This window comes from Armatimonadota bacterium (genome assembly GCA_031460175.1).
In the GTDB taxonomy this organism is placed as follows: domain Bacteria; phylum Sysuimicrobiota; class Sysuimicrobiia; order Sysuimicrobiales; family Sysuimicrobiaceae; genus Sysuimicrobium; species Sysuimicrobium tengchongense.
Genome location: JAVKGW010000005.1, coordinates 55,992 through 167,107, shown reverse-complemented (window position 1 = coordinate 167,107; position 111,116 = coordinate 55,992). Strand labels below are relative to the sequence as shown.

Sequence of the window (111,116 nt, the reverse complement as noted above, 5' to 3'; positions counted from 1 at the left end):
ACCCGCCAGGTGGGGCGCTCCAGGGGTGGGTCCTCGGCTCCGGCGGCTGAGAGGACCCCCAGGGCCAACGCGACGGCCAGCACCAGGGTCGGTAGCGGCTTGGGGCTCACAGTGCTCCCTCCACAGAGAGGGAGTTGTGCTCACAACGTGGCACAAAGACCTTAAGCCCCACTTAAAGTCTCCGGCCCGTCCTGCGCTTTAAGCGGACCTTAAGGCCCCCGGGGTTTACTGGCCGTGTCATGCGGCTCCTGGTTCTGGCGGCGTTCCTCGCGGCGGCCCCCGCGGGTCTGGTATCCCGAGCCTACGAGGTGCGGACCGTGGGAGGGTGGGAGCGGGAGCTGCGGGGGGAGGTGGTGGTGCGCACGTCGCCCGTGGGCCAGAAGGTGTTCTTCCGGCTGGAGCGCACCCCGGAAGGTCGCTACCGCAACGCGGCCCAGAATCTGCTGCTGACCCCGCGCTGCGAGGTGCTGGATCCTTCCGGGAAGCCCACGGGTCTGGACGCCTGGCTGTGCCCCGTGGACCCCGAAAAGCCCCGGATCCTCGTGGCGCTCAAGCGGGACGACCCGAAGGCGGTGCTTCCCCTGCGGCGGGGTACGGTAGACCTGGACCTGGACGGAGACGGGGTGACCCGGGAGCCCGGCTACTTCCTCGTGACGGAGACCGCCATCTTCGTGATCGCCTACAGCCGGGCCACGCGCCTGCTGAAGTTCGACTTCGTGCGGATCGGCGACCCCCAGAAGGTGCGGATCCTCCAGACCCTCCGGCGCTACCAGGTCCGGGTGGTGCCGTAAGGCGACAGGGACCACTCCCTAGCGAACCTCGAAGGGGAGCAGGAAGACGACGGCGGAACCCGAGGAGGGCTACAGGATGGCTGCGTAGCGGCCTGCCGAGTCCGGCAGGGACACCGCCTGGAAGCGCCAGCCCTCGCTGCTGGCCCTCAAGGTTATTCCTCCCACAGGTGCCACGGGGACCACGCGCCCGTCCCGCAGGGCCGCAAGGGAGGCCTGCAACGAGGCCGGAATCGTGGACCGGTAGCTGAAGCCCACCACGAGGGCCCTATCGCGGTCTCTCTGGAACAGGCCCGTGGGCTCGCCCGGACCCACGCCCCGAAGACGGTAGGAGCGGCCGCCCGTGAACTCGAGCCCCTCGATCCGGACAGGACAGACCGCGCGGCCGAGCGGGGCCTGCGCCGGAGCCTGTTGAGGGCAGCCGGTGGCGGCGACTTCCTTACCCGCCCGGTAGTAGGGGTAGAAGAGGGCCACCGCGCCCACCACCACGAGGCCGAGGACGACCGTCACCGCCAACGTGAGGCAGCCGCAGCCCACGAGGCAACCGCGCATGCCGTCCCTCCTACACCGTGAGTTCCCGCACCGACGCCAGCACTTCTTGCGGGGAAGCGCCCGCGGCCACCGCCGCGAGGAAGCTGGCCTGGAGAAGCGCTTCCAGGTCCGAGCTCAGCTGGTCCTCCGAGACCCGATCCCAAGCGGCTGGGTTCAGCCACTCCCGCCGGGGGAGGAAGACGTGGACCTGGCCTTCGTGGAAGGCGACCACGGGCCTTGCGCGCGGGACCTGGCCGAGCTGGACGAGGGCGTCTCGGAAGAAGGGGTGCAGGGCCGCGGACAGGTCCTCGGACTGCGCGTACACGGTGTACAGGGCCTCGAAGGTCGGGTCCGGGAGTTCCACCCGCCTGAGTCCCGCCAGCCTGCGTTTCACGTCCTCGAGCGCCCCGAGGACCCCCATCTCCCGGACCACGAGGACGCGCTGTCCGACTGTGGGAGCGGCCGCCGTGGCCACGAGCCCGGAGAAGACGGTACGGTACAGACCACGCCCCATGTATCTCTGGGCCGCCGCGTGCGCCACCTGAATCGCCCGCCCGCCCAGAGTCGCCGCTGTGGGATGGTGCAGTTCGACCTTCGGGGCGGAGAAGACGTCGGCGAGGACGACTCTTTGCCGGGATGCCAGCTCTTCCGGCACCGTCTCCTGGAGTCGGAAGCCCAGCGCTCCGAGAGCCGGGACCACCGCCCTCTCTTTGACCGCGGTGGTGAGAGCGTCCACGCGGTTGGAGTACCAGATCCAGTACGCCACGAGCAGCAGAGCCCCTGCCCCAAAGCCGATCCACCCGCCCCAACGGCCGAAGGGAGAGCCCAGGACGAACCCCACGAACGGCAGGAGGAGAGCGAGAAGCATGAGAATGCCGTAGGGGGTCAACCGCCGGTGCTCGGCCTCTGCCGCCTGCAGCACCGCCGCGAGATCGGGGACCGACCGGAGGGCCCGACGGACGGCTTGCTGGAGTTCGGTCCAAGACGACGTCATGGCGGGTCAGGGGGCCCGGTACGAACGGATCACCTGCCGGAAGATGGGCCGGAGAGAGATGAACTCGTCTGCGGGCGCCACGCCCGCCAGGAAGTCCACCTGGAGCACACCGCCCGACTTTTGGATCAGCCGGATCCGGTAGAGAGTCCTCTCCCGCGCGCGCCCGGCCTGCCAGGCGGCTTCGCCTTCCCCGGAGGTCGTGGCGGCGGTGTGAAAGGACCAAGGGAAACCGCACCGCCTCCGGGGCCAGGGGCCGGACCGCGGTGGAACGATGTCCGCGGGCCGGACGTACTGCAGCATAAGACAGGCCGCCTCCCGGAGGGTGGAGGCCGCCACCTGAGCCTGCGGGACGACCACTGCCCGCGGACCCCGACGGGGGTGGTCTCGGTAGAACACGGTTTCCATGAGGTTGACCCGGACACGTTCCACCTGCCAGGCGGCAGGACGCAGCACCCGGAAACGGGCTTCCGCGTCCGTGTAAGGGACCAGCCGGGTCAGGGTGGAAACCGCGAGCAGCAGCGACACAGAGGTCATGACGCCCGGGCCTCCTTCATGAACGCGTCCGCGACATCCCGTGCGGAAACTCCCGCGGCCACGGCGGCCAGGCACACCGCCCGGAGGAGGGCCCGGAGGTCCGCAAGTGCCTTGTTCTGGACCCACCGCTCGTCGAGCCGCCGGAAGGGCGACATTTCCAGGAACCCTCGCCACGGCACGAAGGCATACGCGTGGCCGCCTCCCAAGGCCAGCAGCGGCTTCCAGGGAAGCTGCCGCGCTAGGTACAGGAGGGCTCCCCGCAGCTCCGGTCGGAGGAAGGTCCGCGCCTGCTCGACGTGGTCCGTGTGGACCTCGTAGTGCGCGTCGAAGGCCGGGTCCTGCAGAGGGAGTTTCTGCAAGCGCTTTCGGGCACTCGAGAGGTTCAGGTCCCACAGGCTGACCCGCGCCCAGAACCCCGCCCAGGTGACCAGCACGGTCGGGCTCCCGGGCGGGTCCATCTCGACGGCCGCCACGAGCCCGTAGAACTGCCGGCCCCCTCGGCCGGGAGGGCCGGGGTAGAGAAAGCCCCGCCGCCGGGGGATGGTGGGGAGGACGTCCACCTCCGCGAACGCGAGCCGGCGGCCCGCGAGTTCTCCCACCATGGCCAGGTTGACGCGAGGGGGCCGGCCTCCCACGAGGCCGCGGACGAGGTCGGCAAACCCCGTCCCGAACTCAGCAGCCCCGGCGTGTGATGGCCGCAGGCCCGGGAGGGGAGCCAGTTCTTCCAGGAGTTTTGTCCGGATCTCGCTGGAAACCCGGTCGCGGTAGGGTACGAGGAGAATCCAGCCCACCACGAGCGCGAACACGTACACGGGACCGAGAACAAACGAGATAAACGGGACGAAGGCGGACATGAGGGCCAGCGTCGAGAGCGAGAGAGCCGTCAGGGAAGCGCCGACTTCCGGGGCGACCGCAGAGGCCAGCAGCCCCAGGACGAGCAGGAGAAGCCCGATAGCGAGGCTCCCCGCCAGGAAGGCCGCCATGAGCGCTGGCGGCGTCAGGGCGGCCCACACGACCCGCGCCCACCGCCGCCGCTGCGCCTCCAGGGCAGGCAGCACGGGCCGCAGACGCGGGAGGGCGGAAGCAAGCCGAGCGGCAATGGAGCGCTCTGCTCCCTGGAACAGGGTTTCCGGGTCCACCTTCCGTTTACCCCCTCGTGGGCCCTTCCAGGCCCAGCGCCTTCAGCCGTTCCCGGAGCTCGCGGATCCGAGCCCGCAGTTCCTCCTCCGAGATTCCCGAAGGCCTGCCCTGCGCGGCCCTCCACCGGGCGAAGGCCAGTTCCGCCAGGGCGTCGTAGAACTGGCGGAGGGCGAGCCACCCGGACGGTCCCTTCTGCGCCCAGGCGCGCCAAAGCCGCCTGGACTTCTCCCGGCCCGCGACCACCCGCAGCTCTTCTTCCGAGAGCTCCCCGGAGGCCACCAAGTCCAGGAGGTGAGAGCGCAGGACCTCCCGCTCCCGCCGCTCGCACAGGTAAGCGAGCACTCCGAGGACGAGTACGCCCGGCAGGAGGATCACCCCGAAGAGGACCGGGACGAGCAGCAAAGCCCTCGGTCCGACCGCGGCCTCGAGCCCCACGCTGCTGGAGTTCCACAGGGCGTGCAGGAACACCGCGGCCAGGTACCCGCCCACGGGCGCGAGGAACCGGGCGGCTCCCCCGCGCTCCCGGGCATAGCCGACGCCTGCGCCCGTGCATCCCGTCCAGATGGAGTGCATGAGGCCGAGAAGCATCACCCGGAGGAAGAACAGCACGGTCAAGCCTCCGAGGCCTCCCGCTTTGAAGGCGCGCCCCAGGTACAGGACGTTCTCCACAACCCCGAAGCCCAGGCCCACCAGCGCTCCGTAGACGAGGCCGTCGGTGAGGTTGTCGAACTCGTCCCGCACCGCAAACGCCATGCCCAGAAGCGCCACCCCCTTGGCGGTCTCCTCCACAAGGGGCGTCACGATGCCGAGCGTGACCCGTGTGGCCCAGAGGGGACCCAGAAGGGCCCGCAGGATTTCCGCCAGGAGAGAGTTGAAGATGTAGCTGAAGAGGATGGCGACGGTGGAGCCCCAGAAGAAGGCCGCGAGCAGCAGCCACCCCGGCTCCTTCTCGTGCCGGTCGATCCACAGGATCAACGCCACGTAGAGGGGAACCGGGAGCACGGACAGAACAGACCCGAGGAGGAAGGGAAGTACCCCTCCGGTCTCTCCCACCAGGATCAGCAGGACCAAAAGCCCAACGAGGGCGAAAACGCCGAGGAGGGCCAACTGGAGGGCCAGGTAGCCCTTACGAAGGGGTGTGTGTGAGACTCCTTGCATGGCTGGGGTCCCCTCTTACGGCGTCGGTGTCGGGCTCGGAGATGGTCCCGGGCCAGGGCCCGTGCTGCCGGGCTGGAAGCTCTGTTCCATGTGTTGGAACACGGGAAGGAGGCTGAGCCAGGCCGTCTCCTGGGAGCGGTAGAAAATGAGGCGCCACATGCTGGCCTGTACCGTTGCGGAGTGGAGCAGGAGGAAGCGGCCCGCCCCGTGCATCCGCTCACCCCGTGCGTTCGTCCACACGGCTTCGAGGTACGCTTCTTCCGTCTCCCGGAACGGCCCAGGACGTACCCACCGCTGCACCACCTGATAGTCCGGATACCGCCTCCGCTCGCCTTGGACGACTTCGTCCAGCAGCTGTTGGGCCGGAATTAGGCCTCGGCCGGTCTGACCGACGAGCTTGCTGAAGAAAGCCTGGGTCCCCTCGCGCGGGTCCTCTGTGGGAGGAGAGAAGACCACACCTTGGCGGTTTGGGAAAACCCGCCAGGTGTCCGGGTAGTCCACCGCGAACTCGCCGTCGGGGTCTATGTATCGGGCGTAGCGTATAGGACCAGGTGGCTGCGGAAGAGGAGCTGAGGGCTGCGGCGCAGGCCCGGTGGGCGCGGCAGTCGGAGATTGCCCGGAAGGAACAGGGACCGGCGGTGGGGGGCTCGGGCGGTGCGAGATCAGGTACCAGGCCACCCCACCCATTCCGAGCAGTACGAGGAATCCGAATACCAGAGCCGCGAGAACGGCCACCACGACCCAAACGCTAACGCCGGCCTGGCCTGTCCGGGCCTGCCTCATGCCGCCACCCCCATTCCCCGGGCCCGCTCCCGCAACACCCGGACCCGTTCCCGGAGGGCCTGCACGTCCTGTTCCACCGGCTCGCCCCGCCGGAGTCGCCACAGGGCGAAGGCGAGATCCACCTGGGCGTCGTACAGCTGGCGCACCGCGTTCCAGGCAAGGGGTCCTCTCGTCGTCAGAACCTGCCACAGGTGCCGGGACCGCTCCCGCGGTCGGGTGAGCACTTCCACCTCCTCCGGCGAGAGGGTGCCCGCCTGGACCTCGTCCGCGAGTCCCTCTCGGATGGCCGCCACCTCCCGTTTCCAGGCGAAGTACGCGATCACCACGAGCAGAAGGAGCGGGATCCCCTCGATGAAAAACGACATCACGGGGAGCATCAGGAGTGCCGCGTTACCCGCAGATCGCGCGACCGCGGGCAGGGCGAAGGTGGCGGAGAAGTTCCAAAGGAAGTGGAGGAACATGGCGCAGAAGTAACCGACCACGGGCGCGAGGAACCGGCCAACGCCCCGCGTCTCCCGGGCGTACCCGAGGCCCGCACCGGTGCACGCGGTGTAGACCGAGTGCGAGAGACCTCCGAGGACCGCCCGGATCACGAAGCCAACGGCGAGCCCGCCGGCTCCGCCCTCCCGGACGAAGCGGGCGAAGTACAGGATGTTCTCCGTAGCCGCAAACCCCAGGCCGGCCAGGGCCCCGTACACGAGGCCGTCCACGGTGTTGGTGAACTCCCGGCGCCACAGCAAGAAGATCAGGAGAACCGCGAGTCCCTTGGAGGTCTCCTCCACCACGGGTGCCACGAAGGGCGCACTGAGCTGCTCGCCGAGCCGGGGTCCGAAGACGGCCACCAGGATGGCGCTCCCGATGGAGTTGAAGATCAGGCTGAAGAAGGTGGCCACGACCCCTCCCCACAGCAACGCGCCCAAGAGGAGCCAGCCCGGTTCCTTCTCGTGGCGGTCCAGGAGGAGGATGAGCCCGGTGTAGAAGGGGACCACGGAAAGGGCGGCAAAACTGGCCATGAGGAACTGCAACACCCCTCCGGCCTTCTGGTAGAAGAGGAGCATCTGCAGAAGCGCGAGTACGAGCAGCACGAAGCCGAAGCCCGCAAGCCCGACGGCCTTCAGGAACGTGTCCACGCCGAAGGAGGGACGAGCCGCCGAGGTCGCCACGCCGAGCTCCTACTGGAGGGCGAAGGGGATCACCAGCACCACCGCGGGCTGGCCTCCCTGGGGTACGGCAAGGGCAAAGGCGTAGAGTCCAGGAGAACCGCCGCCGGTGTCCAGGCGGTAGAGGAACCGTCCAGGTTTGTCCTCAGGCTCCGGCTGGTTAACCGGAATCACACGCTCCTGAGACTCTACCCTGACGACCACCCTGACCACCTGCGTGTCCATGCGAAGGATGGTGTAGTCCACCCCTACGCGCTCTCCCACCCGGAACACGCCCGCCGGCTCCGTAGGCATCCCATCCGGTCCGAGCCGCACGGTCATTCCGCCTCCAATCTCCACCCCCGGCACCTGCTGGGGGCAGATCCCCTTCCCCAGCGCCTCCGGTCCCTGGGCCACGGGCTGCTGCGGGCACCGGCCACCGGGCGGCGGAGGCGTGGGAACAGGGCTGGGCTGTGGCGTGGGACCGAGACCTGTCGGGGCAGGGCTCGGCGCGGGCGGAGGACTCACCGTGGGCTGCGGAGTCGGCACGGACTTCGGCCGTGCGAAGACCACGAGTCCTGCCACCACCGCGACCACCGCGAGCAGCGTGAGGCACCCACAGCCCAGACCGCCGCCGATCAGAAGACTACGGTTCATCGGGCGACCTCCCGGATCCGGTCACGGTACAGCTGCAGTTCCGCTTCGTTGGTGAGCCCCCGCTCCAGGCGCCTGCGGGCGAAGGCCAGCTCGGCCAGAGGCTGTCGCGCAGGCCCGGGCAGGTTGGACCACCGGCCCTGCAGGACGGCGTCCACGTACTCCCGCGGGACGTGGCCCTCCTCCGCCTCCAGGGGCAGGTAGCGGCTCATCACGCTCCGTTCGTGCCGCAGGGCCCAGGCCACGGTGATCACCAGGGCGATGACCCCGGCCCAGTCCGCCGCGGTGCGGGCGAGCCCCACGAGGGCCACCGGCCCCGTGCCGGAGGCCAGCAGGGCCGCCAGGGCGTCATAGGCCGCGTGGTACAGGGCTGCGACCCCGAACCCGCCCACCGGCAGCCACCAGCTTCCAGATCCGGAAAGCCCGAACTCCCGCACGGCGCCGAGGGAGGCGCCGAAGATGGCCCCGAACGCGCAGTGGGTGAGGCCGGTGAGGAGGATGCCGAAGAACATGCCGACCCCGGGGGCTGCCGCAGGCCCCAGGCGCGAGAGGTCCCACAGGTACACCGCGGACTCCGCCAGGGCGAACCCGGCTCCCACGATCCCCCCGTACACCACGCCGTCCAGCACCCCGTCGAACTCCCGCGGCAGGGCCCGGAAGAGGACGAGGATCACCAGGGCCTTCATGCCCTCCTCCACCACGGCCCCTGCGGGGTTGGGACCGAAGAAGGCGGCGTTGAGGGCGTGGAAGGAGGCCGGGTAGACGGACATGCGGATCCCTGCAAGCCGCTCCAGGACCACGGTGAGGACCGGTGCCGCGATGGCCCCTCCCAACAGGGCTGCCGCCAGCACGCTTCCGGGCTCCTTCTCGTGCCGGTCCGCCCAGTACAGGATGGCCACGTACAGGGCGGTGAGCACGAGGACGATGAGGGCTCCCAGGATCACCCCGGATCCTCCCGTCACGGCACCGGCGGCCTCAGGCGGTGGGCTCACGGTCTGTGGCGACGGGAGGAGCGGGCGGGGTTGATCTACGGCTGCGAGAAGCCAGCGCATCGGAATCCCTCCATCTGTGGCTTAAGGTCTCAGCCAGGGCCCCTTTCCCTGGAGGAAGGCGTAGGTGTTCACCGCGGCAGCCGCGAACCAAACCAGAACTCCGAGGAAGTTCCAGCCAAGACCCCCAAGGGTAGCGATTCCCGCAAACGTCCGGTTGCCCGTGGCCCCTGCGATCAGTAAAAACAGCAGGGGAAAGAACCCGAACACCACGGAGAGGAGGATTCCCCACCCCAGGGCCCAGAGCGTGTGGCGGCGGACGAGAGGATGCGGGGGCTGCAGGAAGAACCCGCCGAGCGCGATCCACCACAGCCACCACCCGCCGATGGCCACGATCTTCTGGGCCGAGGTAAAGGACTGTTGAGCACCGGTCTCCATGGCCGCCTCCGGTCCGCTCCGTCGGGGCCACATTAGGCCAGCCGGACTTAAAACCGGCTTAAGACCGCCTCCTGCGGGAGGAGGTTCCGGTTGGTACGGAATCCAGAAGGGCCTGGGTCTCGGGGAGGGGGTCGGTGTCCAGCTCGGCCCGCAACCTCTCCGCAAAGGCCCGGTAGGCCCGCAGGGCTGCCTCCCGACGGCCCAGACTCAGTAGGCAGCGCAGGAGGGCCTGGAGGGCGGGCTCGTGCAGAGGGTCCAGCTCCAGCACCCGCTCCAGGTACCGGATGCCCTCTTCAGACTCGGAAGCGCTCCCCCGCCGGTGGAGGAGGTCCACGACCCGTTGCTGGAGGGCGTACCGGACTTCGTCCACCGCGGGGAGGTCCACCCCGGGAGCCACGGGCTCCCGGTACAACCGGAGGACGGCCTCCGCATCCTGCCGGTCCAACGCTTCCTGGAGGTCCCAGAGGTCCACCCGGGTCCTCCGGAACCCGGTGGGCGTGAGGTAAGTGGGAACTCCCCATGGTTCCAGCGCCCGGCGGAGGTGGTGGAGGTGGACGTGGAGGTTGTTGCGGGCCTGCCCGGGCGCTGCTTCCGGCCACAGGTCCTCCGCGATGGCTTCCCGGTCCCGGCCCAAAAGGAGGAGGACGAGCAGGTTGCGGGCGGTGGGAGAGAGCAAGACCTCCTGTCCCAGACGGCGGACCCGAAACCGTCCCAGCAGCTCCACCGCGAGGAGTGGGATTTCGTCCAGGCGCCGCTCTATGGCCTCCTTCCAGCCGCAGCGGAGCACCTCCTCAATCGGGTAGAAGTCCGCGAGCTCCGGCCGGTGCCGGGGCAGCTCGTGCACGGGCAGGAGCGCCGGGAGGATCCGGGGCCCGAGGGAGGTGAGCCGGACCAGGGCTTCCAGGTCTACCTCGGACCGCAGGATCCGGTACCGGGCTGCGTGGTAATAGGCCCGCTCCTCCCGATCCCTGGGTTCTGGTGGAAGGTAAACCTGGGCTTCTTCGGGTCGCCCCAGCTCCCACAGGGTCAAGGCCGCCTCCAGCGCGGTCCAGAAGCCTCGGACGGGCTGCGTCACCGCGAGGGCAAGGTCGGGGGAGCCGCTTTCCCTCAGGGTACGCGCCCACAGACCCCGGATCGCATCCAGCAGTTCCGGGTTCTCGTCCGCCTCCGCGAGGCTCGCAAGCCGCTCGAAGGGCCTGGTATCCCGCTCCAGGTAGGCTGCCCAGGCGGCAGCCAGGGCCTCCGCCCAGAAGTTCCATCCGGGGTGAGCCTGTGCTCTGCGGAAGCAGGCCAGGGCTTCTTCGGACCGACCCGCAAGGACGAGCAGGCGGCCGGTCTCGAGCAGGGTGAGGGGGAGGTTGTGGGAGCGGGTGCGCTCCTGGTGTTCCGCGGTGCGCCGGTTCCAGGCGAGGTAGTGTTCCAGATTCCCTTCCTTCTGCCAGCGGAGAAAGGCCAGGTTGTAGCCGATGGGGTGGAAGAGGTACGGGTCGTCCGGCGGCAGGCGTCTGGAGGCCTCTTGGAGTGCGGCCTCAAACCGGTCCAGGTGCCCGGCCTTCCAGAGGGGCCAGACCGCCCAGTTGAGGAACCGGGCAGCGGCATGCGGCTCTACCCGGTCCACGAGCCGCCATCCCCGCTCCACGGCGTTGAGCGCCCGTTGCAGGTCTACCTCCGGCGCGTTGTACGCCACGAGTCCCCAGGCCCGGATGGCGACTTCGGGATGCGTCGCCTCCACGTCGCGGGCGAGGGCCTCCAGCCGCGCAAAGGCCTCCTGGAGTTTCCCCTGTAGGCACAGGGTCATCCCGTATGCCAGCCGCCGCCACGGCCCGCCAAGCCCGGGGAGCGCCCGGCACCACCGGAGGAGGCCAGAAGGGGAGATGCCGGCCAGATCCAGGGCTTCGGGGCTGTCGAGCAGGCGCTCCAGTTCCTGCCATAGGCCGGAGCGAAAGTACGCCTCTGCCCGAAGCTCCGGAGAAAGCTGCGAAGCCCGCCTGCGCACCGCTTCCTGGATCTCCGCCAGGGCGGTGGCGTGGAGGACCTCCGCGAAGAGGGCGTGGATCCGGAAGCCCTCCGGGGTGCGCTGCACGAATCCGGACTCCTCAAGACGCCGGAGTCCCCTGTCCTCCGCGGAGTCCGGAAGGGTGGGAAGGGCGGAGAGGAGCAGGAGGGTCTCCCACTCCTGCGATCCCAGGGATTCCCTTACCCCCTGGACCAAGGCCCGGTGGAGGTCCAAGGTGCCCGTGAGGGCCGCCATGTGCACCGCGATGGGCCACCCGCCTGAGCTCTCCCAAACCTCGTAGGCCCGACGGTCGTCGGCGATGAGCTCCCGGACCTCCGCGAGGGTGAACCGCAGCTCCTCCGCGGTGAGCCGCACAAGCCTTCCCTGGGTGTGCATCCGGGGGAGCTCCGGCCAGCTGAGCTCCGCGCGGCTGCTGAGCCCCACGAGGAGCCCGTCCGCGGGAAGCCGCAGGTCCAAGGTCGCATCCAGAGCCACGTCGTCCAGCACGAGGAGCGTGGGCCGATCCTCAAGGAGCACCCGAAGAAGCCCCCATCTGGCCGTGGGGTCGGCCCCCAGGGACCGAGCGATCTGCTCGGAAAGAGAACCCGCTGCCCCGCTCGCCCAGACGACCCGCCACCCTTTCTCCCTAAGCTGGTCTGCCCACTGCCGGAGCAGGACGGTCTTCCCGAAGCCGTACGGGGCCTGCAACCACACCACGTAGCGGGGCTCCCGCGGGAGTCGGTCCAGCAAGCGCGTCCGTACGAGCCACACGCCCCCAGGCATCTCACACCGCCTTTAACCGAATTTTAAGGCGGCTTGCAAGGAGAATGGGCCGGGCAAGGGGTGGAAGGTGAGGCTGCTTCCAGTGCTCTTCACGGTGGCCTACTTGGGGTTTGTCGCGCACGCGGCACGCTTTGGAAGGCAGCCCGGCACCGTGGTGGCGGCAGCCCTGCTTGGGGGAGGGGTGCTGGCGCCCGTCGTGGCGCGGCTACTGGCTGGGGTTTTCGGAGGGTGGGAGGGCTGGCCCGGGTTCGTCCACGTCTGGTACTCCGCCCCTACGGCTCGGCTGGCCGTGATGGAGGAGGCGGGCAAGGCGGCGGCGGTGCTGGCCTGCTACGTTGGACTACGGCGGCAATACCAGAGCGGGCTGGACGGCGTTCTCTACGGCCTTGGGGTGGGAGTCGGTTACGCCCTCGTGGGCCTGGGCATCTCCCTCCTCCCGGGCTCGCTCCTGGAGTTGGGGATGCAACTCCACATCCTGGGAGCCGGCCTGGCTCAGGCGATGCTCCCGGCCCTATACGGCGCCCTGCTGGGGTTTGGACGGGAGTGGGGGCTCCGAGGCCTGCTCCAGTGGGGATTTGCTGTGATCGGATGGGCGGCGGGAGCGGCGGGATCCGTCGCATTCCTCCAGGTCGCCCGCGTCTCCCTGGTTTCCGGCCCCTGGCAACCCCTGGCAGCGGCGGGGCTCCTGCTCTGGGAGTGGGCACCCATCGGTCTGCTGGTTCTCGTGCACGCGTGGGCCCGACGGCAGGATCGGGAGCTCCTTGTTCGGTTCCTGCGGGAGGAGGTTGTCGCGGACGTGGTGACGGAGGAGGAGTTCCTCTCCCTCCTGGTGGATGACCGGGGGCTTTCGAAGCCGCTGCGTCAGGCGCTCTTCCGGCTTGCGTCCGCGAAGTGGCGGGCGGTGCGGGGCTTGGGACGGGAGGATGAGGTGGAGGCCTGGCGGGACCGGGTGCGGAGACTCCGGAGGGCGGGATGAAGGAGGACCGACGGGAGGCCGCTTCCACCCGGGCGCGCAGGTTGCTCGGGGTCGCGGTGGCCGGGCTGGATCAGCTGGTCCAGGCCCTGGGCCTAGGGATCAAGTGGAAAGACCTCCAGACGGCCGTATCGGGTGCCTTTGCCCTGCTTCGGCTCGGCCCGTGGGGCGTGGGAGGGTTCGTCCTCCTCGTGTGCGGGCTTGCAGGTTTCGGCACCGTGGTGTTCGCGGGCGAGGCGCAGCGCGCATGGATGCTCCGGGGGGCCGCGGCTCAGGCGCTCCTCGGCGCCATCGCTGCCTTCGTCTTCGCGCTGCTCAACGCGGAAGTGCGTCCGGCCCATCCCGCCCTGCGGTTCGGGATGGCCCTCTACACCCTGTGGTACCTGTTGCTGCCGCCCGTCCTCGCCTTGCCCCGGGTGGTGGCGCTGGTCCCGGCCTTCACCCTGTACCTCCTGGAGGTCCTGCGGCTTCGCGCGGACCGCGCAAGCCCTTTGTGGCTTTTCCCCTGGGTTCTCCTGCTGGGACGCTTGAGCCCCGGGGTGGTCAAGCCCCTGTGGGCTTCGGTGGCACTCTGGACGGTGGTGTACGCGGGGGCGGGGCTCGCCCTGTCCCGGCGGCCTCCTCGGTTTCCGCTTCCGGAGCGGGCCGTGCTCTTCGCCGGGATGGCGGTGGCATACGGAGGGGGAATCGCCCGCGGCCCTGCCCGGTTCGGGGAAGCCCTGCAGATGGGGTATTCGGCCCTCTTCACGTTCTTGGGGCTCTTCTGGATGTGGCTTGCCGCAGATCTGGTGGACGATGCCTCGGAGCTGGCCGGTCGTCTGGTCGGCCGGGTCCGGAAGGTGCTCGGTAGACGACAGGTCCCCGCCGTGGTAGCTCTCATGCTCGCAGGGTTGGGGATTCTGGCCCTCGGGCTCGCCCTTGCCCCGGCCGCGGTGCTGGACCTCCTGCCGCTTTTCCTGTTGCGTCCGGTCTCGGGGTTTCTCCAGGACGCCTGGACCGGAGGACTGGCCCTGTGCGGCTTTCTGTTTTTGCTGGTCGGCCTGCTGACCGGTTGGCGCGCGCTGCGAGGGTACGACCCCGTGGACGCGGCCAGCGACGGGCTCGCCTCAGGGCTGGTGCTCGCCCTGGTGTACTGGGGAGGTGCACAGGCCTGGTCGGCGCTTTCGGAGGTCGAAGCACCCTCGGGGTGGTGGCCCCTGCTGCTCGCTTCGGCCCCCGTGCTCCTGGAAGAGTTCAAGCAGGCGGCAAAGGGCGTGCGGGGGGAGAAGGCGCTATTGGTCGCGGCCGTCTCCCTCCTGGGGCTTGCCACCACGGGCTTCCGGTTCGCCGCGGATCCGCAGGCCGCGGTGCGGACCACCACCCTTTACCCGTTCCTCGGGATGGTCCTGTGGGGGGTGCCGCACCTCCTCGCGCGCCTGGTCGCGGGCTGGAGCGTGGAAGTTCCCTCCGCCCGCCTGTTCTTCGCGGGGTACTTCTCGGCCCTTCCCGCAGCCGCGCTGGCCCCGTCTCTCCGCACGGGGTCCCCGGCACTGGCGGTCCTGCTCTGGCCTCTTGCGCTGCGGGTCGCCCGGTGGGAGGATCCGGCCTCTCCTGGACTCCGCGTGGCCACCGGGCTACTTCTGGCTTCCGGCACCCTGGCGTTTTACTACGATCCCCTCTTCCTACCGGTGCCTTTCGTGCCGTGGACCGAAACCCTCCTCCGGCGACTGGGCCAGGTCCAGGCCACGGAGATGCTGAGCTGGGCCCAGTTCCTGGCCTGGCTGGGAGCAGCCGGAGCGGGCACGACCGCGGTCCTGGCCCGCGGGCGAGTGCGGTGGCTTGTGGCGGCTGCGGTGTGGTTCGGGTGGTGCCGCCTGCTCCTTTTTATTTAAAGAAAGTAAGGCGGGTTTGTTGGTTTGAGTTTGGTTACCGCAGATCATCGTCTGGGTCGGAACACGAGGATGAAGCTGATCTCCGCGCCGTTCTGGCCCTGCCGAACTCCCAGGAGCAACCCCCGGGAGGGCCACTCGAACAGCACCTCTCCGGGCCCCGTGAACACGAACTCGGGGTTCACGTCCACCATGCGCAGCAGATCCATCATGGGGCTTCCCACACCCGCGCCGTTGGAGAACTTAAAGCGGGGATCGTCCGTAGCGATGGCCAGGACCTGCCCCGGCGTCTTCACCGCTTCCGCCTCTTCCCCGTACTGGTAGTAGTCGAAGACGCAGAACCCCACCTTGGCCTCCGTATTGCACACCCGACGCCCCTCCTCGTTGTTCTCGTCTCGGGTGGCTCCCAGGGACTGGACCAGCTGGGCGGCATCGTCCATGGACATCCCGATGCGGATGGGGCCAATGGCCTCCCCGGGTAGGATGGCCGTGGAAACAGGCTGGCTCAGGAGCGGCGTCCCCAGTCCCAGGCAGAGCAGAAACAGTAGACCCATCACCTGCCGCATACGCTACCCCCGTTCGGTCCGGGGTCGGGTCCTGGCCCGCTACCGGAGCCGAATTTCAATACAGAATACCACACCCGCTCCCTCGGAACCAGGAGGGTGCGGAGAAGGGCTACCTCCGCACCCTCCTCCGGACGATCTGGGCGGCCCGCCGGCCGGTCTCTGCGGCCCCGTTCATATACCCCTGGGATTCGAGGCTCGTGTGCTCCCCCGCGAACAGGAGTCGCCCCACGGGCTCGAACTCCGCCCCCGCGATGCTGGTGTACTGGCCCACCTTCCAGCACGCGTAGCTCCCGCGGACGAAGGGGTCCGAGGGCCAGTGCCACCGGGCCACCCGCCCCGCGTAGGCCGCCCGGGCGCCGGGGAAGATGCGTTCGAGGCCTGGGAGTACCCTTTCCGCCTGCTCTCGCGCCAGCCCCTCGCCCACCTCCACGCCTGCCCGTCCTCCCAGAAAGACCGTGTAGGTCCCCGCCTTCCCGGGCCGGCCGCGGCTGCTGTCCCACCCGCTCTGCCACGGCAGGTCCGTGAAGAGTTCGCCCGAAGAGCCCCCCTTCCGCCACACCCGCTCCCGGAACCCCAGGATGAGCTTGCTGTTGGTGCCGTAGCCGAGTTCCCGGATGGCGCGTCGCTTGACGGGCGGCAGGTCCACCTTGAGTTCCAGTTCCCGGAGGATGGTGAAGGGGACGGTGAGGATCACGAAGTCCGCGTCCACCTCCACGGTGCCCGCGCCCCGTCGTTCGAAGACCAGGCGGTAGCCGTTTCCCCGCTGCCGCAGCGCCACGAGGCGGTGTTCCAGGTGTAGGGAAGACTCCAGGAGCTGTGCCAGCCGGTTCGGGACCTGCTGGTTTCCGCCCCGCACGCTGTAGCGCTCGTCGCTCTCGCCGTACACCTCGAAGGTCGTACCGGGCTCTGTGCCGATGAGAAGGACGAGGTTGAGGGCAGACTGCTCCCCCGCCTCCAGCCCGTACTCCCCCACGTATGCCACCTCCAGCAGCTCCTTCACCCACCCGGCCGCACCGATGCGGTCCAGGTACTCGGAGATGGAGAGGCGATCAAGTTCCCGGGCCCGGGGGGTGTGCTGCCGGTACGTGACCATATCTCCCACCGCATCCTGGTCCTGCCGGATGCGCCGGGCCAGCGGTCGGAAGGCCCGCACCACCTCTGCCTCGGAGATCCGGCGGCCGTTGAAGTAGAAGGTGGGCCGCAGCCGGGCCTCCTCCCCGGCTTTCAGATCGATCAACCGCAGCCCGAACAGGCGCACGAACCGGTGCATCTCCTCGTGTCCGGAATCGATGAACTCCCCTCCGAACTCCGTCACGAGCCCCGGCACCACCGCGTCCCGCACGGAGAAGATGCGGCCGCCCGTGCGGGTGCTGGCCTCGTAGATCTGGGGTCGGATCCCGGCTTGCCGCAAGGCGTACCCCGCACTTAAGCCCGCGATGCCGGCTCCCACGATGACCACCCGTGGGGCTTGCGGGCCCGCCAGCACCTCGAGGGGTTGGAGGAGTCCTCCCGCCGTGGCCGCCAGAGCCGCACCGCCCGCGGCCCGCAGGAATTCCCGCCGGCTCATCGGAGCCTCCCAGCTCCGCTCCACCAGCTCCTCCACCGGCGGAGCCCCGGGCCGGTTGGCGAGGTCCGCGAGACGTAGCCACCGCTGGATCCAGGAGAAGGTGACGGTCCGGCTACCCTTGGCGACCCGCATCCGATTCCTCCAGAACTTTGCGGGCGTTAGACCACGTGGGGATACTCCCCTCATGGCCTTCTGCGGAGCTGAGGGTAGGACGGTACCCCTTAAAATCCGCTTAACGTGCCTATGTCACGCTTCCGGTAGTGGGCGTGGAGGTTGTGCCAGAACCCTCCTTCCTCGGTCGGCCGGGTGGTGAGTCGGGCGGGGCCTTCGGGGGAGAGCCCGTGTTGGTCCATCCAGGCGTTGAGGGTGGTCTCATCCAGGAGCACGAACCGTCGCCTCTCGCCCTCTGGCGCCTCCGCCTCGAACACCCAGGGCTCTACCTCCCGCAGAGGTCCTGCCCAGGGTTGGGATCCCACCGCGAAATGCTGGACGAGGAGGTGGCCGCCCGAGCGGAGGACCCGGGCGGTCTCCGCCACGGCCCGGTGCCACTCCTCCGCGTGCTCCGCCTGCTGGTAGATGCCCAGGGCCACCACCACGTCGAAGAAGGCATCGGGAAAGGCGGAGAGGTCGTCCATGCGGCAGCGGATCACCCGTCGGGCGAGCTCCTCTTCCGGCAGGTAGGGCCGCAGCCGGTTCCGGGTGTAGGCCACCATGGCCTCGGAACCATCACACGCGTACACGTCAAATCCCTCCCGCGCCATCCACTCCGTGTTGCGGCCCGCGGCGCATCCCAGGTCCAGGATCCGGGTGGTGCGGGGGAGGGGGGAGAGGAGACGCACCATGCGGTCGTCCGGCGGGCGGGAGGCGAACCGCTCCACCACCTCAGGCCGTTCCCAGAAAGGCACCGGGCTCATGCCGTGCTCCCATTTTACTGGGAGGGGGACGGGTACGGTGACCACAAGGCCCTGTGGTAAGATCCTGGCGGAGGTGTGCGGAGATGCCCATCTACGAGTACGTGTGCGAGACGTGTGGGGAGCGGTTTGAGGAGCTCGTGCTGGGGCGCTCGTGGCAGACCGTGACCTGCGCGAGCTGCGGATCGCAGCAGGTCCGGCGGGTGATTTCCGTGTTCGCGGTGGGCCGGGCGGAGGGGAACGGAGACCTGGCTCCCTGCGGGCCGAACTGCTGCCGGCTACAGGGCACGGCGGAGACGTAAAGCGGGGGCCCTCCGAACAGGGGAGGTGGGGCATGGGGACATTGCGGCACATCCGGGAGGCATTCGACGAGGCCCTGCAGGCCCTGGAGGAGGACGTCCTGCGCATGGGCAGCCTCGCGGGAGACCTCATCCATCGGGCGGTGGAGGCCCTGCGACGGCAGGATGCGGAGGCCGCGGAGGCGGTCATCGCGGAGGACGACGTGGTGGACCGCCTGCACCTCCAGATTGAGGACCGAGTGGTGAAGCTTTTGGCCACCCAGCAGCCCATGGCCGGGGACCTCCGGGTGCTCACCTCCGTCCTGGCCATCTCCATCGACCTCGAGCGGCTCGCGGATCACGGAGAGGGGATCGCAAAGGCGGTGCGGCGCTTGGCGAACCAGCCGCCCGTAAAGCCGCTCGTGGACATCCCCCGGATGGAGCAGCTGGTGCAGGAGATGCTGCAGGAGGCTTTGCAGGCCTTCGCGCAGCGGGACCCACAGCGGGCGGAGGCCCTGGCGACAAAGGACGACCAGGTGGACGATCTCCGCAGCCAGGTGTTCCGGGAGCTCATCACCTACATGATGGAGGACCCCCGCACCATCTCCCGGGCCCTGGATCTCCTGCTGGTGGCGCAGCACCTGGAGCGGGCCGCGGACCACGTGACGAACATCGCGGAGCGCGTGATCTACATGGTCACGGGTGAGCTGCGGGAGCTCAACGTCTGATCCGGTTGCTAGAATGGAAGGACCGAGCGCGTGCCACCCCGGTTTCCCGGAGGGGGAGCATGGAGCGGGTTCGTCTGGAGGCCGAAGTCCGTAAAAAAGTCGGAAAAGAGATTGCTCGGAAGCTCCGGGCCCAGGGGAAGATCCCTGCGATCCTCTATGGCCGAGGGATCGCGCCCCTGCCCCTCGCGGTGGAGGCGAAGTCCCTGGAGGCGGCCCTGCGCACCGCCGCGGGCGGTAACGTCCTCCTGGACGTTGCCATCCGGGAGAATGGCGCGGAGCGCAGCGAGCTGGCCATGATCGCGGAGGTGCAGCGGCACGTCCTGCGCCGGGACATCCTCCACGTGGACCTGCACCGGGTGAGCCTCGAGGAGCGGGTCCGGGCCCGGGTCCCCGTGCTGCTTCGGGGTGAGGCCCCCGGGGTCCGGGCGGGCGGGGTCCTCGAGCAGCACCTCCGGGAAGTGGAGATCGAGGCCCTTCCCGCGGACCTCCCCGCCCACCTCGAGGTGGACGTGAGCAGCCTCCAGGTAGGGCAGGTGCTGCACGTGCGGGACATCCGGCCCCCGGAGGGGGTCACCGTCCTCACGCCCGGGGACGAGACCCTGGTGACGGTGTCCGCGCCGGAGGCGGTGGAGGAGGCTCCCCCCGAAGCCGAGGGAGCCACCCAGCCCGAGGTCATCCGCCGGGGGCGGGCGGAGGAGTAGATGTGGCTCGTGGTGGGTCTGGGGAACCCCGGCCGCCGGTACCGGGGAACCCGCCACAACGTGGGATGGGAGGTGGTGGACCGCCTGTGCGCGCGGTGGGGCATCGGGGTCTCCCAGCAAGAGGAAGAGGCCCTGGTGGGAAAGGGAGAGATCGGGGGGCTGGCGGTGTTGCTTGCGAAGCCCCTGACGTACATGAACCGGAGCGGGGAGGCGGTGCGGGGGCTTGTGGACCGCTACGGGGTGCGTCCGCAGGAGGTCCTCGTGATTTACGACGACGTGGATCTTCCGGTCGGGGCCATCCGCATCCGGCCACGGGGAAGCTCCGGCGGCCATCACGGGATGGCATCCGTTCTCGAGGCACTGGGGACTTCCGAGATCCCCCGGGTGCGGGTGGGGATCGGACGACCCTCCGGGGACGCCGCGGAGTACGTGCTCTCGCGGTTTTCGCCCGAGGAGCGGCCTTTGATCAGGGAGGCGGTGGAGCGGGCCGCGGACGCGGTGGAGACCATCCTGCGGGAGGGACTAGAGGCGGCCATGAACCGCTACAACCGCCGCGCCCAGGTCCTCTCGGAGCGGGTGTAGGATAGGAACCGTGGGCGCCCCCATGACCTGGATCGAGCACCTGGAGGAGCTGCGTCAGCGGCTCCTGTGGAGCGTGGTGGGCCTTGCCCTCGGCACCGCTCTCTCCTGGTCCTTTTCGGATGCCCTCCTGCGGATCCTGCTGCGGCCAAGTGGCGGCATCCAGCTCCACGCCATCGGCATGCTGGAGCCCTTTTTGGCCCGGTTCCGGGTGGCGGTTACCGGAGGGCTTGTGCTTTCCATGCCCTGGATCGTGTACCACGTCTTCCGGTTCATCGATCCGGCCCTGGAGCCCCACGAGCGGCGGGTGCTGATCCCGGTCGCGTTGGCCGCGGGGGGTCTGTTCGCCTTCGGGGTGGTGTTCGGGTATTTTTTCCTTCTGCCTTCCGCGAGCAAGTGGCTCCTCTCCCAGGCGGGTGAGGTGATCCGGGTCCAGATCACCGCCCTCAACTACCTCTCCTTCGTCACGTGGTTTTTGGTGGCCACGGGGCTGGGATTCGAGACGCCGCTCCTGGTGGTGGCCGCGTGTGCCCTCGGCATCGTGACCCCTCAGCGGCTGCAGCGGGAGTGGCGCACCGCGGTGCTGGCCATCCTGGTGCTCTCCGCGGCCGTCACCCCGGACTGGAGCCCCGTGACCATGTTCTTGCTGGCCCTCCCCATGATCGTCCTCTACGAGGGGGCGGTGCTCGTCTCCTTCCTCATCGTGCGCCGGCGGGCACAGAAAGCACAGGACGCGGCCCTGGAGGCGTAGGATGGATACCCACGGCACGATCAAAAGCCGCATCCCCCCCGGGCAGTACGTGACGGAGAAGTGGCCGGTGCTGCACTACGGTTCTGTCCCGGAGGTGGACCTCGCGAGGTGGACCTTCCGGGTCTTCGGAGCCGTGGAGGAGGAACGGAGCTGGACGTACGAGGAGTTCCTGCGGTTGGGGCACGCCGTGGTGCGGTGCGACGTGCACTGCGTCACCCACTGGAGCCGGCTGGACAACGTCTTCGAAGGGGTTCCGGCCCGGGCGGTGCTCCAGCAGATCCGGCGCAAGCCGGGTGCGGACTGGGTCATGGTGCACGCGGAACAGGGCTACACCACCAACCTGCACATCCGCGACCTGGACCGGGAGGACGTCCTCTTCGCCTACAAGCACGACGGGGAGCCCCTCACTCCGGAGCACGGCTGGCCCCTGCGCCTCGTGGTCCCGCACCTGTACTTCTGGAAGAGCGCCAAGTGGGTGCGGGGGCTGGAGTTCCTCACGGAGGACCGGCCGGGGTTCTGGGAGCGGGCGGGCTACCACATGCGCGGGGATCCGTGGCGGGAGCAGCGGTTCTGGGAGGATGAGTAGGCCGCGGCGCGGCGGGAAACGGCAGAAAAAACGGGAGCCGAGCAAGCTGGCAACTGGAGCATACGACAGCGGCACGGTCACCAGGGCGATCGCCGGGCTCATGTGCAACAATCCCTTGCCGGGTCGGCTGCGGAAGACGCGTGCGCAGGGCAAAGACCACCGTCAGGTCTGGCTCCGCACCGCGAGGGAGGCCGCAAGGGTAAGTAGGCTCACGGCCAGGTTGGGGGGGATCGTCTGCCGAACCGGGTAGCCGAGGAGACCTACGGGGGTGGGAAGGCGGAACTCGGCCCCTCCCAGGCCGATCAAGCCGCCTAGGACGCCAACGGCAAGCCCGACGACGAAGGCGACGCGGGCGCTCCGCCGACCCCGGTCCCCGTTCACGAGCAAGACCCCCGGACCGGGTCACGCACCTCGGTCAGGCCTCTCTATGGAGGGTGGAGGCCCCGTCAAGGAGGTGGCGCTCGAAGGTCTGCTGCTCGGCAGGTGAGAGCGGCCCCGCGGTCACGTGGAACACGGTGAGGTCATCCGGGCATTCGGGCCCAGTCCGGGCTTGGGCTCCAGCACCGCCCGTCTGAGCCGTTCCTCCCGGTGCTTACCGACGAGCAGAGGGCCGTGCGGTCGGCCCCGGACAGGTCGGAGAAGCGGGCGACAAGCCAGCCCCCGCCTTCCCCTGTAGGCGTAGTGGGATGCACGGAGCGGTACAATACCCTTGAGATGGCCTTTACCGTAAAGGATTTCCAGTCTCTATTGCGGCTGCTGGACCGGAAGCCGGAATGGAAGGATGCCCTGCGCACCTCCCTGCTGGGGGAGGAGTTTCTCGCGCTTCCCCGATTGGTCCAACGGCTGGTGCAGGCCCAGCAGGCCACCAACCGGCAAATTCGTACCCTCGCCCGGGCCCAGACCGAGACCGAGCGGCGCATGGGCGAGCTGGAGCAGGCTCTGGCCCGTCTCACGGAGGCCCAGGTCCGGACCGAGGAGCGGCTGGGTCGGCTGGAGGAGCGGACGGACCGCCTGGAGCAGGCTCTGGCCCGTCTCACGGAGGCCCAGGTCCGGACCGAGGAGCGGCTGGGTCGGCTGGAGGAGCGGACGGACCGCCTGGAGCAGGCTCTGGCCCGCCTCACGGAGGCCCAGGTCCGGACCGAGGAGCAGGTGCGGGAGCTCGTAGAGGCGCAGCGGGTCATCAATCTCCGCCTGGGGCGCCTGGAAGATATCCTGGGGTTAACGATCGAGGAGCACGCGGAGGACATCCTGCGGCTTGTACTCCGGGAAAAGGGGCTGGAGATTCTGGAAGATCCCCGATCCGTCCCGGTGGACACGGAGGGGCAGGTTGACCTGGCGACGGTCTGCCGCGACCCCCAGGGAAGACGGATCACGGTGGTGGTGGAAGCCAAGGCACGGCTCACGGTGTCCGCGGTGCGGCGGTGGGCCAACCGGATCGGATCTCCTGAGTTCCGCCGCAAGCTCGTGGAGGCAGGGCTGGGAGGGCCTTACCTTGCCTACGTGTTCGGGATCCGGATGGATCGGGCGGTAGAGGAGGCGGCCCGGGAAGCCGGGTTGGGTCTTCTGGGCTCCCGGGGGGAGGTGTTCCAGCCCGCAGGGCTCCTGGACTGAAAGGGGTGGTCCATGCGTGGTTTCGTGCGGTGGCTCTACCGACTTGCCCGCGTTGCCCGAGACGTGGAGGTCATAAGCTCCGGAGATCCGCGGCGGACCCTCCGGCGGGCCGTGAACAAGGCCATTGGTCGGACCCTGGTACGGCGGATGTGGTTGCGGCCCGGGAGGAGATGACGGATGCGACGATTGGGCTGGCCGGAATCCCTGCAGGACGCGGGTTTCGGCTGGAGCCGGCGAGGGGATTCGAACCCCTGACCTGGCGATTACGAATCGCCCGCTCTGCCAGCTGAGCTACGCCGGCCCTGCCGCATTATACCAGATTCCACCGTAACGCCACCCCGGGGAACAGCCCGCCCTCTGGCATCGTTCCTGCAGGGAGGTGAGTGAAAGGGAGGCGGTACCCATGGTGGCGAAATACCAGCCCCCTCGGCGGCGTCGGACGAAGATCGTGGCCACCCTCGGCCCGGCCACGGACGCTCCCGGGCGCATCCGGGAGCTCGTGCGGGCCGGGGTGGACGTGTTCCGGTTCAACTTCTCCCACGGTACCCGGGAGGAGCACGCCCGCCGGATGCGGGAGGTGCGCCGGGCGGCGGAGGAGCTGGGTCGGACCGTGGCCCTCCTCCAGGACCTGCAGGGTCCGAAGGTGCGGGTGGGGGAACTCCCGGAGCACCGGCCCGTGGAGCTCCGAGAGGGGGAACGGATTTTCATCCGCGCGGAGGCCGGGGATGTGGAGGATCGGGTGCTCACCACCACGGCTCCGGATCTCCTGCGGGAGGTGCGCCCCGGCGATCGCATCCTGCTCGCGGATGGGCAGATGGAGCTGAGCGTGACCGCGGTCCGGGAAAGCGGGATCGAGGCCCAGGTGGTGCGCGGGGGACGGGTAGAGGAGCACAAGGGGATGAGCCTCCCAGGGGTACGGACCCGGATCCCCGCCCTCACCCAAAAGGACCTGGAGGACCTGCGTTTCGGGATCGCACAGGGGGTAGACATGATCGCCCTCTCCTTCGTGCGGCGGGCGGAGGACGTGCTCTCCGCCCGGGCGGAGCTGGAACGCCTGGGCGCGGAGATCCCCCTCATCGCGAAGCTGGAGAGGGCGGAGGCCCTGGACCACCTGGAGGAGATCCTGGCCAGCAGTGACGGGGTCATGGTGGCGCGGGGAGACCTGGGAGTAGAGGTCCCCCTGGAGCGGGTTCCGGTGCTCCAGAAGACGATCCTCCGGAAGGCCAACGAGTTCGGCATTCCCGCCATCACCGCCACCCAGATGCTGGAGTCCATGGTCCACCACCCGCGCCCCACCCGGGCGGAGGTCTCGGACGTGGCGAACGCCATCCTGGACGGCACGGACGCGGTGATGCTGAGCGACGAGACCGCGGTGGGAGCATACCCTGTGGAAGCCGTCCGCATGATGGACCGCATCGCGGTAGAGGTGGAAAGCGCCCACCCTGAGCTCTACCAAGCGGGGCTCTCGCACACCCGTCGGATGGGGATCGCGGAAGCGGTGGCCGCGGCGGCCTGTGCGCTCGCCCGGGATGTACGGGCCAAGGCCATCGTGGTGATCACCCGGAGCGGCCGCACCGCGCAACTCGTCTCCAAGAACCGCCCCGCGGAGCCCATCCTCGCCGTCACGGAAGACCCCCGCGTGGCGCGGTCCCTCGCCCTGTGGTGGGGGGTGGAACCCGTGGTCACCCCTTTCCGGGAGGACACGGACGCCATGGTGGCCCACACGGAGGAGGTGCTCTTGAGAGCTGGGCTGGTGGAGCCCGGAGACGTGGTGGTGTTCACGGGGTCCAGTCCCATCATCGCCCGCGGTCGCACGAACTTCCTAAAGGTACACCGGATCCGACGTCGGGAGGGAGGTCGGGCATGAAGGCGGAACTCTGGGAGGCCTACGAGCGGGTGTGCATGGACGAGATGCGGCCCATCCAGGAGTTCGTGGAGCGGATCCGGGCCGGGGAGTTCGGCCCCTTCGATCCGCAGGAGGTGGCCGCGTTCCTCCGCGAGATCCAGTCCCGGGTGCTGCAGAACATCGAGCTGAAGGCGACCGAGCACCCCTTCTACGCAGCCCGGGCAGAGGAGGTGGCGGAGGAGCAGCGCCGCCTCTTCGAGGCTCTCATTGCTCAGTTCGAGCCGGAAGGGTCAGGGTAGCAGGAACTTCCCGTCCCGGTAGACAAGCTCCCCGTCCGCGTAGACCTCCCCGCCTCTCCGGAGGTCGCAGATCATGTCCCAGTGCAGGCCCGATTGATTCCGTCCGCCCGTCTCCGGGTAGCTGGACCCGAGGGCCATGTGGATGGTGCCCCCGATCTTCTCGTCGAAGAGGATGTTCCGGGTGAACCGCTGGATGTTCTCGTTCAGCCCGAAGGCGAATTCTCCCAGCACCCGGGCCCCCTCGTCTACGCCCAGCATCTCCTGCAGGAAGTCCTGTCCCTTGGTGGCCTCCGCGTGCACCACCCGCCCCCGTTCGAACACCAGCCGTACCCCGCTCACCTCCCGCCCTCCGTAGATGGCGGGGAAGGAGAACTGCACGTGTCCTTCCGTGCGGTCCTCTTCCGGGCCGGTGAACACCTCCCCATCGGGGAAATTGTGTTCGCCCGCCGCGTTGACCCACGTGCGACCCGCCACCCCCACCGTGAGGTCCGTCCCCTCCGCCAGAATGCGGAGGGTGCGCTTGGTGCCGAGGAAGTCCGCGATGCGCTGCTGCCGCGCGCGGATCTCCCGCCACACCGCCACGGGATCCTGGGCATCGAGATGCCCCGCGCCGTACACGAAGTCCTCGTACTCCCGCAGGGACATCTCCGCCTCCTGGGCGTCCGCCTGGGTAGGGTACTGGGTCCCCACCCACCGCAGTTCCCCCGTGGCCGCCCGCTCCAGGAACCGCTGGCTTACCTCCCGCAAGGCCTCGCGCCGGATCCGCTGGCGCTCGGGCGGGGTGTTCGTGAGAGCCCGGGTGTTGTAGTTGGCCCAGACCCCCAGGGAGGCATCGATGTGCTCCACCTCCAGCTTCTGCAGCTCCGGCACGTACCGCAGCTGGGCCTCCGTGGCCTCCTTGTAGAAGACCTCGTCGATGCCGTCCAGGGTAACGCGCAGGAGGGGGTGGGCTCCGGCCCGAAGCACCTGCCGGTAGCCCTCCACGAGGAGGGGCTCCGCAATCGCGGGGCCCGCGATGCGCACGAGTTGTCCCGGCCGGACCTCCAGGGAGTACTGGACCAGGACCTGTGCCAGCTTGGTGACTCTGGGATCCATGGCCTCTCCCCCTACAGGAACCGTAAGGCCAGCCAGATCACAATGGGGACCTGCTGGGCCACCGCGGCCGCATATACCCAGCTGAGTCCCCGGAGGACCACGATCTCCCATCGGTGGAGGGTGCGGGCCGTTTGGGCCCGCAACACCAGAGTCCCCGACAGGGCCGCCTTGACCAAAAAGGACCCCCCCACCCCGTAGGTTTCCACAAGGGCGCGGAAGAGGGGATTCCACTCAAGATGGGGAAACCAGCGGATCCACAGAGCGGTCAGGGTACCGTCGGCGAGGTTCAGGGCTGCCAAGACATAGAGCGCGCGCACCCCTGCATCTCCCCTACAGCGTGCCTCCCACCGTGGGTCCTGCCCAGAGGTGGTGGGCGGTAGAGGACTTGAACCTCTGACCTCCTGCGTGTGAAGCAGGCGCTCTCCCGCTGAGCTAACCGCCCGCGTACCAGCATTCATTATAGGAGAGTCCTCCCCCCCCGACAACGGGGCCTACAATGAGGCCATGAGGCCGTTTACGCGGGTCGCGTGGACTGCCCTCAAGGGCTTTGTGGACCACGACGGGCCGGTTCTGGCCGCGGCCATCGCGTACCACGTCCTGCTCTCCGTCTTCCCCCTCCTCCTCGGGGCTGTGGCCACGGCAGCCTTCTTGGTGGAGGAATCCCAAGTCCGCACCCTCCTGGCGGATACCCTCACCCTGTACCTCCCTCCACAGGCCGCGGAGGTGATCTTCCGGAACGTAGAGGAAGCCACCCGGGCCCGGGGGAGCGTGGGCGCGGCGGCCATCGGGACGTTCCTGTGGAGCGCCAGCGCCGCGGCAGGCGTGGCCCGCCATGCCTTGAACCGCGTCTGGGAGGTGAAGCATCCCCGAGCCTATTGGCAGCGCAAGCTCCTGGAGATCGGGGCCACCCTCCTCCTGGGGACCATCCTGGGGGCGTCCCTCGTGTGGTCCGTGGCCCTCGGGCTCGCGGAGCGGTTCGCGCCGGAGGAATCGGTACGGTGGGCCCGAGGGATTCTCGGGGGGTGGGGGCTTCGGGTATTCCTCCCCTTCATCCTCGCCTTTCTCGCGTTCCTCACCGCGTACTGGCTCCTCCCGAACCGGAGGATCTTCTGGCAGGCCCTCTGGCCCGGAACCCTCACCGCAGCCATCCTCTTCGAGCTGGCCCGGCAGGGGATGTTGTGGGGAGTCAGCCGCCTGGTCCAGTACCAGCTGGTGTACGGGTCCCTCGCGGGCGTGGTGGTCTTCCTGATCTGGGGGTATGTGGTGGCCGCCATCTTCCTCCTCGGGGCAGAGGTCAGCCGCTCAGCTCACCACCTCCAGGCTCCCGTCCGGGTGCCGGACCACGATGAGATCCCCTGAGCGTTGCAGCCCCCGCAGGCTCTCGGTGAACTCCGGAACCGGGGTGCACCGCAGGAAAAGATCCTGCTCCGGCCACTCCGCCCCGCACCCGGTGCAGGCCTTCCGGACGCTCCGCACCCACGCCCACCCATCCCCGGACCGGACGAACCGGCCGGAGATGAAGGTCTGCAGCGCACCTCCACACCGTGGGCAGTGCATCCTGCTCCGGTGGGTGTGCAACTTCCGCGCCAGCAGGACCTCCTAGTATCGGGTGAGGTAGCGCTCGATCTCCCAGGCGTGGACCTGGGCGGAGTACTCCCGCCACTCCTGCCGCTTGGCCCGAACCAGGTCGGAGACGATGTGGGAGCCCAGGGCCTCGCACACCACCTCGTCCGCGAGGAACGCCTCCATCGCCTCTCCGAGGTTACGGGGGAGAACCCGGATCTGCAGGCGCTCCAGCTCCTCCTCCGTCATGGCGTAGATGTTGCGGTTGAGGGGAGGGCCGGGATCGATGCGGCGCTCGATGCCGTCCAGTCCTGCGGCCAGCATCACCGCGAAGGCCAGGTAGGGGTTACAGGAGGGGTCCGGCATGCGCAGCTCCACCCGGGTTCCCTCTCCCCGGGCCGCGGGGACCCGAACAAGGGGGGAGCGGTTACGCTCCGCCCACGCGATGTAGACGGGCGCCTCATAGCCTGGGACCAGCCGCTTGTAGGAGTTCACGAGGGGGTTGGTCACCAGGGCCATCCCCCGGGCGTGGGTCAGGAGCCCTCCGATGTACCACAGGCACTCCTTGCTCAGCTGGTATGCCCCCTCCGGGTCGTAAAAGGCGTTGCGGCCGTCCCGGAAGAGGGACTGATGCGTGTGCATGCCGCTCCCGTTGATGCCCGCGATGGGCTTGGGCATGAAGGTGGCGTGGAGGTTGTGGCGGCGGGCGATGGTGCGGACCACGAACCGGAAGGTCGCCACGTTGTCCGCGGTGCGCAGCACATCCGCATACTTGAAGTCGATCTCGTGCTGGCCGTGGGCTACCTCGTGGTGTCCGGCCTCCACCTCGAACCCCATGGCCCGCAGGGCGGTGATCATGTCCGCCCTCGCCTCCTCCCCCTGATCGATGGGGGCCAGATCGAAGTAGCCTGCCCGGTCGTGGGTGGTGAGCACGGGTTCCCCCTCCGCGTTCACGGGGAACAGGAAGAACTCACACTCGGGCCCGGCCATCATGGTGTATCCCAATTGGGCCGCCCGCCGGACCATGCGCTTCAGCACGTACCGGGGGTCCCCCTCAAAGGGCTCGCCGTCCGCGGTGTACACGTCGCAGATGAGTCGGGCCGTCTTCCCCTCGCCCTCCTTCCACGGGAAGACGGCGAAGGTGGAGGGATCGGGCATCAGGTACATGTCCGACTCCTCGATGCGCACGAATCCCTCGATGGAGGACCCGTCGAACATGATCTCGCCGTCCAGGGCCCGCTCCAGGAGGTCCACGGGGATCTCCACGTTCTTCAGGGTGCCGAAAATGTCCGTAAACTGCAGCCGCACAAACCGGACGCCGAGTTCCTCGGCCCGGTCGAGTACCGTCCGTTTGTCCATGGTCAGCCCTCTCGAGCGTGCACTCCGTCCAGCACTCTACCACGGGGCTCCCCGGGGGGCAACGATCCCCGAACGGAGGGATCTACGTGGAGTAGGACTTTCCCGGCTCATGCAGAATACTCCGGATACCGGTACCGACGGAGCGTTTGGCAGAGGGCGCCTGTGCGCGCACGGGCGGGGAGGGTGCAAGGTCGTGGAGCGCCCTGAGGATCTGGGTGCCTACCAGGAGGAGATCCGGGCCTTCGTGCTCGGGGAACTGGAGGAGATCTCCCAGGAGATCGAGCGGAATCGGGCGGTCCCCCCGGACCTCTGGGATCGGCTCGCCCAAAAGGGCCTGTTGCGCCTCACGTTGCCTCCCCGGTACGGTGGGTGGGGGCTGCGCATGACGGAGTACCTTCCCATCCTGGAGGTGGTGGCCCAATCCCACGGGTCCGTGCGCATGGTGGTGCACGTCCACAACGGCCTCTGGCGCCTGCTGGACCGCTACGGGACCGAGGAGCAAAAACGGCGCTATCTCTCCCGGTGGGCCACGGGGGATTGCAAACTGGCGTTCGCCCTCACGGAGCCGGACGCGGGGACGGGGACGGACATCCGCACGGAAGCCCGGCGGGTACCGGGCGGATGGGTGCTGCGGGGGCGCAAGTGGCTCATCACCTTTGCGGACGTCGCGGAGGCCTTCGTGGTGGTGGCCTACACGGATCGCGGCCGGGGGGCTGCGGGGATCTCCGCCTTCCTCGTTCCCCGGGGGGCTCCGGGGTTGCGGATCACCCTCCAGCCGGACGGCATGGGCCTTGTGGGCACCGGGCACGGCCTGCTGGAGTTCGAGGATTGTCTCGTGCCCGAAGGGGCGCTTCTGGGGGAGGAGGGGCAGGGGCTTCAGATGGTCCTGCGGGGGTTTCTGGATCCGAGCCGGATTTCCATCGCCGCGAGCTGCGTGGGCCTCGCCCAACGGGCCCTGGACCTGGCGAAAGAGCACGCGCAGCGCCGGGTGACCTTCGGAAAGCCCATCGCGGCCCGGCAGGCCATCCAGTTCGCCCTGGCGGAGATGGCGGTGGACGTGCGGGCCGCGCGTCTGCTGGTGATGGACGCGGCCCGGAAGGTGGATGCAGGCGAGCCCTGCACCGCGGAGGCCGCCATGGCCAAGCTGTTCGGCCTGGAGATGGTGGGGCGGGTGACGGACCGGGCCCTCCGGATCTGCGGCGGCATCGGGTACCTCCGAGGGCACCCCATCGAACGCATCTACCGGGACGCCCGGGCCCTGTGGTTCGAGGAAGGGACCGCGGAGATCCAGAAGCTGGTGATCGCCCGGGCGCTGTTCAATCCGGGCTACGCGGAGGCGTAGGATGCTCGCGGCCCGGGTGTACGAGCGGTCTCCGGAGCGGGAACTGCGTCTGGAGCAGGTACCGGATCCCCGGCCAGCCCGAGGGGAGGTGCTGGTGCGGGTGCGGGCCGCGGGGATCTGCGGGACGGACCTGGAGATCCTGGATGGCCTGCGGCTCCCGCCGGAGGTTCGGTGGCCCGTGGTGTTGGGGCACGAGGTGGCCGGGGAAGTAGTGGAGGCGGGAGAGGATGCGGAGCCATGGCGGCCGGGCCACCGGGTGGTGGTGAACCCCTATGTCGCATGCGGCCGGTGCTGGTCGTGCCTGGATGGCCGGCAATCCGCGTGTCTCGCGCCCGAGCTCATCGGGCTTACGCGGCCGGGGGGGTTCGCGGAGTACATCGTGGTGCCCGCTCAGAACCTCTTCCACCTGCCCGGGGCGCTGCCGTTTCCCGTGGGGGCCATCCTGCCGGACGCGGTGGCCACCGCCTTCCACGCGGTCCTCACCCGGGGACAGCTGCAGCCGGGGCAGAGCGTGGTGATCTACGGAGCGGGCGGGGTGGGAACCCACGGGGCCCTTCTGGCGAAGCTCTTCGGCGGGGATCCCGTGATCGTGGTGGTGCGACGGGAGGCCACCGCGGAGCGGCTGCAGCCCCTGGGGGTCCACGTGGTGGTGGCGGCGCAGGGCCGCAACCCCGTGCGGGAAATCCGGAGCCTCACGGACGGTCGAGGGTCAGACCTCACCGTGGACTTCGTCTCCCGGCCGGAGACGGTCCGGGCGGCCATCGGCGCCACCCGCATCGGCGGCCGGGTGGTGCTCGTGGGGGTTTCGGACGAGCCGCTGGTGCTGCCGGGCTCCTCGTACCTCGTGCGCCGGGAGATCGAGATCCGCTCCGCCTTCGGGGCGACCCCGCACGAGATCGCCACCGTCATCGGCCTGGCGGCTTCCGGCCGGCTGGACCTCAGCCGGAGCGTGACCCGCACGTGGCCGCTTACGCGGATCCACGAGGCCCTCGCAGCCCTGCGGGCCCGTCCGCCGGAGACCGTCCGATACGTGATCACACCGGAGGGAGGACCGTGACGCTACAGGGGAAAGTTGCGCTGATCACGGGAGCGTCTCGAGGGATCGGTCGGGCTACCGCGATGGTGCTGGCGGAGCGGGGCGCGGACGTGGTGGTGCACTACCGGAGGCGGGAGGACCGGGCTTCGGAAGTGGTGGAGGCCATCACCGCCCTGGGCCGCCGGGCAGAGGCGGTGCAGGCGGACCTGGAGCAGCCGGAGGAGGTCTCTGCCCTGTTCCGGGCCGTGGAGGAGAAATTCGGATACCTCGACATCTTCGTGGCCAACGCGGCCGCCACCGCCTTCCGACGCATCGAAGCCCTCAAGCCCCACCACCTCGCCCGCACGTACCAACTGAACGTGTTCAGCTTTGTGCAGGCGGCCCAGGAGGCCATGCGGCTCATGCGGGGCCGCCGGGGCCGCATCGTCACGGTCTCCGGATTCCCCACCCAACGGTACCTCCCGGACTACGCGCTCCTGGCAAGCGCCAAGGCCGCCCTGGAGGCTCTCACCCGGTACCTGGCCGTGGAGGCCGCACCTCTGGGGATCACGGTGAACGCGGTGAGCCCGGGGGCCGTGGACACGGAGTCCCTGGAGGTGTATACGGAAGGGGATCTGGAGGGCTTCACCCGGGCCATGGTGGCTTCCACCCCGAAGGGGAGGATGGGCACGCCGGAGGACATCGCCAGGGTCATCGCCTTCCTGTGCTCCGACGACGCGGAGTGGATCGTGGGGCAGACCATCGTGGTGGATGGCGGCCTCACCCTGATGGGCGCCTACCAGCGCCCCCGGAGCGAGACGTGATGGCCATGCCAGGATCCCCCCTCCGAGCCGCGGTGCTGGGGGTCGGAGCCTACGTGCCGGGCCGGGTGCTGACCAACCACGACCTCGCGCGGATGGTGGATACCTCCGACGAGTGGATCACGGAGCGCACGGGGATCCGCACCCGGCACGTGGCGGATCCCGATGTGGCCACCTCGGACCTGGCGCTCCCCGCGGCGGAGGAAGCCCTGCGGTCCGCGGGGGTGCTGCCGGAGGAGCTGGACCTCATCATCTGCGCCACCACCATGCCCGACCACCTCCTGCCGGCCACCGCATGCCTGGTGCAGGATCGGCTCGGCGCCCGCCGGGCCGGCGCCTTCGACCTCCTGGCCGCGTGCTCCGGCTTCGTGTACGGCGTGGCCCTGGGCGCCCAGATGATCGCGGGCGGAGCGGCCCGGTACGTGCTGGTGGTGGGCTCCGAGGTGCTCAGTAAGATCGTGGACTGGACGGACCGGACCCTCTGCGTGCTGGTGGGAGACGGGGCGGGGGCGGTGGTCCTGGGGCCCACGCAGGCCGGTCGGGGGGTGCAGGCGGTGGTGGTGGGGGCGGACGGGAGTGCGGGGGATGTCCTCAAGATGCCCGCGGGAGGGACGCGCTTGCCGGCGAGTCCGGAAACCGTGGCCCAGCGTCTCCACTACGTCCGTATGGACGGCCGCACCCTCTTCCGGTTGGCGGTGCGGGTGGTCCCGGAGGCCGTGACGGAGGTGGTCCGGAGGGCCGGGTGGACCCTCGAGGAGGTGGACTGGATCGTGCCGCACCAGGCAAACCGGCGCATCGTGGAGGCGGTGGCCCGGGCCCTGGAGCTCCCGTTCCACCGGTTCCTCTGCAACATTGACCGGTACGGGAATACCTCCTCCGCCTCCGTGCCGCTCGCCCTCTGGGAGGGAGTCCGGGACGGCCGCATCCGTGAGGGCGACCGGGTGGTGCTGGTAGCGTTCGGGGGCGGCTTCACCTGGGCCGCCTGTGCCCTGGTGTGGGGGCGGTAGCGGGTCCGTGCGCGGGATCCCGGACGCTTACGGTTCCCGGGGGCCGCGGTCGGGCGGAGGCGTGGAGCAAACCGAGGGGCGGTTTACCGGAAACCATCTCGCCGCCGCCCTGAAAGCCGCGCTAGCTGAGCTCCGCCGGTGTTGCGCGGAGGTGAACGCCCTGAATGTGTTCCCGGTGGCGGATCACGATACGGGATCGAACCTGTGCGCCACCCTGGCCGCCGCCGTGGAGGCGTTGCAGGCCGCGGAGGGCGCCGACCTGGGGAAAATCGCGGCCGTGGCGGCCCGAGGTGCGTTTCTGGGAGCCCGAGGGAGCTCGGGAGCCATCCTGGCCGAGTACCTTTACGGGTTGAGCGAGGCCTGGAGAGATCTCGCGGAGGCCGATGCCGCGCGGATCCGGGCGGCCCTCCGGATGGCCGCGCGGGCGGCGCGGGGCGCGGTCCAGGAGCCGGTGGAGGGGACCATGCTGACGGTGGCGGACGCGGCCGCGGCGGGTGCGGAGGCGGAGATGCGCCGTCCGCAGGAGGTGCTGGACCGCGCGGCCGCGGCGGCCCGGGCCGCCTGGATCCAGACCCCCAGGCTGCTGCCCGTATTGCGCCGCGCGGGCGTGGTAGACGCAGGTGCGGCCGGCCTGGTGGCCTTGCTGGAAGCAATGGCAGGGGCCGCCCGGGGGACGGTCCCCCCGCCCCTCTCTCCTCCCGCACCCGTGGCCCGGATCCCGACCTTGGCCGCCTCCCCCCTCCCCGCGACCGCGCGCTACTGCACCGAGGTGCTCCTCCAGACGCGCCGTGTGTCCATGGACCGGGTGCGGCGCGCCCTGCAGCGGATGGGAGACGCGGTGGTGGTGGCCGAACGGGACGGCCTGCTTCGGATCCACCTCCATACCTCCGTCCCGCACCTTGTCCTGTCGCGGGCCCTGCGTTGGGGGAGTTTGGAGCAGGTCCGGGCGACCCGGCTTCCGGAGGAGCCCTCCGGAGACGGGGAGGAGTGTCCCGGCGGATCGGAATCCTAGGGCTCCGCCAGATACGCCACCCCCAGTACCTGCGGCCCCGTGTTCACCACCATGACGGGCGTGAAGGGAAAGAGGTCGAGGGCCTCCGCAATCCGGAGCTCCTGCAGCGTCCGCACGAGCCCTTCTGCCTCCTCCCGCATCCCCGCCTCGGTCACCGCTACCCACAGCCGGCTCGCGCGCCTTCTGGCCCTCTGGACCTCGCCCACGAGCCGCCTGACCGCGGCCTCGTACCCCGCCGCCACCCCGGCTCGCCGGACCCGGCCCTCCCCGATGGCGAGGAGGGGCACGGTTCCGAGGCGACGGTTCAGGAGGTGGACGATGCGGGGAATCCGGCCGCTTCGGGCGAGGTGTTCCAGGGAACGTACCAGGGCCACCAGCCGGGCCCGCGCCCCCGCCTGGGCGACCCACCCAACCACCTCCTCCACGGGTGTGCCCGCCCGGATGCGCCGGGCCGCTTCCCGCACCACCAGCCCCTGGGCGGCGGCGGCCGTCCCGGTATCCACCACCTCCACAGGGACCGGGGCTCGGGCCGCCGCCCGCCGGGCGTGGTCGTGCGCGGCTGAGAGCCACCGGGCCACCGTGAGTGTGAGCACCCGTTGGGCACCCATCCGGGCGGCCTCCTCGAAGGCGGTGAGGTAGTCCGCGGGGGAAGGGGCCGATGCCGTGGGATAGGGCGGGCCCTGCTCGAGCCAGGCGAGAACCTCCTGGGCTGTGACGTCGATCCCATCCCGGTATCCGCGCTCCCCTCGGAGGATCCACATGGGCACGAGGAGGATCCCCCATTCCGCGCAGAGGGAAGGAGGCAGGCAGCAGACGGATTCCGCGACCACCGCCACGGGCGGTCCCACGCACCCGCCTCCTAAGGGGATCCGGGCACGGGGCGTCTCCACTCCTGGAGCCGACCCCAAACCCAAGGCAGCTGGCGTACCGCCACGGTGAGGCTCACCGCGGCCGCGGCGGCCAGCTCGCGGGGAGGATATCCTCCCACCAGGAGCAGTCCCAGGTAGGTGGGCAGGGCCACGATGCCCACGGTGGGAACCCACCGGGTACGCAGGGCCGCCAACGCCCCCAGCCCGAAAGCAAGCAGGAAGGGTTTCCCGGCCAGGACCATGAGCACCCCGGCCGCGGGGCCGAGTCCGCGGCCCCCGCGGAACAGGAGGTAGAGGGGCCAGTTGTGGCCCGCCACGGGCGCGGTGCAGATGAGCACGAACCCTTCCAGGGTAGCAGCCACCCGGCGCGCGAGCCATGCTGCCACCGCTCCCTTCCCCATGTCGAAGAGGACCACGGCCACGCCCGCCGGAGGGCCCAGAGTGCGCCACGTTCCCGCGCCGCCCGGGTTCTCTCCCACCCGCAGCAGGGAGGTACCCAGCCGCCGGGCCAGGATCTCCGCGGGCAGGACGGAGCCCAGCGCGTATGCGGCCGCCCCCGCCGCCCACTCGTGGATCTCCATCCCTCCGCCCTCCCGCAATTCAGATTTTAGGGGATCCGTTGCACGGAATAGGGGGCTTGTGCCGTGGGGTCAGGGTTGCTGCAGGAGTCGGGTGATGTAGTCCTCCAGGCGCCGGGCTCCTTCCGGACCCACGAAGGGACCCGCGTGGACTTCCAAGATGCGTCCGGAACGGGTGATGAACACCGTGGTGGGAAGCCCCACCACCCGGTACTTCGCCAGCACCACGCCGTCCTCGTCCACCACGGACGGAAACGTGATGCCGAGCTTGCGCGCAAACTCCCTGGCAAGAGGGGGACGGTCCAGGGCGTTCACCCCGAGGAAGTGGACCCGCCCCCGGTAGCGCCTGGCCGCGTCCTCCAGGATGGGCATCTCCAGCCGGCACGGCACGCACCAGGAGGCCCAGAAGTTCATCACCACGGGTTTGCCAAGCAGCTCGGAGAGGGCGAGCTCGTGGCCGTCCAGGGTCTCCAGCACGAAATCCGGGGCAGGGGGCCGGGCCGGGAGGGTATGGGCGCCTGGCCGGGTTCGGGGACGGGTGGGAAGGCCGCCGCCCTCCTGCGCCCGCTGCCACATCCAGGCCACGGCCACGGAGGCGAGGGCGACCGCGAGAAGCACCGGGAACCGTCTCACGGAGGCCGCACCTCCTGTGCCACATCGAAGTCCTGGGTCCGGGTGATCATGTAGTGGGCGGGGGCGGACATGAGGAGCTTATGGGGCCGGTGGGTGCGCTCCCCGATCCAGGCGGCGAAGGAGGCGAGGCCGTCCGGACTGTCCCACAGCACCACCCGGCACGGTTCCCCGCCGCAAGCGGCCCGGCGGCCCACCTGTGCACGAACCGGGTTCCGCATGTATCCCGCCACCCCTTGGGCCACGAAGGGCTCCGGGAGGGGATCCCGGTGCCATCCCCGGCCCGTCCACACGTACCGATCCCGGCCGACGAGAATGCCCCGCATCCCGCCCTGCACCTCGAACCGCACCCGGTCCGGCTTCTGGAAGCTGTACCGGGTCACCACCACGTTGCCCGAACCGTCCGTGATCTGCTCGATCTCCCGCCAGGTTCGGACCGTCTCCATGGCTTTCCGGGCTTCCTGGAGGAGCCGGAACGCCTCCACTTCCGACCGCAGCCGAGACTCGCCCAGGCGTAGCGGAAAAGACGCGGAGACATCCGGCCTTCCCCGCCACCGCAGCACCACTTCCGCCTCCCAGTAGCCCGCAAGCCCGAGCTCCCCGCCCTCCCCCGCGTACCGGCCGGGTTCCTCCCGGGGAAGCCGAACCGTGGCGGGGAGCGCCTCCTCGTCCAGCTTCCGCAGCCGCACCATCACCCGGTCCGCGTCCACAGGGGTCCTGTCGAGACGATGCGCCGTGACCTCGAACCGGTTCCAGCCCGGCTCCCCCGGCGTGACGCGCAGCACGACCTGCAGGCCGTCCGAAATCGCGGCCAGGGCGAGGGTGCGGGGAGGGGCGGTGCGCAGCTGGACCGTGCGGGCGGTGGGGGTGATGGTGAGGGCACCCACCGCGAGCAGCACCGCGATTCCCAGCACCGCCTCCGCCTGAGCCACCCGCCGGATCCGGAGCAGGGCCCCTTCCCTGGGATTTCCCGAGGCCAGTGGGGGGACGTTTCGGTACCGGTTCACGGCACCCAGGGCCACGAGCGCGGCGACGAGGGCGAGCTTGCCCGACAGCCACTTTCCCCACTCCGTCCCGAGGAAGCCCCCGAGCGAAGGGAGCTGCCGAGCGGCCATGTACGTGCCGGTGAGGACCGCGGCGATCAGACTCCAGCCCGCCCACCTGGAGTAGCGGAGCGTTGCCTGCGCCGCATGCATGCGGTATGCCCGGCCCGCGGTGAGGAGGGCGAGGAGGCCCACGAGCCCTCCCATCCAGACCGCGGCAGCCGCGAGGTGCACCCAGTCCGCGAGGGCCGCTGGCGCCCCTTCGCCCCACGCGTGGGATCCCAGGGTGGAGGTGAGGAGGAGGAGGGCTGCGACGGGGAGGGACCACCGCTTCCGGATGGCGTCTGGCCCGAGGAAGACGGCGGCCGCTCCCATGCGGAGGGGCAGGGCCCATCCCGACGGCCCGGAGGCCAGCAGCCGTACGCCAAGCGCGGGGGAGAGGCCTCCCAGCAGGAAGGCGATCTCGAGCCCGGCGGTGGTCAGTACCGCGAGCGCGGCGGCCAGCGGAATCCGGTGAAACGCCGCATCTGCTGGCTCTGGGAGCGCGATCCGAAGAGGTCTGAGCACGAGGTGCCAGAAGGCCGCGAACCCCGCAAGCGTTACCAGGGCCGTGTACGCGACCCACCGGACCACCACCCGGAGCAGGGGTGGCTGGTCCGGCTGTGCACCCCTGCGGTCGGGTGTCGCTCCCACCCCGAATGCCATCAGCCCCGTGGTGAGGTGGCCGTCCACCCGCGAGAGGACCCGCCACCGCACCACGTAGGTCCCGACAGGAAGCGACGGGAGGGAGATGAACAGGGTCCGGCCATCCCCCGCCACCTCGGACCGCAGGGAACGCACCTTCCCGGAAGGATCCAGCACCTCCCCGGTGCTCAGCCCGGGATGCACGGTCTCGCTGAACACCAAGACCACCTGTCGCGGAGAGGCTTCCAGCCGCGTACCGTCCGGGGGACTGCTGCGGAGCAGGACCGCGTGACCCCGGGCGGGACCCGCCACCAGGAGGCCCATCAGCACCGCGAGCCAAAGCCCTCGGAGAAGGGCCTGCGGGAAGGTCAAAACGCCCTCCACCAGTAACCCACCATGAAGATCCCCGCGCCGATGAGGAAAGCGGCCGCGAGACGGTGCACGTAGGGGACCACGGCCCGTACCCACCGGTGGACCGCGGCCTCGAAGAAGGCCACGCCCACCAGCACCGCGGTGAGGACCGTGCCCATACCCACCGCGTACCCCAAGAACCGGCCGGCCGCGGCAAGCCAGCTCCCGGAAGCCACCGCACTTCCCACCACCGCCAGGAACACGGGCAGGGTACACGCGAGGGAGCAGATTCCGTATGCCACGCCGAATCCGAAGAAGGAGAGGAGGTCGTTGCCGGGCCGCGTCCGCTCCCACACCCGGCTCGCGACGGGAAGGCCGAACTCCCGGCCAGAGAGGGCAAGCCAGGTGCCGAGCAGCACGAGGGCGACACCGATCAACAGGCCGCCGTAGGGGAACGCGCGGGCGAGGACGTATCCGCCCGCACCGATCGCCAGCCCCGCGGCCCCGAAGAGGAGCACGAAGCCCAAGGTACCGAGGCCTCCGAACGCGAGCGCCCGGGCCGCCCGTCTGCCCGGAGTCCCCGGGGCCTCCCGCGCGAGCGCGTAGGCGGCCAGGGAGGGCAAAAGCAGGATCCCGCACGGATTGACCGCGGCCACCATGCCCGCGGCGAAGGCGTACCCCACGGGGAGCCAGCTGAGGAGGGTGGCCACCCGCCCCTGGGCGAGATAGAGGACCTGCGTGGACGCGATCAGAGCCCATCCCAGGACGAGGCCCACCAGCACGAAGGCCACTCCCGCAGAGTCCAGGGGCATCCGACGGGAGACCTCCGGGTTCACGGTGCCGACCTCCGGAGACTTTCCAGCAGGTTTGAGAGTCCTTCCCGGGTGATGGGTCCGATCCAACGCTGTACGATTCTCCCCTCCGGATCCACCACATACGTCTCCGGGATCCCCGTGACCCCGAACTCCACCAGGATCCGGCCACGGGCATCGGAGCCGTTGGGATAGGTAATTCCGAAAGCGCGCAAGAACGCCCGCGCCGCCGGCTCCGAATCCCACACGTTCACACCCACGAATACGATACCCCGGTCCCGGACCCCCTGCCAGGCCGCCTCCAGCTCCCGGGCCTCCTCCCGGCACGGCGGACACCACGAGGCCCAGAAGTTCACCACCACGATTCGACCTCGGTGGTCTCCGAGCCGGAACGTGCCGCCCTCGAACAGCCGCAGAGCAAACTGGGGCGCGGGCCTCACCCGCACCTGCCCCGCGCGACCCATGGTGTTGACGGCAAGTCCGCCCCGGCGCGGAGCTTCGCCGCGGAACAGGGCGGAGGAGAACACCACCACGAGCCCGGCGACGAGGAGGCCAACCAGGGCAAAACGCATCGCGCCACCAGCGTAACGCTTCGCCGCGGCCCTCACCTCAAGACCCAGTACGCGGGGGCTCGGCCGTCCCGGCGGCCTGTCCCCGGCTCTGGGTCCGGGACGGGTCGTGGGCCGTGGGGTGACAGGACGTGGCCCCAGCGCCCCGCATCAGGAGGAGATAAGACAGGGGGCAGGCGAGCAGGGCCAGCAGGACCAGAACGGGCAGGACCCGTTGCGGCGCCACGGCCCAGAGGAGCACCGCCAGCGCTGCGAGTCCGGCCAGGACCCGCCCGTCCAGGCAGAGAAGACGCCGGCCCGCGCTGGGAACGCCGGGGGTGGCGGAGCGTTGGGAAAGGAGCGAATCACCGCCGGGGGCCGAGGCCGGTGGGGCTGCGGCCGGATGTTGCCCCGCGCGCGTGGAAAGCCACATGGCGATTCCCATTCCGATGGGGCAGGCGACCAAGAGCAGCAGGGGCAGCAAGTTTTCCATGTTGGTTCACCTCTCCCGAGTCGGCTATAGGGGTCCGATCCGGCAGTACAGGGGCAGAGCGGCAGCCGAGCTGGCGACGATGGAAGGAACGGCTCGCACCGCCACCACAGCCAGGCCGCCGGCCAGGAGCCTTCCACCGAGGTCCCGGTCGGGCCGCGCACGGCCTTCCAGCAAGCACCGCAGCCGGTACTCGAGGACCCGTTCGGGGCTGCTCCCAAAGGCCGGCAGCGGCGCGCCGGCCAGCAGGGCGTGCTCCGTAAGGCGGCCCAAGGCCGAGGCCAGGGCCATGGGCTGCCCCGTGAGCCGTACGGCGAATGCGTCGGCCTCCAGCTCCTCCTCGGCCTCGAGGGATTCCAGGACCCGCCGGGTCCACGGAAGGTACCAGGTCGCGTCCCGCATGACCCGCGCCAGCCACAGAGCTTGCGGGGCCCGCCGGGCCAGATGTCCCAGTTCGTGCGCCAGTACCGCGAGAAGCTCCGCACGGTCCAGACGGTCCAGGAACCAGCGGGAGATCACCACCACGGGTCTAGGCCCCCACCCGCTGAAGGCCGCGGGCGCCGGGAGACCAAGCACGCGCAGTTCCGGCACGGGTGCTTTCAGCCGGCGGGAGAGAGTGGCGAAGCACCCGAGCAGGTCGGGGTCCTGGACGGGAGGGCAGGCGAGGACGAGCCGCCGGGCCCTCCGGAGCCGGACGAGGTTCAGGATCAAGGCGCCCGGTACGGTCCCCCAGACGGCGACGAGCAGCCCCAGGCTCAACAGCGGATCCCATCCCGTGAGCGTGGCACAGGCGTTCCAGTACCTGGGGAGCAGGTGGGCGGCCACGAGGGCCAGGACGAACAGGGGGAGGCTCAAAAGCAAAAGGCCGACAGGACGTCGGCTGCCCACGGGCACATGCGGGACGATCCAGCTGGCCGCCGCGCTTAGGAGGGCGGCCAGCGCGAGGGAGCGCAGCAGGAACTCCGTGTACGTCATCGCCCCGGCCGGCGAGCCCTCGCCTCCTCCGCCAGCCGGAGGAGGCGCTGCCGCGTCCCAGGATCGGTGAGCTCACGCAGCTTCTCGGCCGCGACACCGCCGAAGTTCACCAAAAGCCGCTCCAGGACGCGTCCGACGAAGCGCTCGATGAAGGCCTCACGTTGGAGGGCGGCCCTGTACACGTAGGCGGGTTCGCGCCGCTCCGCCACCAGCAGCCCTTTGCGGGCCAGGCGCGCCATGGTGTTCATGACGGTGGTGTAGGCGAGGCGGCGGCGCCGGTACAGCTCCTCGAACACCTCCCGCACCGTGACCCCTTCTCCCGGCGGCCGGGACCAGATCACCTCCATGATCTCGGCTTCCAGATCCCCCAGGGCCGAGCGGATCCCGGGCCGGTCCAGGCGCACCGTGTGGAGCTCGGGTTCCTCCCGCGGACGCGTCACGGGGCCAGGACCCTCCCCGCCTCCACGAGCTTCTGAAGCGTCCTTCCGCCGTCTGTGGACCGGTACAGGTCCGCGGAGAACGTACTGAGGTAGACGACCTTGGGGTCCGCGGGGTGCAGGGCCAGGTGCGCGGCTCCCTCCCGCGGCCCGAAGAACAACCCCAGCGGGTTCCAGGTCCTGCCGCCGTCCGTGCTGTGCAGCAACCCCAGTTCCGGGGAAGCTGCGTATGCGTACACCTGCTGCGGCTCCCGGGGGTGGAAGGCCACAGCCGTCACGGCAACCCGGCCGAGCGGACCGTCGAAGTTCTGCCACCGCTCGCCCCCGTCCCGGCTGACCACAAGCCCCTGCACGGTCGCGGCAAACACCGTGCTGGGGTCGCGGGGGTGTACGGCCAGCGAGAACACCCCTGACAGCCCTCGCCCGCCCAGGTAGGCCCACGTGTGGCCGCCGTCCCGGGTCCGGTAAAGGCCCGTACGCCCGGTCACGTTCCACCCGTAGATCACCTGGGGATCCGAGAAGCCCTGGGCCGCCGCGTGGAAGTCCGCTTCACCGGCCAGGGCGAGCGGTTGCCAGCTCAGCCCCCCGTCGCGGCTCACCTCCATGCCGAGGGGGTTCGACCGTCGATCCCGAGGCCCCGGGTGGCCGCTGGTCAGGAGGACACGGGGCTGTCGGGGATGCACCAGGAAGCCCATGTGGTCGTACGTGTGGGTGCCGACCCGCTCCCACCGGCCGTCGCGGATGCGCAACAGGGCCCCGTGCGCGGCCACCCACACCAGCTGCGGCTCGAAGGGGTCCACCGCGAGACCGTGGATGTGGGGCCCCGGGATGTCGCGGACCTCCGCAGCCGCCGGGCCGGCGGCGAACCGATCGCCCGTCCACGCGCCCGTGCCCAGCAGCAGCAAGGCGAGCACCCATGGAGCGGCAGGCCCTCGGGTTCGTGATTCCCTCCGGGGCTTTGCCATGGCTCACCGGGACGGGCCCGGCATCATGGGCATCATCGGCATCATGGGCATGCCGGGCATCATGCTCCGCATCATGTCTGCCATCATGTCCCGCATTCGCGGGTCGGACATGTGGTCCTGCATGTGCCGCTGCATCTGAGGGTCCTGCATCGCCCGGACGCACGCGTCCACCATAGACGGCATGGCCTCCGGATCCTGCGTGGTCGGGCTCATCGGCCCACGCATCTGTCCGGGCCCGTGTGCGGGACCTGCGGAGGGCGGGGCAGTCTGTGAGAGCCCGTGAGCCCACACGAGCCCACCTGTAACGAGTAGGACCGCCAGAGCCGAAAGCCCGGCCCAGGCCAGGCTCCGCATGACTACCACCTCCTCTCCTCGTGGGGCATGCTACCATTATCGGTAGTACTACCGCAAGGAGGAGACGTGCCGGACCGGAGGGCCTTTCTCAGGTGGTTGGCTGCAGTCCCTGTGGTGGGTGCCCTGGCCTCTTTCACCGCTCCCGTGCTCCGCTACCTGAAGCCGAATTTGGAGCCAGGCCTCGGCGTACCGCGGCGCGAGATCCCGGACCTGGCGGAGGGCGACCTCCCGGAGGGGGAGACGCTCCCCATCGCCACCCTGGAGGAGCTGCGGGAGCCCTGGTCGAGCAAGTTCTTCGTGTTCACCCAGAAGTACCCGCAGTACACGCCGGAGCTCGCCAAGGCGGCCACCGTACCCGGGGTGGCCATCAAACTGCCGTGGAAGTTGAGCTTCCCGGGCTACAAGGGTGGGAAGGAGCCCACGGACATCGTGGTGTTCTCCCGGATCTGCCCGCACCTGGGCTGCATCTTCAACTACGTGCCGAACTGGCGGGAGGTCACCGCGGGCTACGGCGGGTACGTGCCGCCGGAAGACCGACGCCACGGACTGCTAGCCTGCCCCTGCCACCTCTCTATCTTCGACCCCGCCGACCGGGAGCTTCCCGGCCGGGTGCTGTCGGGTCCCGCGCCTCGTCCGCCGCGGCACTTCGTCTATGAGATCCGGGACGGGGTGATTCTCGCGACCGCGGTGGAGCCGGGCGGGATCGCCTGAGGGATTCCGATCAGGAGGTCTTGGCCGGGAGGAGGAAGGAAACCTCTGTTCCTGCTCCGACCTCGCTGCGGATGGTGACCCGGCCCCCGTATGCCTCCACCACCTCCTTGACCAGGGCGAGTCCGAGCCCACTCCCGTCCGCGCGTCGGGGGGCCGGGACCCGATAGAACCGGTCGAAGACGTGTGGGAGGTGTTCCGGAGGGATTCCCACGCCCGTGTCGCGGACCCGGAGCACGACCCCCTCCATTTGGGCTTCCGCCTGCAGGAGCACCCGGCCGCCCGGGGGTGTATACTTCACCGCGTTGTCGAGGAGGTTGCGGATCGCGAGCAGGATCTGCTCCGGATCCGCTTCCACGAGCGGCAGGTGCGGGGGGACTTCCACATCCAGCCGAAGCCCCGCTTCTGCCACCACGGGACCGATCTCGTCCGCCAGCTCGTACAGGAGGGGGGCGAGGTCGACCCGTTCCCGGCGTAGCCCGCGGCGCTCCTCCACCGCCGCGAGCACGAGGAGATGATCCACGAGTCGCTGCAACCGGTCCACGTTCCGCAAGGCCTGCATCACGTGGGCCGCCAAAGCGGGATCCGACGGGAGGCGCTGCTGCAGGACCTCAAGACGCAGGCGCAGGGCCGCAAGAGGGGAGCGAAGCTCGTGCGCCGCGTGCGCGGCGAAGGTCCGCTGGCGGGTCACCATGGCTTCCACCCGTTCCGCCATGCGGTTGAAGGCATGTCCCAGCCGCTCTACCTCCGCTGATCCCTTCACCTCCACCCGTTCCTGCAGCTTCCCGCTGGCCACCGCTTCCACGGCGGAGGTGAGTCGTTGGAGGGGCTGGGTGATTCCGTGCGCCAGCAGGACGCTCGCCGCGGCCACCGCGCAGAGGATTCCGAGCCCCGCACTGCCCAAGGTGAACCAGGTGCCCCGCACCGTGTCAAAGACCGCGGAAGCGGGGACGGAGAGCTCCACGGCCCCCACGACCCGGCCGTGTTCCTCTACCACGGGTACGGTGGCGAACAGGCGCCGTGCATTTCCCTCCCACCCAAGGCCTTGACGTGGGGCGGAGAGGAGCCGTTCCGGCAAGGGTTCCGAGCTCGCTACGACCCGAAGGGTAGGGTCGAGGACCACCAGGCGCGCCCCTGCGCTCCTGGCGTAGTGGGCAAGCGCGGAGGGGCTCGGGGTGGCCCAATGCTCCAAAGGTTCCGCGAGGGCTGTTGCCACCACCACCGCCCGGGCCACGAGTTCCCGGTGGGCCTGATGGACCGCCGCCTCCCGGAGCTGTACGCCCGCCCATACCACGAGGCCGCCCAGCCCCACGGAGAGCATCCCCAGGTACAGGAGCACGATCTGGGACCGAAGGCTACGGGCCACCCTCTACCTCGAACCGATACCCGTACCCCCGCACCGTTTGGATGTAGCGGGGACGGGTGGGATCGTCCTCCAGCTTCTCCCGTAGCCACCGGATGTGCACGTCCAGGGTCCGCGGGTCTCCCACCCAGTTGGATCCCCATACCCGGTCCAGGAGCTCCTGTCGGGACAGAGCCTTCCCCGCCTCCTCCATGAGAACCCGAAGCAGTTCGAACTCCCGCGGGCGAAGCGGGACCTCCTGCCCGGCCTTCCACACTCGCCGGGCGACCCGATCCAAGAGGATGGCCCCGATGGCCATGCGATCCCCGGAGGCGGGGAGCGCACCCCGATCCAGCTCCCGCCGCCGCAGCAGGGCCCGGATCCGCGCCACCAGCTCCCGAAGGCTGAAAGGCTTGCCCACGTAGTCGTCCGCCCCCATCTCCAGCCCGGTCACCCGGTCCAGCTCATGCGTCCGGGCGGTGAGCATGAGGATGGGGACGTCCGACCGCTGTCGGATGGCCCGACAGAGACTGAAGCCCTCTACGTCTGGGAGCATCACGTCCAGCACCACCAGGTCCACGGAGACTTCCGAAAGTTTCCGCAGCCCTTCCTCGCCCGTGGCAGCATAGAGGATCCGAAACCCCTCCTCGGCCAGCGCTTCCTGAAGGGGATCCGCCAGCGCCTCGTCATCCTCGATGAGGAGGATCCGTGGCTGTCCTTCTCGCATCGGTTTTTCGCCACACACGGGCTAGGAAGAGCGTGTATGCCAGCGCCGCGGTTCCCACCAGGAATCCTCCGAAGACGGGATCCGGGACATCCGTCCCGGCCCCTACCGCGTGCACGGTGGCAAGGAGGTACGCGCCAAAAGCTGCGTAGTGGATCCGTCGCCAGGCCCGGTGGCCCATCCGGCGCCGCATATACCAGCTTCCATATACCAGAAGGGCCGTCCAGAGGGCCATCTGTCCGAGCCCGACCTCGACAGGGCGATAGGGGGCGAATCCGAAGGGCAAAAGGACCTCCGCAAGTCGTGGCCGCAGGGAGCGGTCCCCGAGGAACAGCAGGGCGTGTAGGATGGAAAAGCCCAACCCCAATCCGCTCACGAACCGGTGGATCTCCACCAGGGCCCCACAGGCAGGGCCCCGGACGAGGCGGGCCGCCTGCAAAAGACCGAGGCACACGCTCATCCACAGGAGGGCATAGGCTACCCCTCCCGTGGCGCGGGACGCGTGCCAGAAGAATTTCGGAGCCGGGCCCACAAGCGCGGCGATGATGGCCTCGCCGTATGCGCCGGCCCAGACAAGCCCTGCGGCGGTACCCGCCAGGACACCCAGCACCAGTACAGGCCAGCCCTTTCCCGGAACCATCCGCATCCGCCTATCCCTCCACGTCTTTCAGAGCGAACCGCGGTGTGGCATATACGGAGCCGTCCCGCCGCACGAGCAAGGCCCGGATCCCGGGCCGCCCGCGGAGGTACGCCCTGGCGGCTTCGAACCCCAGCACCACCAGGGCGAGGCTGTGGGCGTTGGCCTCCACCGCGGTGGGGGCCCAAACCGTGGCGCACACCACGTCCGTCTCCGCGGAGCCACCGGTGCGGGGATCGAGGATGTGACGCCGCACGTCCACCCCGGAGGTGGCAAGCCCTCCTTTCCACATCCATACGGTTCCCAGAGGCTTTGGGGACCCGTATGGCCCGGCCACCGCCACGGGCCACCCCTGCCCTTTCCCCGGCATCCCTCGCACCGCCACATCCCCCCCCGCATCCACCAGGCAGGGACCGTACCGGCCGAGGAAGTCGGCCACCACCTCCGCGGCGAAGCTCTTCCCCACGCCTCCCAGGTCGAGCTCCAAGCCCGGGGGGAGGCGTACGCTTCGGGTTCGCGGATCCAGCCGCACCCTTCGCCAGCGGCCCAGCCAGCCCATGCAGGCTTCCTCCCGGGGACCCAAGGTGGGATCGTACAGGCCTCCCGTGATCTCCGCGGCCCAGAGGGCCAGCCGGATGGCGATCCAGAGGAGCGGGCTCACCCGCATGGACCTGCCGCCTGATCCGTTCAGGTGCACGAGCTCGCTGTCGAGCCGGAACCGGCTCAGGGCCTGCTCCATCCGCTCGATCAGGCACCGGGCATGCCAGACCGCGGTTTGGGCCACCGTGCGGGAAGCCGCCCCGAGGCAGATCCGAAACCCACATCCCATGGCCCGGAAATCGTGGACGAAGAGCCGCGGGTTCACCGGGAGGATCGGGTGGAGGCGACGGGGCGCCGCACGGAGGGGATGGGTGGAAGCTCCCGGAGCTCCACGGCGCTCGGGTCCGGTGGAGCCCCCAGGGCCGGAGGGGCTGGCCGGTGGGGCGGAAACTCCGAGTCGGCAAGCCATCCCATCCCGGTGATCGTCCCCGCGAGGGCGACGGAAAGAAGGAGGGCCTTCCACGCGTCCACCTTAGTGGTCATGACGCCACTCCCAGGGCTCCTCGTGTTCCCGCTCGAATCTGGGGAACGTCTGGTGGCGCCCTCCGCCGGAGAGCTCGGCGATGGTGCGGTTTGCTTCCTCCAGGCGCTCTCGGTAGACCCGCTCCCGCTGCCGATAGAGCTCAAGCAAGCGGTTTGCCTGCGCCAGCTGGTTCCTGGTCTCCTCCAGCCAAGTGCGGACCTCGGTGCACGAGCTTCCAGCGCCCTGCGCCTTGGCCCAGCGAATTCCCAAGCTGAGAGCGGCCGCCACGAGGAAGGCCGTGGCCAGCGCGGTTCCCGTCCATGCCCACACGCGCGACATCCGATGCCTCCGGAGCGGAATTTCATGGATAGCCTACGGCTCCGGAGAGCTTTCGGGATGAACTGCAGGCCAAGAGGAGGTTAAGGGTTGGTGAACCGGGGGGGCGCTACTTCCCCGGACTCCCCGCTCCCAGCTGTTCCACCGCCCGCCGCACCGCCTCGTAGTCCGGCTCCACCCGGGGATCCTCGGAGACCCAACGGTACACCACCACGCCGTCCGGATCCAGGACGAACACCGCCCGCTTGCTCGCTCCCCGCAGCAGTCCCCCCAGCAATCCGTCGTCCTCGATGCCGAAGGCCCGCACCGCCTCGCGGTTGAAGTCGCTCAGAAGCGGAAACGTTAAGCCCTGCTGCTCCGCGAAGGCCTTCAGGGCGAAGGGGCCGTCCACGCTGATCCCCACCACCCGGGCGCCCAGGGCTTCAAAGGTGGAAAGCTGGTCCCGGAAGGTGCACATCTCCCGGGTGCAGACGGGGGTGAAGGCCGCGGGGAAGAAGGCGAGCACGAGAGGTTGACCCCGCAGAGAACTCAGACGCACCGCCTGTCGGTCCCAGCTCACGAGCGTCACATCCGGTGCCCGGTCTCCCACCCGGACCTCAGCCATCCCCTCCCCTCCTTCCGCGAACGGGTTCTGCACGGTTGAAGATCTCCCAGGACGCTGACCTCCGTCAATCCCCTGCGTCCGCGGCACCGCGGGGAACGGCCCTTGCCGGGAGCAGGGAGTTGGTCCGGGCGGCCGCGGCGATGCACCCGAGCGGGATGCCCGCGCTCAGGACCAGGACCGCCCCCACGGGCCCGAGTCCGGATTGCCCCAACAGTGCGGCACCGAGCATGGGAAACCCCACCACCCCCACCCGCGCCACCAGCTCCGCCACCCCGAAGCGCCTTCCCCGCTCCCCGGCGGTGGAGAGGTCGGAGAGGAGGGCGGTGGAGGCCACCACGCCTCCGGACCACCCCACTCCTACGAGGAAGAGGAAGAGGGTGGCCGTCCAGTACTCCCCCGCGGCCACAGACCCGAAGGTGGAGAGCGCGATGACCATAAGAGATCCCGCCATTACGGGGAGCCGGCCCAGCCGGTCCGCGACCGCTCCGAGGGGGCGCCCGAAGGCGAACATCCCGATGCTGTGGAGGGTAATGGCCCACACGATCTCGGAGACCCCGTGCCCGTGGGCACGCATGGCCACAGGCGCGATGGCCATGGAGAGGGTCATGATCCCCCAGCTGGCCGCGTAGGCGGTGATGGCGGCGGCAAGGCCCCAGGCATTCGCGGGGGTGTTCGGGGAGGCGGCGGTTCCCTCCGTATCCGTGCGCTCCAGGTACTGGCGGGCCACCTCTCTGGGATCCGGCCGGAGCAGGCGCATGAGGGGCAGGATCCCCGTCTGCAACGCCGCCGCGCCGAACCATGTCCACGCGATGGCGGAGACCTCGTTCCGCCAGACCCGGACGAGGGAAGAGGAGAGCAGGGGGGAGATCAAAGCACCCACCACGCTCCCCATGAGGAGATGGCCCACGGCCCTGCCCCGTTCCTCCGGGGGGTGGAGGTCCGCGGCCGCCACGGACAGCTGTCGCAGGGGCGCGGAGAGGGCCCCGAACAGGAGGACCGCCCCTAGAAATCCCCAAAGGTGGTGCGCCTGGAAGGTCCATCCGACCAGGGCTGCGGCGAGGGCGGAGAGAAAGCCGCTGGTGGCGAAGATCGGTCCTCGCCCCACCCGGTCCATCCAGCGGCCCGCGGGGTAAGCGGTGAGGATCTGCCCGAGCCCGCTGAGGCTCAGGGCGAGTCCCGTGGCGGCCACGGTACCCGTCAGGTGCAGGAGCATCACCCCGCCCAGGGCGGGCATGAGCTGGAAGGTGGCCACCGATAGGGCCTGGGCCCAGAAGAGGAGGCGCATGTGCCGCCGCGCCAGTTGCGCCCGGCCGGTTGGGGTTTCCGGTGGGGAGATGGCCATGCCTGCGGTCCTCCGGGCAAACCTCACCGGGAGGAGTTCGGCTTTCCGGACCGGGATCCTGCTCGGGATGCGTGCCGGAGGCGGAGGAAACGGGGACCCGTGACCACCGTGAGCATGCACAACACCGCAAGGCCCCGGTGGCGGTACCTTCACGGTGCAGGTGCGAGTCCCGGGAGGCTGGCGGGCCCGGAGGGAATCGAACCCCCGACCTGAGGCTTAGGAGTCCCCTGCTCTATCCACTGAGCTACGGGCCCGATCCGGGGCGAATTATAACACGGGGAGGGTCTCCCCGGGACTACGAAGACGACTCCTCCGACCGTGGCATCGAGGTCTCCTCGAGGACCTGGAGGAGAGTTGCTTCTCTGGACGGGCTGGATCCCGGCGGAAGCGCTTCCGGGGTCCGTGCGGAACTCCTCCCGGGGCCGGACTCGTAGCCGGAGGAGACCCTGCGACCGGCCTGGAGGGGATATGGGAAGGTGGCGCGCCCGGAGGGACTCGAACCCCCAACCTTCTGATCCGTAGTCAGATGCTCTATCCAATTGAGCTACGGGCGCAGCCGGCCGTTATTTTAGCAGCGGGGTGGAACGGTTGTCCACGAGGTTCGGATCCGCCTTGGTCGCGGCCCTGGCGATCCTCCCGGTGATCCCGGCCGCGTTCCTCATCGTCCCCGGCCAGCGGGTGGGCCCCGTCGTTCTCGGCATGCGGGTGGTCCAGGTGTTCCAGCACCTGGGTCCCCCGGCCGGGCGGGCCGGATCCGAGGGGGGCGGCAAATTCTTCTGGCCGCAGCGGGGGATCACGGTGCGGGTGGACTCCGCAGGGCATGTGGACACCATCTTCGTGGAGCACCCACGGTACCGCACCGCACAGGGGATCGGCGTGGGGAGCGGGTTGGAGGAGGTTTTACGGGCCTTCGGTCCTACCCACCAAGCCCAGGAGGATCGGAGCACCCTGGTCCTCGCCTATCCGGGTCTGGGGATCTCATTCGCCCTGGATAAGTCCCGGGGGGAACGCGTTCAGATGGTGGTGGTGTACCGGCCGATGAGACCCTAAGCTGGCGGAGGGGGTGGGATTCGAACCCACGGGCGGGGTTTTTGCCCCGCCACGGTTTAGCAAACCGCCGCCTTGGACCGCTCGGCCACCCCTCCGGGCCGCCCCCATGATAGGGAGGGAGCGGGGGAAAGTCAAACGCCCCTATGGGGCCCCGTACCGTTCCAGGATGAGGGCGATGTGCTTGATGCCCTCCACGTAGTCCCGGATGCGGATGTTCTCGTTGGGGGCGTGTACGTTGGCTCCGGGATACCCGATTCCCGTGCCCACAACAGGGGTGCCGAACCTCCCGCACACCACGTCCATGGGCCCCGTGGCGGCCATGAGGGGGAAGATGAGGGGATCCCGCCCGTACACCTCCCGGGCCGTAGCGGCCACCACCCGCACGATCTCCGCATCCATGGGCGCGCGGGCAGGATCCTCCATGCCGAGATCTGTCACCTGGATGTCTGCGAACCCGTGCCGCGCGAGGTGCGCCCGCAGCTTCCGAAGGATGTCCTGCGCCCTCTGATTGGGCACAAGCCGGAACTCCACCTTTGCCCGGGCCACCCTGGGGAGCACGGTTTTGGATCCGGGACCGGAGTAGCCGCCGGTGAGCCCGCAGATGGTGCAGGTGGGCTGGAAGAGGTGCCGCTTCAGGAGCTCCACCCCGCTCAGTCCCAGGAGGTACTGGTCCAATCCCAGGTCTCGCAGCAGGGCCGCGTCGTCCCGGGTGGATGCGATCCGCTCCAGCTGGGTGAGATCCTCCGGGGTAGGCTCCGCCACGTCGTCGTAAAATCCCTCGATGCGGATGCGCTCCTCCTCGTCCTTTAGGGTGGAAAGCGCCCACACGAGTCGCCAGGCAGGGTTGGGGACGATGGTGCCGAGGGAGGAGTGGAGGTCGCGGACTGCCCCCCGGGCCTCCAGCTCCACGTACACGATCCCCTTCGCGCCCAGGTACAGGTTGGGGATCTCCTGGTGGTCTTTGCCCCCGGACTCCCACAGGCACCCGTCCGCCCGGAAGAGCTCCGGGTGGCGTTCCGCATACTCCGATAGGTGCACGCTCCCGATCTCCTCCTCCCCCTCCACCAGGAACTTCACCGTCACCGGCACCCGTCCCGTGACCTCCCGCAGAGCCCGGACCGCGCACATGCGGGCCACCAGGTTCCCCTTGGTGTCCGCCACCCCGCGGCCGTAGATCCGGTCCCCCCGCACCTCCGCGGCGAAGGGATCGCAGATCCACTCCTCCAGCGGCTCCGGAGGCTGGACGTCGTAGTGCTCGTAGATGAGCAGCGTCTTGGCGGAAGTGCCGGAGACCTCTCCGTACACGAGCGGGGCCGCACCCGGAAGCCGCAGCACTTCCACCCGGGCGCCGATCTCCCGGAGCATCTCCGCCACCAGCTCCGCGCACGCCTCGATCCCGATCCCCTGGGCCGCCACGCTGGGCTGACGCACCAGCCGCTGCAGGGCGGCGATGTACGTCTGGGCGTTGCGCTCGATGTGCTCGAATACCCGCTTCATGCTCCCTCCCCCGGTCCCAGGGGTCGCTCCGATTGTACGACGATCCGGGGAGGGTCCGCCGACGCCCCCTGCTGGAACCGATCCTCCCAAGAGGCCAGGATCGCCCACGCGCGCTCCACCTCCATCCCTCGATAGCCGGGACGGTACGCCGTGAGCTTGGAAAGTCCGCGGCGCAGCAAGGCCAGGGCTCCGCGCCGGTTACCCTTCTCGTGGTGGTAGAAGGCGGCCGCCACCTGGATGAGTCCGTGGTAGAAATCGCGGCCGTCCGGACCTGCCGCGCGCCACAGACCCTCGAAGTACTCGTGGCACGAGAAGTACAGCCCGAAGTCGAAGAGCACAAGACCCCGGTACAGATCGTCTGGCAGATCCCCCACCTCCGGGTGGCGGAGGAGGTGTGCGGTGACCCGGTAGAGTCGGAGGGTCTGTGTGCGGAAGTACGGCCAGAAGGGGCGGTAGGGCCGCGGGAGCCCGATCCGACGGCTTCCCCGCCACAGGAGCCGTCGTCCCACGAGGGAAGTGAGATCCCGCTGCCGCACCCTCCACCCCAGCGGGGCCGCGAGGAGACGAGCGGTGGACTGCACCCGAAAGAGCGATACCGCCTCCCCCGCGACGGCCACCTGCGCGTACCCCGCGAGCCACACCACGAATCGGGCCTGGGCGGGATCGCGGACCGCCTGGAGGGTGAGTTCGCTCAGCGCGTGTTTGAGACGGACGTACATTCCATCCGTAGCCTAAACGCCCGCGCGAATCCGGGAAACTTGACAGGGAAGGGTTACCGTCTCTCGGGCAGGGGGACCGGGGGTCGTCCGAACACCAGGCAGGCGTTGATCCCGCCGAACCCGAAGGAGTTGTTGAGGATGTGGTGCACCCGGACGAACCTTCCGCGGCCCGGCACGTAGTCGAGGTCGCACGCGGGGTCCGGTTCTTCGAGGTTGATGGTGGGCGGCACGTAGTCCCGAAAAAGGCTCAACAGGCAGATGGCGGCCTCCACGGCACCCGCGGCGCCTAGTGGATGCCCGTGCATGGACTTGGTGCCGCTGATGGGGATCCGGTACGCGTGCGGGCCGAAGACCTCTTTGATGGCCCGGGTTTCCGTCACGTCGTTGAGGGGGGTGCTGGAAGCGTGCGCGTTGATGTGGTCAATCTCTTCCGGATAGACCCCCGCGTCGGCGAGGGCAAGCCGCATGGCCCGGGCCGCCTGGGCACCCGTCGGGAGCGGCGCGGTCATGTGGTAGGCGTCGTTCGTGGTGCCGTACCCCAGGACCTCCCCGTAGATGCGGGCGCCTCGGGCCAGGGCATGCTCCAGGCGTTCCAGCACCAGGACGGCCGCCCCCTCCGCCATCACGAACCCGTCCCGGCCGCGGTCAAAGGGGCGACTGGCACGGGCGGGATCGTGGTTAAACCGCGTAGACATGGCCCGCAGGAGGTCAAAGGCCCCGAAGATGAGGGGCGTGAGGGGCACCTCCACCCCGCCCGCCAGCATGAGGTCCACCTCGCCGTCGCGCACGAGCCGCATGGCCTCCCCGATGGCGATGGTCCCGGAGGCGCAGGAGTCGCTGTTGGCGCTCGTGGGACCCGTGATCCCCAGGTCCAGGGCGATGTTGCAGCTGGCGGCCCCGCCGAAGACGGACACCGCCAGGGTCGGCCGTACCCGCCGGATTCCCTCCCGGAGATAAATGCGGGCCTGCTCCTCCGCGAACGCGGCTCCACCCAGGGCGGTCCCGATGAAGACCCCCACCCGATCCCGGTCTACGGCCTCCAGGTCCAGGCCCGCGTCCGCCACCGCCTGACGGGCGCAGACCACCGCGAACTGGGCGAACCGATCGAGCCGCTTCCCCTGCTTGGGATCCAGGAACGCCGCGGGGTCGAAGTCCGCCACCTCCGCGGCCACCTGACTGGCGAACGGGGAGGCGTCGAACCGTTCAAGCCGCCGCACCCCCGACCGGCCCTCCAGGATCCCGCGAAAGAGCCCCTCCACGCCGATCCCGATGGGGGTGACGGCGCCGATCCCCGTGACCACTACCCGGTGCCTGCCCGTCTTCCCGCTCCTCTCCGCCGCTCCGCCCATGCCCGCACGGCCTCCAGGGTTCTCCGGGCGATGAAGTCCAGGAACACGGGTCCCACGATCCGCTCCGCGGCCCACCGGCCCACCAGCGGCCAAGACAGCGTGAGGTCGTGCACGAGCACCACCCGCGTCCCTTCCCCGTCCGGCTCGAACTGCCACGCCACGACCATCCCGCGGGTGATCCCGCGGAGGTGCCGGAAGACGATGCGGCGGCCAGGTTCATCGGCCTCCTGCACCGCCACCCACCGGGCGGGCCAGCCCCGGATGCATCCGGCCATGGCAAAGGTCAGGCGATCCTGCGTCCGCTCCAGGATCCGGCACCGCCGGTAGGCGGGCAGAAGCCGCGGCCAGCGCTCCACGTCCCGGACGAGGTCGAAGACCGCCCCGAGGGGCGCCCGGATGCGGGCGGTGTGCACGAGGCGCACGGTCACCTTCCTCCCACCACTCCCAGCAGCCAGGAGGCGAGGGTTGGGGAATCCACCAGGCACCGCATGAACCGGCGCGCGAGCCCGCGCCGCACCCCCCACTGCAGGATCCGGGCGATGGCCCACATGCGGCGGAAGGCCTTTCGCCGGATCTGATCGTAGTCCGCAAGCGCCCGCAGGTCCTGCGTCCGCAGGAATCGGTCAATGAAGCCAGCGGCGAGCTCGGCACTCCGAAGCGCCAGATATACGCCCTGGCCCGTCATGGGGTCCACGGTGCCCGCGGCGTCGCCGACGAGGAGGATGCCTGGAGCCCACGCCCGTCGCACCGTGAACCCGAGGGGGCTCACGCACGCGAAGGGCGCGACCGGCCGGACGTTCCGCATGAGGCGGCGCAGCACGGGAAGTTCTGCGCACGCCCCCGCAAAGGCCGCGCGGGGATCCCGGGCCTCCCGCATCCTCCTCTGGGGCAGAGCCGCCACCACGTTCCCCACGCCGTTGCCGTAGAGTGCCGCCCCCACGTACCACCCGGGTCCCACGTGGAGGTCTCCGCGCGGATGGTCGCACGCGATCCCCTCGAAGCATGCCCCTACGGTGGTGTAGGCGTGGGCCGGAGGCCGCAGCCGTTGGAGGGATCGAGCCACCGCGGAGTGCAGGCCATCCGCTCCCACCACCAGCCGGGCCCGGAGGGGGAAGACGCGGTTTTGCCCACGGGCCGAGACAACAGGCGGACTGCCCGGAGCGGCCGCATCCACCCGGACACCTTCCAGCAGTTCTGCGCCGATGCGCACCGCCTCCTGGACCAGGAGGTGGTCGAGCCGGACCCGCGGCACCAGCAGGCCGAACCCGGAGGGAAACGGCGCCCACCCGGAGGTGCCGTCCGGGCCCGTGAGGAGGATTCCGTGGATCCGCACGCCCGCCGCCTGTATCCGCGCCCCGAGGCCGAGCCGTGCCAGCAGCCGCACCGCACCCGGATTCAGGTACTCGCCGCACGGCTTCGGCCGGGGAAAGTGCGCCCGATCCACGAGCCGCACATGCCAGCCGAACCGGCGCAGGTGGATCGCCAGGCTGCTCCCCGCGGGCCCGGCCCCCACCACCAGGACATCAGCGTCCATCCCGCTCCTCCGGCCAGCGTACGATCACGCCCCGTTGGAACCGGTGGCGCCGAACCTCGGCGTTCCGAAGTCCTGCCGCGCGGACGAGGGCCTCGAGTTCCTCCAGGGTGTATGCCCGCAGGACGGATAAGGGGCCGTCGTGACGGCTCAGACGGCTGCGGCCCAGGATCCACGTGTCCGCCAGCACGCCGAGATACGCGGCCCAGGTGCGCAGCACGTCGTGCACCACGTACCCGCCCGCGGCCACCCGGTCCACCTCCCGCAGTACCCGGACCGCGTCCGCCCAGCAGAAGTGGTGGAGGGCGAGCCCGCAGAACACCACGTCCACGCTCCGGTCTGCAAGCGGGAGGGCCCGCGCGTCCGCCCGCACCAGGATCACCTCCGGGACGCCTTCGAGGAGCGCCCGGGCCACCGCCAGGATCTCCGGGTGGATGTCCACGGCGAGGATCCGGAGGGGGATTCCCCGCGCGCGGGCCCACCGGACCATCTCCGCGGGCATGTCCCCGCTTCCCGTGGCCACATCGAGGATGCGAAGAGGACGGTGTGGGATGCGGCGGCTGAACGCCTCGAGATGGGACAGGACCAGGGTCCGACCCCCATACCACCGGTTCACCCGCCGGATGTCCGCGAGCAGGCCCGCGAACGCCACCGGGTCCTGGGCGGGGCCGTCGAGAAACTCCCGGGCCTCGATCCTGGGCGGCGCCCTCACTCGGAGGACAGGATGAACCGCGTTCGCAACGGAACCGTAACGACGCTCGGGCCGCGTCAGGGGTGGCGTTGCGGCTGCCGGAGGACCTCCCGGAGGGGTTCCGGATCAAAGGTGGGGGGCCGGCAGGAAACCCCCAGGCACACGAAGGCCGCGGCCCGACCGCCCGCGTGTTGGGCCATCGGCTGGACCGGAGGGGGGAGCGCCTCATCCGGCGCCCGCCAGCTCACCAGTTTGTCCGGGTGGAAGGTGTACCAGGCGGCCTCGAACAGGGCTCGGGCCTGCGGGTCCTCCCGGCCACCCACCACCACCACGTGGACGCCGGGCTGGAGGTGGCGGCAGAGGGCCAGACAGTAGGTGGCGGCGAAGTACCCGTGGGCCGAGGCGGGACGGGCAAACACCTCCAGCACCTCCTCGCTCCGCTCCCGGTAGCGAGCTTCCCCCGTGAGGAGTGCGAGGTCCTGCAGGAACAGGGCCGCGGCGGCGTTCCCGCCGGGAGTCGGGGCGTCCTGCAGGGGCTTGTAGGGGATGGCGAGGGCGGGATCCCGCGCGGCGTCGCGGGGGACGTCGAAGTAGCCGCCTTCTGCGGGATCCCAGTACGCCCGGTCCAGCAGCTCCGCGATCCCCCGTGCGGCGTGCAGGAAGCCGGGATCCGAGGTGTACTGATACGCCGCCAGCAGCGCCCGCCCCATGTGCACTTGGTCGTCCAGGGTGCGGGGGCCGTCTGGAGCGTGGAGGGCGTGCGGGAACCCGAGACCCTCGCGGTAGCCTTCCCGGAGGAACCGCCGGAGGGCCCGCAGGCCCGCCTCCCCCAGACGCGGGTCCCTCAGCACCTGGTGGGCCAGCAGAAGCGCCTGGATGGCCATCCCGTTCCAGCTGGCGTAGAGGGTGCGGTCCACCGCAGGGGCAGGCCGTTGAGCCCGCGCGGCCCGCAGCTTTGCCACCGCGTGGGCCAGGAGGGTCTCCACCCGCTCAGCAGCGAGGCCGAGATTCCGGGCGATCTCCGGAACGTCCTGGGCGATCCACAGGACGTTGCGGCGGGGATCATGCCGCATCTCCCCGACCTCGTGCAGATCGAACCGCAGCCGCACGATCTCCAGCTCCTCGGGATCCAGGACCGCGGCCGCCTCCTCCAGGGTCCAGGTGAAGAAGTCCCCGTCGTCCCCGGGGCCCACATCCGCGTCCTGGCTTGCGCCGAATCCGCCGTGGGGATCCTGGAGCACGTCCAGCAGGAAGGCTGCCGTGTCCTGCGCCACCTCCCGGAAGTCCGTGTGATCCAGGGCCGCGGCGGCCCGGGCGTAGGTGGAAAGCAGCGCCGCGTTGTCGTAGAGCATCTTCTCGAAGTGGGGCACGCACCAACGGGCATCCGTGCTGTACCGGTGGAAGCCCCCGCCCAGCTGATCGCGAATTCCGCCCCGGGCCATGGCCTCCAGGGTGCGGGTCACCACCGTCTCCATCCAGCCCTCCCGGCGGGACCACCACAGGTGCAACAGCAGGTCCAAGACCGGCGCGTGCGGGAACTTGGGCGCGGACCCGAATCCGCCGTACCGCACATCGAAGGCCCGACTGGCTTCATCCAGGCACCGATCCACCAGCTCCCAGGAGAGGGACTCGCGGCCCGTGGCGGCCTGGGCCCGGCGCAGGTCCTCCACCAGGCGCTTGGCAAACGCCACGGTGCGGTCCCGCTCCTTCCGGTACGTCTCCACCACCTGCTGCAGGATCCGCTTCAGCCCCGGGAGTCCGTACCGATCCTCCTTGGGGAAGTAGGTGCCGCCGTAGAAGACGTGTCCCTCGGGGGTGAGGAAGGCGGTGAGGGGCCAACCGCCCTGCCCCGTGAGGGCGCTGACGGCGTTCTGGAACCGGATGTCGAGATCCGGCCGCTCATCCCGGTCCACCTTGACGGGGACGAAGTGCTGGTTGATGAAGGCGGCGATTTCAGGATCCTCGTAGGACTCGTGATCCATCACGTGGCACCAGTGGCACCAAGCGGCCCCGATGTCCAGCAGGATGGGTTTGTCCTCGCGGCGCGCCCGCTCGAAGGCCTCCTCGCTCCAGGGGTACCAGTCCACGGGCTGGTGCGCCGCGGCCCGCAGGTAAGGGCTTTTGACATGCGTCAGCCGGTTCGCCATGCGCTTATTGTACCCCGCACCTCGGCCGGGAGCCACAGGAGGTCTGCTCAGAATTCTCTGCATTTGGATTCCCCGGAAACATTTCTCGAAATCAAGGAGGGACAGGCGGTTATCCGTGGCGTACTAAATGGGAAGGCAGCCACGGTGAATATCTATGCACGATCCTGGATGGGAGGTCGGCCATGGGGATCTACTACTGGTGTGACGAGGTGCCCATCAGGCCGGAGGGTGCCGAGGAGGCCGAGTCCCTGATCGCCCGCCACGGCCTGGGGGGGTGCGTGCGGGTCTGGAGGGGCGAGGGGGAGGCGGCGGTGATCGTCTCCGGCGACAGCTACGGCTGGTCCACGTGCGAGCGAATTGATGGACTGCTCCACGACCTCGCCGCCCGAGGTCTGCTGGCCGAGGAGGTGATCTTCGTCCCCTACCAGTTCGACACCTGCCGGGGCTACACCATCCTGCGCAACGGCACGGGCCTTATCGGTTCCGTGGACACGGGGGCCCTCATCCTGGAGGCCCCGTACCTCCCGCCGGGAGAGCACCAGATCACGGTCCGGGTCTTCGCGGACGGGAAAGGACGGGCCATCTTCCTCCCTTCGGAGCGGTGACCTCCGGCTAGCGCGGCGGCCGGAGCTGCAGGTAGCGGAGGCGCAGATCCGCGATGTGCATGAGGAGCTCTCCCAGGGTTTCTCCGGGCAGTTTTCCCTGAAGGAGCTCCACCAGGGCGCTCGCAGCGTCCATGGCGAGGCGCGCCTGGTCCGGGTCCGCCGGCCCCTTCTCCGGGGAGAGGCCGAGATGGAGGCGGGCTTTGTGCAGGAGGAGCTCCGCACACCAGGCCACCACCTCGGAGGCGGTGGCGGATTCCAGGGGAGCCAGAGGACTCAGGTCCTCTTCCACGGTGCTCGCCTCCTTCGTTTAAGGATGCGAACCGCCCCGCTGGGGGGCCGGTTGGGGCCGGGTAACCCACTGGATCAGGAGGACGGCCCCGAGGCCTCCCGCGGCCACCAGGTCCAGGGCGGCGGCCGGGTAGATGAGCAGTAGGCCACACAGGGCGAGGACCAACCGTTCCGGCCAGGAAGTCCGGCGCAGGAGCCACCCGTTCACCGCGGCGCTGAGGCTTATGAGCCCCAGGAGGGCGGTGAGGATGACCTTCGCGGTGACCTCCCAGGGGGCGTGGAGCAGCAGGCCCATCCCATCCGGGTGCACGGTGAACATGAAGGGTACCACGAAGGCGGGCAGGGTGTACTTCCACGCCATGAGCATGGTGCGGAAGGCGTTTCCGCCCGTGAGGGCGGAGGCCGCGAGGGGGCTCAATCCCACGGGCGGGGACACCTCCGAGAGGATGGCATAGTAAAAGATGAACATGTGGGCCGCCAGCTCATGGACGCCCAGGCGGATGAGGGCGGGAGCGATGATGGCCGCGGCGATGATGTACGTGGCGGTGATGGGCAGGGCCAGTCCCAGGATCCACAGAGCGATCCCCGAGTAGAGCAGGGTGGGCAGCAGCTGACCCCGGGCCAGGTCCACGATGATGCCCGAGAGCTTGAGCCCGAGCCCCGTGAGGGTGATGACCCCCACGATGATCCCGGCCACCGCGCAGGTCACCGCCACGGTGATCACCTGCTTGGTGCCGTTCACGAGGGCGGCCACCAGGGGGGCACCGCTCACCTCCCATGCCCCCAGCCTCCGGAAGGCGAGGGGTTGGGGACGCAGGGGTTCTCCCGTGTACGGCTCCCTCCACGCCCGCTCCGCGGCGGCGCCCAGGGCCGCGCCGAGAGCCATGCATAGGGTCGCCGCCGGGAGGGACGGCAGGGCAAGGAGGCTCCGGAGGGCCGGGACGAGGAGAAGGGCCAGGGCCGCTCCCAGGATCCCCCCGAGGATCCTGCGGGTCCCCGGGGGCCAGGGTGCGGCTCCGGGGGCACGCCGCACGGCCACCAGGGCGGTCTCAGGACGGAGGAGGCTGGTGAGGGCCGTGGTCACGATGCACCAGAACACCGCGGCGATGGCGGTGAACCCCCGCACCATGAAGAGGGGGATGAGGACCAGAGAGGCCAGCAGGTACCAGTAGCGGCCCGCAAGCCGCCAGGGGTTCTCCGCCCGGATTTCCACCTGTCGGAGGCCGAACCGCCGGGCATCCAGCTCGATCATGAGGAGGATGGAGAAGTAGTACAGCAACGTGGGGACGATGGCGAGCACCATCACCTGCAGGTAGGAGATCTTCAGGATCTCCGCGATGATGAAGGCCGCGGCCCCCAGGATGGGCGGGGAGATCACGGCGCCGATGCCGCCCGCGGACAGCAACCCTCCCGCGGACTCCGGGTCGTAGCCGCTGCGGCGCAGCAGGGGGTACGCGATGGCTCCCACGGTCACCGTGGTGGCCACCCCGCTTCCGGAGGGCCCGCCCAGGAGGAAGGAGGCCACCGTCACCGCCTGGCCCGCCCCCGCGCGCCGCCGGCCCATGAGGGCGAAGGCCAGGTCCACAAAGTACTTCCCGGCTCCGGACTGCTCGAGGAACGACCCGTAGAGGGTGAACAGGATGATGAAGCTGGCGGAGACGTCCAGCGGGATCCCGAAGATCCCCTCCAGCCCCACGTACAGGTGGCCGATCACCCGGTGGAGGTCATACCCCCGATGGGTCCACGGTTCCGGGAGAAGGGGACCGTAGAAGGCGTAGAGGAGGAAGGCGACCGCGAGGATCACGAGGGGCCAGCCCGTGGTCCGTCGGGTGGCCTCCAGGATCGTGAGGAGGGTGAGGGTGCCGAAGAGGAGGTCATAGAGGTTGGGGACCACCTGACGGTACACGAAGTGCTCGAAATCCCAGAACACCCACCCCAGGCCAAGGACGGAGAGGAGCACCAGGAGCCAGTCCAAGGGGTGCACGCGGTGCCGCGCTCCCCTCCACCCGGGATACAGCAGGAAGGTGAGCACGAGAACGAGAAGCAGGTGGCGGGTGAGGTGGAGCTGGCGGATGTAGGGCGCCTGGGCGGCCCACAGGTGGTAGAGGGAGCCGGCGAGGGCGAGGAGCGTTACCAGCCACCCCACGGGGCCGGGGAGTTTGCGGGTGGCTCCCTCGAACCGCTCGATGAGTTCCTCGACCTCAGATTGCACAGGCTGCGCGGCCTGCACCTCGGTCATCGTCCCTTCCCGTAATCCCGTAGCCGGTTCCAGACTAGCCGCACCGCCGGGAGGGACACAACCCGGAGCCGGATCCGGTGTCCCTCCCGCCCGGCCGCCAGGGGAATGGCGCGGCCACCCACCACCAGCGTCCGCTCTCCCAGGGACGTGGCGCGCACCACCAGCTCGCCCACGGGCAACTTCAATCCCTCCACGATTCCCCCTCCCGTCCGGTACCGGATCCGCCGCGGAAGCCCGTAGTACTCCAGGGCGGCCTCCCGCTCCGCCTCCACCGCCACGAGGACGAGTCCTTCCCGGCCGATCCGGAAATGCTCCCACACCCGTCCGCCGTAGAGGGAGTGGCGGTAGCGGAGGTGGAGGGTCTGCCCGGGGCCTACCGGGAAGATCCCCATCACCTCCGGTCCGTCGAGATCCTGGACGAGGAGCGCGGGAACCGGCCACAGGGCCGCGATGAGGATCACGAGGGCCCCGAGCAGGCCCATGCGCCGGGCTCGGGGAGAGGGGCAGATGGGGGCGATCCGGGGAGAGCGTGCAGGGGACGCCTCACCCATCCCCTAGAACGCGAGGGCGTCCATGCCCACCACCGCGAACAGGGCCAGGAGGAGGATGGCGATGGGAAGGCTGAAGATGGCGGTCACCACGGGGCGCTCGTACCGGAGGTGCATGAAGTACGCCATGATGAGGGCCGCCTTGAGGACGGCGAGCCCCACGAGACCCGTGATGAGGACCCCTCGGGGAAGATGGACGAGGGTGATCCAGATCTCCGCCACGGTGATCACCAGGAGCCAGAACCAGGTGACCGCGTAGATCGCGTATCCGTGTTCCGCGTGCCGCTCCTCCTGCATGGCTTCCTCCTAGTGCGGGGCGGTGGCGAGGACCGCGGGCGGGATCAGGTACATCAGGGTGAACACGAACACCCACACGAGGTCCACGAAGTGCCAGTACAGGCCCGCGATCTCGATGCGCTCCGCGTGGGCTCTCCGATCCACGGGGATCGGGGGGGTCGGGGCTTCCTCCACCACCTCCACCCACTCCACGGGCACCATGTCCGCGGCATTGGGTCCCTTCTCCGGAACCAGCACCACCACCTTCCCCCACTGGGGGTGGGTCTGCTCCACCACGAGCTCCGGCCGCTGGGAGAGGTGCAGCAGGCGCACCCGGGCGCCGGGATCGATTCGCCGGCCCGCCCGATCCCGCAGCGGGCGCTCCCAGGCCTCCAGCATCCGGCGCTCCCGACGCGTCTTGAGGAGCACGGAGGAGAGGTAGAGGACTCCGCTCGTCACGTGCCCGCCGTGGAACCCCGTGATGAGGAAGAAGGAGGCGCTGAAGGCCGGGACCCCCCACGGGTTGCTGGAGAGCCGTGCGCCTTCCCGGATGAAGTGGGTCCACTCCACCGCCTGCATCCCGAGGAAGGTGAGGCCGCCGAGGATGGTCAGCAGGAGGAAGCCCTCCGCGAGGCCTCGGTCCCCCCGACGGGCCGCATGCACCGCCACCGCCATGGTGGCGCTGCTGCAGATGAGGATGAAGGTCATGGTGCCCACGAATCCGATGCGGAAGATCTCCGCGGCGTTGGGCCAGGCCCCAGAACCCATCCGCACCGCGCCGTAGGCGACGAGAAGCCCCCCGAAGGTGAAGGCGTCCGAGAGGAGGAAGATCCACATCATGAACTTCCCCCAGCTCATGCCGAAGGGGGAAACCCCGCCCGCCCAGACGTCCGCGGCCCGCGCCTCCGTGCGTTCTAAGGTTCGAACGGCTTCCGCCACGGCCCGACCTCCTCACAGGAACAGAACGGCGAAAAGATACACCCAAAGCCCTGCCAGGAAGTGCCAGTACACCGCGAAATCCGCGATCCGCTCCGGATCCACCTGCCCGCGCCTTGCCCGCCGCACCAGTGCTCCGAACCAGGCCAGTCCGCCCAGGAGGTGCGCCGCGTGGGCGCCGGTGAGGAGGTAGAAGTACGCGGTATGGGGGCTGTTGGCGAGGGAGAGCCCGTGGTGGGAGAGCTCCCGCCAGGCGGTGAACTGCGCCGCGAGGAACCCGCCTCCCAGGAGGGCGGCCAGCTGGAGCCGCCCGCGGAACCTCTTTCCGTCCCCCTTCCCCAACGCCCTCCGGGCCTGTTCGAGCGCGAAGCTGCTGGAAAGGATGGCTGCCGTGCTCCCCCACAGGATTCGCGGGAAGGGGATCCGCACCCAGTCCAGGCCCTCCGCCCGCGCCAGGAGGGCGCTGGTGAGGGCGAGGAAGAAAAGGGTGACGGCCCCCACGAAGAGCCAGATCCCCACCCGGGTGGCCACCCGCGGTGGAGGCGGGCCCTCCGGCCGGCGGTCCTCATGCGGGGGCTCCGCGGGAGGCTTCGGAGGAGGCGGAGGAGCGACTTCCCGGACGGTGACCGCCATCAGTGCTCGGCCTCCACCCCCGCCTCCACCGGGCTCAGCCACTGCGGAAGGTAGTCCTCCCTCGCACCCGGCACGCTGTACTCATACGGGCCCCGGTACACGCGAGGGGCGTCGCCGTGCCAGTTCCCGTGGGGCGGGGGGCTGTCCGCGAACCACTCCAGGGTGGTCGCCCGCCACGGGTTGCGGTCCGCCCGGGGGCCGTTCGCGAGGCTCGTGAACAGGTTGTAGGCGAACACCAATCCTCCGAGGAAGATGAGGAAGGCACTCAGGGTGATGAAGACCTGCACGGGCTGCAGTTTCGCGAGGTAGGGGAAGGCCTGGTAGTTGAAGATGCGCCGGTGCATGCCCGCAAGCCCCAGGTAGTACATGGGGAAGAAGGTCCCGTACACCCCGAGGATGCTCAGCCAGAAGTGGACTCTGCCCAGCCGCTCGTCCATCATGCGGCCGAACATCTTCGGGAACCAGAAGTAGGTCCCCGCGAAGATGCCGAACAGGGCCGCCACCCCCATCACCAGGTGGAAGTGCCCCACCACGAAGAAGGTGTCGTGGAGGGGGATGTCCACCGCGGCGTTGCCGAGGAAGATGCCCGTAAGCCCTCCCGCCACGAAGGTGCTGATGAAGCCCAGGGCGAAGAGCATGGCGGTGCTGAAGTAGAGCTTGCCCCGCCACAGGGTCACCAGCCAGTTGAAGGTCTTCACCGCGGAAGGGGTTCCGATGAGGAGCGTGGTGATGGCGAACCCCGTGCCCAGCAGCGGATGCATCCCGCTCACGAACATGTGGTGGCCCCAGACGAGGAAGCTCAGGACCGTGATGGCCACCATGGAGCCCACCATGGCGGGGTAGCCGAAGATGGGCTTGCGGGCGAAGTTGGCGATCACGTCCGAGACGATGCCCATGGGCGGGAGGATGACGATGTAGACCTCGGGATGCCCGAAGAACCAGAAGAGGTGCTGCCAGAGGAGAGGATTCCCGCCCGTGTGCCGGATCACTTCCCCGCCCACCACGAGCCCTGCGGGGATGAAGAAGCTCGTCCCCGCGTGCCGGTCAAACAGAAGCAGGATCCCCGCGGCCATGAGCACGGGGAACGTCAGGAGGGCCAGGATGGCCGCGAGGAAGATCCCCCACACGGTAAGGGGGAGCCGTCCCAGGCGCATCCCGGGCGTGCGCATCACCAGGATGGTGGTGATGTAGTTGAGGGAGCCCAGTAGGCTCGAGACGCAGAAGATGGCGATGGACACGAGCCACAGGCTCTGCCCAAGGCCTGAACCGGGGGCGGCTTGCGGGAGGGCACTGAGGGGCGGGTAAGCCGTCCAGCCGCTGTTGAGGGGACCGCCCGGCGCGAAGAAGCTCGCGAGAAGCACCAGGGCGGAGAGGAGGAAGACCCAGTAGGAGAGCATGTTGATGAAGGGGAAGGCCATGTCCCGGGCCCCGATCTTGAGGGGCACCAGGAAGTTCGCGAATCCTCCCAGCAGCGCGGGGGTAAGCACGAAGAAGACCATGAGGGTGCCGTGCATGCTCACCGCCGCCAGGTACTGATCCGCCTGGAGGATGCCGCTCTGGGGCCACGCGAGGTTTACCCGCATGGCCATGGCGAGCGCCCCGCCGATGAGGAGCATGACGAAGGAGGTGAGGAGGTACTGGATCCCGATGACCTTGTGGTCCTGGCTGAAGACGTAGCGGGTCCAGAAGCTCTCCCGGTGGGCCTCGGGCACGTGGAGTTCCGTAGCCGCCGCCATGGAATCCCCCTATCTCCTCTGGGCTTGCTGGCCGATCCAGCGGTCGAACTCCTGCTGGGTCACCACCCGGACCTGCCCGTGCATGGTGTAGTGCCCCACCCCGCACAGCTCCGCGCAGGCGATGTCGAAGGTGCCCGTACGGGTGGGCGTGAGCCAGAGCTCCGTGGTGCGCCCCGGCAGGAGATCCTTCTTGAGGCGGAAGGCGGGGACCCAGAAGCTGTGCTGGACATCCCGGCTCCGCAGGAGGATGTGGGCCGGTCGGTTCACCACGAGGTAGATCTCGCTGCTGGTGACGTCATCCCTGGAAGCGGGGTCCTGTGGGTCCACGTTGAAGGGTTGGGGGATCCGGGGATCCACCCGGCCCAGTTTCCCGTCCGGTCCCGGATAGCGGGCCGACCAGCTGAACTGCTGGCCCCGGATCTCGATGAGGAAGGCATCCGGGGGCGGCGGGGCGTGGAGCCTGGACCAGGTCATCAACCCCGCCACGCTGAGGCTCACCAGCACCGCGGCGGGAACCGCGGTGTAGAGCACCTCCAGGGGCGTGTTGTGGGGGAAGTAGTGGGCTCGGGGCTGTCCCCGGGTGCGGTAGCGGATCACGAAGTAGCCCAGCAGCACGTGCACGAGCAAAAAGGCGGCGCCCGTCACGCCCAGGGTGATCTCGATGAGCCGGTCAATGCTGGCCCCCTCCCGGACGGCCAGGGGCGGAAGCCACCACGCGCGCCGGGCATACAAGGTAGCGGCCACCGCGGCCAGCATAAACAGCCAGAACAGGAGTCCCAGGCTGAGTCCGGAACCCGCGGTCCGTTCCAGGGGATTCCCGGTGCTCTCCGAAGAAGGGGCCGGTGTCCCGTGCGCCATCTCCAACTCCGTGGTCCGCAGTAGAAGGGCCGGGGATCCGGCCGACCGCGATCCGGATCACCCGACCTCGCCCCCAGTATAGACCCGCGTGTACCTCAGGTAAACCCAGGCGACTAGTACGCGCTCCACCGGGCCTTCCGGGCCTCCCACAGGTCCTCGTTGGCCTTCAGGGCACAGTAAAGCCACACGAGGGGTGCGAGCAGCCCACCGGAGAGGAACACCAGGGCCGCGAGGGCCACGAAGTGGGCCCACAGACCCATGGCGAAGTACCACAGGGGTCCGAACACCGCGGCCGCCCAGTTCCACGAGAGCCGGGGGGGAGGGATGCGGCCTTTGAGGTCCTCCTGGAGGTCCATCCGGGGGAAGGGGAGGGAGACCTGGCCGAGGGAGCGGTTCATCTCCTCCCAGGCGCTTCGCCAGCTGGGCGCCAGCAGCTTCCATCCCATGTAGACCGCCCCGCCCATGACCCCCAGGGCGATGAGGACGCCGAAAACGGTCGCGGCCATGGAACGCTCCTCACCTCGGACGGTGTCGGGACCATTGTGCACCGGTTCCGGCCCCGCGTCCAGAAGCCCCTCGCCTTGACCCGCAGGGGGCTCCTGGTATACTCAGCAGTGGTTGGGCGGGTGCCCGAGTGGACAAAGGGGGCTGACTGTAGATCAGCTGGCGGAACGCCTTCGGAGGTTCGAATCCTTCCCCGCCCACCAGAGGAGTGAGGAGCGGGAGTAGCTCAATGGTAGAGCCCCAGCCTTCCAAGCTGGTGGTGCGGGTTCGATTCCCGTCTCCCGCTCCAGATTGATCCATTTCGGCACCCGAAGCCGGACACGGGGGAGCGATGGCGCACCTTCTCGATGGGCAGCAGCTGGCGGCTCGCGTGGAGCAGGAGGTCCGGGAGCAGGTGGAGGCCTTCGTGCGGGCGCGGGGCGTCACCCCCTGTCTTGCGGCCATCCTCGTGGGGAACAACCCCGCCTCTGCGGTCTACGTACGCAACAAGACCCGGGCCGCGGGTCGGGTGGGCATCCGCTCGGAGACCTTCCACCTCCCGGAGGAGACCACCCAGGCAGAGGTCTTAGAGCTGGTGGAGCGCCTGAACGCGCGGCCGGACGTGCACGGCATCCTGCCGCAGATGCCCATGCCCCCGCAGATCGATCCGGAGGCCATCTTCGAGCGGCTCGATCCCCGCAAGGACGTGGACGGCCTGAGCCCCTACAACGCGGGCCGCCTGGCCCTGGGCCGGCCGCAGCTCGTCCCCTGCACACCCCTCGGCATCCTGGCCCTGATCCGGCAGACCGGCATCTCCCTGGTGGGCAAGCAGGCGGTGGTCCTGGGGCGGAGCAGCCTGGTGGGCAAACCCACGGCCCTTCTGCTCCTCGGCGAGCACGCCACCGTCACCGTGTGCCATTCCCGCACGGAGAACCTGGCGGAGCACACGCGCCGGGCCGACGTCCTCGTGGTGGCCGCGGGGCGGCCGCGGCTGGTGACCGCGGAGATGGTAAAGCCCGGTGCGGTGGTGATCGACGTGGGGATCAACCGGGTCGGCGATCGCCTCGTGGGCGATGTGGACTTCGAAGGCGTGCGGGAGGTGGCGGGCTGGATCACCCCGGTCCCCGGCGGAGTGGGACCTATGACCATCGCCATGCTCCTCCGGAACACCCTGCAGGCCGCGCAGCTCCAGGTGGCCGCGGACGCGCCGGTTCCATGACCTACCGGGAAGCGCTGGAGTGGCTGGAGGGCCTGCTCAACTATGAGCGGGCCCCCATGCCCTACGCCCAGATCAAGCTGAACCGCATTCGGGCGCTCCTGGAGCGTCTCGGGAACCCCCACAACGCCCTGCGCACGGTGCTGGTGGCGGGCACGAAGGGCAAGGGAAGCACCGCCGCCATGATGGCCGCGGTGCTGGCGGAGGCCGGGGAGCGGGTGGGGCTGTATTCCAAACCCCACCTCGTGGACTTCCGGGAGCGGATCCGGGTGGGGGACACCCTGATCCCGGAGGAGACCCTCGCGGACCTGGTGGCGGAGGTGCGCCCGGCGGTGGAAGCAGGGGAGGGGGATCCCTGGGGTCGGGCCACGTACTTCGAGGTCTCCGTGGCCCTGGCCCTCGTGCATTTCCTCCGGGAGGGGGTGGACCGGGCCATCCTGGAGGTGGGGATCGGCGGACGCCTCGATGCCACCAACATCTGCGATCCAGAGCTCTCCGTCATCACCCCCATCTCCTACGACCACACGGACGTGCTGGGCAACACCCTCCGGGAGATCGCCTCGGAGAAGGCGGGGATCATCCGGCCGGGGGGCGTCGTGGTGACCGCGCCCCAGCTCCCGGAACCCTGGGAGGTTCTCCACGAGCGGTGCCGGGAGTTGGGGGCCCGTCTCGTCGAGGTGGGCCGGGACGTGCACTACGAGATCCGCCGGGTGGGGCTGGACGGTGTGGATTTCACGGTGGAAACCCCTCTGGGTCGGTACGAGGGCCTCCACGTGCCGCTGCTGGGGCGGCACCAGGCGGTGAACGCCGCGGTGGCCATCACCGCGGTGGAGGCGTTGCTGCGCCGGGAGGGGCGGAGGCTGGCACCAGAGGCGGCCCGCATGGGGCTCGCGCGCCTGTCGTGGCCCGCCCGGCAGGAGCTCCTGAGACTGCGCCCCGCCATCCTGGTGGACGTGGCCCACAACCCCGCCAGCATGGCGGCCCTGCGGGACACCCTCAGGGAGCTGTTTTCGGGGCGGCGGGTGGTCCTGGTGCTGGGGATGATCGCGACCCATGATCCGGACCCCGTGGCCCAGATCATCGTCCCGCTCGCGGGAGAGGTCATCGCCACCACCCCGCAGGATCCCCGGGCCCTTCCCGCGGAAGCCCTTGGGGAGGTGGCCCGGCGATATACCTCCCGGGTCCTGAGCCTGCCCGACCCCCAGGAGGCCCTGGCCGTTTCCCTGAGCCGGCTGGGAGAGGACGACGTCCTGGTGGTCACCGGATCCTTCTACCTCGCAGGTCCTCTCCGGGCGGCACTGCTGAGCCGCCTGCGCTCCCCGGTTTGCTGACGGTTTTCCCCCGACGCCGCGGCAGGCGGTATGATGGGGGGTGATGTGGGTGGACGTGCTGGTGGAGGCCATCCTGGCGGAGCGTCCGGCGCCCTACGTGGTGAACGACTCCTGGACGCCTTCAGGCCTCGTGCACGTGGGATCCCTGCGGGGGGTGATCCTCCACGACGCCCTCGTCCGGGGACTCCGGGAGCGGGGCGCGGAGGTCCGGTTCCTGTACGGGTTTGACGACTACGATCCGTTCGACGCCGTCCCGGCCGGTCTTCCGGAAGAGTTCTTCCTGCCGCACCTGGGAAAGCCCCTCTGCGAGGTGCCGTGGGTGGACGCCACCGCGGCGAGCTTCGCGCAGCGCTACATCCTGGAGTTCGAGGCCATTATCCGGTCGGTGGGAGGGGGGTGCACCTTCTACCGTACGAGCGACCTCTACCGGTCAGGCCAGTTCGACGGGGCCATGCGGGTGGTGCTGGACCGGGCGGAGGAGATCGTGCGCGTCGAGCGGGAGATCACGGGCAGCACGCGGGCGGAGCGGCACCCGGTGCAGGTGGTGTGCGAGGCCTGCGGCCGGCTCGCCACCACGGTGGTGCTCGGTTGGGACGGGACGGAGGTGGTGTACGAGTGCCGTCCGGACAAGGTGAGCTGGGCCCGGGGCTGCGGACACCGAGGCCGCCGCTCTCCCTTCCGGGGTGGGGCCAAGATGACCTTCCGGACGGAGTGGGCCGCCAAGTGGTGGCTCTTCGGGGTCCAGGTGGAGGGGGCCGGGAAGGACCACATGACCCGGGGGGGCACCCACGACACCGCCTCCGCGGTGGCCCGCCGCATCTTCGGCATCACCCCGCCCTTTGCCATCCCCTACGAGTGGATCTACGTGGGCGGCAAGAAGATGTCGGGAAGCGCAGGGCGGGGCGTGCCCGCCCGGGATCTTTTGGAGGTGCTGCGGCCGGAGCTGGTGCGGTTCCTCATCGTGCGGGCCCACCACCGCACCGCCATCGACTTCGACCCGGGCGGGGAGACCGTCCCCCGGCTGTACGACGAGTACGACCGGGCCGCGGCCGCGTACTTTGGGGAGTTGCAGCCCAAAACGCCCGGGGAGGCGGAGGACATCCGGGACCTCGCCCGGACCTTCCGCTATTCCTGGCTCCGCGAGACGCCCCCGGAACCCTTCTACCGGCCCCGGTTTGCGAGGATCGCCTACCTCCTGCAGATGCCGCACGTGGATCTCGAGGCCGCGGTGGCCCGGGAGAAGGGGGCCCCCCTGACGGAGGAGGACAGGGCGGAACTCCGGGCGCGGGTGCAGGACGCCAGGCGGTGGCTGGCGCGGTGGGCGCCGGATCGGTACCGGTTCACGGTCCAGCCCCACCTGCCCGAGGCGGCCCGAGGCCTATCTTCCACGCAGCGTACCCTCCTCGCACGGCTCGCGGACTTCCTCGAGCAGGAGAGGCCGACGGGTGAGGCGGTGCAGGCCCGGATCCACGCCCTGAAGGCCGAGCTGGGGCTTTCCCCCGAGGAGGCCTTCGGTGCCATCTACCTGGCCTTTCTCGGCAAGCCCAGCGGACCGCAGGCGGGTTGGATGCTGGCGGCCCTGGACCGGCGGTTCGTGGTAGAACGTCTGCGGGAGGCGAGTCGAACGGTTCCGGCGTCCGCGTCTTGAGAGAAGATGGGGGACCGTGGGCGGTGCGTGGTGGTGTGCACGGTGCGGATTGGGCCGCACCACGAGGCCATGGTCCGGGCCGTGGATCCCCGGGTGGAGCTGCGCGTGGTGTCCCGCTCCGAATCCCTGGACCACGCCCCGGACGCCGAGGTGTGGGTGGGGTGGGATCTGCCGGATGGGGTGTTGGAGCGAGCCCGCGGGCTCCGGTGGGTGCACTCCACCGCTGCGGGGGTGGATAACCTGCTCCCGAAACTCACCGGCCGGGGCATTCTCCTCACCAACAGCCGGGGCATCCACGCCATCCCCATGGCCGAGCACGTGCTCGGGTGCCTCCTCGTGTTCGCCCGGAACCTCCACGTGGCGTTCCGCCACCAGATCCACCGGCGGTGGGAACCGGAACCGGGCGGGGAGCTGTGGGGGGCCACGGTGGGGATCCTGGGCCTTGGAGCCATCGGGCAGGAGGTGGCCAGACGATGTCGGGCCTTCGGTGCCCGGGTCGTGGGCCTGCGGCGAAACCCCGCGCCCGTGCCGGAGGTGGAGGAGGTGTACGGCCCCGAGGGGTTGCAGGCGGTGCTCCGGAGCGCGGACTACGTGGTGCTCGCCCTCCCGCTTACCCCCCAAACCCGTGGACTCCTCGGGGCGCGGGAGTTGGGGTGGATGAAGCCGGAGGCGGTGCTGGTCAACGTGGGCCGGGGCGCCCTGGTAGACGAGCGGGCGCTGGTGGAGGCCCTCCGGTCCGGGAGGCTCCGGGGGGCGGCCCTCGACGTCTTCGAGACGGAGCCCCTCCCGCCCGAGCACCCCTTGTGGGACCTCCCCAACGTCCTCATCACCCCGCACATCTCGGGCAACTCCCCCCGGTACATGGACCGGGCCATCCCGTTGTTCTGCGATAACCTCCGCCGCTACCTTCGAGGGGAGGGGCTGCGGAACGTCGTAGATCCCGAGCTGGGATACTGACGGGAAGGAGGCAGAGGATGAAGGTCTATCCGGTGGAGCGCATCCGGAACGTGGCGGTGGTGGGGCACGGGGGAGTGGGGAAGACCAGCCTGGTGGAGGCGCTGCTGTACGCGTCCGGGGCCATCGAGCGGATGGGGCGGGTGGACGAGGGGACCACCACCACGGACTACGACCCCGAGGAGATCCGGCGGAGGATGACCATCAACCTCACGCCCGCGCCGCTGGAGTGGAAGGACCACAAACTCAACCTCCTCGACACGCCCGGGTATCCGGACTTCATCGGGGAGTGCTATGCGGCCCTGCACGTGGCGGACGCGGCCCTGTTCGTGCTGGATGCGGTGGCGGGCATCCAGGTGCAGACGGAGAAGTTGTGGCGGGTGGCGGAGGCGGCCCGTCTCCCCCGGTTTGTGTTCCTGAACCGCATGGATCGGGAGAACGCGGAATTCCAGCGGGTCATGGAGCAGCTGCGGGAGCGGTTCGGACCGCACGTGGTTCCCCTCCAGGTCCCCGTAGGCCGGGAGACGGCCTTCCGGGGGGTCGTGGACCTGGTGACCCTGCGGGCGTACCTGGTGGAGGAGGGAAAGGTCCGCGCCGGGGAGCCCCCCGCGGAAGTCCAGGAGGAGGTCAGGCGGTGGCGGGAGGTGCTCGTGGAGGAGGCCGCGGAAGGGGAGGATGCCCTGGTGGAGAAGTACCTGGAGACCGGGGAGCTCAGCCCCGAGGAAATCCTCCGGGGGCTGCGGGCGGGCGTGCGGGAAGGCCGGGTCGTGCCCGTCCTGTGCGGGGCTGCGTTGACCGGCGCGGGTGCCCACGCGCTCCTGGACACCCTGGTGGCTCTCGGTCCCCATCCCGGGGAGCGGGAGGCGGAGACGGAGTCCGGGGCTCACCTGGCGGTAGAACCCGCCGGTCCCCTCGCGGCCCTGGTGTTCAAGACCATGGCGGATCCCTACGTGGGCCGGCTCTCCTACCTCCGGGTGTACGCCGGGACCCTGCGGGCCGATAGCCAGGTCTACAACGCCACGAAGGAGAAACCGGAGCGCATCGGACCCCTCTACGTCATGCGAGGCAAGCAGCAGATCCAGGTGCCGGAGCTGCCCGCGGGCGACATCGGGGCGGTGGCGAAGCTGGCGGAGACCCAGACCAACGACACCCTCACCCAGCGGGACCGCCCGGTACGGCTGCGTCCCATCTCCTTCCCCAAGCCCGTGATCTCCATGACCATCGAGGCGAAGACTCGACAGGACGAGGACCGGCTCGCCACGGTCCTGCCGCGCCTCGCGGAGGAGGATCCCACCCTCCACGTGGAGCACGACCCCGAGGCGAAGAAGACGGTCATCGCGGGCATGGGGGAGTCCCACCTGGAGATCGTGGCGGACCGGCTCAAGCGGAAGTTCAACGTGGACGTCCAGCTGGGGCGGCCCTACGTCCCCTACCGGGAGACCATCCGCCGGAAGGCCACCGCGGAGGGCCGCTACGTCCGGCAGACGGGCGGCCGAGGGCAGTACGGGGTGTGCGTCCTCGAGCTCGAGCCCCTGCCACGGGGGAGCGGCTACGAGTTCGTGGACCGGATCGTGGGCGGAGTGATCCCCCAGCAGTTCCGGCCCTCCGTGGACAAGGGCGTGCGCAAGGCCATGGAGGAGGGAATCCTGGCGGGGTACCCGGTGGTGGACGTGCGGGTGGCGCTGGTGGACGGGAAGACCCACCCCGTGGACTCCTCGGACATCGCCTTCCAGATCGCGGGTTCCTTGGCCTTCAAGAAGGCCGCGGAGCAGGCAGGGCTGGTGCTGCTGGAGCCCATCATGCAGGTGGAGGTCACGGCCCCGGACGACGTGGTGGGCGACGTGGTGGGGGATCTCAACGCGAAGCGGGCCCGCATCCAGGGGATCGAGCCCAAGGGGGACGGGACCACCCGGATCCGCGCCCAGGTGCCCATGGCGGAGATGCTGCGGTACGCCAGCGATCTGCGGGCCATCACCGGAGGCCGGGGCAGTTTCGAGATGAGCTTCTCCCACTACGAGGAAGCTCCGCCCCACGTGGCCCAGAAGGTGATCGAGGAGGCGCAGCGGCAGAAGCAGGCCGCGGAGGCCCGTTAGCGGCTCAAGCCGGGTCCGGCAGCACCTTCACGAGGACCCGGCGGGTCCGGGGGCCGTCGAACTCCGCGAGGAAGAGGGCCTGCCAGCGCCCCAGGACGAGCTCCCCGTCCCGGACGAACACGAAGGCGGTATGGCCCACCAGACTCGACTGGAGGTGGGCGGGAGAGTTCTCCTCCACGTGCCGGTACGCGGGATCCCCCCGGGGGGCCATGCGACGCAGCAGCAGGAGCATGTCGTGGGCAACTCCCGGATCCGCGTTTTCCTGGATCACGAGGCCGCAAGTGGTGTGGGGCACGTAGAGGAAGGCGGTCCCGTTCCGAACCCGGCTCGCGCGCACCGCCTGCGCCACCTGGTCCGTGATCTCCACCAAGCACTCCCGTTGCGGGGTGCGCACCGTGAACTCGTGCACCTTGCCCTCCCCGGGCCTATTGGGAGTATAACCCGTCCCAGGGTCCCGGGTCCTCCACCCGCAGGAACAGGGTGGTGAGGGGGCGCACCTCCTCCGGGAGCTCCCGGATCGTCTGCTCCACCAGGGCCCGCGCGATCCGCCTCCCGCACACTTCCGCGGCGTACTCCACCATGCGGGCGACCTGCTCCCGGTATTCCTCCACCCGTTGGCGCACGGCCGTGGGAGAAGGGTCCTCCCCTCCCGCGTGGGGGAAGACCGGGATCACGGGAATCCGTTGCAGGAGGCCCTCCGTGAGGGACCTCCCCGCGGTTCGTTCCAAGGCCTCCAGCAACCGCAGGGTGAAGGCGTAGAAGGCCTTCGCGAGTCGCTCCAGTACCTCCACGGGATCCGCGGTCCCGGACCCGGAATGCGTGACCTCGAGGAGGGCCTGCTGGAGGGCGGAACGCCTCCGCGCGGACCGGAGGATCCCACAGAACGCCGTTACCACCCGGGGATCGAACTGACGGCCCTGCTCCCGCTCCAGCTCGCAGACCGCCACCTCCCACGGAAGGGCGATGCGGTAGGCCCGGTCCGAGGTCATGGCCTCGAAGGCGTCGGCCACCGCGAGGATGCGGCTCAGCAGCGGGATCTCCTCCCCGCGCAGGCCCGCGGGATAGCCCTTCCCATCGTACCGTTCGTGCACGTGCCGCACCGCGTCCACGATCTCGGGCTCGATCCCCGCGCTCGCGAGGATCCGGGCGCCGATGAGGGCGTGCTCCCGCACTTCCGCCCGCTCCGCGGCGGTGAGGGGACCGGTCTTCAGGAGGACCCCGTCCCGCACGCCGATCTTGCCGATGTCGTGCAGCAACGCGGCCACCTCCAGGCGGTGCAGCGCCTCCGGACCGAGCCCTAGGGTCCGTCCGATGGCCCCCGCGAGGACCCGGACCCGACGGCTGTGCCCCGCGGTGTAGGGGTCCCGGGCGTCCACGGCCTCCGCGAGGCTCGTGATGAGGCGCTGTCGTTCCCACTGCAGCCGGGTCCGCATCTCCACCCGGTCCAACGCCAGGGCCACGATTCGGCCATAGGCGGAGAGGAGGTCGAGGAACTCGGGCTCGAAGGACTGAGGCTCCGCGAAGTTCAGGTACACCAACCCCAAGACCGCGTCGTCTGGCCCCACAAGCGGCACCGCCACGAAGGACCCCACCCCGGACTCCACCACCTTGCGGCTCACCCCCGGATCTGCCCGGCAGTCGGGGACCGCCATGGCCCTGCGGGCAGAGAGCACCCGGTGCGCGAACCCGGCCCTGCCCACGGGAACGGTGGAACGCCGGATGGGCACCGGGCCATGGTGGGCCCGCAGCTCGAGGACCCGATCCCCAGGGTGGAACCGGTACACGGCCACGGAGACCGCTAGACCGCTGAGCCCTTCTCCCACCCGGCTCAGGATCTCATCGGGACCCTGGGCCGCGCAGGCCCACTGGGCCGCCTGCAGGAGCTGCTCCGCGAGGGAGCCAGACGGCGGTTTGGGCTCGTGGACCTCCGGTAACGTGAGCACCTCCCCCTCCGCGGCAGGCAAAGCAGAGCAAGAAGCATGCCGGGACGAGCAGGAATTTTCCCGTTGACCTCCGGAGAAACGGGCATGTAATTTGAGTGAGTGATCATTCAGCATTCTCGCAGGGTGAGGTTGTGGCGCGCCTGACGGAGGAGGCCCGGCGGCGTCTCACTCAGAGGCGCCGCCAGCAGATCCTGGAGGCGGCGGTGGCGGTCTTCTCGGAGGCGGGCTACGAGGGGGCCACGATCCGGGCCATCGCGGAGCGGGCCGGGCTTGCGGAGGGCACCCTTTACCTTTACTTCCCCAGCAAGCGCCACCTGCTCCTGGGGGCCTGGGAGCAGGTGGCGCTTGCCTCCCTGCACGGGATGATCGAGCATGGAGACCTTCCCGAGGATGAGGCGCTTCTCGCCCGGATCTTCCTAACCCAGTTCGAGCTCCTGGAGCGCCACAGCTCCTTCCTGCGCCTGGTCATGCACCGGGCCGACGTGGACCAGGAGTTCCGCCGCAGCGTGCAGGAGCGACTCCGGGAGCTCAAGGCCGTGGTGGAGGGCCGGATCGCGAAGCGGATGGAGGAAGGGGTCTACGCGCGGTTCGAGGTTCCCATCGTGGTGGCCGCCATCGCGGCCATGCTGCGGGGCATCCCCCTCTTCGATCCGTACGATCCCGACCCCCTCTTCGCCCGCTACTCCCGGGAGGAAGTGGCCCGGGAGTTGGCCCGCCTGGTGTTCCAGGGACTGCTCAGCCGCTCGGGTCCTACGGGGTCTTCCCCTTCCACCGGAACCGTCGCGGGAGGTCAGCCATGAAGCGATGGACGTTGCTTGCCGTGCTCCTCGTGCTCTTGCTCGTGCAAGCTCCTCTTGGAGCCCAGCCCGCTCCCCGCCGGGTGGGGTTCGCGGAAGTGGCCGCCCTGGCCCTGGAGCGCAACCTCCAGCTGCGGGCCGCGGCCCTGGACCTGGCCATCGCGCAGGCCGCCCTCGCCCAGATCCGGGCCACAAGGCAACCTCAGCTGAGCCTCCAGGCTTCCTACGTGTCCCTCCATCAACCCGGCACCACCCTCACCTTTCCCAACCCCTTCAGTCCGACCCCGCCCCAGCTCACCGTCACCATCCCCCCGCCCGAGCCGAACCAGTTCCTGCTGCGCCTCCTGGCTCAGTACCCCCTGTACACGGGCGGGCGGCTGGAGGCCCAGCTGAGCCTTGCGGAGGCCAACGTGCGGGGTGCCCAGGCGGCCCTGGAGCGGACCCGCCAGCAGGTGCTGGCCCAGGCTCAGCAGGCCTATCTCGGGTGGTTGTTGAGCCGGGAGACGGTGGCCGCGGCGCATAGGCATCTCGCGCAGGCGGAGGAGTCGTTGCGGGTGGCTCAGGCCCGATTCCGGGCTGGGACGTCTCCCCGCTTCGACGTCCTGCAGGCGGAGGTGGCCGTGGCGAGCGCGCGGCAGAACCTGCTTCGGGCCGAAACCGGGGTTCGCAACGCGGCCGCGCAGCTCGCCTCCCTCCTGGATCTTCCCCTCGACACCCCCTTCGAGCCCGCGGACCCCCTGGAACCGCGTCCCGTCATCGCGACCCTGGCGGAGGGGATCGCCCGGGCCCTTCAGCGCCGGCCCGAGCTCCTGGAGCTCCGGGCCCGCTCGGAGGCCGCCCAGGCCGCGGTGGAGCTCGCCCGTAGCGGCGCTCGACCCAACCTCGCCCTCACCGCCAACTACGATCTCACGGGTCCCCTGAACCAGATCCAGGGGACGTGGTCCGTGACCCTCGCGGTGACCCTACAGCTCTACGACGGCGGCATCACCCGGGAGCGGGTGCGGGAGGCGGAGCTGCGCCTGGAGCAGCTGCGGGTGATGGAGGCCCAGCTGCGCGCCCGCATCGAACTGGAAGTCCGGCAGGCCTGGGTCGCCCTGGAGCAGTCGGGCGCGGCCCTGCTCAGCGCGGAGAAGGCGGTGGAGCAGGCCCGGGAGGCTGCCCGCATCGCCGCGGTCCGGTTCGAGGCGGGGGTGGGAACCGCCTTGGAGCTCCTCTCGGCCCAGGCGCAGCTCGCGCAGGCGGAGCTGAGCCTCGCTCAGGCCCGGTTCGAGCAGAACCTCGCGCGGCTGCAGTGGCTGCTCGCCACGGGTTCCCTCTAGGAGGTGCGGGATGCGCAGGCGGATCGCGCTCGGCCTTGTAGCGGTGTTCCTGGTCCTCGGGGTTTCCGCCCTCACGCGGCGGGAACCCGCCCGGCCCAGATCCCCCAGGACCCCCCAGCCCGGGGTGGCGGTGGAAGCCGTGTCTGCTCAAACCGGCCTCGTGCGGGAGGTGATCCGGGCCGCGGGTTCCGTGGTGGCGAACCAGACCGTGGAGGTGAGTTCGAAGATCCCGGGTCGGGTGCTCCAGGTGTTCGTGCGGGAAGGGGACCCGGTGCGGAGGGCTCAGGCGCTCCTCCGGCTGGACCCCTCGGACGCGGAGGCCCAGCTCCAGCAGGCCCAGGCGGCCCTCCGGGCGGCCCTCGCGCGGGTTTCCCAGGCCGAGATCGGGGAGACCCTCCAGCGGGAGACCACGGAGGCGCAGATCGCCCAGGCCAGGGCCCAGCTGCGGGCCCTGGAGTCCCAGGTCCGGAGCGCTCAGGCCAACCGGGACGCTTTGGACGGCAGCCTCCGGAGCCTGCGGGCCAACCTCGCGGCCGCGGAGGCCAACGTGCGGGCCGCGGAGGCGAACCTCGAGCGGGTCCGGTCGGACCTGGCGCGGTTGGAGGTCCTCTACGCCGCGGGTGCGGTGGCGGCCCAGCAGGTGGAGGCGGCCCGCACGCAGCTGCTGAGCGCCCAATCGGCCCTGGACGCCGCGCGGGCCCAGCGGGACGCGCACTTGAGCCAGATCCAGACCCTCACCGCCCAGCAGGCGGCCGCGGAAGCCGCACTTGAGCAGGCCCGCTCGGCCCTGGAGGGGGCCCGGGCCGCCCTGCGTGCGGCGGAGGCCCAGCGGGCGCAGTCCTCCGCCCGCCGCCAGGATGTCCTCCAGGCAAAGGCCGCGGTAGACCAGGCCCGGTCCGCGGTGCGCCTGGCGGAGCAGCAGCTCCAGAACACCTGGATCCGCTCTCCCCTCGAGGGCGTGGTGGTCCAGCGATCCGTGGATCCGGGGGAGTGGGTTGCTCCGGGCATGCCGGTGCTGGTGGTGGCGGACCTGGCTCAAGTGCGGGTGCAGCTGGAGGTCTCCGAGCGGGAGATCCGCCGGGTGCGTCGGGGTCAGCCCGTGGAGGTCACCGTGGATGCCCTCCCGGGCCGGGTCTTCCAGGGGAGGGTCACCCGGTGGTCCGAAGCGGCCAGCACCCGCACCCGCACCTTCACCGTGGAGGTGGAGCTCCCCAACCCCCATCGTCTCCTGCGGCCCGGGATGTTCGGTCGGGGGACCATCGTGGTGGCAGAGGTTCGCGGGGCGGTGCTGGTGCCCGCGGAAGCCGTGGTCTCCACCGGGGGGAGGCCCTCCGTGTGGGTTGTGGAGGGAGGCCGGGCCCGGCTTCGGCCCGTCCGCATCGGCCTGCGGGAGGGAGGATCCGTGCAGGTCTTCGGCCTGCGAACCGGGGAACGCGTGGTGGTTCTGGGGCAGGACCGGCTACAGGACGGCGTGCCGGTCATCGTACGGCCATAGGAGGGGGCGATGTGGCTCACGCGTCTCTCGATCCGCAGGCCCGTGCTCGTGCTCATGGCCTGGGTGGCCCTGGGCGTCATCGGCCTTCGCCTCCTGTGGGCCATGCCCGTGGAGCTGTTGCCCAACATCGAGTTCCCCGTGGTCTCCATCGTGACCGTCTACCCCGGAGCCGGCCCCCAGGAGGTGGAGACCTCCGTCACCAAACCCCTCGAGGATGCGGTGGGCACGGTCTCGGGGATTCGGGAGATCCAGGCCACCAGCCAGGAGGGCCTGTCCCTGGTGGTGGTGCAGTTCCAGCTCGGCACGGACCTCAACGCGGCCACCGCCGCGGTCCGGGAGAAGGTGGATGCGGTGCGCGCGCAGCTCCCCCGGGACGTCCTCGCGCCCGTGGTCCAGCGGTTCAGCTTCTCCGCCTTCCCCATCCTCTCCCTCTCCCTCACCAGCGCCACCCGCTCCCCTCTGCAGCTGCGGGAGCTCGTGGATGACCGCCTCAAGCCCCGCCTGGAGCAGATCGGCGGGGTGGCCAACGTGGAGGTGATCGGCGGGCAGACCCGGGAGATCCGGATCGCGGTGGACCGGGATCGCCTCCAGGCGTACGGGCTCGGCCTTGGGCAGTTCACCGCGGCTCTGGCACAGGAGAACCTCAACGTCCCCGCGGGCTTCCTCAAGGAAGGGCGGCGGGAGTACGCGGTGCGGGCCCTGGGAGAGTTCACCTCCTTAGAGGAACTCCGCGACCTGCGGTTGGGACTCCCCGGAGGCGGGTCCGTGCGGCTCGGGGATGTGGCGGAGGTCACGGACGGGGTCGGGGAGCGCACGCAGCTCAGCCGGCTGAACGGCCGGGAGAGCGTCACGCTGCTCGTGCGCAAGGCCGCGGACGCCAACACCATCGCGGTGGCGGATGCGGTGAAGCGGGAGCTGCGGCGGATCCAGACGGAGTTCCCGGACCTGCAGGTGACCGTCGCCAGCGACGCCTCCACCTTCACCCGGGAAGCGGTGAACGACGTCTTCCTGGCTCTGCTGCTGGGCATCGTGCTCGCCTCCGTCATCGTGTTCTTCTTCCTGCACGACGCGGTGAACACCTTCATCGTCTTCCTCGCCATCCCCACTTCCCTGCTTTCCAGTTTCGTCGTGATCGCGGGCCTCGGGTTCACCCTGAACTTCTTCACCCTCCTGGGGCTTTCCCTGGCCATCGGGATCCTGGTGGACGACTCCATCGTGGTCCTGGAGAACATCCACCGGCACCTGGAGCGGGGGGAACTCCCCGCGGAGGCCGCCTACAACGGCCGTAGCGAGATCGGACTCGCGGCGGTGGCCATCACCCTGGTGGACGTGGTGGTGTTCGTGCCCCTCGCTTTGGCCGGTGGGATCTTCGGACAACTCCTGCGGCCCTTCGGCCTCACCGTGGCCACGGTGACGTTGTTCAGCCTCTTCGCCGCCTTCACCCTCACCCCCATGCTGGCGGCCCGGTGGCTGCGCCGCCGCACCGGGCACGAGGAACCGCAGGGATTCGCGGCGCGGCTGTTCGCGCCCCTGGATCGCTTCTACGGGTGGCTCGACGGAAGGTACCGGGCGCTCCTGTCCTGGGCCCTTCACCACCGCGTTGAGGTGGTCCTCCTCGGCGGACTCTCCGTGCTCCTCGTCTTTCCCCTCGCCTCCCGGCTCGGGTTCGAGTTCATCCCCTCCGTGGACCAGGGCGTGTTCACCGTGCGGCTGGAACTGCCCGCGGGCACCAACCTCGAGACCACGGAGGCCACGGCCCGGCGGGTGGAGGCGTTGTTGCGCCGGGTGCCGGAGGTGGAGACGGTCATCACGAACGTGGGCACCTCCGGGCAACAGGCCCAGACCGGACCTCAGTTCGCGCAGCTCCTGGTGCGCCTGCGGGAAGAACGCCACCGCACGGACCGGGAGATCGTGGCGCAGCTGCAACGGGATCCCGAGGCGAACCAGCTCCCCGGAGCCCGGGTGGTGTACGCGGCGGGCAACGTGGCGGGGCCTCAATCGCCCGTGGAGGTCCGGGTGCGGGGGGAGGATCTCGGCCTCCTGAGCGCCACCGCGGACCGGATCGCGGATCGCCTGCGCGCGGTCCCCGGGATCCGGGACGTGGACGTGAGCGTGCGCCTGGGCCGGCCGGAGCTCCGGGTGCGCATGGACCGGGAGCGGCTCACGGAGCTCGGCCTCAGCACCGCGGCCGTGGCGGGGATCCTGCGCAATGCCGTGGAGGGGAGCACGGACATCCGCTTCCGGACGGGCGAGAAGGAGGTCCCCGTGCGCATCCGCATGGTGCGGGAAGGGCGGCCGCTCCGGCCTGAAGATCTCGGGGACGTGCTGCTCGCCGTGGTCTCGGGCCGACCCGTATACGTGCGGGACGTGGCCCGCATCGAGACCGGGACCGGGCCCACCCGCATCGATCGGCGCAACCGGCAGCGGGTGGTCTCCGTGACCGCGAACCTGGAGCCCGGATCCTTCGCGGGCAACGTGAACCAACTGGCGGCCCGGGCCATCGCGGACATCCGCCCTCCGGGCGTGGTGGTGGAGCTCGGCGGGCAGGCGGAGCAGATCGCGGAGGCGGGCGGGACGTTCCTCTTCGCCCTGGGGCTGGGCGTGGTGTTGGTCTACATCCTGCTTTCGGCCCTCTTCGAGAGCACCTTCACGCCGTTTGCCATCATGCTGGCCCTGCCCCTCGCCTGGGTGGGCGGGATCCTGGCGCTGTTGCTGGCTGGGAAGTCCCTTTCCATGGTGAGCGCCATCGGCTTTATCCTGCTCACGGGGCTCGTGATGAAGAACTCCATCCTGCTGGTGGACTACACGAATACCCTGCGGGCGCGGGGGCTGCCCCGCACGGAGGCGGTGCTGGAGGCCGGTCCCACGCGGCTCCGGCCCGTGATCATGACCACCCTTTCCGTGATCCTCGGGAGCCTCCCCGTGGCCCTGGAGTTCGGCAAGGGCTCGGAGCTGCGCTCACCGCTGGCTTGGGCCGTGATCGGGGGCCTCGCCTGGTCCACCCTCCTCACCCTGGTGGTCATCCCCGTCACCTACACCCTGCTCGACGACCTCCGGGGATGGGTGGCGAGGCGGGCGCGGAGCCTCAGGCCCACGCCCGGGGTGGCCGCGCACCCGGAGGAGGCGGGACGATGAAGCTGGTGGCGGTGATCTACGAGGCGGGGATCGACGATTCGATGATGGAGCTCCTGCAGCGCCTGGAACTTCCCGGCTGGACGAAGTTGGAGGGTGCGGTGGGGTCCGGAAGGAAGGGGCTGCGGCTGGGCACCCCCATCTGGCCCGGCACCAATAACCTGCTGCTGGCGGTGCTGGAGGAGCCTCAAGTGCAGGGGTTGCTGGAGGCGCTCGAGACCCTCAAGCGGGGATACCTCCGGCCGCCGGCCCTGTTCGCCTTCGTACAGCCCGTGGAGACGGTATGGTAGCGCGGCGGTGGCTCGTCCTGGTTGTGGCCGCGGGCGTGGCCGCGTACTTCCTGTGGCCGCGTGGCCTGGCAAACCCGGACCGCATCGAGGCGAGCGGCACCATCGAGGCCACGCAGGTGGACGTGGCTCCGAAGGTGGCGGGCCGCATCCGCCGGATCCTCGTACGGGAGGGAGAGGCGGTGCGGGCGGGGCAGGTGGTGGCGGAGCTGGAGGCGGAGGAGCTGCTGGCCCAGCTCGCCCAGGCCCGGGCCAATCTCCGCTTGAGCCAGGCCCGCTTGAGCCAGGCGGAGGCGGCGTTGAGCCTCCAGCAGGCCCAGTACCGGGCCTCGGTGGAGCAGGCGCAGGCCGTCCTACGGGCCACGAAGGTCCGGGTGCCCCAGGCCCGGGAAGCCACGGAGGTGCAGCGGTCCACCGCGAGGGCTCAGATCCAGCAAGCTGAAGCTCAAGTGCAGCATGCCCGCGCCCAGCGGGCTGCCGCGGAGGCCAACCTCCGGGCCCTGCTCCGCAACCTGGAGGCCACCCGGGCCCAGGTACAGGCGGCAGAGGCCGCCCGTCACACCGCGGAAGCCCAACTCGCCGCGGCCCAGGCTCAGCTGGACCGGGCCCGGGCGGATGCCGCCCGGGCGGAGGCCCTCTACCAGGCCGGGGCCATCGCGGCCCAGCAGGTGGACGCGGCGAGAGCCCAGCTGGCGAGCGCCCAGGCGGCGGCGGAGGCCGCCCGGGCTCAGAGCGAGGCTGCGCGGGCCCAGTACGAGGCCGCTCAGGCGCAGCTCTCTGCCCTCACGGAGCAGATCGCGGCGGCCCGGGCCGCGGTGGCCCAGGCCGCGGCCGCGGATCAGGCGGCCCGCTCCGCCCTGTCCGCGGCCCGGGCGGCGGAGCGGCAGGTCTCCATCCGGAGGCTGGAGGAAGAGATCTCCCGGGCCCAGGTGGCCCAGGCGGAGGCCGGCCTGCGGAGCGCCCGGGCGGCCCGGGAACTCGTGCGCCAGCGGGCCCGGGAGGTGGAGGCCGCCCAGGCCGCCGTCGAGCAGGCCCGGGCTGCCCTGCGCCTGGCGGAGGTGGCCCGCGCGCAGGCGGTGCTGCGTTCGCCCATCTCCGGCGTGGTCCTGGCGCGGCTGGCGGAGGTGGGCGAGCTCGTGAATCCCGGAGCCCCGGTCCTCACCGTGGCGGACCTCAACCGCCCGTATCTCCGGGTGTTCGTACCGGAGGCGGACCTGGGGCGCGTGCGGCTGGGACAGCCCGTGGAGGTCCGGGTGGACGCCTATCCGAACCGGGTCTTCTCCGGCCGGGTGGTGGAGATCGCGAACCGGGCGGAGTACACGCCCGGCAACGTCCAGACCCGAGAGGAACGCACCAAGCTCGTCTTCGCGGTGAAGATCGCCCTGCTGAACCCAGGCGGGCTCCTCAAGCCCGGGCTTCCCGCGGATGCCCTCCTGCGCGTCCAGCCATGACCCCTGCCATCGTGTGCCGGGGACTCGTGCGCACCTTCGGACCCCTACGGGCGGTGGACGGGGTGGATCTGGAGGTCCAGCAGGGCGAGATCTTCGCCCTGGTGGGACCGGACGGTGCGGGCAAGACCACCCTCATCCGTCTCCTGTGCGGGGCCATCACGCCCACCGCCGGCGAGGTTCGGGTCGCGGGACGGGACGTGGTGCGGGAGGGGGAGGAGGTCCGGGAGCGCGTCGGATACATGCCCCAGCAGTTCAGCCTCTACGGGGACCTCACCGTGTGGGAGAACCTGCGGCTGTACGCGGACCTTTACGGGATTCCACCCGCCCGCTTCCGGGACCGCGCAGAGCGTCTCCTGGTGGCCTTCGGCCTGGAGGAGGCCCGGGACCGGCTCGCCGTGAACCTCTCGGGCGGCATGCGGCAGAAGCTCGCGCTCGCCTGCACCCTGGTGCACGAGCCGGAGGTGCTGCTCCTGGACGAGCCCACCACGGGCGTGGACCCGGTCTCGCGCCGGCAGTTCTGGCGCATCCTGTACGAGCTCAACCGCCAGGGAATCACGGTGTTCCTCAGCACCACCTACATGGACGAGGCGGACCGGGCCTCCCGGGTGGGGCTCCTGCACCGGGGAAAGTTGCTGGCCTGCGACGATCCCGCCACCCTGCGCGCGCAGTTGCGCGGGACGGTGGTGGAGGTGGTGGCCGAGCCCCGCTCCCGGGCAAAGGCGGTTCTGCGGGAGAGCCCCCTCGTGCGCAGTCTGGAGGTCTTCGGAGACCGGTTCCACGCCCTGCTGGATCCCCAAGTCGGGCCGGACTCCCTGCGGCGGGCCCTGGAGGAGGCAGGGGTGACGGTGCGCGGGCTGCGGACGGTGCGGCCGGGATTGGAGGACGTGTTCGTGGCGCGGTTGCGGCCATGACGGAGGTGGCGGTCCGGGCGGAACGCCTCACCCGGGTCTTCGACGGGCTCGTGGCCGTGGACCACGTTTCCTTCGAGATCCGTCGGGGCCGGATCTGGGGGTTTCTCGGCCCCAACGGCGCGGGCAAGTCCACCACCATCCGCATGCTTTGCGGGATCCTCATGCCCACGGAGGGGACCGCGTGGGTCCTGGGCCGCGATGTGCGGCGGGAGGCGGAGGCCATCAAGGCCCGCATCGGCTACATGACCCAACGGTTCAGCCTCTGGCGGGACCTCACCGTTCGGGAGAACCTGGAGTTCTACGGCGGGGTGTACGGGCTGTGGGGGCCGGACCTGCGCCGGCGGGTGGAGGCGTGGCTGGAACAGGCGGGGCTTGGGGCCCGCCAGCACGACCTCGTGGCCGCGCTTCCGGGCGGGCTCCGCCAGCGGCTTGCCCTCGGGTGCGCGGTGCTGCACCGGCCGGAGGTGCTGTTCCTGGATGAACCCACGGCCGGCGTGGATCCCCTCTCCCGCCGGCAGTTCTGGGACCTCATCGACCGCTTCTCCGAAGAGGGGACCACGGTGATCGTCACCACCCACTACATGGACGAGGCGGAGCACTGCGACGAGCTGGCCTTCATCTACAACGGCCGGCTCATCGCCCAGGGGCCCCCGGAGGAGATCAAGCGCACCCGCATGCCGGGCGTGGTCCTGGAAGTGCGGGTGGACCGCCTCATGGAGGCCCTGGCCGCCTGCGAGGGGCATCCCCTCGTGCGGGAGGCGGCCCTGCACGGCGCCGCCATCCATGCCATCGTGGAGGACGTCGGGGTGGCCCCGCGGCTTTTGGGGGATCTGCGGGCGTCCGGGTTCGCGGTGGAGTCCGTGGAGCCCGTGCTGCCGAGCCTCGAGGACGTCTTCGTGGCCCTGGTGGAGGCGGAGGAGGGATGAGCCTCCGGCGCTTGGGGAGCATCGTGCGCAAGGAGACGGCTCAGCTCCTGCGGGACCGTCGCACCCTGGGCATCATGATCACCCTGCCCATCATCCAGCTCGTGCTGTACGGATACCTCACCAACGAGGTCCTCCACCAGCCCACCGCGGTGTGGGATCAGTGCGGGTGTGCGGAGAGCCGCACCCTCGTGCGGGCCTTCGAGAACACCCGGTACTTCACGGTCCGGTGGTGGGTCCGGAACCTGCAGGAGATGGAGCGCCGACTGGATCGGGGGCAGGCCAAGATCGGGATCGTGATCCCTCCGGACTACGCCCGGCGCCTCCGGGCGGGGGAGGTGGCGCAGGTGCTGGTGGTGGTGGACGCCTCCGACGCCACCAGCGCCCGGGTAGTGCTCTCCGTGGCGGGTGGCGTGGGCGCGCGCCTTTCCCAGGACCTCACCGTGCACCTGGTTCGGCGCCGGGGACAGCGGCCGCCGGTGCAGCCCGTGGAGGTGCGCACCCGGGCCTGGTACAACCCGGACCTCCGCAGCCAGGTGTTCATCGTGCCGGGGATCCTCGGGGCCATCCTGCAGTTCACCACCACCTTCCTCACCATCGGGGTCATCGTGCGGGAGCGGGAGCTGGGGACCTTCGAGCAGCTGGTGGTGACCCCCATCCGGCCCGCGGAGCTCATGCTGGGCAAGATCCTGCCGCTCGTGGGCCTGGGCTACATCAACCTGACCTTTATCCTGGGATTGGCCTGGGTGTGGTTCGGGGTCTCCGTGAAGGGGAGCCTCGCGCTCCTCTACCTCCTCACCCTGGCCTTCTTCTTCTCCAGCCTGGGCCTGGGCACCCTCATCTCCACCGTCTCCCGCACCTTCACCCAGGCGGCCCAGCTCGCCCAGCTCATCCTCCTCCCCAGCATCCTCCTCTCCGGTTTCCTCTTCCCCCGGGAGTCCCTGCCCGCGGCCCTGCAGTGGGTAGGACTTGTGGTCCCGCTCACCTACTACCTCACCGTGATCCGGGGGATCGTGGTCAAGGGGGTGGGGATCGAAGCCCTCTGGCCCTCCATCCTGGCCCTGGTGGCGTTGGGGGTTGTGGTCTTCGCCGCGGCGATTGTACGGTTCCACAAGAGGCTCGACTGAAGGAGGTGGTGCGGTGAAGGAAGTCATCCACACGGACGCGGCCCCCCGGGCCATCGGCCCGTACTCCCAGGCGGTGCGGGCGGGCGGCTTTGTGTTCGTCTCCGGTCAGATTCCCCTCGACCCCGAGACCGGGGAGCTCGTCACCGGGGATGTGCGGGTGCAGACCCGGCGGGTCCTGCTGAACATCGCGGCCATCCTGGAAGCCGCGGGCACCTCCCTCGAGCGGGTGGTGCGCACCACCGTGTACCTCAGGGACCTGAACGACTTCAACGCGGTGAACGAGGAGTACATGAACTTCTTCCGGGACGCCCGGCCGGCCCGCACCACGGTGCAGGTGGCGCGGCTGCCGCGGGACGCCGCGGTGGAGATGGACGTGATCGCCCTGGCGTGAGGGCGAACCCTCCGGCCGTCCCTACACGGCCACGCGGGGATACAGGCGCGCGGCCACGGTGGCCAGCAGGCTCAAGGCCGCCACCTGGACCACGAGGTCCACGCCGAGCCCGAACTGGGTGTGTCCGCCGGGGAGCATGAGGGCCCGGAGGGCGTCCACCTGATAGGTGAGGGGGTTGATGGAGGAGATGGCCCGCAGCCAGGCGGGCATGAGCTCCAGGGGGTAGATGGCGTTGCTGGCGAAGAACAGGGGCATGGTCACCAGCTGCCCGATCCCCATGAGCCGCTCCCGGGTCTTCACCAGACACGCCACCAGCAGGGAGAAGGTGGCGAACACCGCGGCCCCCAGGGTGACGAACACGGGGACTCCGAGCGCCGTGTCCCACCCGATCCGCAGCCGGACGCCCAGGAGGAGGGCGATCAGATACACCATCACCGCCTGGGAAAGCCCCCGTAGACCCGCGGAGAGGGCCTTGCCCAGGACCAGGGCGCCCCGGGGAGCAGGGCTCACCAGGTACTTGTGCAGGACCCCGAGGTCCCGCTCCCAGATGATGGCGATTCCGTAGAAGATGGCGATGAACAGCCCGCTCTGGGCGAGGATCCCCGGGGTGAGGAACTCCCGGTATCCCACGGCTCCCGTGGGGATCCCCCGCACCCGGGCGAAGACCCCGCCGAACACCACGAGCCACAGGATGGGCTGGATCGCGCGGGTGAAGAGTTCCGCGGGGTCGTGCGCCAGCTTGCGCAGCTCCGCCTCCACCACCACGAACGTGCCCCGCACGAACTCCGTCAGGCGATCAGCCGAGCCGGCGCGCGGTGCGGCGCGTACGGAGGACATCCCGGAACGTCCCTCCTTCCGTAATGGCCCCTCCCGTGAAGTGGGCGAACACGTCGTCCATCGTGGCCCCACCGCCCACGCGGGCCTTGAGGTCCTCAGGAGTCCCCAGGGCTGCGAGCCGGCCCCGGTGGAGGATGGCCACGAGGTCGCACAGCTCGTCCGCCTCCTCCATGTCGTGGGTGGTGAGGACCACGGTGGTGCCGAACCGGTCGCGCAGTTCCCGGATGTGCGCCCACACCGCCCGTCGGGCCACGGGGTCCAGCCCCACGGTGGGTTCGTCGAGGAACAGGACCTGCGGGCGGTGCAGCATGGCCTGCGCGATCTCCAGTCTCCGGATCATGCCCCCGGAGTAGTTGCGCACGAGCACGTGGGCGGCCTCCCAGAGCCCCATGTACCGCAACGCTTCCTCCACCCGCTGCCCGCGTTCCTTCCGGGGGATCCCGTACAGCTTGGCGGAGATCAGCAGGTTCTCGTAGCCGGTGAGCAGCCCGTCCGCGGACAGCAGCTGCGGCACATACCCGATGCAGCGGCGGACCTGGTGGGCTTCCCGTACGACGTCCCATCCCGCGACCCGAGCCTCGCCGGCGGTGGGCTCGAGAAGGGTGGTGAGCATCTTCACGGTGGTGGACTTCCCGGCCCCGTTGGGCCCCAGCAGCCCGAAGACGATCCGCGCGGGGATGGTGAGCGACAGACCGTCCACCGCCACGAGGTCTCCGTACCGCCGGGTGAGCCCCACGGCCTCCACCGCGGGCCGTCCGTCCCGGCCGGTTTCCAGGCGGGGAGGGACCTCAGTCATCGCCACCCCGGAACACCTCCTCGAGGATCTTCATGGCCTCGCGGACCCGCTCGAGCCGGCCCGGAGAGAGGGAGGCGAGCTTCTGCCGCAGCCGCGCTTGGGTGGCCCGCCAGGCCCGCTCCAGGAGGCGCGCACCCGCGGGCGTGAGCTCCAGAACCACCCGGCGCCGCTCCCGGGGGTCTGCGGTCCGGCGCACCAGCCCCCGCTGCACCAGCCGCTCCACCAGGGCCGAGGCCGTGGGCGGGGTCACGCCCAGGTGCTCCGCGAGGGCCTGGAGGGAGGCGCCTGGGTGGTGCCGGAGGTAGACGAGGGACCGGAACTGCGGGATGGACACCACCTGGGCCGCGGCCGCGCGCATCCCGCAGCGCAGGAACCGCATCACCACGGGCACCGTCTCCGCGATGGCCACCGCACAGTCCTCGAGCGCCTCCTGGGCGCCCGGCGCTGGATGTTTCATCGAGCGAACAGTTCGCACATCGAAAGAATAGCACCGTCCCGCTCCCCCGTCCAGCCCCGGAGTTGGTACAATGGAAAGGCCCTGGGGGGTCGTCCAACGGTAGGACATCGGACTTTGGATCCGGGAATCCGGGTTCGAATCCCGGCCCCCCAGCCAGCGGCATTCCCTAGCGCGTGGGTGTGGGCAGGAGAGGTTGGGGGAAGAGCACGCCCGTCTGGCCCAGGCCGATTGCCCCCACCGCCTGCGGGAAGGCCGTGAGCCAGGCCTCCAGCCAGACCGCTTGGTCCGCGCCCCGGTACGTGGCGCTCGCGGCCCAGCACTGCTGGTAGTAGTTCAGCTGGATGGTGTCGTGGAAGAGCTGCCCCGTGGTCGCGGTGTACCGCCCCGCGTACACCACCTCCCACTGATCCGACAGCCGCGCCCGCACCTGGGCTTCCACCGTGGCGAGACTCCCCAGGGTCAGGTCGTACTGGGCCGCGGTGGCCAGGGTCCACCCGGGAAGCGGCAACCACTGCACCCGCAGCACCACCGGGTCCGGGAGGGCCCGGATGAAGTTGTACGGGATCGCGATCTCCGCGGTGAGGGCGGGGTCCTGGTAGGTGAGCTGCGCCTGCAGGGTATTGATGCGGGTGGGATCCCGGTCGAACTGGAAGGGGGTGTCGCCCGCCCCATCCTTGTAGGTGTAGGTCAGGCGGCCCGTGAGCCGTGGGCCCATCTGCTGGCTGAACCCGAGGTTCCCGAACACCAGGGCCCGCAGGTTCCCCGTGGTGTAGTAGGAGGTCCGCAAGGAGAGCTGGAGGTTCGCGGAGGTCTGTGGGCTCAGGGTGTGGGTGCCCGAGAGGATTGCCTGCACATCCAGCCGTCCCGCGGGGAGCGAGAGCATTCCCGCCCCGGAGGGCGCGGTCTCCACGTAGTACCCCGCGGATCCCTGCAGCTGGAGGAAGAGGTTCAGGCTTCCCAACCGGAGAGGCTGGGGGAACCCCGTGTAGTTCAGCTCGGGGAGGCGAGAGACCGAGGGGATCAGGTCTCCGGTGTACGCCTCCCCTTCCAGATCCAGCCGCTGCTCCGCCACCAGCTGGAGGGTGTATCCGGGTCCGGTGTACGAGAGGTCCAGGCGGGGCGTGGCCTCCAGGTCCGTGAAGCCCACCCCGCCCCGCTGGCTGAAGGGGATCTGCAGCCGGCCCGTGAGGTTGGGGAGGAGGGTCCGGTTGTACTGGAGGAGGCCGTTGAGGAAGTCCCCGGCAAACCCCTGAGGGGTGTCGTTCCGCGTGTAGGCGGCGAAGAGGTTGCCGGACTGCACGGGGTCGAGGTACACGGCGTCCAGGCTGGTGTACAGGGAGCGCGTGAGGCCTCCGTCCCCGAATTGCCTGCGGAACTCGTCGTAGAAGGCGCCCACGGCGAGTCCCCCTCCGAAATCGTGGCGGTGCTGCAGCCGCAGCCGGAGGTCCGTGCTGGCCACCTTCCGGTTCTGCAGGAAGTACACGAAGTAGTCCCCCTGACCCCGGTTGTACCGCCACAGGTGCTCGACCCCTCCCCCGAACCCGATCCGCTCCATCCAGTCCGTGTACACGAACCCCAGGTGCTCCTCGCTCAAGAAGTACGTGGTGGTCACCTTGACGAAGAACCCCTCCTCCTCGCTGTAGCCCACCAGCGGCAGGATCCGGGTCTGCCGGGGCTCCCGGAGGAAGAGGATGAAGAAGGGTAGGGTGAGGATCTTCGCGCCGAAGAGGTAGAGGGAGACGTCCCGCATCACCACCCGGTCCTGGGGGATGAACTCGATCTCGCGGGCCGCGAGCTTGTACGGAGCTCCGGGGTCGTCCAGGTCGCACGTGGTGACCTCCGCGTTGCTGAAGCACATCCGCTGTTCCGGATTGCCCTCCATCCGGCCCGCCCGGATGTGGATGGGATCCCGAGTCAAGGGGTCCCGCCACCGGGTCTCCGCGGCCTCCAGGCTGCCGAGGCGGGTTCGCAGGTTGTACGTGAGGTGCTCCGCGGTCACCACCTGCCCCGCGCTCTCCAGGACCACCCTCCCTCGGGCCACCAGCTCCATGGGCTCCAGTTCCAGCAGCACCTCCTCTGCCCGGAGGGTGAGGTCCTGGTATTCCACCACCACGTTGCCCAGCCCGTACACCACCTGCCGGGCCCGGTCGTACCGGAGGTAGTCGGCCCGTACCCGGACGGGGACCCCTTCCTCCTGGGGGGAGGCGGGGGTCACCAGCGCGAGGGCCAGGAGGACGGCGAGCAGACCGGTCCGGATGCGCAAGCCGGATTCCCCTACGGAGTCGGCGGAGCCGCCCCGGGCTTCCACAGCCAGAAGCTCGGAGCGCCCTGCGGGTGTTGGGCCCACGGGTCCGGGAAGGGACCTTCCCACCCGAAGGGGTCCACCCAGGTCGGGGCTCCGGAGTTCGTGCCATCGAGCCGCTTGACCTCAAAGTGCAGGTGCGGCCCCGTGCTGCAGCCCGTGTTTCCCGTTAGCCCCACCTGTTGTCCGGCCATTACCCGTTGCCCCACCCGTACGTCCACCCGATCGAGGTGGTGGTAGCCCACCCGGAACCGGGTGCCGTCCGGCGCGGTCACCAGGATCTCCACCGCGAGCTGGTCCGAGACCGTCCGCCCGAACCCGGGTAGGGGGCAGAAGAAGGGAGGCAGGACCCCCGCGTTCACCACCTCTCCGTCCGCCACCGCGAACACGGGGGTTCCCCGCCACAGCAGCCAGTCCCACCCTGTATGGCCCTCCTGTCCGAACAGGAACCGGTTTCCCCGGAAGGTAAGGGAGTAGCCCTTGCCCGTGGGTTGTCCGGGGTACTGGTGGTCGAAGACGTTGGTGACCCCCGGGTCACCCTGGAAGGGCCGGTCGAAGAGCGCCAACATCCGGTTTCCGGGCCTCGGGGTGGGGCCGTCGTTAGGAGGCTCCAGGGAGAGCGCCCCGCACCCAGAGGCCAGCAACGGAAGCCAGAGCAAGAGGGCCGCGAACCTCACGGCCGCACCGGGAAGGTGGTGTCCACGGCACCGTAGGCCTCGAAGGTGTCCTCCTTGAGGGAGACCACTACCCGCTCCGCCAGGAGCCACGCGCCGTCCTCCCGCTCCATGCGGGCCCGCCTTCCCACGAGGAGGATGATCCCGTTGCGGTCGTCGTACTCCGCCCGCTCGCCGGTGGCGCTCCGCTTGCCCTGGGTCACCCGGACGTTGCCGGTGGCCACCGCGTCGCGGGTGCTGAGGTAGATCACGATGCGGTCCGCCTGGATGGTGGCCGGCGTCTCCAGGGCCTTTCTCTCCTCCTCCGTCTCCGGGGCCCGGACCAACCTCTCCCGCACCAACCACTGCCCGCTCCGCTGGTGGACCTCCGCCTTTCCCACGAGTTCTATGCGGTCCTCCTTCTCGGAATAGCGGGCCTCCTCCGCCCGGGCTTCCTTGTCCACCTGCACGATGCGCACCTCTCCCTCCGCCCGGGCTTCGTTGGTCTGCTGCCAGGCGAACCAGAAGGCCCGGGAGGCGGTGATGGTGGTGTCCTCCTTCGCGAGGGCCGCGAGCACCCGGTCCTGCTCCCGGCCCCGGGGCGGAGGCCCCCCCTTCCGCACGAGGCGCGCGGGACCCCGTACCCGGGCCTCCTTTTTCGCGAGGTCCGCCCACATGGCCTCGCCTTCCAGGGTGGAGTCCTTGGTCTCCAACCGCACGCTTCCCGAGGCGTCCGCGACCCTCTCCCGCACCCGGTAGGTGAGCTCCCGAGCCCGGAGGGTCTGGTCCGGCTGCTCCACCGCCACCTCCTGGGAGGCTTTCACCGCCTGGTCCTGCAGCCCGTAGGTGAGCTGGCCCGCCCGGAGGATGAGGTCCGGCTGCTGCACCACGACGCCCCCGGAGGCGTGCACCACGCGGGGGGTCGCCTCGTACCGGATGGAGGGCGCGGATAGGGTGGTGGGGCCCTGGACCACCCGCGCGTTCCCCTCGGCCCAGGCGGTGCGGGTACGCTCGTGGTAGGTGAGGGCCTCGCCCGTGACCGTGACGTCTCCCAGCACGAGGCGCACGTTTCCCCGGGCCTCGAAGACGCCGTTACGGGCGTCGTACCGGATCCGGTCCGCCTGCAGCCGCCCCTGCCCGGGCTCCGGGGCCCGCATGGGCTGCTGGGCGAGGACGGGCGCGGCCAGGACCGCTCCCAGGAAGAGGGCGAAGGCCAACCCGTACCTCATCGGCCTCCCTCCGGGCCGGGGCTGGGAAGGGAGCGGACGTCCAGCTGGATATCCACCTCCCCCTCCATCTCCACCACGTCCCGCTGCACGTGGTAACGCAGAAGGCGGGCCCGGGCGTGATTCCGGCCGAGCTGGAACTCCACGCCCTTCGGGAAGACGAGGACCGCCCGGTCGTTGTGGTACACCATCTCAGGCGCCCGCAGCCAGTCCCCGTCAGGGGAGGTGACCTCCACCTCCCCGGTGGCCACGAAATTCTGGGTCTGCCGGTTGAAGACGATGCGCTTCGCCCGCACCCTCAGGAACTCCTTCCCCTCCCGGAACACGGTGGCCTGACCCACTTCCTTCAGGGTGGCGCGTTGCTGATCCGGGCTGACTTCCGCCTCCCGGGCCCGCAGGTCTACCTGGGGCACTCCCTTGTGCCGGACCACTACCCGGGTCTCCTCCGCGCGGAGCTTTACGGGGGGGGCGGGTGTGGCCACCGCCTGGGGAGGCACGGGCTCCGTGCGCATGGCCCACGCCAATCCCGCGGCGAGCCCGGCGAGGATCCCCACCACCGCCAAGGTCCTCATCCCGCCTCCGCCGGCTGGGGGGAGATCGGAGGAGCCGCCTGGGCCCGCCGGCCCCGCAGCAGGCCCTCCGTGTACAGGTAGAGGAGGGCGCCGCCCGCGAGGAACGCCAGGTTCGCGGCCCATGCGCCCAGGAAGGGGTGGAGGGTTCCCGCCTTGGCCCAGGCCCGGGCCGTGCTCATCACCGCGTAGTACACGAAGACGAGGGCGATGGCGGCTCCCACCCCCGTGTAGTGCCCGCCCCGGGCCGCCACGAGCCCGAGGGGGGCGGCCATGAAGGCGAAGATCAGCGCCGCGAGCGGGGCCGCGAACTTGAAGTAGTAGTCCACCGCCAGGGGCTGGGGGTCTACCCCGCTCTGACGGAGCTGCTGGAGATGCTGCCGCAGCTCCGAGGCGGACATCTCGTCCGGGGTCTTCTGCTGCAGCAGGAACCCCTCCGCGTCCACGTCCACCCGGAGCTCGAACCGCTGAAAGCCCGCCTCGTAGCTCGTGAACCCGTTCCGGTCCAGCTCCCGGATCACCCCTTGCTCCAGCACCCACACCCCTTCCCCGAAGGTAGCCCGCTGGGCGGTGATGAGGCGGGGGAAGGCGCCTCCCAGTTCGTACACCATCACCCCCTGCAGGGTCCGGTTCGTGTAGTCCACCTGCCGCACGTAGAAGTACCGGTTCTGGGGGCCCCGGAAGAAGACGTCCTGCTTGATGTTGGGGAAGACCTCGCGGAAGATGGTGCGGCGCACCAACTCATCCGCCTTCCGGTTCGCGAGGGGCGTGAGGTACTCGTTCACCCCGAAGCTGAGGACGCTCACCACGAGCCCGAACCCCATCACGGGGAGGAAGATCCGGGTGAGGGGGAGCCCCGCCATCCGGAGGGCGATGATCTCCCCGTCCTTCGTGAGCCGCCCGATCCCCAGCAGGGTTCCGAGCAAGGTGGCGACCGGGAAGGTGATCACTAGCATGTGGGGGAGTTTGTAGAAGAACAGGCGCAGAAGGGCCCACAACGGTACCTGTCCCCGCGCCAGGTACTCCGCGAGCACGTAGAGGATGTCGCCGATGAGGATGACGAGGAACGCGAAGACCCCTGCGAGGAACGGAGAGAGGAGCTCGCGGGCCACGTACCGGTCGAGGAGGGAGGGCATGGATCCGCTACCTCCTCCTCCCCTGCCACTGCTGACGCAGTTGCGGCACGTTCACGTTCCGGAGGGCGTCCAGTACGAACCGCGGGAGGTTGACCTGCCCCCGCTCCAGGTCCACCAGGCGCTGGGCGAAGTGCCGCACGAGCACCAGCCCCTCGTTGAAGGTGGCATCCAGGTAGTCCGACTGCTCCTGAGGGTTGGGGAGGAACATGCGGGCCTCCACGGCCCGGACGAGGCTCTCCCGCACTACCGTCTCCCAGTCCTCCCATCCCCGGGCCTCCGCCTCCTGCTTGACGAGGTCGAAGAGTTCCCGGGACTGTAAGGCGGCCTCCCGGTACTGGGCCAAGAGGGGGGTGACTACGGATCGGAGGAAGACCCGAACGACCCCCCGCACGTTGGGGCCGGTGGACGGACCCGTGAAGACGTGCAGGACCTCCCCGAACTGTACCTCCGCGAGGGAGTCCCGGGGCGCCAACAGGTTGGGCACGAGGACCAGTCGGGCGAAGGGGAGGCTCGAGATCCGGAGATAGGTGGCGGCCTGCCGCAACCGGTCCTCCCCCGCGTCCCGCAGCTGGACGACTTCCCGCTCATGCGCCTCCCGGGCCCTCGCCCAGAGGTCCTGCCCCTTCGCCTCCGCGTAGAGCTCCCGGACCAGCGCGTCAAACCCGCTCAGCCGCTGCACCACCCCGTTTCGGGTTTGCCCCGCGGCCGGGGAGGGGTTGGCCTGGGCCGCGGGGGCTCCGGGCCCGGCGCTCGCCCCCCGCAGGTTGGCACGGGAGGAGGGGCTTGCGGTGGGTGTGGGGCTCGCCGGCACGGGACCCGTGGTGGGGGAAGGACCCGGACGCGCGGGCCCCGGGGAAGCGGGGCCCGTCCGGGAGGTTCCCTGCACGGGCTGCGGGACCGGGGCGACCCGCAAGTCCGGGGTGAGCCACAGGGCGTACTCCGATAGGTCCCGCACGGTGGCGGGATGCTGGCCGAGGAACTCCCGGACCTTTCGTACCGCCTCCGGCGCGGTGCGCTCCACGGTTTCCCGGAGGGTTCGCTGGTCCTCCGTGAGGGTCGCCGCGGCCCGCTCGCCGAGGCCCACGAGGTAGGCGAGGAAAACCGCGTACACCCGCTCGTCCGCGCCCGCGAACACCCGGCCCCGCAGCAACCCCTCGGTCACCGCCCCGGACTGGACGACGGAGCCCGTGGTGAACCGGAAGGTGTAGGGCTGCTGCAGGTCGTTCCCCGCCAGGTCCCGCCCCGTGACGGTAACGGTGTACGTGGTGTTGGGTCGGAGGTCCGAGGGGACGAAGGTCACGGTGCGGTTCGCGTTTGACCAGGTGGCCACCCCCAGGGTGAGGCTGGGGTTAGCTCGCAGCTGCACGGTGTTCGTGGCCATGGGCTCGCTGAAGGTGACGGTAATTCGGCCCTCCGTGACGTTCTGGGCCTCGTTCGCGGGCTCCGTGGCGGTCACCGTGGGCGGGGTGCGGTCCGTGGCCGCTCCCCGGATCAGGTTGGACTCCGCGCACCCCGCCAGGAGCACCGCGGATAGGGCCAAGGCCAGCCACCGCATCTGTGCACCTCCTCAAGGAACTCGGAGGGTGACCTCCACGCCCACGACGTCGTAAGCCGGCGGGGCGTTTCCCGCAGGCGCCTCCCCGCGCACCATCACGTCCCGGGCGGGGTCGAAGGAGACGAACCCCAAGGAGTCCTCGATCCCCCGGCCCAGGGCGTCCAGGGGCCGGTACCACTGGTCCGTGGTGACCACGTTGATCTTAATCGGCCCCTGCAGCCGGCCCGAGTCCGCAAGGCGCGAGAGGGGGACCTCCACGCTCAGGGACCTGCGGTCCGGGCCCACGCTGCCGCAGTTGCATGGCTCGGGAGGCAGGGTGGTCCGGAACAGAGACGGTGGGAGATCCACCGTGCGCCGGGCCGCGAAGAAGAACCGGCCCCGATGGTACAGGGCGTAGTGCGTCCAGTTCTCCCCGGAGGGAGTCGGGCCCGTGAGGAGCCCGGGCAGGGTGCTGAAGGCCACGAAGTACCGGCCCGCCTCCGGCCCGTCGTCCACGGGGCCGCTCAGGTGCACCCGGACCACGAGGAGCCGCCCGTCTGCCTGAGCCGCAGCCCCCGTGGCCAGCGCGAGGACCAGGAACAGCAACATCGCCCGGGGCACCCTTAACCTCCTCGCGGTATTCTACACCAATAGACGCCCCCCGGGCCGGGGCGGTTCACCGGCGCCTCGGCCGGAAGCCAGGTATTCCGGATTGGGCATCGAATTTTCAGGGATTCGGAGAGCGCAGATGCGTCGAGGGTTTCTCCTGGTGGCGGCCTTGGTGCTCGCCGCGTGCGGGGGATTCGGGGGATCGCCCGGCGCCGCGTGCCCCACCGGGCCCGCGCCTCCCGGGACCAACACCCTGCGAGGTGTGGTGGTGGAGGGGATGGGCACGGACGGCCAGGTTTCCGGGAGGCCCATCGGTTGTGCCCGGGTCACGGTGGAGACCGAGAACCGGACCGTGGTGGTCTACACGGACGCCTCCGGGGTTTTCGACACGGGGCTCGGGGGCTCGTTCGCCTACGCGATCCACGTGCTTCCCCCGGACCAGGCCGGAGCCGCGGCCCTCTCCGTGTACGACCTGCACACCTCGGAGACCCAGTTCCAGCTGCGGATCGCCCTCCCCCTCCGGAAACCCGCTGGATCCCCCCCGCCGGGTTCCCAGCCGCGGCCCGCGGTCCGCGGCAGGCTGTTGAACTCCTCGGGCTTCCCCCAACCGGGCTTCCTCCCCCGCGGCGAGCAGCCTGGGAGTCCCGGGACTCTCGGGTTCGTGTGGTGGGGGGCATACGGGAACCGGACGAGCCCGCCCTGGATGGATTCCGGGATCACGAACGACGACGGGACGTTCGAGGTGTGGACGGACTCCGTGGCCCGGCACGGCTCCACGCGGCCCTTCTTCGCGGGCAACTACACGGGCCGATCCCCTTCCGGGGACGTCCAGTTCTTCCGGGAGTACGCCCTCATCCCCTCCGTGAGCCTCCCGCCGGACGGAAGCGCGGAGGCGGGCACCGTCCGCCTGGCACCCGTGACCGCGAGCCTCCTCCTCCTCTACGACACCGCGGCCCGGGACGTGCTCCGAGCCCTGGGCCGCAACGGGTTCAGCTTCGTGTACGTCCTCGCCCGTCCCCAGGGAGAACTGGACGACCTGGAGCTGGCCCAGGCTTACACCGGCCCGTTCATCGGGCAGCTGGCGGTACAGCAGGAAGTCCCGGTTCCCCCCGTGCTGGGTGCGACGAGTCCTTTCGTGGGGGTATTCGCCCTGGGGTACGCCTACGACGCTACCGTCCAGGACGGGACCGGAGAGGTCTCCGTCACGCGTTCGCCGTTCCGGGACGGCTCCATCCTCGTCTCTTACCTCCAGGCTCCGGGGGCCCCCGCTTGGGACGCGGGCACCTCCTCCTTCCGGTGGACCCCGGCGCCCGGAGCCGGGGCCCACGAGGTGAACCTGCGGGACTCCGCGGGCCGTCCGGTCTGGGTCGGGGTCCGGGGCGGAGACGGAGGTACTGCCCGCCTCCCGTTTTCCCTTCTGCGCCCCGGCTCCTTCGTGTACGTCTACGCGACCGACTCGGAGCGGCCCGCGGGCTGGGTCCTGGGCCGCACGGGCTCCGTGGTGGGCATCTCCCCCGCCCGCACCCTCCGGGCGCCCATCCCCCTCCGGGTGCGGCCCTCCGCGGTGCTCGCCCGGGAGCCCATTCCCCGCACGATCCGGGAGTCCTACAGCCGGACAGTCTTCATCGCGCCCTGAAGGCCTAGCGGCACCGAACGGTGCGCCTGACGAGCTCCAGCGGCCGGCAGGCGGAGATGCGCCCCCACCCGTACTCGGGATCGAATCCAGGCGGGCCGAGGTCCTGGGCGGTCCTCTCCAGGGCCACCCGCACCGCCTTTGGCCCGAGGCCCGGAAGGATCTCCAGGAGGAGGGCCGCGGCCCCGGACACGTGGGCCGCGGCGAAGGAGGTCCCGGATACGAAGAGGTACCGGCCGGCCGGGAACGCGGTGAGGATGTCCACGCCCGGAGCGACCACGGACAGGAAGCTCCCGGTGGTGCTGGTGGGGTCAAGCCGATCCCTGCGGTCCGTCGCACCCACCGCCACCACGCCCGGGACGGCCGCGGGGTAGGGGGGAGCCCGGTTTGACCCCCCGTTCCCCGCGGGCGCCACCACCAGGATCCCGGCCTCGAGGAGCCTCTGCACCGTCCACCCTAGGACCGCGTCCGGGGGTCCTCCGAGGCTCACGTTGACGATCCGGGCCCCCGACCTCGCCGCGAGGTCCAGGGCCCGGATCACGTCGTCCGTGCGGCAGCGGGCCTCAAGCCCTCCTTTCCGGACCGCGGTACAGGCCCGGATGGCCAGGATCCGGGATCCGGGTGCCACTCCTACAAGCCGCTGCCGGGCCACGATCACCCCGGCCACCGCGGTGCCGTGCACCTCGGGCTCGTACGGGGAGGAGGTCACGTCCCCCGCCCGGACCACCCGGCCCTCGAACTCCGGGTGCGAGGCGTCCAAGCCCGTGTCCACGAGGCCGATGGGGACATCCCGGCCCTGGGTCCACTTCAGGGCGCTCGGCACCTCGAGAAGGGCGGGCGCGTACTGCAGGGCCCGCAGGTCTCCGCCCGCGGCTCCTTCCAGGAGGACCACCAGGTCCGCGGACCGGACGCCGGGAAGTTTCCGGAGCCGCTCCAGCACGGCCTCAGAGTCCAGTCCCGGGGGAACCCGGTAGGTGGCCAGTACTTCCCCGGTGGACGGGAGCGCGTGGGCCCGGAGGAGGAGGAGCCCTGACTGCACAGCAACCCGCTCCGGGAGGCCTTCTGAGGGATCCAGGAGGGCTACCACCTCGTCCGGCACCCGGTCGGGGCCGGCCTTCCCCTTCACCGTATAAGAAGTAGCGAAGGTACGGGCACCCTCGATGGAGACGTCGAGGACGTAACGGCCGGGTTTCCCCGTTGGGAGCGGGGGGCTCAGGAGGGTCTTCCGACCCGATTCCAACCGGACCCGGGTCTCCCCCACCACCTCCCCGTCCACCTGCCACCGGGCCACCACCTCCGCCAGGTGATCCGCCTCCACCAGGATCCTTCCCCTCAGGGGTCGGCCAGGCTCCACCGCCGCGGTGTGCCCTCCTCCCTCGAACCCCACGCTCTCCGAGACCACCCGGACCCCGGGCGCGGCCGCCGAGGAGGTCGGCACTTGACCCCCTCCCGGGAATTCCCGGGAACCGGGAATCCCCGGGTGAGGAGGAGGACCTGGTGGCTGCTCCGCGGGGCTTCCGGGAGGAGCGGGGAGGTCCGGTTTTCCCGTGGCACCGGCCGGGCTTCCCGTGGCCGGGAGGACCGCCACGGCCAGGAGGACCAGGTACAGGCCTACCCGATGCAGGGGGCGCATCCAGCTCCTAGGGCTCGAGTTCTGCGAACAGTACCGCCCGATCCCGCCGGAGTCGCTCTACCGCCCGATCGGGATCCGTGTCCCTGCTCAGCCGGATCCGGTACAGCCCGCTTGCCCGAGGCCCTTCCTCGATGGTGCCGCCGATCTCCTGCAGCAGGGCGCGGATCTCCGCCTCCGTGGTCCCCGGATGGAAGACCACCTGGAGCACGGGGGAAGATTCCCGGCGGGCGACGCCGAGGGTGACGAAGGGGCCGGGGTGAGGGACAACGCCGGCCACCGCCACGACCCACGCGGCCGCGAGGGCCGCAATAAGCCCCGCGTACCGGGCGAAACCGGGACGGCCCCGCTCACGCTCGTGCCGGAGGATGCGGGTCCAGGTGCGGGAGAGAACCTCCGGAGGAGGAGGGGGGAGGGAGCTGGAGAGGTTCTGGAGGCTTCTGCGCAGCTGCAAGCAGCTCTGCATCTCGTGCCTGCATCGGGGGCATCCGGCGAGGTGCTCCTCCACCGCGGCGGCTTCTGCCCCCTCCAGGGTTCCCGCCGCGTACCACGGGAGCAAGCGCCTCAGCCGCTCGTGGTCCGTCGTCAAGTCCCTGATCCCTCCTCCCTCCCCCTTTCCTCCGCCGGTCCGAGGGCATCCCGCAGCCTCCGCTTGGCCCAGAACATCCGGGTCTTCACCGTGTTCACGGGGCAGCCCAGGATCCTCGCGATGTCCTCGTACGGGAAGCCGAAAAAGAAGGCGAGTTCCACCACCTCCCGCTGCTCCCGGGGAAGGGCCCCCAGGGCCTGCTCCACCGCGAGCCGGAGATCCGTCCCCTCGGATCCCCGCCCCTCGGGCTCCCTCGCCTCCCCGTCCAGGTCCTCCCGGGCCGCGGACCGCCGCCGCAGCCACTCCACCGCCTTGTTCCGGGCGATGCGGAACAGCCACGTCCGCGGCCGGCATTCTCCCCGGAACCGGGCCGCCTCCAGCCAAACCGCGAACATGGCCTCGCTCAACACGTCCTCCGCCGCGTGCGCGTCTCCCAGCATCCGATACAGGTAGCCGTACACGGACCGGCTGTGCCGGTCATACCACTCCCGGAAGGCCGTGGGATCCTTCTGCGCGATGAGCCGCAGCAGCTCCTCGTCCGTCATCGCCTCCCGTGAGCTTCGGCGATCCGGGCCTGGACCCCTGCGCCCTCCGCAGGATTAGTCGCAAAATCCAGGACGGAGGTTCAGGGCCGCATGGAGTCCCTACGGCTGGTAGGTCACCTGGAGCGCGATGCTGCCGGGCACCAGGGTGTCGAGATCCCCAGCGGCAAGCGACTCGTTCAGGAGCCGCAGCCGCAGGTCGATGGTCGGGGATCCCAGGCTGACGTAGGCCTGCACGAGGGGCCGAATGTCCACAAGCAGGGTGGTTCCGGGCCCGGTGGCCGCCACCATGGAGACCGTGCCGCCCAGGTTCGGGGCGATGAAGTCAGAGGCGTCCAGGCCTCCGCCGGTTGTCACCCACGGCGTGGCCTCCACCAGGAGCTGCTGGCCGGCCGGGTAAGGGTTCCCCGTCTGGGTTCGCTGGGCCGTGAGGATCGCGGAGAGGATCGTCGCACCCGTGGGGATGGGAGACCGCACGAAGGCGAGGAAGGCGCGCACGACGTCCGTGGAGTCCAGGTCCCCGTCCGGATCCGGATCAGGGCAGATTCCGTTATTGGTGCCGCCCGCCGCCACGTCAACCCCGACCTGGAACACACCAGTGGCCAGAGCGCCGTCCGCGCAAACCGTCCCCCCTCCCGGAACCATCATGAGGGTCACGGTCTGCGGAGGGGGCGTGGGTGTAGGGGTCGGCGTCGGGGTCGGGGTTGGGGTGGGAGTCGGCCCGCCTCCCATCTGGCCGCACGCGGTCGCGAGGATCGCCACCGCTACCGCGGCCGTCACCAGGATGCTCCGCCGGGCCATTCCCATCACCTCCCCGCCTCAAGATTTCGGCGGATCAAACCCGCTCTCCTGCCGGCCGTCTACCTCGCCCCCACGGCCTCCTGCGCGTTCACCAAGCCCCACCCGAACCGGTCGTCCCGGCCCGCGGGCCCGAGGTCTATGGCCGTACTGCGCAGCCGCTGCCGGATCGCCTCCACCCCCGAAAAGCCCCGCCCCATCATTAGGGCCACCACCCCTGTGACGTGCGGGGCCGCCATGGAGGTGCCCTGAGCCCGGAAGTACCCGTGACCCTGGGCGAGGCTGGTGCTGGTGCTCCACACCAGGTCCCCGTCCGTTGCCCCGTCCAACCCGCACTCCGTTACCGAGCTCCCTCCGGGCGCCACCACCTCCAGCTCCGGACCCTCCGCGGAGTAGTAGGTGGCATCGTTCCGGCAGTTCACCGCTCCCACCGCGATCACCTCCGGGAACCGGGCGGGGTACTGGATGGGCGCGGGATACCCGTTTCCGGCCGCGGCCACCATCACCACCCCCCTCTGGTACGCGTACCGGACCGCGGCCGCCAGGAACTCGCTGAAGTACGGGGTGCCGAAGCTCATGTTGATCACCCGGGCTCCCCGGTCCGCCGCGTAGACGATGGCCGCCACGATATCCGAGATGAAGCCGCCGTCCTCGGGGCACGGCCCGAAGGCCCGCAGGGGCATGATCCTCGCCCCGCCCGGCCCCCAGTTCACCCCCGCCACTCCCAGGCCGTTGTCCGTGAGGGCCGTGATGATTCCCGTCACGTGTACCCCGTGGCTGAACTCCTCCGGGTGGATCCGGCACCCCGGCCAGGTGGGATCCGTATCCCCATCCACGAAGTCCCACCCCGGCACCGTGACCCCCCGGAGGTCCGGATGGTCCGTGATCCCGTCGTCGATGACCGCCACCACCACCCCGCCCGAACCCACCGTGCACTCCCACGCCTGGGGGAGGCGGATCTGAGGGTAGTTCCACTGGTTCCGGTACAGAGGATCGTTGGGCTCTCTCTGGAGGAAGGCGAGGGCATCGGGCTCCGCGTACTCCACGAGTCCCGAGGTCCGGTAGGCCGCCAGGGCCGCTTCCGTCTGCCCTCCGGGAACCCGCACCACCCGCATCCGCAGCGGCGCCACCTCCCGGATCACCTCCCCGCCCACCCGAGCCAGGAGCACCTGACGCTCCGATGTCGGGGCGTCCGCTCGGAAGCGCACCAGGATCCGGTCCACGGCCCGCGCGGGCCACGCCCTCATCCCTCCCCCCGGCTCCTTCCCCTCCGTCCCTCCCCGACCAGCCGGTGCCTGGGAGAGGACCGAGGAGAGGGGAAGGCAGGCGGACCCCGAAGACCCCGGAGGACCTCCCCCGAAGAGCCCGCACCCGGTCGCCACGAGAGTGAAGGCGAGGAGGACGGAAACGCAGTATCGGTTCACGCTCCTTCTCCGCAGAGGGCATTCTGCTCCATTATAGGGAGCCGCCCTTGCCCCCGAAGACCCGCCCCGGGTAGGATAGGCCCGTGGCGTGGGAGCAGGTGACGACCATCGTGATCACCGTGGTCCTCGCGGTGCTCGCGGGGATCGTGTACAACAACCGCCGGTTCGACGACGTCAACCGCCGGTTCGATGACGTCAATCGCCGGTTCGACGATGTCCACCGCCGCCTCGACGACCTGCGGGCCGACCTGAACGCCCGCCTGGCCCACGTGGACACACGGTTCGGCCAGATGGAGTCCCGGATCGCCCAGGTGGAGGCGCGGCTCACCCAGGTGGAGTCCCGGATCACCCAGGTGGAGGCGCGGCTTGGGGAGGTTCGCGAAGACCTCCGGGAGCTCCGCGGCCTCCTCCAGGACGCCCTCCGCACCCGCACCTCCTAGCCCCCTCACGACACAGAACGTGCTCCACCCTCCGCCCGGGCGTTCCCGGGTCTTGCGGAGCCCTTACGAATCGTGCAAAAATTAGCATCGGTTCCTGGGGTGGGGGATTGAACCTTCGGGCCCCGGGGACCGACAGAAAGGACGGAAATCTGAGTACCCCGCAAGACCCTGCCCGGGAAAGGGGGGATACAAGGGAGAACGGGCGGCGGGGTGGAGCGCCCGCCCGGGAGGAAACGAGGAGGACTCCCGAGTGGGGGTGTGGTCTATGAAGCAGCCTGCGGGGCTACCCGCGGGTGAAAACCCAGTTCGAAAGGAGGGAATGCGATGGTGCGATTTCGTGCGTTGAGGGGCGCGGCCCTGGCGGTGGTCGCGATCCTCGTGGCCGCGGCCTGCGGTACTTCGCCCACGGCCCCGCCTCAGCAGCCGCCCCAGCAACCACCGGCGGCCCCGGTCCAGCCCGCCTTCGCGGTCCAGAGCACGACGCCTGCGAACAATACGACGGAGGTGCCGTTGGCTGGTGGGACCCGGGTGGTTCCTGGGGTAGGTCCGGTGACGGGGATTGTGGTGGAGTTCAACGCGCCGGTGAACAATCAGCCTGGGAGTGGAGGGAACCCGTGCGTGGCTGGGATTGTGATTGCTCCGGCGCCGGTTGCGGGTCCCACGGGCTGCACGGTGATTGGGAACTTTGCGTTCTGGACGGGTTTGGTGCTGCGTGGGACGACCACGTACACGGTGACGATTCCGGCGCAGGTATCTAGCCAGGATGGTCGGAGTCTGGGGAGCAACTTCATGTTCACCTTCACGACGCGGACGGGGCAGTTGACGAACGCGACACTGGCTCTGATTCCGGGTGTGAACGGCTGGGCGTCCGCCCCGGGCAACGCCGGGGTGGCGGTGTTCAGCGGTGGTACAGCAGCCGGCGGCGTGTGGACCGGGGACTGCGAGGGTGGCGCGCTAGCGGGTACGCCGTGCACTGCGCCCGTCCTCGGTGGGGCCAACCCGCCTGCCCGGATCCGGGGCTTTGTGGCGTTTGCGATTCCGGGTCAGATGCTGGCTCCGGTGGCGGCGGTGCAGAACGCGACGCTGACGGTGTCGCTGCTCACCCGGGCATGGCAGGTTACGGATCCCTTCAACGCTGTGATGGGTGGGCCGCTTGGCGTGGTGCGGGTGGACTACCTGAACAACGGAGCGCTGGACCAGGGGGACTACGCGATGGGTCCTGTGGGCCAGTGGCTTGTGGTGTTCAACAGCAACAACTTCCTTGCTCCCGCGTCCGTGGACGTGACGGGGATGGTGCAGACCGCTGTGGGCGCTCCGCCCGTGACGGTCCCCGGTCAGACCCCGTACCTGGGCCTGCGGTTCGAGTGGGGAGTGACGAACCCCGCTGGTCAGGAGAACACGGACGGCGACGGTGGGGACGACATGCTGCAGGTGGGCGGCTTCACGCTGCAGGTGACGTTCTGGCACTAGTCCTGCGGCTGTGACGGGGTGGTCCGGGCGGACCGGCCGGTCTGCCCGGACCTTCCCTATGGAGATCTTTAGGAGCGTGTCGATGAAATTTCGGAACTTGCGAGTGCGGATCGGTGGTCTAGGGGCATGGACCGGGCCCTGCTCAGTGTGACTGCCCTAGGGTGGGTGGTGGCGGCCGGGGTGGCGGTTGGGGCCTGGAAGTTCCGGCCTCACTGTCCTGCCCCTCAGGCGGAGGCCACCCCGCCCGTCCGGGTGGTGGCCCGGGTGGACGGGGAGGAGGTCAGGTGGGAAGACCTGGAGTTCGAGGTCCTCGCGAGGCAGGCCGCCGCCGGGGTCCTGTACGAGGGGCCTGCAGGCGAAAGGCAGCTCGACGAGCTCCGGAAGGCGGTCCTCGACGCCCTCGTGGACCGGCTCCTGCTGGTGAAGGAAGCCACCCGCCGCGGGTACCGGGCCACCGAGGAGGAGGTGCGGACCGAACGCGACCGGCTGCTCGGCCGGGTGCCCCAGCGGACCGAGCTCGCGAGGAGGCTTGCGGCCGGCCGGTACGGAGAGCAGCTGGTCCGGTTCGCCCGTTGGTCCGTGCTGGGCAACAAGCTCCTGGAAGACCTGCGGGCGAAGGTGAAGGTGACGGCCGAGCAGGTGGAGGCCTACTACCGGGAGAACCGGGACCGTCTGTTCCGCCAGCCCCCTTCGGTGGTGGCCGAGGAGGTGGTGCTGCCCACCCGGGAGAGGGCGGAGGCGGCCCGGAGGGAACTCCTGCGGGGCAGGTCCACAGAAGAGGTGGCGAAGGAGTTCGGCACCGAGCCACGCAGGACCCTGCTGGTGCAGGGGGCCACGGACCCGGAACGGACCCGGGCCGCCTGGGGGCTACCGCAGGGCGGGGTGAGCGAGGTGGTGAAGACCATCGAGGGGGGCTACGCGGTCCTCAAGGTGTTGAGCCGGCAGCCCGAGCGCACCACCCCCCTGGAGGAGGCGAGGCCGACAATCGAGCGTATCCTGCGGACGGCCGAACAGAACCGGCTGCTCGCAGAGCTCGTTACCGACCTGCGGTCAAGGGCAAAGGTGGAGCGGTACTGGCCCCCGGCGGAGAGCCCGACGCCCGCGGTCTCACCCTCGCCGGGCAGGTGACACGGGGCAAGGCACAGCCTGAGGGTGAAGGGAGGTGGAAGCGAGACTGGATTGCCGGAAGGCTCCCACGCAGCCCTGGCACTTCGGGGACGCCGGGAAACCGTGAAGACCGGCGATCCGGTGCCCGGGCGCTGACACCGCAGTACGGAAACAAGGCAGTACAGAGAGGAGGTGGAAGAGTGCGAGACGTGTTGAGGTTCACCGCGTTGTTGGCCGTGGCTGCGCTCGTGGCGGCCTGCGGTACCTCCCAGTACTCCGGGGTGGTCCCGCCGCCTCCGGGAGGCGAGCCGCCTGCGGCGCAGCCTCCGGGTAGCCAGCCGCCGTCTGCGCAGCCTCCGGGTAGCCAGCCGCCATCTGCGCAGCCTCCGGGAGGCCAGCCGCCTGCGGCGTCAGGGGATGCGAACGCGTGGGCGGCCGCCATGAAGCCCGACTTCTGGCAGCTCGGCCCCGGAGTCGGGATCGGGACCACGGGTGACAACCGGGTGGTCGTGGTGGTCCCCGACGAAGCCAAGGCCCAGCAGGTCCGGCAGTTGGCGGCCTCCAAGGGAGTGCCCGCTTCGGGTCTCGTCGTGTACGTGGGGCAGTTCCGGAGGGACAACCTGCAGGGCGTGGTCCGGCCGGTGGTGGCGGGCGTGCAGATCGCTTTCCCCCTGCCGAACCCCACCAGCAACTGCACCATCGGCGCCCTGGCCCGGCGCCTGGACACCGGGCAGGAGGGGTTCCTGACCGCCTCCCACTGCTCCACCACCACGTTCGGACCTGACGGAACACAGTACGGGCAGCCCGACGCCGCGAACCTGGTCGCCGCGGAGGCGAACGACCCCCTACTCGCTGCCTGCCCGGCTGGCTACCCAGCGGGTTCGCAGTGCCGGCGCAGTGATGTCCTTTTCGCCACGTGGGACGCGGGATTCACCAACTTCTCCCGGGGCAGGATCGCCTACCAGGGCGGCGTCCTGAACAACCCGCTGGCCCCTATCGTCGGTAACTCCACGGTGGTCGGCCGCGCGATGAGCCCCGCGGACATCCCGCCGGGCTCCTACCTGTGGAAGGTGGGACGCACGACGGGGACCACGTTGGTCGGCGTGGTGATGTCGAACAACTTCGACTGGCAGTTTGCGCCGAACCAGTTCCAGATCGCGCAGATCCTGACGTACAAGCTCCCGGGCAACCTCGGCACGGCACCGGGCGACAGCGGGAGCGGCCTGTACATCGTCTCGCCCAGCCAGACGTCCGTGAGGCTGGTCGCGATCCACTCCGCGAGTCTAGAAGCAAGCTCTGCCCACACCCTGGGTATCCACTCGCCCATCTACGGGTTCGAGCAGGACCTCGGTGTGCCGGTTGGGACGTTCCTCCTCACCCCGTAGCGGGGTGGTGTCGGGGGGGCTGCGGCCAGCGGCCGCAGCCCCCCTCCTCGTTACAGGCCTCCTGGCCGGAGTGGTCGCCTTTCCGGGTGCGGGGCAGGCCGCCGGGAGGTGCGACCCGGCGCTGTCCCTGAGGGCACCGAGTTCGGCCAGCGCCGGGCAGACCGTCCGGCTCGCCCTCGTGGCCCGCAACCGGTTTGTGCGTCCCTGCGTCCTGCACCTCGGGGGCCGTCCTCCCCACGACTTCGTGGTGGTCCGCAGGGGCAGGACCGTCTGGACGTGGAGGCACGGACGGGCGGTCCGGGACGTCCTGGACCTCAGGACACTGGCGCCGGGGGAAGCGGTGGAGTTCGCCGGCGAGTGGGACCAGAAGGACCTCGAAGGGAACCCGGTGCCTCCCGGGACGTACTTCGTCTACGGCGTCCTGTACCTCGAGCCCCCGGAGTTCCGGAGGACCCGGCCCGCCCGCCTGGTGGTCAGGCCCTGAACGGCCTCACCGGGCAGGCCGGTAGTCCGCCGGCAGCCGGAACAGGCTCGGGGGCTGGGGGCCGGTCCGGATGTCCAGCAGGTCGACCCTGGCTCCTTCATACGTCACGAGCCGGACCGGGACTCCCAGCTGACGGTCCACCCACCTGAAGCCGACGAACTTCCTGCCTCCCGCCTGCAGCTGCACCTCCCAGCGGTCCGCCACGCGTCCGTTGACGCGCTCGGTGCCCGTCCTCCGGCACGTGACTCCTGTGGCGGGAATCCCCGCGCACGGGTTTCCGCCGGGCCTGGGGAGGAAGTCCGCCAGGGGTCCGGCCCCCTTCGTCTCCGCGTACCGCCTCTGGTCGGGGAAGAGGATCCACCTCCTGTCCCGGCGGACGTCGTAGATGTACACAGGTCCCGGAGCAGCCAGCTCGAACCGGAGAGCCGCATCTCCCACGAACAGCCTTCCCGTGCGTTTGCTGCCGCCCCGCCCGGGGGGTGGGGTCTGGACCAAGGTGGCGGAGAACTGCTGGCTGTACCACGGCGCGGCGGACGCATCCGGGACCTGCCCCGCGATGAGGCCGAGCGCCGCCGCACCGACCAGAAGGCGAAACACAAAAGCCCTGCGCAACCGCATTCCTCACGCTCCTATGACGGAGTGTACACCCCTATCACGGAGTGTACACCACCCGGAGGATCACCGGGGCCATCGCCACGGTGTCAGACCCCTGGTGTCAGACCCCTGCCTCACTTGCACCTGGGTGGTGGACACGGTGGGGTCTACGGGGTCCTGGTCCGCAGGGCGTCCTGGAGCAGGGTCCGGATTTCCCGCAGGTCTTCGCGCAGCTCCGCGAGCCGGGCGTCCACCTGGGCGAAGCGGGCGTTCATGTCGGACCGGAGGTCGTCGATCCGGCGGTGGACGTCGTCGAAGCGCGCGTTGACATCGTCGAACCGGCGGTTCACGTCGTCGAAGCGGCGGTTGTTGTACAGGATCCCGGCGAGTACTGCCAGGA

General features: G+C 70.0%; 115 protein-coding genes and 8 tRNA genes (2 of these 123 cut by a window edge). 46 read left to right on the top strand and 77 right to left on the bottom strand.

Going from position 1 to position 111,116, the window contains the following annotated elements:
- On the bottom strand, positions 1–110 hold the beginning of the coding sequence (locus tag QN206_08580) for a hypothetical protein (GenBank protein MDR7614862.1). It extends 568 nt beyond the left edge of the window; only the first 110 of its 678 coding nucleotides appear in the window; the start codon lies at positions 108–110; the stop codon falls past the left edge of the window.
- Between the two features lie 129 nt (positions 111–239).
- On the opposite strand from QN206_08580, the gene QN206_08575 reads away from it, so the two are divergent.
- A complete protein-coding gene (locus tag QN206_08575) occupies positions 240–791 on the top strand; it encodes a hypothetical protein (GenBank protein ID MDR7614861.1) in 552 nt (183 codons plus the stop codon).
- A 69-nt stretch (positions 792–860) separates the two neighbouring features.
- Here QN206_08575 and QN206_08570 read toward each other — a convergent pair whose 3' ends face one another.
- The 10 genes from QN206_08570 to QN206_08525 all read right to left on the bottom strand — a co-directional run bounded on the left by QN206_08570 (position 861) and on the right by QN206_08525 (position 11,927).
- Positions 861–1,340 (bottom strand): hypothetical protein, encoded by a 480-nt coding sequence (locus QN206_08570; GenBank protein MDR7614860.1) that lies wholly within the window; start codon positions 1,338–1,340, stop codon positions 861–863.
- 10 nt (positions 1,341–1,350) lie between these two features.
- A complete protein-coding gene (locus tag QN206_08565; GenBank protein MDR7614859.1) occupies positions 1,351–2,313 on the bottom strand; it encodes a DUF3137 domain-containing protein in 963 nt (320 codons plus the stop codon).
- A 6-nt stretch (positions 2,314–2,319) separates the two neighbouring features.
- Positions 2,320–2,847 carry a hypothetical protein gene (locus tag QN206_08560; GenBank protein MDR7614858.1) on the bottom strand — a complete coding sequence of 176 codons (528 nt, stop codon included), beginning with the start codon at positions 2,845–2,847 and terminating at the stop codon, positions 2,320–2,322.
- Positions 2,844–3,986 (bottom strand): DUF3137 domain-containing protein, encoded by a 1,143-nt coding sequence (locus tag QN206_08555; GenBank protein ID MDR7614857.1) that lies wholly within the window; start codon positions 3,984–3,986, stop codon positions 2,844–2,846. The genes QN206_08560 and QN206_08555 overlap by 4 nt, the downstream gene beginning before the upstream one ends.
- A 7-nt stretch (positions 3,987–3,993) precedes the next feature.
- A complete protein-coding gene (locus QN206_08550; protein MDR7614856.1) occupies positions 3,994–5,145 on the bottom strand; it encodes a PrsW family intramembrane metalloprotease in 1,152 nt (383 codons plus the stop codon).
- A gap of 779 nt (positions 5,146–5,924) precedes the next feature.
- On the bottom strand, positions 5,925–7,091 hold the full coding sequence (locus QN206_08545; GenBank protein ID MDR7614855.1) for a PrsW family intramembrane metalloprotease: 1,167 nt from the start codon (positions 7,089–7,091) through the stop codon (positions 5,925–5,927).
- 9 nt (positions 7,092–7,100) lie between these two features.
- Complete coding sequence (locus tag QN206_08540) at positions 7,101–7,724, bottom strand: hypothetical protein (protein ID MDR7614854.1); 624 nt, start codon at positions 7,722–7,724, stop codon at positions 7,101–7,103.
- Complete coding sequence (locus QN206_08535) at positions 7,721–8,665, bottom strand: PrsW family glutamic-type intramembrane protease (protein MDR7614853.1); 945 nt, start codon at positions 8,663–8,665, stop codon at positions 7,721–7,723. The genes QN206_08540 and QN206_08535 overlap by 4 nt, the downstream gene beginning before the upstream one ends.
- A 129-nt stretch (positions 8,666–8,794) precedes the next feature.
- Positions 8,795–9,148, bottom strand: coding sequence for a hypothetical protein (locus QN206_08530; protein MDR7614852.1), 354 nt, complete (start codon positions 9,146–9,148; stop codon positions 8,795–8,797).
- A gap of 58 nt (positions 9,149–9,206) precedes the next feature.
- Positions 9,207–11,927: a BTAD domain-containing putative transcriptional regulator gene (locus QN206_08525; protein ID MDR7614851.1), complete on the bottom strand. Its 2,721-nt coding sequence runs from the start codon at positions 11,925–11,927 to the stop codon at positions 9,207–9,209.
- 67 nt (positions 11,928–11,994) lie between these two features.
- Between QN206_08525 and QN206_08520 the strand changes: the two genes are divergently transcribed.
- Both QN206_08520 and QN206_08515 read left to right on the top strand, forming a co-directional pair.
- Positions 11,995–12,903 (top strand): PrsW family glutamic-type intramembrane protease, encoded by a 909-nt coding sequence (locus QN206_08520; protein MDR7614850.1) that lies wholly within the window; start codon positions 11,995–11,997, stop codon positions 12,901–12,903.
- Positions 12,900–14,771 carry a hypothetical protein gene (locus QN206_08515; protein MDR7614849.1) on the top strand — a complete coding sequence of 624 codons (1,872 nt, stop codon included), beginning with the start codon at positions 12,900–12,902 and terminating at the stop codon, positions 14,769–14,771. The genes QN206_08520 and QN206_08515 overlap by 4 nt, the downstream gene beginning before the upstream one ends.
- 44 nt (positions 14,772–14,815) lie before the next feature.
- Here the strand turns inward: QN206_08515 and QN206_08510 are convergent, their stop codons facing one another.
- The 3 genes from QN206_08510 to QN206_08500 all read right to left on the bottom strand — a co-directional run bounded on the left by QN206_08510 (position 14,816) and on the right by QN206_08500 (position 17,815).
- Positions 14,816–15,334 carry a hypothetical protein gene (locus QN206_08510; GenBank protein MDR7614848.1) on the bottom strand — a complete coding sequence of 173 codons (519 nt, stop codon included), beginning with the start codon at positions 15,332–15,334 and terminating at the stop codon, positions 14,816–14,818.
- Between the two features lie 109 nt (positions 15,335–15,443).
- Positions 15,444–17,033 carry an NAD(P)/FAD-dependent oxidoreductase gene (locus tag QN206_08505; protein MDR7614847.1) on the bottom strand — a complete coding sequence of 530 codons (1,590 nt, stop codon included), beginning with the start codon at positions 17,031–17,033 and terminating at the stop codon, positions 15,444–15,446.
- An 89-nt stretch (positions 17,034–17,122) separates the two neighbouring features.
- Positions 17,123–17,815, bottom strand: a complete 693-nt coding sequence (locus QN206_08500) for a class I SAM-dependent methyltransferase (GenBank protein MDR7614846.1) — start codon at positions 17,813–17,815, stop codon at positions 17,123–17,125.
- An 83-nt stretch (positions 17,816–17,898) separates the two neighbouring features.
- Between QN206_08500 and QN206_08495 the strand changes: the two genes are divergently transcribed.
- From QN206_08495 to QN206_08470, 6 genes are read left to right on the top strand one after another with little or no spacing between them, the layout of a single operon-like run.
- The gene (locus tag QN206_08495) at positions 17,899–18,114 is read left to right on the top strand and encodes a zinc ribbon domain-containing protein (GenBank protein MDR7614845.1); all 216 of its coding nucleotides are present in this window, start codon (positions 17,899–17,901) and stop codon (positions 18,112–18,114) included.
- Positions 18,115–18,146: 32 nt separating this feature from the next.
- The gene (phoU, locus tag QN206_08490) at positions 18,147–18,818 is read left to right on the top strand and encodes a phosphate signaling complex protein PhoU (protein MDR7614844.1); all 672 of its coding nucleotides are present in this window, start codon (positions 18,147–18,149) and stop codon (positions 18,816–18,818) included.
- Positions 18,819–18,877: 59 nt separating this feature from the next.
- A complete protein-coding gene (locus QN206_08485) occupies positions 18,878–19,519 on the top strand; it encodes a 50S ribosomal protein L25 (protein ID MDR7614843.1) in 642 nt (213 codons plus the stop codon).
- The gene (pth, locus tag QN206_08480) at positions 19,520–20,101 is read left to right on the top strand and encodes an aminoacyl-tRNA hydrolase (GenBank protein MDR7614842.1); all 582 of its coding nucleotides are present in this window, start codon (positions 19,520–19,522) and stop codon (positions 20,099–20,101) included.
- Positions 20,102–20,111: 10 nt separating this feature from the next.
- A complete protein-coding gene (gene tatC, locus QN206_08475; GenBank protein ID MDR7614841.1) occupies positions 20,112–20,849 on the top strand; it encodes a twin-arginine translocase subunit TatC in 738 nt (245 codons plus the stop codon).
- A 1-nt stretch (position 20,850) separates the two neighbouring features.
- Positions 20,851–21,435, top strand: coding sequence for a sulfite oxidase-like oxidoreductase (locus QN206_08470; protein MDR7614840.1), 585 nt, complete (start codon positions 20,851–20,853; stop codon positions 21,433–21,435).
- Positions 21,436–21,597: 162 nt separating this feature from the next.
- Here the strand turns inward: QN206_08470 and QN206_08465 are convergent, their stop codons facing one another.
- Entirely contained in the window at positions 21,598–21,816 is a 219-nt protein-coding gene (locus tag QN206_08465; GenBank protein MDR7614839.1) for a hypothetical protein, read from the bottom strand.
- Between the two features lie 231 nt (positions 21,817–22,047).
- Between QN206_08465 and QN206_08460 the strand changes: the two genes are divergently transcribed.
- Together QN206_08460 and QN206_08455 are read left to right on the top strand one after the other, a co-directional pair.
- Positions 22,048–23,046 carry a hypothetical protein gene (locus QN206_08460; protein ID MDR7614838.1) on the top strand — a complete coding sequence of 333 codons (999 nt, stop codon included), beginning with the start codon at positions 22,048–22,050 and terminating at the stop codon, positions 23,044–23,046.
- Positions 23,047–23,058: 12 nt separating this feature from the next.
- On the top strand, positions 23,059–23,220 hold the full coding sequence (locus QN206_08455) for a hypothetical protein (protein ID MDR7614837.1): 162 nt from the start codon (positions 23,059–23,061) through the stop codon (positions 23,218–23,220).
- A gap of 51 nt (positions 23,221–23,271) precedes the next feature.
- On the opposite strand, the gene QN206_08450 is transcribed toward QN206_08455, so the two are convergent.
- Positions 23,272–23,347, bottom strand: a tRNA-Thr gene (locus tag QN206_08450).
- Positions 23,348–23,449: 102 nt separating this feature from the next.
- Here QN206_08450 and pyk point away from each other — a divergent pair.
- Together pyk and QN206_08440 are read left to right on the top strand one after the other, a co-directional pair.
- Entirely contained in the window at positions 23,450–24,913 is a 1,464-nt protein-coding gene (gene pyk, locus QN206_08445) for a pyruvate kinase (protein MDR7614836.1), read from the top strand.
- Entirely contained in the window at positions 24,910–25,191 is a 282-nt protein-coding gene (locus QN206_08440) for a hypothetical protein (GenBank protein ID MDR7614835.1), read from the top strand. The genes pyk and QN206_08440 overlap by 4 nt, the downstream gene beginning before the upstream one ends.
- On the opposite strand, the gene QN206_08435 is transcribed toward QN206_08440, so the two are convergent.
- From QN206_08435 to QN206_08425, 3 genes are all read right to left on the bottom strand, one after another.
- Positions 25,183–26,286 (bottom strand): aminopeptidase, encoded by a 1,104-nt coding sequence (locus QN206_08435; GenBank protein MDR7614834.1) that lies wholly within the window; start codon positions 26,284–26,286, stop codon positions 25,183–25,185. The genes QN206_08440 and QN206_08435 overlap by 9 nt on opposite strands.
- 11 nt (positions 26,287–26,297) lie before the next feature.
- Positions 26,298–26,603, bottom strand: a complete 306-nt coding sequence (locus tag QN206_08430) for a DUF5658 family protein (protein ID MDR7614833.1) — start codon at positions 26,601–26,603, stop codon at positions 26,298–26,300.
- A 50-nt stretch (positions 26,604–26,653) separates the two neighbouring features.
- Positions 26,654–26,728: transfer RNA gene (locus tag QN206_08425), tRNA-Val, on the bottom strand.
- 62 nt (positions 26,729–26,790) lie between these two features.
- On the opposite strand from QN206_08425, the gene QN206_08420 reads away from it, so the two are divergent.
- On the top strand, positions 26,791–27,645 hold the full coding sequence (locus tag QN206_08420; GenBank protein MDR7614832.1) for a YihY/virulence factor BrkB family protein: 855 nt from the start codon (positions 26,791–26,793) through the stop codon (positions 27,643–27,645).
- On the opposite strand, the gene QN206_08415 is transcribed toward QN206_08420, so the two are convergent.
- Complete coding sequence (locus QN206_08415) at positions 27,589–27,843, bottom strand: hypothetical protein (GenBank protein ID MDR7614831.1); 255 nt, start codon at positions 27,841–27,843, stop codon at positions 27,589–27,591. The genes QN206_08420 and QN206_08415 overlap by 57 nt on opposite strands.
- A gap of 42 nt (positions 27,844–27,885) precedes the next feature.
- On the bottom strand, positions 27,886–29,208 hold the full coding sequence (locus QN206_08410; protein ID MDR7614830.1) for a glutamine synthetase family protein: 1,323 nt from the start codon (positions 29,206–29,208) through the stop codon (positions 27,886–27,888).
- A gap of 193 nt (positions 29,209–29,401) precedes the next feature.
- Here QN206_08410 and QN206_08405 point away from each other — a divergent pair, with 193 nt between their 5' ends.
- The 5 genes from QN206_08405 to QN206_08385 all read left to right on the top strand — a co-directional run bounded on the left by QN206_08405 (position 29,402) and on the right by QN206_08385 (position 34,405).
- Positions 29,402–30,550, top strand: a complete 1,149-nt coding sequence (locus tag QN206_08405; protein MDR7614829.1) for an acyl-CoA dehydrogenase family protein — start codon at positions 29,402–29,404, stop codon at positions 30,548–30,550.
- Position 30,551: 1 nt separating this feature from the next.
- Positions 30,552–31,607, top strand: a complete 1,056-nt coding sequence (locus tag QN206_08400) for a zinc-binding dehydrogenase (GenBank protein ID MDR7614828.1) — start codon at positions 30,552–30,554, stop codon at positions 31,605–31,607.
- Complete coding sequence (locus tag QN206_08395) at positions 31,604–32,389, top strand: SDR family oxidoreductase (protein MDR7614827.1); 786 nt, start codon at positions 31,604–31,606, stop codon at positions 32,387–32,389. Before QN206_08400 ends, QN206_08395 begins: the two co-directional genes overlap by 4 nt.
- Positions 32,389–33,393, top strand: a complete 1,005-nt coding sequence (locus QN206_08390; GenBank protein ID MDR7614826.1) for a beta-ketoacyl-ACP synthase III — start codon at positions 32,389–32,391, stop codon at positions 33,391–33,393. The genes QN206_08395 and QN206_08390 overlap by 1 nt, the downstream gene beginning before the upstream one ends.
- Positions 33,394–33,568: 175 nt before the next feature.
- Positions 33,569–34,405, top strand: coding sequence for a DAK2 domain-containing protein (locus QN206_08385; GenBank protein ID MDR7614825.1), 837 nt, complete (start codon positions 33,569–33,571; stop codon positions 34,403–34,405).
- Here the strand turns inward: QN206_08385 and QN206_08380 are convergent.
- From QN206_08380 to QN206_08335, 10 genes are all read right to left on the bottom strand, one after another.
- Entirely contained in the window at positions 34,402–35,253 is an 852-nt protein-coding gene (locus QN206_08380; protein MDR7614824.1) for a DegV family protein, read from the bottom strand. The two genes, QN206_08385 and QN206_08380, sit on opposite strands and share 4 nt — an antisense overlap.
- A gap of 11 nt (positions 35,254–35,264) precedes the next feature.
- The gene (locus QN206_08375) at positions 35,265–35,855 is read right to left on the bottom strand and encodes a glycerol-3-phosphate acyltransferase (protein ID MDR7614823.1); all 591 of its coding nucleotides are present in this window, start codon (positions 35,853–35,855) and stop codon (positions 35,265–35,267) included.
- Positions 35,856–35,924: 69 nt separating this feature from the next.
- A complete protein-coding gene (locus tag QN206_08370) occupies positions 35,925–36,485 on the bottom strand; it encodes a TlpA disulfide reductase family protein (protein MDR7614822.1) in 561 nt (186 codons plus the stop codon).
- Positions 36,482–38,593, bottom strand: a complete 2,112-nt coding sequence (locus tag QN206_08365) for a CopD family protein (protein ID MDR7614821.1) — start codon at positions 38,591–38,593, stop codon at positions 36,482–36,484. The genes QN206_08370 and QN206_08365 overlap by 4 nt, the downstream gene beginning before the upstream one ends.
- Positions 38,578–39,396 carry a cytochrome c biogenesis protein CcdA gene (locus tag QN206_08360; protein MDR7614820.1) on the bottom strand — a complete coding sequence of 273 codons (819 nt, stop codon included), beginning with the start codon at positions 39,394–39,396 and terminating at the stop codon, positions 38,578–38,580. Before QN206_08360 ends, QN206_08365 begins: the two co-directional genes overlap by 16 nt.
- The gene (locus QN206_08355) at positions 39,393–39,944 is read right to left on the bottom strand and encodes a TlpA disulfide reductase family protein (protein ID MDR7614819.1); all 552 of its coding nucleotides are present in this window, start codon (positions 39,942–39,944) and stop codon (positions 39,393–39,395) included. The genes QN206_08360 and QN206_08355 overlap by 4 nt, the downstream gene beginning before the upstream one ends.
- 493 nt (positions 39,945–40,437) lie before the next feature.
- Complete coding sequence (locus QN206_08350) at positions 40,438–41,385, bottom strand: M56 family metallopeptidase (protein MDR7614818.1); 948 nt, start codon at positions 41,383–41,385, stop codon at positions 40,438–40,440.
- Positions 41,382–41,825, bottom strand: a complete 444-nt coding sequence (locus QN206_08345) for a BlaI/MecI/CopY family transcriptional regulator (protein ID MDR7614817.1) — start codon at positions 41,823–41,825, stop codon at positions 41,382–41,384. Before QN206_08345 ends, QN206_08350 begins: the two co-directional genes overlap by 4 nt.
- Positions 41,822–42,727 (bottom strand): hypothetical protein, encoded by a 906-nt coding sequence (locus tag QN206_08340; GenBank protein MDR7614816.1) that lies wholly within the window; start codon positions 42,725–42,727, stop codon positions 41,822–41,824. The genes QN206_08345 and QN206_08340 overlap by 4 nt, the downstream gene beginning before the upstream one ends.
- Positions 42,728–42,790: 63 nt before the next feature.
- On the bottom strand, positions 42,791–43,000 hold the full coding sequence (locus tag QN206_08335) for a hypothetical protein (protein MDR7614815.1): 210 nt from the start codon (positions 42,998–43,000) through the stop codon (positions 42,791–42,793).
- Positions 43,001–43,207: 207 nt separating this feature from the next.
- Between QN206_08335 and QN206_08330 the strand changes: the two genes are divergently transcribed.
- Positions 43,208–43,852, top strand: a complete 645-nt coding sequence (locus QN206_08330; GenBank protein ID MDR7614814.1) for a Rieske 2Fe-2S domain-containing protein — start codon at positions 43,208–43,210, stop codon at positions 43,850–43,852.
- 10 nt (positions 43,853–43,862) lie between these two features.
- Here QN206_08330 and QN206_08325 read toward each other — a convergent pair whose 3' ends face one another.
- The 10 genes from QN206_08325 to QN206_08280 form a co-directional block, all read right to left on the bottom strand.
- Entirely contained in the window at positions 43,863–45,215 is a 1,353-nt protein-coding gene (locus QN206_08325) for a HAMP domain-containing sensor histidine kinase (protein MDR7614813.1), read from the bottom strand.
- A complete protein-coding gene (locus QN206_08320) occupies positions 45,205–45,918 on the bottom strand; it encodes a response regulator transcription factor (GenBank protein MDR7614812.1) in 714 nt (237 codons plus the stop codon). Before QN206_08320 ends, QN206_08325 begins: the two co-directional genes overlap by 11 nt.
- Positions 45,878–46,561, bottom strand: coding sequence for a hypothetical protein (locus QN206_08315; protein MDR7614811.1), 684 nt, complete (start codon positions 46,559–46,561; stop codon positions 45,878–45,880). Before QN206_08315 ends, QN206_08320 begins: the two co-directional genes overlap by 41 nt.
- Before the next feature lie 4 nt (positions 46,562–46,565).
- Positions 46,566–47,417: an FAD:protein FMN transferase gene (locus QN206_08310; protein MDR7614810.1), complete on the bottom strand. Its 852-nt coding sequence runs from the start codon at positions 47,415–47,417 to the stop codon at positions 46,566–46,568.
- Positions 47,414–47,635, bottom strand: coding sequence for a hypothetical protein (locus tag QN206_08305; protein MDR7614809.1), 222 nt, complete (start codon positions 47,633–47,635; stop codon positions 47,414–47,416). Before QN206_08305 ends, QN206_08310 begins: the two co-directional genes overlap by 4 nt.
- On the bottom strand, positions 47,625–47,954 hold the full coding sequence (locus QN206_08300) for a hypothetical protein (GenBank protein MDR7614808.1): 330 nt from the start codon (positions 47,952–47,954) through the stop codon (positions 47,625–47,627). Before QN206_08300 ends, QN206_08305 begins: the two co-directional genes overlap by 11 nt.
- Before the next feature lie 106 nt (positions 47,955–48,060).
- Positions 48,061–48,555, bottom strand: a complete 495-nt coding sequence (locus QN206_08295) for a peroxiredoxin (protein ID MDR7614807.1) — start codon at positions 48,553–48,555, stop codon at positions 48,061–48,063.
- A gap of 64 nt (positions 48,556–48,619) precedes the next feature.
- On the bottom strand, positions 48,620–49,897 hold the full coding sequence (locus QN206_08290; GenBank protein ID MDR7614806.1) for an MFS transporter: 1,278 nt from the start codon (positions 49,895–49,897) through the stop codon (positions 48,620–48,622).
- Between the two features lie 178 nt (positions 49,898–50,075).
- Positions 50,076–50,151, bottom strand: a tRNA-Arg gene (locus QN206_08285).
- A gap of 223 nt (positions 50,152–50,374) precedes the next feature.
- Positions 50,375–50,451: transfer RNA gene (locus tag QN206_08280), tRNA-Arg, on the bottom strand.
- 34 nt (positions 50,452–50,485) lie between these two features.
- Between QN206_08280 and QN206_08275 the strand changes: the two genes are divergently transcribed.
- Positions 50,486–50,947, top strand: coding sequence for a hypothetical protein (locus QN206_08275; GenBank protein MDR7614805.1), 462 nt, complete (start codon positions 50,486–50,488; stop codon positions 50,945–50,947).
- 2 nt (positions 50,948–50,949) lie between these two features.
- On the opposite strand, the gene QN206_08270 is transcribed toward QN206_08275, so the two are convergent.
- The 8 genes from QN206_08270 to QN206_08235 form a co-directional block, all read right to left on the bottom strand.
- Positions 50,950–51,042 (bottom strand) — tRNA-Ser (locus tag QN206_08270).
- Between the two features lie 46 nt (positions 51,043–51,088).
- Positions 51,089–52,444: a M20/M25/M40 family metallo-hydrolase gene (locus QN206_08265; protein ID MDR7614804.1), complete on the bottom strand. Its 1,356-nt coding sequence runs from the start codon at positions 52,442–52,444 to the stop codon at positions 51,089–51,091.
- Positions 52,441–53,163: a DUF309 domain-containing protein gene (locus QN206_08260; protein ID MDR7614803.1), complete on the bottom strand. Its 723-nt coding sequence runs from the start codon at positions 53,161–53,163 to the stop codon at positions 52,441–52,443. Before QN206_08260 ends, QN206_08265 begins: the two co-directional genes overlap by 4 nt.
- A gap of 53 nt (positions 53,164–53,216) precedes the next feature.
- Positions 53,217–54,512 (bottom strand): beta-ketoacyl-ACP synthase II, encoded by a 1,296-nt coding sequence (gene fabF / locus QN206_08255; protein MDR7614802.1) that lies wholly within the window; start codon positions 54,510–54,512, stop codon positions 53,217–53,219.
- The gene (locus QN206_08250) at positions 54,464–54,940 is read right to left on the bottom strand and encodes an SRPBCC family protein (protein ID MDR7614801.1); all 477 of its coding nucleotides are present in this window, start codon (positions 54,938–54,940) and stop codon (positions 54,464–54,466) included. The genes fabF and QN206_08250 overlap by 49 nt, the downstream gene beginning before the upstream one ends.
- Positions 54,937–56,046: an NAD(P)/FAD-dependent oxidoreductase gene (locus QN206_08245; GenBank protein MDR7614800.1), complete on the bottom strand. Its 1,110-nt coding sequence runs from the start codon at positions 56,044–56,046 to the stop codon at positions 54,937–54,939. The genes QN206_08250 and QN206_08245 overlap by 4 nt, the downstream gene beginning before the upstream one ends.
- Positions 56,036–56,755, bottom strand: a complete 720-nt coding sequence (locus QN206_08240; protein MDR7614799.1) for a methyltransferase domain-containing protein — start codon at positions 56,753–56,755, stop codon at positions 56,036–56,038. Before QN206_08240 ends, QN206_08245 begins: the two co-directional genes overlap by 11 nt.
- A 56-nt stretch (positions 56,756–56,811) precedes the next feature.
- Positions 56,812–58,881 (bottom strand): thioredoxin domain-containing protein, encoded by a 2,070-nt coding sequence (locus tag QN206_08235; GenBank protein ID MDR7614798.1) that lies wholly within the window; start codon positions 58,879–58,881, stop codon positions 56,812–56,814.
- A gap of 182 nt (positions 58,882–59,063) precedes the next feature.
- On the opposite strand from QN206_08235, the gene QN206_08230 reads away from it, so the two are divergent.
- Positions 59,064–59,486: a hypothetical protein gene (locus tag QN206_08230; protein MDR7614797.1), complete on the top strand. Its 423-nt coding sequence runs from the start codon at positions 59,064–59,066 to the stop codon at positions 59,484–59,486.
- A gap of 7 nt (positions 59,487–59,493) precedes the next feature.
- On the opposite strand, the gene QN206_08225 is transcribed toward QN206_08230, so the two are convergent.
- From QN206_08225 to QN206_08185, 9 genes are all read right to left on the bottom strand, one after another.
- Positions 59,494–59,775, bottom strand: coding sequence for a hypothetical protein (locus QN206_08225; GenBank protein MDR7614796.1), 282 nt, complete (start codon positions 59,773–59,775; stop codon positions 59,494–59,496).
- 18 nt (positions 59,776–59,793) lie between these two features.
- A complete protein-coding gene (locus QN206_08220) occupies positions 59,794–62,013 on the bottom strand; it encodes a TRAP transporter fused permease subunit (protein ID MDR7614795.1) in 2,220 nt (739 codons plus the stop codon).
- Positions 62,010–62,495, bottom strand: coding sequence for a DUF1850 domain-containing protein (locus QN206_08215; protein ID MDR7614794.1), 486 nt, complete (start codon positions 62,493–62,495; stop codon positions 62,010–62,012). Before QN206_08215 ends, QN206_08220 begins: the two co-directional genes overlap by 4 nt.
- Positions 62,496–62,567: 72 nt before the next feature.
- Positions 62,568–62,858 (bottom strand): cytochrome C oxidase subunit IV family protein, encoded by a 291-nt coding sequence (locus QN206_08210; protein MDR7614793.1) that lies wholly within the window; start codon positions 62,856–62,858, stop codon positions 62,568–62,570.
- Positions 62,859–62,867: 9 nt separating this feature from the next.
- Positions 62,868–63,776, bottom strand: coding sequence for a cytochrome c oxidase subunit 3 (locus tag QN206_08205; GenBank protein MDR7614792.1), 909 nt, complete (start codon positions 63,774–63,776; stop codon positions 62,868–62,870).
- 12 nt (positions 63,777–63,788) lie between these two features.
- Positions 63,789–64,406: a cytochrome c oxidase subunit 3 gene (locus QN206_08200; protein MDR7614791.1), complete on the bottom strand. Its 618-nt coding sequence runs from the start codon at positions 64,404–64,406 to the stop codon at positions 63,789–63,791.
- Entirely contained in the window at positions 64,406–66,142 is a 1,737-nt protein-coding gene (locus QN206_08195; GenBank protein ID MDR7614790.1) for a cbb3-type cytochrome c oxidase subunit I, read from the bottom strand. The genes QN206_08200 and QN206_08195 overlap by 1 nt, the downstream gene beginning before the upstream one ends.
- Positions 66,143–66,151: 9 nt before the next feature.
- Positions 66,152–67,000 carry a cytochrome c oxidase subunit II gene (locus tag QN206_08190; protein ID MDR7614789.1) on the bottom strand — a complete coding sequence of 283 codons (849 nt, stop codon included), beginning with the start codon at positions 66,998–67,000 and terminating at the stop codon, positions 66,152–66,154.
- Between the two features lie 113 nt (positions 67,001–67,113).
- Positions 67,114–67,506, bottom strand: a complete 393-nt coding sequence (locus QN206_08185; GenBank protein MDR7614788.1) for a DUF2628 domain-containing protein — start codon at positions 67,504–67,506, stop codon at positions 67,114–67,116.
- Between the two features lie 114 nt (positions 67,507–67,620).
- On the opposite strand from QN206_08185, the gene QN206_08180 reads away from it, so the two are divergent.
- The 7 genes from QN206_08180 to fusA all read left to right on the top strand — a co-directional run bounded on the left by QN206_08180 (position 67,621) and on the right by fusA (position 74,725).
- Positions 67,621–67,707 (top strand) — tRNA-Tyr (locus QN206_08180).
- Positions 67,708–67,719: 12 nt separating this feature from the next.
- Positions 67,720–67,793: transfer RNA gene (locus QN206_08175), tRNA-Gly, on the top strand.
- 42 nt (positions 67,794–67,835) lie between these two features.
- A complete protein-coding gene (folD, locus tag QN206_08170; protein ID MDR7614787.1) occupies positions 67,836–68,702 on the top strand; it encodes a bifunctional methylenetetrahydrofolate dehydrogenase/methenyltetrahydrofolate cyclohydrolase FolD in 867 nt (288 codons plus the stop codon).
- Positions 68,699–70,030 (top strand): folylpolyglutamate synthase/dihydrofolate synthase family protein, encoded by a 1,332-nt coding sequence (locus tag QN206_08165; protein MDR7614786.1) that lies wholly within the window; start codon positions 68,699–68,701, stop codon positions 70,028–70,030. Before folD ends, QN206_08165 begins: the two co-directional genes overlap by 4 nt.
- Positions 70,031–70,073: 43 nt before the next feature.
- Complete coding sequence (gene lysS / locus QN206_08160; protein ID MDR7614785.1) at positions 70,074–71,678, top strand: lysine--tRNA ligase; 1,605 nt, start codon at positions 70,074–70,076, stop codon at positions 71,676–71,678.
- 6 nt (positions 71,679–71,684) lie between these two features.
- Positions 71,685–72,635, top strand: a complete 951-nt coding sequence (locus QN206_08155; protein MDR7614784.1) for a D-2-hydroxyacid dehydrogenase — start codon at positions 71,685–71,687, stop codon at positions 72,633–72,635.
- A gap of 17 nt (positions 72,636–72,652) precedes the next feature.
- Positions 72,653–74,725 carry an elongation factor G gene (gene fusA / locus QN206_08150; protein ID MDR7614783.1) on the top strand — a complete coding sequence of 691 codons (2,073 nt, stop codon included), beginning with the start codon at positions 72,653–72,655 and terminating at the stop codon, positions 74,723–74,725.
- A 4-nt stretch (positions 74,726–74,729) separates the two neighbouring features.
- Here the strand turns inward: fusA and QN206_08145 are convergent, their stop codons facing one another.
- Positions 74,730–75,134, bottom strand: coding sequence for a secondary thiamine-phosphate synthase enzyme YjbQ (locus QN206_08145; GenBank protein MDR7614782.1), 405 nt, complete (start codon positions 75,132–75,134; stop codon positions 74,730–74,732).
- A 16-nt stretch (positions 75,135–75,150) separates the two neighbouring features.
- A complete protein-coding gene (locus QN206_08140) occupies positions 75,151–76,668 on the bottom strand; it encodes an HD domain-containing protein (GenBank protein MDR7614781.1) in 1,518 nt (505 codons plus the stop codon).
- A gap of 131 nt (positions 76,669–76,799) precedes the next feature.
- Between QN206_08140 and QN206_08135 the strand changes: the two genes are divergently transcribed.
- The 10 genes from QN206_08135 to QN206_08090 are packed head-to-tail and all read left to right on the top strand — an operon-like array spanning position 76,800 to position 88,501.
- Positions 76,800–77,468: a helix-turn-helix domain-containing protein gene (locus QN206_08135; GenBank protein ID MDR7614780.1), complete on the top strand. Its 669-nt coding sequence runs from the start codon at positions 76,800–76,802 to the stop codon at positions 77,466–77,468.
- The gene (locus QN206_08130) at positions 77,465–78,784 is read left to right on the top strand and encodes a TolC family protein (protein ID MDR7614779.1); all 1,320 of its coding nucleotides are present in this window, start codon (positions 77,465–77,467) and stop codon (positions 78,782–78,784) included. The genes QN206_08135 and QN206_08130 overlap by 4 nt, the downstream gene beginning before the upstream one ends.
- A gap of 10 nt (positions 78,785–78,794) precedes the next feature.
- On the top strand, positions 78,795–80,279 hold the full coding sequence (locus QN206_08125; protein ID MDR7614778.1) for an efflux RND transporter periplasmic adaptor subunit: 1,485 nt from the start codon (positions 78,795–78,797) through the stop codon (positions 80,277–80,279).
- A 9-nt stretch (positions 80,280–80,288) separates the two neighbouring features.
- Positions 80,289–83,414, top strand: coding sequence for an efflux RND transporter permease subunit (locus QN206_08120; protein MDR7614777.1), 3,126 nt, complete (start codon positions 80,289–80,291; stop codon positions 83,412–83,414).
- Complete coding sequence (locus tag QN206_08115; GenBank protein ID MDR7614776.1) at positions 83,411–83,701, top strand: hypothetical protein; 291 nt, start codon at positions 83,411–83,413, stop codon at positions 83,699–83,701. The genes QN206_08120 and QN206_08115 overlap by 4 nt, the downstream gene beginning before the upstream one ends.
- The gene (locus QN206_08110; GenBank protein MDR7614775.1) at positions 83,695–85,149 is read left to right on the top strand and encodes an HlyD family efflux transporter periplasmic adaptor subunit; all 1,455 of its coding nucleotides are present in this window, start codon (positions 83,695–83,697) and stop codon (positions 85,147–85,149) included. Before QN206_08115 ends, QN206_08110 begins: the two co-directional genes overlap by 7 nt.
- Complete coding sequence (locus tag QN206_08105; GenBank protein ID MDR7614774.1) at positions 85,146–86,060, top strand: ABC transporter ATP-binding protein; 915 nt, start codon at positions 85,146–85,148, stop codon at positions 86,058–86,060. The genes QN206_08110 and QN206_08105 overlap by 4 nt, the downstream gene beginning before the upstream one ends.
- Positions 86,057–86,986 carry an ABC transporter ATP-binding protein gene (locus tag QN206_08100; GenBank protein ID MDR7614773.1) on the top strand — a complete coding sequence of 310 codons (930 nt, stop codon included), beginning with the start codon at positions 86,057–86,059 and terminating at the stop codon, positions 86,984–86,986. Before QN206_08105 ends, QN206_08100 begins: the two co-directional genes overlap by 4 nt.
- On the top strand, positions 86,983–88,110 hold the full coding sequence (locus QN206_08095) for an ABC transporter permease (GenBank protein MDR7614772.1): 1,128 nt from the start codon (positions 86,983–86,985) through the stop codon (positions 88,108–88,110). The genes QN206_08100 and QN206_08095 overlap by 4 nt, the downstream gene beginning before the upstream one ends.
- Before the next feature lie 13 nt (positions 88,111–88,123).
- Positions 88,124–88,501 carry a RidA family protein gene (locus QN206_08090; protein ID MDR7614771.1) on the top strand — a complete coding sequence of 126 codons (378 nt, stop codon included), beginning with the start codon at positions 88,124–88,126 and terminating at the stop codon, positions 88,499–88,501.
- Between the two features lie 21 nt (positions 88,502–88,522).
- On the opposite strand, the gene QN206_08085 is transcribed toward QN206_08090, so the two are convergent.
- Genes QN206_08085 through QN206_08075 form a run of 3 tightly spaced genes read right to left on the bottom strand, consistent with a single transcriptional unit; the run spans position 88,523 to position 90,591 of the window.
- The gene (locus QN206_08085) at positions 88,523–89,338 is read right to left on the bottom strand and encodes an ABC transporter permease (GenBank protein MDR7614770.1); all 816 of its coding nucleotides are present in this window, start codon (positions 89,336–89,338) and stop codon (positions 88,523–88,525) included.
- Positions 89,298–90,134, bottom strand: a complete 837-nt coding sequence (locus QN206_08080) for an ATP-binding cassette domain-containing protein (protein MDR7614769.1) — start codon at positions 90,132–90,134, stop codon at positions 89,298–89,300. Before QN206_08080 ends, QN206_08085 begins: the two co-directional genes overlap by 41 nt.
- Positions 90,127–90,591, bottom strand: a complete 465-nt coding sequence (locus tag QN206_08075) for a MarR family transcriptional regulator (protein ID MDR7614768.1) — start codon at positions 90,589–90,591, stop codon at positions 90,127–90,129. The genes QN206_08080 and QN206_08075 overlap by 8 nt, the downstream gene beginning before the upstream one ends.
- Positions 90,592–90,673: 82 nt before the next feature.
- Between QN206_08075 and QN206_08070 the strand changes: the two genes are divergently transcribed.
- Positions 90,674–90,747 (top strand) — tRNA-Gln (locus QN206_08070).
- Between the two features lie 10 nt (positions 90,748–90,757).
- Here the strand turns inward: QN206_08070 and QN206_08065 are convergent.
- Genes QN206_08065 through QN206_08035 form a run of 7 tightly spaced genes read right to left on the bottom strand, consistent with a single transcriptional unit; the run spans position 90,758 to position 98,632 of the window.
- A complete protein-coding gene (locus tag QN206_08065; GenBank protein MDR7614767.1) occupies positions 90,758–92,854 on the bottom strand; it encodes a hypothetical protein in 2,097 nt (698 codons plus the stop codon).
- Between the two features lie 11 nt (positions 92,855–92,865).
- A complete protein-coding gene (locus QN206_08060) occupies positions 92,866–93,570 on the bottom strand; it encodes a M23 family metallopeptidase (GenBank protein MDR7614766.1) in 705 nt (234 codons plus the stop codon).
- A complete protein-coding gene (locus tag QN206_08055) occupies positions 93,567–94,775 on the bottom strand; it encodes an LptA/OstA family protein (protein ID MDR7614765.1) in 1,209 nt (402 codons plus the stop codon). The genes QN206_08060 and QN206_08055 overlap by 4 nt, the downstream gene beginning before the upstream one ends.
- Positions 94,772–95,344 carry an LPS export ABC transporter periplasmic protein LptC gene (gene lptC, locus QN206_08050; GenBank protein MDR7614764.1) on the bottom strand — a complete coding sequence of 191 codons (573 nt, stop codon included), beginning with the start codon at positions 95,342–95,344 and terminating at the stop codon, positions 94,772–94,774. Before lptC ends, QN206_08055 begins: the two co-directional genes overlap by 4 nt.
- Complete coding sequence (locus QN206_08045; GenBank protein ID MDR7614763.1) at positions 95,341–96,477, bottom strand: LptF/LptG family permease; 1,137 nt, start codon at positions 96,475–96,477, stop codon at positions 95,341–95,343. The genes lptC and QN206_08045 overlap by 4 nt, the downstream gene beginning before the upstream one ends.
- A gap of 7 nt (positions 96,478–96,484) precedes the next feature.
- The gene (locus QN206_08040; GenBank protein MDR7614762.1) at positions 96,485–98,032 is read right to left on the bottom strand and encodes an Ig-like domain-containing protein; all 1,548 of its coding nucleotides are present in this window, start codon (positions 98,030–98,032) and stop codon (positions 96,485–96,487) included.
- 12 nt (positions 98,033–98,044) lie between these two features.
- Positions 98,045–98,632: a hypothetical protein gene (locus QN206_08035; protein ID MDR7614761.1), complete on the bottom strand. Its 588-nt coding sequence runs from the start codon at positions 98,630–98,632 to the stop codon at positions 98,045–98,047.
- Between the two features lie 127 nt (positions 98,633–98,759).
- On the opposite strand from QN206_08035, the gene QN206_08030 reads away from it, so the two are divergent.
- Positions 98,760–100,256, top strand: a complete 1,497-nt coding sequence (locus QN206_08030) for a hypothetical protein (GenBank protein ID MDR7614760.1) — start codon at positions 98,760–98,762, stop codon at positions 100,254–100,256.
- Between the two features lie 4 nt (positions 100,257–100,260).
- Here the strand turns inward: QN206_08030 and QN206_08025 are convergent, their stop codons facing one another.
- The 5 genes from QN206_08025 to QN206_08005 all read right to left on the bottom strand — a co-directional run bounded on the left by QN206_08025 (position 100,261) and on the right by QN206_08005 (position 105,059).
- A complete protein-coding gene (locus tag QN206_08025; protein ID MDR7614759.1) occupies positions 100,261–101,691 on the bottom strand; it encodes a S8 family serine peptidase in 1,431 nt (476 codons plus the stop codon).
- Positions 101,692–101,893: 202 nt separating this feature from the next.
- Positions 101,894–102,472: a zf-HC2 domain-containing protein gene (locus tag QN206_08020; GenBank protein ID MDR7614758.1), complete on the bottom strand. Its 579-nt coding sequence runs from the start codon at positions 102,470–102,472 to the stop codon at positions 101,894–101,896.
- Positions 102,469–103,017 (bottom strand): RNA polymerase sigma factor, encoded by a 549-nt coding sequence (locus QN206_08015; protein MDR7614757.1) that lies wholly within the window; start codon positions 103,015–103,017, stop codon positions 102,469–102,471. The genes QN206_08020 and QN206_08015 overlap by 4 nt, the downstream gene beginning before the upstream one ends.
- 99 nt (positions 103,018–103,116) lie before the next feature.
- Positions 103,117–103,815, bottom strand: coding sequence for a hypothetical protein (locus tag QN206_08010; GenBank protein ID MDR7614756.1), 699 nt, complete (start codon positions 103,813–103,815; stop codon positions 103,117–103,119).
- A 59-nt stretch (positions 103,816–103,874) separates the two neighbouring features.
- Entirely contained in the window at positions 103,875–105,059 is a 1,185-nt protein-coding gene (locus tag QN206_08005; protein ID MDR7614755.1) for a S8 family serine peptidase, read from the bottom strand.
- A 260-nt stretch (positions 105,060–105,319) separates the two neighbouring features.
- On the opposite strand from QN206_08005, the gene QN206_08000 reads away from it, so the two are divergent.
- The 5 genes from QN206_08000 to QN206_07980 all read left to right on the top strand — a co-directional run bounded on the left by QN206_08000 (position 105,320) and on the right by QN206_07980 (position 110,122).
- Positions 105,320–105,676: a hypothetical protein gene (locus QN206_08000; GenBank protein MDR7614754.1), complete on the top strand. Its 357-nt coding sequence runs from the start codon at positions 105,320–105,322 to the stop codon at positions 105,674–105,676.
- Between the two features lie 1,023 nt (positions 105,677–106,699).
- Positions 106,700–107,146, top strand: coding sequence for a hypothetical protein (locus QN206_07995; protein MDR7614753.1), 447 nt, complete (start codon positions 106,700–106,702; stop codon positions 107,144–107,146).
- A 126-nt stretch (positions 107,147–107,272) separates the two neighbouring features.
- Positions 107,273–108,274, top strand: a complete 1,002-nt coding sequence (locus tag QN206_07990; GenBank protein MDR7614752.1) for a peptidyl-prolyl cis-trans isomerase — start codon at positions 107,273–107,275, stop codon at positions 108,272–108,274.
- A 179-nt stretch (positions 108,275–108,453) separates the two neighbouring features.
- Positions 108,454–109,638, top strand: a complete 1,185-nt coding sequence (locus QN206_07985) for a hypothetical protein (GenBank protein MDR7614751.1) — start codon at positions 108,454–108,456, stop codon at positions 109,636–109,638.
- 7 nt (positions 109,639–109,645) lie between these two features.
- Entirely contained in the window at positions 109,646–110,122 is a 477-nt protein-coding gene (locus QN206_07980; GenBank protein MDR7614750.1) for a BsuPI-related putative proteinase inhibitor, read from the top strand.
- A 6-nt stretch (positions 110,123–110,128) separates the two neighbouring features.
- On the opposite strand, the gene QN206_07975 is transcribed toward QN206_07980, so the two are convergent.
- Both QN206_07975 and QN206_07970 read right to left on the bottom strand, forming a co-directional pair.
- Positions 110,129–110,740, bottom strand: coding sequence for a hypothetical protein (locus tag QN206_07975; GenBank protein ID MDR7614749.1), 612 nt, complete (start codon positions 110,738–110,740; stop codon positions 110,129–110,131).
- Between the two features lie 143 nt (positions 110,741–110,883).
- Positions 110,884–111,116, bottom strand: partial view of a hypothetical protein gene (locus QN206_07970; protein MDR7614748.1) — the 3' portion only. 46 nt of this gene lie beyond the right edge of the window; the window shows 233 of its 279 coding nt (coding positions 47–279); its start codon lies beyond the right edge, outside the window; the stop codon is at positions 110,884–110,886.

What these genes read in the sequence shown, in the direction of transcription:
- QN206_08575 (MDR7614861.1), top strand. Translation starts at nt 240, where the DNA reads ATGCGGCTCCTGGTTCTGGCGGCGTTCCTCGCGGCGGCCCCCGCGGGT.
- QN206_08570 (MDR7614860.1), bottom strand. Translation starts at nt 1,340, where the DNA reads ATGCGCGGTTGCCTCGTGGGCTGCGGCTGCCTCACGTTGGCGGTGACG.
- QN206_08565 (MDR7614859.1), bottom strand. Translation starts at nt 2,313, where the DNA reads ATGACGTCGTCTTGGACCGAACTCCAGCAAGCCGTCCGTCGGGCCCTC.
- QN206_08560 (MDR7614858.1), bottom strand. Translation starts at nt 2,847, where the DNA reads ATGACCTCTGTGTCGCTGCTGCTCGCGGTTTCCACCCTGACCCGGCTG.
- QN206_08550 (MDR7614856.1), bottom strand. Translation starts at nt 5,145, where the DNA reads ATGCAAGGAGTCTCACACACACCCCTTCGTAAGGGCTACCTGGCCCTC.
- QN206_08540 (MDR7614854.1), bottom strand. Translation starts at nt 7,724, where the DNA reads ATGAACCGTAGTCTTCTGATCGGCGGCGGTCTGGGCTGTGGGTGCCTC.
- QN206_08530 (MDR7614852.1), bottom strand. Translation starts at nt 9,148, where the DNA reads ATGGAGACCGGTGCTCAACAGTCCTTTACCTCGGCCCAGAAGATCGTG.
- QN206_08525 (MDR7614851.1), bottom strand. Translation starts at nt 11,927, where the DNA reads ATGCCTGGGGGCGTGTGGCTCGTACGGACGCGCTTGCTGGACCGACTC.
- QN206_08515 (MDR7614849.1), top strand. Translation starts at nt 12,900, where the DNA reads ATGAAGGAGGACCGACGGGAGGCCGCTTCCACCCGGGCGCGCAGGTTG.
- QN206_08510 (MDR7614848.1), bottom strand. Translation starts at nt 15,334, where the DNA reads ATGCGGCAGGTGATGGGTCTACTGTTTCTGCTCTGCCTGGGACTGGGG.
- QN206_08505 (MDR7614847.1), bottom strand. Translation starts at nt 17,033, where the DNA reads ATGCGGGTCGCCAAGGGTAGCCGGACCGTCACCTTCTCCTGGATCCAG.
- QN206_08500 (MDR7614846.1), bottom strand. Translation starts at nt 17,815, where the DNA reads ATGAGCCCGGTGCCTTTCTGGGAACGGCCTGAGGTGGTGGAGCGGTTC.
- QN206_08495 (MDR7614845.1), top strand. Translation starts at nt 17,899, where the DNA reads ATGCCCATCTACGAGTACGTGTGCGAGACGTGTGGGGAGCGGTTTGAG.
- phoU (MDR7614844.1), top strand. Translation starts at nt 18,147, where the DNA reads ATGGGGACATTGCGGCACATCCGGGAGGCATTCGACGAGGCCCTGCAG.
- QN206_08485 (MDR7614843.1), top strand. Translation starts at nt 18,878, where the DNA reads ATGGAGCGGGTTCGTCTGGAGGCCGAAGTCCGTAAAAAAGTCGGAAAA.
- pth (MDR7614842.1), top strand. Translation starts at nt 19,520, where the DNA reads ATGTGGCTCGTGGTGGGTCTGGGGAACCCCGGCCGCCGGTACCGGGGA.
- QN206_08470 (MDR7614840.1), top strand. Translation starts at nt 20,851, where the DNA reads ATGGATACCCACGGCACGATCAAAAGCCGCATCCCCCCCGGGCAGTAC.
- QN206_08455 (MDR7614837.1), top strand. Translation starts at nt 23,059, where the DNA reads ATGCGTGGTTTCGTGCGGTGGCTCTACCGACTTGCCCGCGTTGCCCGA.
- pyk (MDR7614836.1), top strand. Translation starts at nt 23,450, where the DNA reads ATGGTGGCGAAATACCAGCCCCCTCGGCGGCGTCGGACGAAGATCGTG.
- QN206_08440 (MDR7614835.1), top strand. Translation starts at nt 24,910, where the DNA reads ATGAAGGCGGAACTCTGGGAGGCCTACGAGCGGGTGTGCATGGACGAG.
- QN206_08435 (MDR7614834.1), bottom strand. Translation starts at nt 26,286, where the DNA reads ATGGATCCCAGAGTCACCAAGCTGGCACAGGTCCTGGTCCAGTACTCC.
- QN206_08420 (MDR7614832.1), top strand. Translation starts at nt 26,791, where the DNA reads ATGAGGCCGTTTACGCGGGTCGCGTGGACTGCCCTCAAGGGCTTTGTG.
- QN206_08415 (MDR7614831.1), bottom strand. Translation starts at nt 27,843, where the DNA reads ATGCACTGCCCACGGTGTGGAGGTGCGCTGCAGACCTTCATCTCCGGC.
- QN206_08410 (MDR7614830.1), bottom strand. Translation starts at nt 29,208, where the DNA reads ATGGACAAACGGACGGTACTCGACCGGGCCGAGGAACTCGGCGTCCGG.
- QN206_08400 (MDR7614828.1), top strand. Translation starts at nt 30,552, where the DNA reads ATGCTCGCGGCCCGGGTGTACGAGCGGTCTCCGGAGCGGGAACTGCGT.
- QN206_08390 (MDR7614826.1), top strand. Translation starts at nt 32,389, where the DNA reads ATGGCCATGCCAGGATCCCCCCTCCGAGCCGCGGTGCTGGGGGTCGGA.
- QN206_08375 (MDR7614823.1), bottom strand. Translation starts at nt 35,855, where the DNA reads ATGGAGATCCACGAGTGGGCGGCGGGGGCGGCCGCATACGCGCTGGGC.
- QN206_08355 (MDR7614819.1), bottom strand. Translation starts at nt 39,944, where the DNA reads ATGCGTTTTGCCCTGGTTGGCCTCCTCGTCGCCGGGCTCGTGGTGGTG.
- QN206_08350 (MDR7614818.1), bottom strand. Translation starts at nt 41,385, where the DNA reads ATGACGTACACGGAGTTCCTGCTGCGCTCCCTCGCGCTGGCCGCCCTC.
- QN206_08335 (MDR7614815.1), bottom strand. Translation starts at nt 43,000, where the DNA reads ATGAGCCCGACCACGCAGGATCCGGAGGCCATGCCGTCTATGGTGGAC.
- QN206_08320 (MDR7614812.1), bottom strand. Translation starts at nt 45,918, where the DNA reads ATGCGAGAAGGACAGCCACGGATCCTCCTCATCGAGGATGACGAGGCG.
- QN206_08315 (MDR7614811.1), bottom strand. Translation starts at nt 46,561, where the DNA reads ATGCGGATGGTTCCGGGAAAGGGCTGGCCTGTACTGGTGCTGGGTGTC.
- QN206_08305 (MDR7614809.1), bottom strand. Translation starts at nt 47,635, where the DNA reads ATGACCACTAAGGTGGACGCGTGGAAGGCCCTCCTTCTTTCCGTCGCC.
- QN206_08300 (MDR7614808.1), bottom strand. Translation starts at nt 47,954, where the DNA reads ATGTCGCGCGTGTGGGCATGGACGGGAACCGCGCTGGCCACGGCCTTC.
- QN206_08295 (MDR7614807.1), bottom strand. Translation starts at nt 48,555, where the DNA reads ATGGCTGAGGTCCGGGTGGGAGACCGGGCACCGGATGTGACGCTCGTG.
- QN206_08290 (MDR7614806.1), bottom strand. Translation starts at nt 49,897, where the DNA reads ATGGCCATCTCCCCACCGGAAACCCCAACCGGCCGGGCGCAACTGGCG.
- QN206_08265 (MDR7614804.1), bottom strand. Translation starts at nt 52,444, where the DNA reads ATGAAGCGGGTATTCGAGCACATCGAGCGCAACGCCCAGACGTACATC.
- QN206_08260 (MDR7614803.1), bottom strand. Translation starts at nt 53,163, where the DNA reads ATGTACGTCCGTCTCAAACACGCGCTGAGCGAACTCACCCTCCAGGCG.
- fabF (MDR7614802.1), bottom strand. Translation starts at nt 54,512, where the DNA reads ATGGGCGGAGCGGCGGAGAGGAGCGGGAAGACGGGCAGGCACCGGGTA.
- QN206_08245 (MDR7614800.1), bottom strand. Translation starts at nt 56,046, where the DNA reads ATGGACGCTGATGTCCTGGTGGTGGGGGCCGGGCCCGCGGGGAGCAGC.
- QN206_08235 (MDR7614798.1), bottom strand. Translation starts at nt 58,881, where the DNA reads ATGGCGAACCGGCTGACGCATGTCAAAAGCCCTTACCTGCGGGCCGCG.
- QN206_08230 (MDR7614797.1), top strand. Translation starts at nt 59,064, where the DNA reads ATGGGGATCTACTACTGGTGTGACGAGGTGCCCATCAGGCCGGAGGGT.
- QN206_08220 (MDR7614795.1), bottom strand. Translation starts at nt 62,013, where the DNA reads ATGACCGAGGTGCAGGCCGCGCAGCCTGTGCAATCTGAGGTCGAGGAA.
- QN206_08215 (MDR7614794.1), bottom strand. Translation starts at nt 62,495, where the DNA reads ATGGGCCTGCTCGGGGCCCTCGTGATCCTCATCGCGGCCCTGTGGCCG.
- QN206_08210 (MDR7614793.1), bottom strand. Translation starts at nt 62,858, where the DNA reads ATGCAGGAGGAGCGGCACGCGGAACACGGATACGCGATCTACGCGGTC.
- QN206_08200 (MDR7614791.1), bottom strand. Translation starts at nt 64,406, where the DNA reads ATGGCGGTCACCGTCCGGGAAGTCGCTCCTCCGCCTCCTCCGAAGCCT.
- QN206_08195 (MDR7614790.1), bottom strand. Translation starts at nt 66,142, where the DNA reads ATGGCGGCGGCTACGGAACTCCACGTGCCCGAGGCCCACCGGGAGAGC.
- QN206_08190 (MDR7614789.1), bottom strand. Translation starts at nt 67,000, where the DNA reads ATGGCGCACGGGACACCGGCCCCTTCTTCGGAGAGCACCGGGAATCCC.
- QN206_08185 (MDR7614788.1), bottom strand. Translation starts at nt 67,506, where the DNA reads ATGGCCGCGACCGTTTTCGGCGTCCTCATCGCCCTGGGGGTCATGGGC.
- folD (MDR7614787.1), top strand. Translation starts at nt 67,836, where the DNA reads ATGGCGCACCTTCTCGATGGGCAGCAGCTGGCGGCTCGCGTGGAGCAG.
- QN206_08165 (MDR7614786.1), top strand. Translation starts at nt 68,699, where the DNA reads ATGACCTACCGGGAAGCGCTGGAGTGGCTGGAGGGCCTGCTCAACTAT.
- lysS (MDR7614785.1), top strand. Translation starts at nt 70,074, where the DNA reads ATGTGGGTGGACGTGCTGGTGGAGGCCATCCTGGCGGAGCGTCCGGCG.
- QN206_08155 (MDR7614784.1), top strand. Translation starts at nt 71,685, where the DNA reads ATGGGGGACCGTGGGCGGTGCGTGGTGGTGTGCACGGTGCGGATTGGG.
- fusA (MDR7614783.1), top strand. Translation starts at nt 72,653, where the DNA reads ATGAAGGTCTATCCGGTGGAGCGCATCCGGAACGTGGCGGTGGTGGGG.
- QN206_08130 (MDR7614779.1), top strand. Translation starts at nt 77,465, where the DNA reads ATGAAGCGATGGACGTTGCTTGCCGTGCTCCTCGTGCTCTTGCTCGTG.
- QN206_08125 (MDR7614778.1), top strand. Translation starts at nt 78,795, where the DNA reads ATGCGCAGGCGGATCGCGCTCGGCCTTGTAGCGGTGTTCCTGGTCCTC.
- QN206_08120 (MDR7614777.1), top strand. Translation starts at nt 80,289, where the DNA reads ATGTGGCTCACGCGTCTCTCGATCCGCAGGCCCGTGCTCGTGCTCATG.
- QN206_08115 (MDR7614776.1), top strand. Translation starts at nt 83,411, where the DNA reads ATGAAGCTGGTGGCGGTGATCTACGAGGCGGGGATCGACGATTCGATG.
- QN206_08110 (MDR7614775.1), top strand. Translation starts at nt 83,695, where the DNA reads ATGGTAGCGCGGCGGTGGCTCGTCCTGGTTGTGGCCGCGGGCGTGGCC.
- QN206_08105 (MDR7614774.1), top strand. Translation starts at nt 85,146, where the DNA reads ATGACCCCTGCCATCGTGTGCCGGGGACTCGTGCGCACCTTCGGACCC.
- QN206_08100 (MDR7614773.1), top strand. Translation starts at nt 86,057, where the DNA reads ATGACGGAGGTGGCGGTCCGGGCGGAACGCCTCACCCGGGTCTTCGAC.
- QN206_08095 (MDR7614772.1), top strand. Translation starts at nt 86,983, where the DNA reads ATGAGCCTCCGGCGCTTGGGGAGCATCGTGCGCAAGGAGACGGCTCAG.
- QN206_08085 (MDR7614770.1), bottom strand. Translation starts at nt 89,338, where the DNA reads ATGTCCTCCGTACGCGCCGCACCGCGCGCCGGCTCGGCTGATCGCCTG.
- QN206_08080 (MDR7614769.1), bottom strand. Translation starts at nt 90,134, where the DNA reads ATGACTGAGGTCCCTCCCCGCCTGGAAACCGGCCGGGACGGACGGCCC.
- QN206_08075 (MDR7614768.1), bottom strand. Translation starts at nt 90,591, where the DNA reads ATGAAACATCCAGCGCCGGGCGCCCAGGAGGCGCTCGAGGACTGTGCG.
- QN206_08055 (MDR7614765.1), bottom strand. Translation starts at nt 94,775, where the DNA reads ATGAGGTACGGGTTGGCCTTCGCCCTCTTCCTGGGAGCGGTCCTGGCC.
- lptC (MDR7614764.1), bottom strand. Translation starts at nt 95,344, where the DNA reads ATGAGGACCTTGGCGGTGGTGGGGATCCTCGCCGGGCTCGCCGCGGGA.
- QN206_08045 (MDR7614763.1), bottom strand. Translation starts at nt 96,477, where the DNA reads ATGCCCTCCCTCCTCGACCGGTACGTGGCCCGCGAGCTCCTCTCTCCG.
- QN206_08040 (MDR7614762.1), bottom strand. Translation starts at nt 98,032, where the DNA reads ATGCGGTGGCTGGCCTTGGCCCTATCCGCGGTGCTCCTGGCGGGGTGC.
- QN206_08030 (MDR7614760.1), top strand. Translation starts at nt 98,760, where the DNA reads ATGCGTCGAGGGTTTCTCCTGGTGGCGGCCTTGGTGCTCGCCGCGTGC.
- QN206_08015 (MDR7614757.1), bottom strand. Translation starts at nt 103,017, where the DNA reads ATGACGGACGAGGAGCTGCTGCGGCTCATCGCGCAGAAGGATCCCACG.
- QN206_08010 (MDR7614756.1), bottom strand. Translation starts at nt 103,815, where the DNA reads ATGGCCCGGCGGAGCATCCTGGTGACGGCCGCGGTAGCGGTGGCGATC.
- QN206_08005 (MDR7614755.1), bottom strand. Translation starts at nt 105,059, where the DNA reads ATGAGGGCGTGGCCCGCGCGGGCCGTGGACCGGATCCTGGTGCGCTTC.
- QN206_07990 (MDR7614752.1), top strand. Translation starts at nt 107,273, where the DNA reads ATGGACCGGGCCCTGCTCAGTGTGACTGCCCTAGGGTGGGTGGTGGCG.
- QN206_07975 (MDR7614749.1), bottom strand. Translation starts at nt 110,740, where the DNA reads ATGCGGTTGCGCAGGGCTTTTGTGTTTCGCCTTCTGGTCGGTGCGGCG.